Origin of the sequence: Streptomyces sp. NPDC003456 (assembly GCF_042878735.1) — a bacterium.
In the GTDB taxonomy this organism is placed as follows: Bacteria; Actinomycetota; Actinomycetes; order Streptomycetales; family Streptomycetaceae; genus Streptomyces.
Window position 1 is genome coordinate 56885 of record NZ_JBIAOK010000010.1, and the last position, 92730, is coordinate 149614.

The following is a 92730-nucleotide window of genomic DNA, read 5'->3' on the forward strand; positions in this document are numbered from 1 at the left end:
GCGCGTTCACACTTCAGGGGACGTGCGGAACGGGGTGTGGACGCGTGCATTCGTTCACGATCTCCGCCGGGCCGTGATCCGGCCGTGATCTCCACGCCCGGACGCACCCGTCGGGGTGGCCGTTCCGTGATCCCCGTCACACGACCGGAAGATCCAGGAAAGCAGGGCTTGGCCAATCGGCCCAACCGGTGGTAGGCGCGGGGCAATTCGGGCGTATTGATCAAACACCGTGATCACAGCCGGGTCACAGCCCGCCCGCAATGTCCGTTAGGGCGTCAATAAAGGGGCTCGTTCGGGGTTTTTGCCGTGCCGATTGAGCAACTGTGGCGCAGCACACGTTTCTTGAAGATATGAAGGAGCCCCTGGTACCGGTTGTTCCCATGTCCCACACCGCTCACATACGCAGCCACCGGAAGCCCCGCCGCAGCGCGACCTCTTCGATCGCCGTCCGCGCCGGAGTCGCCGGTGGCGTTCTCAGCATCGCAGCGGCGGGTGCGTCGGCCACGGCGAACGCCGCCGAGCCGGTGACGCAGACCATCGAACTGCCCACCCTGACGGCCGACCTGTCCGCTCAGGTCGCCCAGTCCGCCGCCGCCACCCAGCAGGCCGCCGCGAACTACGAACTGCGCGCCGAGCGTGACGCCGCCGCCGCCAAGGCCGCGACGGAGGCCAAGAAGGACCTCGCCGCGGCGAAGAAGGCCGAGGCCAAGAAGAAGGCCGCCGAGGCCGCCCGCAAGGCCGCCGCCGAGCGCGCCGAGCGCAGCGCCGAGCGCGCCACCCTCTCGGCGTCCGCCTCCACCTCCGCCTCCGCCTCGACCTCGACCTCGGTCTCGGCGCCCGCCAGCGGCAGCGTCGCCACCGTCATCGCCTTCCTCAAGGCCCAGGTCGGCGACGCCTACGTCATGGGTGCCACCGGCCCCAACGCCTGGGACTGCTCCTCGCTGGTGCAGGCCGCGTACAAGCAGGTTGGTGTGGACCTGCCGCGCGTCTCCCAGGACCAGTCGATGGCCGGTACGGACGTTCCGCTGTCCAGCGTGCAGGTCGGCGACATCCTGTACTGGGGCGGCAAGGGCTCCGCGTACCACGTGGGTGTCTACATCGGGAACGGCCAGTACCTGGACGCGGCCAACCCCTCCAAGGGCGTCGTCATCCAGGACCTGTCGGGTTACCCGGCGTCGGGTGCCGTGCGCGTCCTCTGATTTCGGCACATCCTCACGCATCACGGGCCGGAGGGCCGCCGCCGCACAGCCGGCGACGGCCCTCCGGCTGTGCGCGTCCCTCTCCCGCCGCCCTGAAGGCCCTCTCCCGGCCCGTCACGGCCTCCGGGGATTCCGGCATGCCCCGCGGACCCCGCGCCCCCCCCGCGCCCCTCTGAGGCGCTTCCGCGTGCCCGGCGGCGCGCGGCGACCCGGGTGCGCCGGTTCCCGCGCCGCGCTTCGCCCGATTTCTCCCCCTGTGGCACCGGGTTGACGGCCCGTCGGCGGCAGACGCACGCGGCCCGCCCGGGACCGCCGTGGGACGGCGGCCCCGGGCGGGCCGGAGGGGACTGCTCGGTCAGGCCTTCGGGGCCACCTTGCTCAGCCCGTTGATGATGCGGTCCATCGCGTCGCCGCCGGTCGGGTCGGTGAGGTTCGCCAGGAGCTTCAGCGTGAACTTCATCAGCAGCGGGTGCGTGAGCCCGCGCTGCGTCGCGATCTGCATGACCTTCGGGTTGCCGATCAGCTTCACGAAGGCCCGGCCGAGCGTGTAGTAGCCGCCGTAGGTGTCCTTCAGGACGCGCGGGTAGCGCTGGAGCGCCATCTCGCGGCCGGCCGGCGTCGGACGGGCGTGGGCCTGGACGATGACGTCGGCGGCGAGCTGCCCGGACTCCATCGCGTAGGCGATGCCCTCCCCGTTGAAGGGGTTCACCAAGCCGCCGGCGTCGCCGACGAGCAGCAGGCCCTTGGTGTAGTGCGGCTGGCGGTTGAAGGCCATGGGCAGCGCGGCGCCGCGGATGGGCCCGGTCATGTGCTCGGGGGTGTAGCCCCAGTCCTCCGGCATGGACGCGCACCAGGCCTTGAGGACCTCGCGCCAGTCCAGCTCCTTGAAGCTGTCGGAGGTGTTGAGCACGCCGAGGCCGACGTTCGAGGTGCCGTCGCCCATGCCGAAGATCCAGCCGTAGCCGGGCAGCAGGCGGTCCTCGGCGCCGCGGCGGTCCCACAGCTCCAGCCAGGACTCCAGGTAGTCGTCGTCGTGGCGCGGGCTGGTGAAGTACGTGCGCACCGCCACGCCCATCGGGCGGTCCTCGCGGCGGTGCAGGCCCATCGCGAGGGACAGCCGGGTGGAGTTGCCGTCGGCGGCGACGACCAGCGGCGCGTGGAAGGTGACCTCGCGCTTGTCCTCGCCGAGCTTGGCGTGCACGCCCGTGATGCGGCCCGTACGGTCGTCGACGACCGGGGCGCCCACGTTGCACCGCTCGAACAGCCGGGCGCCGGCCTTCTGGGCCTGCCGGGCGAGCTGCTCGTCGAAGTCGTCGCGCTTGCGGACCAGGCCGTAGTCGGGGAAGGAGGCGAGATCCGGCCAGTCGAGCTGGAGCCGCACCCCGCCGCCGATGATGCGCAGGCCCTTGTTGCGCAGCCAGCCGGCTTCCTCGGAGATGTCGATGCCCATGGCCACCAGCTGCTTCACGGCACGCGGCGTGAGCCCGTCACCGCAGACCTTCTCCCGCGGGAACTCGGTCTTCTCCAGCAGCAGGACGTCGAGGCCGGCCTTGGCGAGGTGGTACGCGGTGGTGGAGCCGGCTGGCCCCGCGCCGACGACGATGACATCGGCGGTGTTTTCGGAGAGGGGCTCGGTCACGGCGGGATCTCCCCAAGGTTCGAAATCTGCGTGCCGACCGGCACTGGACATGGGCAGTCTATTCAGCACGAACGATCACCCGGCTGAAGGGCTGCCCCGTGAACCGAGCTCTCCCCGCAGTACGGCTGCGCGTGCCCACCGACGAGGACGCCGTCGCCTGGCACCGGGTCTTCGCCCACCCGGACGTCATGGAGTTCCACGGCGGCCGGGCCGCCGGGCTGTCCGTCTACGAGGAGCTCACCGCCCGGCAGCGGCGGCACGACGCCGAGCGGGGCTTCTGCCTGTGGTCGGTGCTGGACGAGGAGGACCGGGTCCTCGGCTTCACCGGCGCCCAGCCCTGGGAGCGCGACTGGGGTCCCACCGGGGAGACGGAGATCGGCTGGCGGCTGGGCCGGGAGCACTGGGGCAAGGGCTATGTCACCGCCGCCGCCCGGCAGACCCTGGAGCGGGTGCGGGCGGCCGGCGTGACGGACGTGGTCGCCATGGTGGACGCGGGCAACAGCCGCTCCATCGCGGTGACGCGGCGGCTCGGGATGCGCCTGGCCGAGACGTTCACGACACCGGTCTCCCGGCGGGCCGGGCACTGCTACCGGCTGGCCCTGTGAACACCCACCCGGGACGTCACGGCGCGTAGTCGGCTGTCACAGAAAGACACGAGGCGCTTCCGGCCGGTGCGGCGGCGGAGTTACCCTTCCAGTACCGCTGGGGGTGACATCTGTGCACATTTCCCGCAACACACCCGAAGTGCGCGTACCGCGTCTGGTCGGCCTGATGGCCGTGGACGCGCGCGAGGCGGCCCGGGCGCGGGGCCTGTCGCTCAACGCGCCGGACCGGCCCGATCTCGGTCAGGCCGTCGTCGACTACGTGGTCCGCCAGTATCCGCAGCCCGGGGCCGAGGTGCCGCGCGACTCGATGGTCTACGTCTGGTTCGACTTCGGCCCGGGCGAGGGGGGTGGCGGCGTCCACGAGCCGCGCGTCCCACCGCCGCCCCGGGGCGGGCTCCAGCGCGAACTGGACGAGCCGGGCGACCCGTTCACGGTCCTCACCCCGCGCTGACGAGCGGCCTCGCGGTTCCGCTCGGTCGGCCCCCGGCCAGACGCTGACGAGCGGTCCCTGCGGCTCCGGTCTTCGGGCCCCCGGCCCCGCGCGCGGCGGGGTCAGTCGTTCTTGAAGCCCCGGTGCAGCGTCACGATCCCGCCGCTCAGGTTGCGCCAGGCCACCCGGGACCAGCCGGCCCCGGCCAGGCGCCGCGCCAGTGCGGGCTGGTCGGGCCAGGCGCGGATGGACTCGGCGAGGTAGACGTAGGCGTCGGGGTTGGACGACACGGCCCGGGCGACCGGCGGCAGGGCGCGCATCAGGTACTCGGTGTAGACCGTGCGGAACGGCGCCCACGTAGGGTGCGAGAACTCGCAGATCACGATGCGCCCGCCGGGCCGGGTCACCCGGTGCATCTCCCGCAGCGCGGCGTCCGTGTCCTGCACGTTGCGCAGCCCGAAGGAGATGGTGACGGCGTCGAAGGTGTCGTCCCTGAACGGCAGCCGCGTGGCGTCGCCCGCGGTGTACGGCAGCCAGGGCCGGCGCTGCTTGCCCACCTGGAGCATGCCCTGCGAGAAGTCGCACGGGACGACGTAGGCGCCGGTGCGGGCGAAGGGCAGCGAGGAGGTGCCGGTGCCCGCCGCCAGGTCGAGGATCTTCTGCGCGGGGCGGGCGTCGACCGCCTTCGCGACCTCCTTGCGCCACCGCCTGTCCTGGCCGAGGGACAGCACGTCGTTGGTCAGGTCGTACCGTTCCGCCACGTCGTCGAACATCGAGGCGACTTCGTGAGGCTGCTTGTCCAGGGATGCGCGGGTCACGGGCCCATTCTTGCAGCAGGCCCACCGGGCGGGAGCCGCGGCGTGCGCCCGGGCGTCCTCACCACCGGGGAAGCCCCGCGGCGGTCGCCGGGGTCGCTGCGGTCGCCGGGGTCGCTGCGGGAGAAGGAGCGTGCGGCATGAGGAACGTGCGGAAACCGGCGGCGGGGCTGGGGTGCCTGCTCGCCCTGGCCGCCGCGGCGTGTTCCGGCCACGGCGGCACGTCCGCGGCGGCCCCCACGACCGCCGTCCCCGGCACGTCGTACGCGCCGTACGTCAGCGCCGCCGCACCCGCGCCCACCGACTCGGCCGGGGCTCCCACGACCTACAACCTGGCCTTCGTCACAGCCGACGGCGGTGCCTGCACCCCGCGCTGGGACGGCTCGCGCGCGGTCGACGACGCGGCCGTCCGGGCCCGGATCGCCGCGCTCGAGGAGGACGGCGGGCGGGTCCGGGTCTCCTTCGGCGGCGCCTCCGGCACGGAACTCGGCGCCGCGTGCGGCAGCGTGCGGGACCTGGCGGCGGCGTACGGCGCGGCCCTGGACGCGGCCGGCACGTCCCTGGCCGACTTCGATATCGAGGGCGACGAGCTGACCGACTCGGCCTCCGTGGACCTGCGTTCACGGGCGATCGCCCGCTTGCAGAAGGAACGCCCCGGCCTGGAGGTGTCGTTCACGCTCCCGGTGATGCCCTCGGGCCTGGACGAGCACGCCCTGGCCCTGCTCGGCTCCGCCGACGAGCACGGGGTGCGGGTCCGCACCGTCAACCTCATGGCGATGAACTACGCCCCGGCCTACGACGGCGACATGGGCGGATACGCCCTCACGGCCGCCAGGGCCGCGCACGCGCAGCTGCGGAAGGTCTTCGGCACCTCGCAGGCGGCCGCCTGGCGCGGCATGGCCCTCACCTCGATGATCGGCGTCAACGACGTACCCGGCGAGACCTTCACGCTCGCCGACGCGGCCGAGGTCCGCGCCTTCGCGGAGGCCAGGGGCCTCGCCTGGGTGTCGATGTGGGCCGCGGCCCGCGACCGCGGCTGCGCCCCCGGCACCGCGACCGGCGGGCCGGCGGCCGACTGCAGCGGGGTGGACCAGGAACCGGGCGCGTTCGGCAGGGCGTTCGCGGGCTGAAGCACGCGAGGAAGCGAGGGAGCGGGGGAAGAAGGCAGGAAGGGGGGAGCGCCGGACCGGGTGCGGCGGTCACCGGCGGGGCCCGGCCACCGGGTGCTCAGCGTGCGCGGTAGACCAGCCGCCCGGCCAGCACCGTCGCGACGCAGGTCGCCGCGCCGCGCTCGCGCAGGGCCTGCTCGTCGGGCACGTCGAACACGGCCAGGTCGGCCCGGCCGCCGACGACCAGCGGCCCGTGGACGGTCGCGGCGAGGTCGTGGCCCCGGGCGAACGGATCGAGGTCGGGCCGCTCACCGGCCGGCGTGCCGGGCGCGTCCGTGGTCCCCACGACGGCCAGGCCCGACCGGGCGACCGCGGCGGCGACGAGCGGATCGCCGAAGCGGGCGCCGGGAGAGGCGACCGCCGTCGTGCCGTGGCGCAGCATCCGCTGCACCCCGCGCCGCACACTGCCCGACCAGCGGGTCTCGCCCAGCTCGCCGAGGGCGGCCAGCCGTTCGCCCCACAGCGGCTCCTCGCCCAGCTCGCCCGCCTCGCGCGGGTCGGGGTGGTAGCAGTGGCGCAGCAGCCACAGCGGGTGCCACTGGCGCAGCCCCGGGGTGAGCACGCCCGGCCAGCGCCGTACGCGTGCCCCCGGCGCACCGGCACTGGCCTCCTCGTACGGCGCGACGGCCGTGATCCGGTCGCCGTCCACCACGACGGCTCCGTCCACGACGGGGTCCGCGCCCGCCGGCAGGACCAGCGGGGCGGTGTGGAGGGTCAGCACGGTCCGGTCAGTTGGGCGCGAGCAGCTTCAGCTCGGGGTGAGCCGTGCCGCCCTCGATGGCGGTGGAGGAGATGTGCGAGACCACGCGGTCGTCGACGGGGTCGTCGGCCGGGTCGTCGTGGACGACCAGGTGCTCGTACGTGGTCGACCGCTGCGCGGGCACGCGCCCGGCCTTGCGGATGAGGTCGATGATCTCCATGCGGTTGGACCGGTGCTTGGCGCCGGCGGAGGAGACGACGTTCTCCTCCAGCATGATCGAGCCGAGGTCGTCGGCGCCGTAGTGCAGGGAGAGCTGTCCGACCTCCTTGCCCGTGGTGAGCCAGGAGCCCTGGATGTGGGCGACGTTGTCCATGAACAGCCGGGCGATGGCGATCATCCGCAGGTACTCGAAGAGCGTCGCCTGGGTGCGGCCCTTCAGGTGGTTGTTCTCCGGCTGGTAGGTGTACGGGATGAACGCGCGGAAGCCGCCCGTGCGGTCCTGGACGTCCCGGATCATCCGCAGGTGCTCGATGCGCTCGGCGTTGGTCTCGCCCGTGCCCATGAGCATCGTGGAGGTGGACTCGACGCCCAGGTTGTGGGCGATCTCCATGATCTCCAGCCAGCGCTCGCCGGACTCCTTCAGCGGGGCGATGGCCTTGCGGGGCCGCTCGGGCAGCAGCTCGGCTCCGGCGCCGGCGAAGGAGTCCAGGCCCGCGGCGTGGATGCGCCGGATGGCCTCCTCCACGCTCACCCCGGAGATGCGGGCCATGTGCTCGACCTCGGACGCGCCCAGGCTGTGGATGACCAGCTGCGGGAATTCCTTCTTGATCGCGGCGAAGTGCTTCTCGTAGTACTCGACGCCGTAGTCCGGGTGGTGCCCGCCCTGGAACATGATCTGCGTGCCGCCCAGTTCGACGGTCTCCGCGCACCGGCGCAGGATGTCGTCCAGGTCGCGCGTCCAGCCCTTGTCCTTGGCCTTCGGCGGGGCGTAGAACGCGCAGAACTTGCACGCCGTGACGCACACGTTCGTGTAGTTGATGTTCCGCTCGATGATGTACGTCGCGATGTGCTCGGTCCCCGCGTACCGGCGGCGGCGCACGGCGTCGGCGGCGGCGCCCAGGGCGTGCAGCGGGGCGTCCCGGTACAGCACGAGTGCCTCGTCCGGGGTGATCCGCCCACCGGCGGCTGCGCGGTCGAGGATGGGCTGAAGGTCGGCCTTCTCGGTCACCGGGCGTCCCTTTCGTAAGGGTTGTGGACGGACCAGCCCAGCGTACGCCAGGGGTTCAGGGCGCCGGACGCCAGGCCGTGGGGGCGGCTGGGTACGGCGGCGGGACGGGCGGGAGGGGCGGCGCGGGCGGGACGGGCGGCGGGGCGAGGCGCTGCGGCCGGTGGCGCCGGGCGAGCCGCAGGACGAGGGCGGCGTAGAGCAGGTCGGCGGCCACGGACACCAGGGTCAGCTGCCACGGCATGTCCGCCGCGGTCTCCTCGGACGACAGCCCGCCGACGATCGCGGCGGAGGCGCCGAAGGCGAACAGGTTGTTCATCACGTGCAGGGCGACGGCCGCTTCCAGCCCGCCGGTGCGGACGGTCAGCCATCCCGCCACCAGGCCGTTGACCAGCAGTCCGGTGAATCCCCACGGGGTGCCCCAGCCGTGGGCGGCGGCGAACAGCAGGGCCTGCGGCAGCAGCGCGATCCACGGCGACCGGACGAACGCGCCGACCGCCTGGGTGAGCCAGCCCCGGAAGACGTACTCCTCGGCGGCGGCCTGGAACGGCACGAGGAGGACGAGGACGGTCATGGACAGCAGGAAGGAGCGCCACCCCACCCACGTGTCGGACCCGCCGTCCCCCTCGGGCCCGGGCAGCAGGAAGGCGGTCGCCGTCAGCAGCAGGACGGGGAGCAGGGCCACGGGCAGGCACCGGGCCAGCCAGCCGGCGCGCAGCCGCCCGGTGACCGACGACACGGTGCCGACGGGCCGCCGGCCCGGCCACAGCACGACCAGCAGCACCAGCGGCAGGGCGACGGCCAGGGAGACGAGGTCCACCGCCGTCTGACCGAGGGGCCCGAGGTCGGGATCCCCGTCGGCCGTCTCGGGCAGCCCGGCCGCCAGGCCGAACACGTAGGAGCCGGCGACCAGCACGAGCACGGCCAGAACGTAGGTGACGAAGAAGAGCAGCGCACCGGTCGGCGGCCGCCACCAGCGGTGGCGGCCGGTGGCGTGGTCCAGGCGGTGGTAGGGCAGACCGGGCGTCGGGGTCGTCATGATCGGAATTCTGGCAACGGGAGCGCCGCCGGACGTCCGCCCGGAGCAGGAGGACGGATCATGCCCAGGGGTGATCTGCCGCCGCCCGCGCGGGTGTTGCGGCCGCCCGGCACCCGGAGCTCACGCCGTGTACGCGCCCACCAGGAGACCGAGGAAGGCACCGGCGATCAGGAACGGGCCGAAGGGGATGGCGGTCTTGCGGTCGGCGCGGCGCAGGAGCACGAGGGCGCCGCCGTACAGCGCGCCCAGCGCGAAGCCGGCGAAGGTGCCGAGCATGACCGTCGGCCAGCCGTACCAGCCGAGGACGGCACCGGCGCCCAGCGCGAGTTTGACGTCGCCGAAGCCCATGCCGGCGGGGTTGATCAGGAAGAGGGCGAAGTAGCCGCCGCCGAGGGCGAGTGCGCCGAGCAGCGCGCCGGTCCACTGCCCCGCGTGCTCCGGCACCAGGGCGGTGACGCCCAGCAGGGCCAGGGCGGCGGCGGCGAGCGGCAGGGTGAGGGGGTCGGGCAGGCGCCGCACCCGGAAGTCGACGACCGTGAGCAGGACGGCGACGGGGGCGAGCAGCAGCCAGACGCCCAGTTCGGGCCGGGTACCGGTGGCGGCGGCGAGCAGGGCGCAGACGAGGGCGGTGGCGATCACCAGGGGCGGTGTGCGCGGTCCGTCCCCGGCACCGGCGCAGTCCCGGCAGGCGGCCGGGCCCAGCCAGCCCCGCACGGCGTGCCCCCGCGCGCACCGCGTGCGCCACGGCTGGCCGGACGGCACGGAGAACCGGTGGGCGGCCCGTGGCAGGAGCAGGCCCGCCGCGGCACCCCACAGGAGGGCGGCGAGGGCGAGGAGGGGCGTGCTCATCCGGCCGCCGCCCCGGCGGCGGGCGGGGCGGGAGCGAAGGTGCGCGGTCGCGGCATGGCACGTCCCCCCGGCGTCGTGTGCGGCCCTGCGGTGACGCCTGCGGGATCCCCCGGCGTCGGACTCGTCCGCACCCTATGCGTTCGGCGTCCGCTTGCACACGCCCGACTTCCGGAACTCCGGCTCCACTTGGCGGGCCGGCGGCGCCGCGACGCGCGAGGGCCCCGGATCGGGGATCCGGGGCCCGTGTCCGCTGCGTCCGCCGTGTCAGGAGGCGACGGCGGCGGCGAGGTGCAGGTCGGCCGCGATGCCCTGGGACGAGACGGCGAGACCCAGGCCACCGCCCACACCGGCGGTGAGACCGGCGGCGGTGGTCTCGATGTGAAGACCGGCCGCGGCACCCGCGACCGCGCCGCCCGCCAGGCCGCCGGCGACGGCGTCGAGCTCGGCGTCGGACATGAGGGCGGTCTCGATCTGCGGGGTGAAGGCCATGAGCGGCGGGTCCCTTCGTTCCGGTGACACGGGTGCTGGAGCGCGACCGATCGAAACACGCGCAGGTGGGAGGCGGCCAGCCGCCCGCGACGGACACCGGCCGGGCGGCGGTGACCGCGTCCACGCATGTGGCCGTCCGGTCACCGGCCCCTTACTCCCCTCACACCTAGGGGACTTGACGACCGGGGAACGCGGCCGGGTGCGGTGGCCGGAGGCCCCACCGCGCGCCCCGACCGGGTGCTCCTGCGACCTCGCGGTGAACGGTGTGCAGGTCCGCCGGAGGTTCCGGGCCCGGGGCCGCGGTCGCACCGCCGACGGTGACGTGGATCTCCGGCCCGTCCGTCAGCGGCAGCCTGCCGCCCGCGCCCGGTCCTAGGTCGTGTCCGCAAAGTCCCTCCGTCCGCCCGGAGGGCGGGACTTTGCGGACACGACCTAGCGCAGCTTCGACAGCCGCGCCTCCGGGCGGCCCGCCCTCTCGCTCTCGGAGCGGTAGCGCAGGTCGTCGCCCACGGGTGTCAGGCGGACCGTCGTGGGGGCCGGATCGCAACCGGCGTGATTGGACTTCTCCCCGACCGACGCGGCCACCAGCTCCTTGTCCGTCACCTTCTTCAGGGTCAGGACGTCGACGCACACAGCGCCGAGCGCGTCCGTCTGCCGCACCTTCCCCAACTCCTGTCCCACGGCGGCCTGTTCGACGGTGACGCGGAACGTGCCGACGGGCAGGCCGCCGCCGAGGGCCGTGCCCCGGCCCTCCCAGGTGCCCAGGTAGGCGGCGGGCACCGCGCCGGACGGGGCCCGGGACGCGGTCGCCGCGGGCGGGGAGCCGGGGCCCGCGCCGGCGTCGTTCGTGTCGTCGGAGCCGCGGCCCGGCAGCAGGTCGAAGACGAACACCGAGCCGATCGTGACGGCCGCCATCGCGCCCGCGACCGCCAGGGCGACGGAGCAGCTCAGCTTCCGCACCCGCCCGCCGTCCTCCTGTCCGGAGGCCGCCGCGACCGAGACGGACACCCTCCCCTTCCCGGGCCGTCGGCCGCCGGAGGCGTCGCGGGTCTCCTGGGACCGCCCGAAGTTGCCCTCCCCGTCGCCGTCCCGGGGGCCGGGGACGCCGGGAGCGGCCGGCGCAGTCGCCCCCGGGGCGGGCGCCAGGGGAAACACACCTGAGGCGGGGGATGCCGGCATGACGGGCGGCGGACCGAACACGCCCGCGCCGGCAGCCGGCACCCCGCCACCGCCCGCCCCGGCAGCCAGATCGTGGATTCCGGCCGTCCCCGGCGCCGCCGTGCCAGGGCCGCTTCCGCCGCCCGTCCCCGGCGTCCCCACCGAAGGGCTGCTGAAGCCGACGGGGCCCGACGGGGTCTCCGTCGCGGCCGCCTCCAGGTTCAGCAGGCGCACGGCGCTGCGGCTCACCTGCTCCACCAGCGGGCCGGGCAGCCATCCGCCCGCCACCAGCCGGGCCGCGCCCTCGGGGGCCAGGCGGCGGGCCAGTTCCGCCGGGGAGGGGCGCTCGCCCGGGTCCTTCGCGAGGCAGGCCGCCGTCAGGGTCCGCAACTCACCGTCCAGCAGACCGAGTTCCGGCTCCTCGTGGACCACCTTGTAGAGGAGGGCGGCCGAGGAGTCGCCGGGGAAGGGCGGTTCACCGGTCGCCGCGAACGCGAGGACCGCGCCGAGCGAGAAGACGTCCGCGGCCGCGGTGACCCCCTTGCCCAGGATCTGCTCGGGCGACATGTAGCCGGGCGAGCCGATGGAGACGCCCGTGGACGTCAGGGACGCCGTGCCGTCCGTGGCGCGGGCGATGCCGAAGTCGATCAGCAGCGGGCCGTCCAGGGTGAGCAGGACGTTCGACGGCTTCACGTCCCGGTGCACCAGGCCCAGGGCGTGCACGGCGGACAGCGCCTCGGCCAGTCCGGCGCCCAGGGCGCGGACCGTGTGGGCCGGGAGCGGGCCGCCGTCGGCGACCGCGGCGGACAGTGCGGGGCCCGCCGCGTACCCCGTCGCCACCCACGGCACCCGGGCGTCCGGATCCGCGTCCAGGACGGGCGCCGTCCAGGCACCGCCCACCCGGCGCGCGGCGTCGACCTCCCGCCGGAAGCGCGCCCGGAACTCCTCGTCCAGCGCGAAGTGTGGGTGGACGATCTTCACGGCGACCGTGCGGCCCCCGGCGCTGCGGCCGAGGTAGACCCGGCCCATGCCGCCGGAGCCCAGCCGGCCGAGCAGCCGGTAGGGCCCGACGACGGTCGGTTCGTCGGCGTCGAGCGGCCGCATGGCGTCACCCCTCCCCCGTAGGCGGACTCCCCGCCGGCGGACGGGCACCCGCGGTCCCCCTGCGCCTGCGCTCCCCGCAGCGTAGTGCCGGCGGCCCGGCGGCTCACGGCTGCAGCAGGTCCACTTTCACGTCCGCGGGGAAGCCGGTCGTGGGACCGACCCGGCGGGCGAACTCGGCGACCGCCTCCAGCTGCGGGCCGCCGAAGCGGAAGTCGAGCGTGGTGAAGTACCGGGCCAGCGTCTCCTCGTCGAAGGCCTCCCAGCGGGCGGCCTGCTCGGCGACCTTGCCGACCTCCTCCAGGGAGAGGTTGCGGGAGGCGAGGAAGGCCTCGTGCACCTTGCGGGTGATGACCGGCTCGCGCTCCGCGTAGTCGCGGCGCGCCGCCCAGACCGCGAAGACGAACGGCAGGCCCGTCCACTCCTTCCACAGGGCGCCCAGGTCGTGCACGTCCAGGCCGAAGCGCGGGCCGTCGAGCATGTTGGCGCGCAGCGCCGCGTCGCCGATCAGGACGGCGGCCTCGGCCTCCTGCATCATCAGGCTCAGGTCGGGCGGGCAGGTGTAGTAGTCCGGCTGGACGCCGTAGCGCTCGGAGAGGAGCAGCTGGGCGAGCCGGACGGAGGTGCGCGAGGTCGACCCGAGGGCGACGCGGGCGCCGTCCAGCCGGTCGAGCGGGACCTGCGAGACGATCACGCACGACATCACCGGGCCGTCGCAGCCGACAGCGATGTCGGGGAAGGCGACCAGGTCGTCGGCGTGCTTGAGGAACTCGACGAGGGTGACCGGACCGATGTCGAGATCGCCCTGCACCAGCTTCTCGCTGAGCTTCTCCGGGGTGTCCTTGGTGAGCTCGAAGTCGAGGAGCGTGCCCGTTCTCGCGAGCCCCCAGTAGAGGGGCAGGCAGTTCAGGAACTGGATGTGGCCGACGCGCGGCCGGGTGCGAGGATTGTCCACATCGCGAGGCTAGCCCTCGGGGCGCGCGCCCCGGCGCGCGGGCCCCGGCGAAGGCGCGGGCCGGGCGCCGGCCGGTTCCGCCGTCGGGGTGGGGCGGGCGATCAGGTGTTCTCGGCCGGTCGGCCCGTGATGTTCAAACATTCGGGTGACGTGATCTTGACCCCTATTGCATTCCGGGCCCCGCGTGCTAGGCTCATCGCAAGTTGCAGTTTGGTTTCCCTTGCAGTACAGAGCCTGCGGAGCATGTGACCGCGGGCTCTCGTCATTCTCAGACATATGCACTTGTGCAGAATTCATCTTCACACTTGCTGGTTCTGGAGCAGGGCAACCCTTTTGAGCCCAAGGAGGGCTTATGGCTACCGGAACCGTGAAGTGGTTCAACGCCGAAAAGGGCTTTGGTTTCATCGCCCAGGAGGGCGGCGGCCCCGACGTCTTCGTCCACTACTCCGCGATCAACGCGCAGGGATTCCGGTCCCTGGAGGAGAACCAGCAGGTGTCTTTCGACGTCACCCAGGGCCCGAAGGGCCCGCAGGCGGAGAACGTCACCCCTGTCTGACACGTAGTACCCAAGGAGCCCCGCGCCGTCAGGCGACGGGGCTCCTGCCCTTTTCGGCCCCTGCCGTTCGGTGAATTCCGGGCGAATTCCCCCCGTGGGAGGATGAGCGAATGGGGAAACTTCCGGAGAACAAGGGCGAAGGTGGCGGATCCGCCGCCGGGGGGACCGGTCCGGTGGGGGTGCCGCTCGGTCTGTCGGCCGGTATTTCCGTCGGTACGGCCGTGGGACTCATCCTAGGCCTGACGGTCTTCGACAACCTCGGACTCGGACTCGCACTCGGCCTGGGCTTGGGCACGGCGATCGGAGCGGGTGCCGGAATCGGGGCGGACCCGAGCCCGCTGCGGCGGAGTGCGGAACCGGCACCGGGGGCGCACGGCGACCGGTCGTCGCCCGGGGCGCCGGGCGAGAAGCAGGACCGGCCGCCTCGGGAAGGGCGGCCCGGGTAGGGTCCCGGGGCATGACTGACGCGGACTTCGTGAGCGCGACCCGTACCTTCTACGACGCCGTCGCCGAGGACTACGCCGTGCGGTTCCCCGAGCCGCACACGGCCGTGGTGCTGGACCGGTTGCAGCTCGACGCGTTCGCCGAGCTGGTCGGTGAGGGCGGGCGGGTCGTCGACCTGGGGTGCGGGCCGGGCCGGGTCACCGCGTACCTGGCGTCGCGGGGGCTGTCGGTGTCCGGCCTGGACCTGTCGGAGTCGATGCTGGCGATCGCCCGGCGCGAGCACCCGGGGCTGCGGTTCGAGCAGGGCTCGATGCTGGAGCTCGACCTGCCCGACGCCTCGCTCGACGGGGTGGTGGCCTGGTACTCGATCATCCACACGCCCGACGCGCGGCTGCCCGCCCTGTTCGCCGGCTTCCGCCGCGTCCTGCGCCCGGGCGGGCACCTGCTGCTGGGCTTCCAGTCCGGTGACGAGCCCCGCCACTACGCGCAGGCCTTCGGCCACCCGGTCTCCCTGACCTTCCTGCGGCGCCGGCCGGAGGACGTCACCGCGCTGCTGTCCGAGGCCGGTCTCACGGTCCGCTCCACGACGGTGCGGGTACCGGACGAGAGCCAGGGCGAGCCGGTCCCCCAGGCGTCCGTCATCGCCCGCAGGCCGAAGGAGCGGTGAGCCGGCGCCGCTCCCCCGTCCCTGCCCCCGGCAGGGCCCCGGTGGCCCGCTCCTACTCCAGGCCGATGGCCCGGCAGTCCGCCTTGTACGGCGCCGTGCAGATGTCCTTCACCGTGTACACGCCGTCCGCGATCACCGTCTCCTCGACGGTGTCCCGGGTCAGGGCGACCACCGGGACGAGCATCGACGGGATGTCGCGCTGCGTCGGGCTGTCGACCGTGTCGCGGGTCAGCGCGGCGAACTCGATCGACCGGTCCTGCACCTTGGCGACGGCGATCTTCGCCGCGTTCGTCGCCTCCAGCAGGAAGGACTTGTACACCGTCATGTACTGCTCGCCGGAGACCACCCGCTGCACGGCGTCGAGGTTGGCGTCCTGCCCGGTCACGGGCGGGATCTCGGTGGCCCCGGCCTCCTTCAGCGCCTCGATGACGGCGCCCGCCATGCCGTCGTTGGCCGAGTAGACCGCCGCGATGTCGTTCAGCCCGACCTCCTTGATCGCCTTGCGCATGTTCGCCTTGGCGACGGCCGGCTTCCACTCCTTGGTGTCGTAGCGCCGCGCGATCTGCACCTGGCCCCGCAGCTCGCCGAGGGCGCCGTCCTTGAAGCGGGCGGTGTTGGGGTCGGCGGGGTCGCCGTTCATCATGACGACCTTGCTGCTCTCGGCCTTGTCGCCGAGTTCGCCGACGATCGCGCGGCCCTGCACCTGGCCGACGAGTTCGTTGTCGTGGGAGACGTAGGCGTCGATCGGGCCCTCGGCCAGGCGGTCGTAGGCGATGACGGGGATGCCGGCCGCCTTGGCCTTGCGCACGTCCGGGGCGATAGCCCTGGAGTCGACCGCGTCGACCAGGATGACGTCGACCTTGCCGGCGACCATCTGCCCGAACTGCTCGCTCTGCCGGGAGGCGCTGGACCCGGCGTTGGCGTAGCGGACGGTGCCGCGGCCGCCGGTGAGGGACTCGACCTCCTGCTTGATCAGGGGGTGGTCGAACTTCTCGAAGCGCGCCGTGTCCTTGTCGGGCAGCAGCAGGCCCACCGTGATGTCGTCGCCCTTCGCGGCGGCTCCGTCGTCGCTCGCGCCGCCGCCGCAGGCGGTGAGGGACACGGCCGACAGGGCGGCCGCCAGGGCGACGGTGAGGGGCCGCACGGCGGTCCGGCGGGTGGTACGGGGTGTCACTGGTGGTGCCTTCCGTGGGGGGAAACGTCGGGGCGCGGTGGCTGAAAGCCAACGGGGCGGCACGGTGCGTCGTCAACCGGCACGTGTGAAGACCTCGCAAAAGTGCCTACTGCGGGTACAGGCCCGCCACCTCGCCGGCGAAGTCGCGCAGGACGGCCTCGCGGCGGAGCTTCATGGAGGGGGTCACATGGCCGGCCTCCTCGGTGAAGTCCACGGGCAGGACGGCGAACCGGCGGATGGACTCCGGCCGGGAGACCATCGTGTTGGCGTCGTCGACGGCGCGCTGCAGCACCGCGCGCAGATCCTCGTCGTCGGCCAGCAGGGTGGGCGGCACGGGGTGTTTGCCGTTCATCTGGCGCCAGTGGGTGATCCCGTCCGGGTCGAGGGTGATGAGGGCGGTGACGTAGGGGCGGCCGTCGCCCAGGACGAGGCACTGGGAGATCAGCGGGTGGGAGCGCAGCCGGTTCTCCAGGGGGGCCGGGGCGACGGACTTGCCGCCCGCGGTGATCAGCAGTTCCTTCTTGCGGCCGGTGATCGTCAGGTAGCCCTCGTCGTCCAGGGAGCCCAGGTCACCCGTGGGAAGCCAGCCGTCGGGGGCGGCGGGGACGACACCCCCGGCCCGGGGGTCCCAGTACCCGCGCAGGACGTGGTCGCCGGCGACGAGGATCTCGCCGTCGGCGGCGATGCGCACCCGGGTGCCGGGCAGCGGCCAGCCGACCGTGCCCAGGCGGGGCTTGAGGGGCGGGGTCACGGTGGAGGCGCCCGTGGTCTCCGTCAGGCCGTAGCCCTCGAAGATCTCGATGCCGGCACCGGCGTAGAACGCGGCGAGGCGGCGGCCCAGGGGTGAGCCGCCGCAGATCGCGTAGCGGACCCGGCCGCCCATGGCGCCGCGGAGCCGGCGGTAGACCAGCGGGTCGTACAGGGCGCGGGCGGCCTTGAGGGCGCGGGTGGGGCCGGGGCCGGTGCCCGTCCGGCGGGCCTCGACGGCCTCGCCGTAGCGCTGGGCCACCGCCGCCGCGCGGTCGAAGGCCGCGGCCCGGCCGGACGCCTCGGCCTTGGCGCGGGCGGAGTTGAAGACCTTCTCCAGCATGTACGGGATGGCCAGCAGGCAGGTGGGCCGGAAGCTCTGGAGGTCCGGCAGCAGGTGCTCCGCCTTGATGCTGGGCGCGTGGCCGAGCCGGACCCGGGCCCGGACGCAGGCGATCGCCACCATGCGGCCGAAGACGTGCGACATGGGCAGGAACAGCAGGACCGAGGCCTCGTCGCCGGTCCTGGCCCGGAAGACCGGGAAGAGCAGTTCGATGGCGTTGTCGACCTCGGCGAAGAAGTTGCCGTGGGTGAGCGCGCAGCCCTTGGGGCGGCCGGTGGTGCCCGAGGTGTAGACGAGGGTGGCCAGGGTGTCGGGGCCGAGCATGCCGCGCCGCACCTCGGCCTCCTGGTCGGCCAGGCGTGCCCCGGCCTCCGCGAGCCGGTCCACGTGCCCCTTCTCGACGACCCACAGGTGCTTCAGGTCGGGCAGGTGCGCGCGTTCGGGCCCGAGGGCGGCGGCCTGGGCGGCGGTCTCGGTGACCAGGGCGACGGCGCCCGAGTCCTGCAGGATCCAGCGGGCCTGGAACACCGAGGAGGTGGGGTAGACGGGGACGGTGACCAGTCCGGCCGCCCAGGCGGCGAAGTCCAGGACGGTCCACTCGTAGATCGTGCGGGCCATCACGGCGACCCGGTCGCCCGGCGCGAGCCCCTCGGCGATCAGCCCCTTCGCCACGGCCAGGACCTGGGCGGCGAACTCGCCGGCGGTGACGTCGCTCCACCGTCCCTCGGCGTCCTTGCGGCTGAGGGCGACGGCCCCCGGGTCGGTGCGCGCGTTGTCGAACGGCAGGTCGGCGAGCGACCCGTGGGTCCACGGCGGGGCGAGCGGCGGCACGGACGCCTCGCGCACCGCCCCGTCCAGCCGCCGCACCTCGGGCTCGACCAGCACCGGCCCGCCGTACACGTCGCCGTGGGCGGAGGAGGGATACGCAGTGGACACGGGCGGCTCCTGGGGCGTGCAGCGGGGAACTGCTTGCTGCATGAGTACGTGCCTCGTACGCCGAGGCGCTCAACCGGCGCGGCCCCCGCGGGGGTTACTGACGGTAGGAACGGGATCGTACGGCGCTCACGTGGCGGGTCTGTGCGGGTTCGGGGCGGGTCCGGAGCCGGGCCTGTGCATGCTCGGGGGTCACCTGAGGGTCGTTCAGGTCCGCCGCCGGTCCCCCGGCTCAGGCGCGTTCGAGCACGGCCGTCACGCCCTGCCCGCCCGCCGCGCACACCGAGAGCGCCACAGGACGATGCGGGCACCGCCGACGGATCGCCACGCGCCGTACGGCGGGCGCCGGTTGCTGAGGGCTCATCTCGACCTGCTCCTCGTCCGTGACATAGCCTTACCTCCGGTAACTTTACTCCAGAGTAAGCACAGCTGTGCGTCCAGAGCCGTCACGGGATCCGGGAGTTCGTCCATGGCCGACCGCTGTCTGCGTTTCACCGGTACCGCACCCGGCCGTTTCCTCACCCGCCGGCTCGGGCTGCCACAGCCGGCGCCGCTGGTGCGCTGGTCCCCCGAACACCCGGCCCTGGAGGGCGGACTGCGCCTCCGCGCACTCGCCCCGCGGGCGCCGGCCGAGCACGGCGTGACGGTCAACGCGGTCGCGCCCGGCTTCATCGAGACGCGGATGACGGCCGCGGTCCCGCTGCTCGTCCGGGAGGCGGGCCGGCGCATGAACTCCCTCGCCCAGGGCGGCCTGCCCGCCGACGTCGCCGAGACCACGGCCTGGCTGGCGCATCCGGCGTCGGGCGCGGTCAACGGCCAGGTCGTCCGCGTCTGCGGCCAGAGCCTGCTGGGGGCGTCATGACGGGCACCAGCGACCTCGTCCTGCCGGCGTCCCCGGCCCTCGCCCCGCTCCTGGCGCGCGGCGCCCTGCTGTCCCCCTTCAAGCGGCCCTCGCCGGACGCCGCGTTCCCGCGCACCCGGCTGGTCCTGCCCGGTCTGCGGGTGGACCTCGCGCGGCTGGCGGCGTACGAGCGGGTCTGCGGGTTCCCGACCGGCGACGACGCGCTGCCGGTGACCTATCCGCACGTCCTCGGATTCCCGCTGGCCATGCGGCTGATGAGCGGGCGGGACTTCCCGCTGCCGCTGCTGGGCCTGGTGCACACGTCGATCGGCGTCACGCGGCACGGCCCGACGCCCGCCACCGGGCGCTACGAACTCGCCGTGCGCGTCGAGGCGTTGTCCCCGCACCGGCGCGGCACCGAGGCCGCCGTCGTCACCGAGATGCGCGACGGCGGCGGGGACCTGGTGTGGGAGTCCAGGAGCACCTACCTGGCCCGCCACCCGGGGGCGCGTGCGTCCGGGTCCGCGCGCGAGGAGGAGCGCGAGCCGCTGCCCGCCGTGGCCGACTGGCGCCTCGCCGGGGACGTGGGACGCCGCTACGCAGCCGCCTCCGGCGACCGCAACCCCATCCACCTCCACCCGCTCACCGCGCGGCTGTTCGGCTTCCCCCGGGCGATCGCGCACGGCATGTGGACGGTGGCCCGCTGCCTGGCCGCCCACGGCACGCCCGACCGCTGCTCGGTGCGGGCGGGGTTCCGGGCGCCGGTGCTGCTGCCGGGGACGGTGACGTACGCGGCGAAGGGCGGCCGGTTCGAACTGCGCGGTGCGCGCGAGCGGCTGCACCTCACGGGGGACGTCTACCCGGCGTGAGGTTCCTGCTGCTCCTGCGGCGGTGACCAGGGGCGGCCCGCCATGAGGTCGCCGAGCCCGGCCCAGGCGAAGTTCATCAGGGTGGCCGCGGCCTGGCGGGCCGTGACGCCCGGGGTGGCGTTGGCCCAGGCGGCGAGCGACTCGGCGGCCCCGACCAGGGCCTCGGCGAGCCCGGCGACCTCGCGCTCGGGCAGGTCGGGGTCGCGGTGCGCCTCGCGGGCCCCGGCGAGGATCAGCTGCGTCACGAACGCGACGATCTCGGCGCGCATCGCGCTGACCTCGGCCGCGAACGGCTCGCCGTGCGTACGGGCCTGGAGGTGCAGCACCGACCAGGCGTCCGGGTGCTCGGCGGTGTGCGCGAAGAACGCGCCGAGGCCCTCCCACAACTGCCGGTCGGCGGGCACGTCCGGGCGGACCCCGGCCCGCACCGCCGCCACCAGGGCCGCCGCCTCACGGCGGATGCAGGCGGTGAAGAGGTCTTCCTTGGAATTGAGGTACAGGTAGACCAAGGGCTTGGAGACCCCGGCGACTTCGGCTATCTCGTCCATGGACGCGGTCATGTAGCCGCGCCGGCCGAAGATCTGCACGGCGGCGTCCAGCATCTGCTGCTCGCGGACCGCACGCGGCATCCGCTTGGTCTTCACGGCACCCATAGCGCTCAAGCGTACGGGCCCCCCGTGCGGTCCCCGGCCGGTTCTCCGGCCGGGCCGCCCGAGGGGCCCTTCACGCGTCACGTCACCCGGGGTGTCAGGCGGCGGCGGGGACGCGCTCCGTGCTGTCGCGCGGCTCCTCGGCCGGCTCCTCCAGCGAGGAGCCGTCGGCCGTGGCGTAGGCGTCGCGGTCGAGCAGGTTCTCCCGGGCCGAGACCAGCACCGGGACCAGCGCCTGGCCGGCCACGTTGGTCGCGGTGCGGATCATGTCGAGGATCGGGTCGATCGCGAGCAGCAGGCCCACGCCCTCCATCGGCAGGCCGAGGGTGGACAGGGTCAGGGTCAGCATGACCGTCGCACCGGTGAGACCGGCCGTGGCGGCCGAGCCGACCACCGAGACGAACGCGATCAGCAGGTAGTCGCCGACGCCCAGCTGGATGTCGAAGATCTGCGCGACGAAGATCGCGGCGATGGCCGGGTAGATGGCGGCGCAGCCGTCCATCTTGGTCGTGGCGCCGAACGGCACCGCGAAGGAGGTGTACTCCTTCGGCACGCCGAGGCGCTCGGTGACCTTCTGCGTCAGCGGCATGGTGCCGACCGAGGAGCGGGAGACGAAGGCCAGCTGGATGGCGGGCCAGGCGCCCTTGAAGAACTGCACCGGGTTGACCTTGGCGACCGTGGCCAGCAGCAGCGGGTACACGCCGAACATCACCAGGAGGCAGCCGATGTAGATGTCGGCGGTGAAGGTGGCGTACTTGCCGATCAGGTCCCAGCCGTAGGTGGCGATGGCGAAGCCGATGAGGCCGATCGTGCCGATCGGGGCGAGCCGGATGACCCACCACAGCGCCTTCTGCAGCAGGCTGAGGACGGACTCGCTCAGGGTGAGGATCGGCTGGGCCTTCTCGCCGAGCTGGAGGGCGGCGATGCCGGCGACGGCGGCCATGAAGACGATCTGCAGCACGTTCAGCTCGGTGAACGGCGTGATCACGTCGGTGGGGACGATGCCGGTCAGGAAGTCGATCCAGGAGCCGGTGCTCTCGGGCTTCCCGCCGTCCTTCGGCGTGAGCCCGGTGCCCGCGCCCGGGTTGGTGACCAGGCCGATGACCAGGCCGATGCTGACCGCGATCAGCGAGGTGATCATGAACCAGAGGAGGGTGCGCGAGGCCAGGCGGGCCGCGTTGTTCACCTTCCGCAGGTTGGTGATCGACACCAGGATCGCGAAGAAGACGAGGGGGGCGACGGCCAGCTTCAGCAGGCCGATGAAGGTGTCGCCGACCTTCTCCAGGGTCGTGACCAGCCAGGACAGGTCCTGGCTGCGGGCGAGCCAGCCGAGCAGCACACCCAGGACGAGACCGGCGAGTATCTGGGCCCAGAAGGGCACCTTGAAGGACTTCGTGTGTGAGGACACGGACTGACTCCGTTGGGGGGACGCGTAGGGGGGAGCTGACGTGGGGACGACGGGGTGTTGCGTTACGTCAGGGACGACAGGAAGAGGACGCGCACCGACAGAGATCCACGTGCAGCCGCGCCACGAGCGGAACGCTCGGGGGTGATGAGGGCGCAACTGCTGACGTCATACATCGACCTTAACACCCTAGCTTTGAGGACCCCAAAGCCTGGCTTTGACAGGTGACGGGACACACACACCCGTACAAGGCAAAGCGCCCCGTGTCCGCACAGGTGCGGAAACGGGGCGCTGTACGCCGATGTGAGGGGACTTTACGAAGGCTGCCCCTGGGCCCGGGCGGTGTCGTCCGCGCCGTCCTCCTGGCTGCGGTTGGCGTCCAGGTTGGCCTTCATCCGGTCGACCCGCTGAGCGACCTGGACGGATGCCCGGTCACGCTCCTTGCGCAGCACGACGAAGCTGATCGGCGCGGAGATGAGCAGGGCGAGCAGGACGACCCACAGGCCGTTGCTGTCGCCGAGGCCGCGCGGGGCGAGGCCCGAGTAGACGGCGCCCCAGACGACCACCAGGCAGCCCACGAAGACACCGAGGCGCATCAGCGTGTAGCGGAGCATCTCAATCCACTCTTCCGGTTCGAACGGCCAGAACGCACCCAAACGGGCACCGTCCAGTGAAGCACGCCCGGCGGCCGGTCCCGGCACGGGGGTCAGCCCAGTGTCAGCAGCATCACGACGTCGTCCCGGTCGTCCCCGGGGGCCACCCGGATCGCCCCGGGGACGCGGCCGACCTCCTTGTAGCCGCAGGAGGCGTAGAAACGCTCCAGGCCGAGGCCGCCCCGGCAGGTCAGGCGGATCGCCTCGATCCCGTCGATCCCCCGGGCCGCGTCGGCGGCGGCGGCGAGCAGGTCGCGGCCGTGGCCGCCGCCCTGGTGGCGCGGGTGCACCATCACCGTGTAGAGCCACAGCCAGTGCGTCATCAGGTGGTGGGTGTTGAGGGTCAGGAACGCGGTGGCCGCGACCCGCCCGTCCGCGTCGTGCCCGACGAGCAGCCTGACCTGCCCCTGCGCCATCGACGCCAGGTGCCCGACCAGCGCCGGCCGGATCTCCTCCCGCGTCACCGGCGGCACGTACCCGACCGCTCCTCCGGCGTTCGAGACGTCGGCCCACAGATCGAGGATGCCGTCCCGCAGCTCGGGGGTGACGGCGGGGTCGAGCGTGAAGGTAAGGGGCATGCGGGATTCTAACTATTACGACAGGGCGCGGGCCGCCACTTCCAAGTCCGACACCAGCCCCCGGTAGGCCCCCTCACGGTCGTCCGACCGCAGCATGCTCTCCGGGTACCCCGCTCAGGGGCGCGGGGAACTGCGCGACCAGCCCCCCACGCACCGGCAGCCGCCCTCACACCCTCATCGGCTGCGGCGACTCGCGAAGCAGGGGGTCGGGCCCCGCGTACTCCCGGATGATCTCGTACCGCGTGTTCCGCTCCACCGGACGGAACCCGGCGTCGCGGATGAGGTCCAGCAGGTCCTCGCGCGTCAGCTTGTTCGGCGTCCCGTAGTTGTCCGCGTCGTGCGTGATCTTGTACTCGACGACCGACCCGTCCATGTCGTCCGCGCCGTGCTGCAGCGCCAGCTGCGCCGTCTGCACACCGTGCATGACCCAGAAGACCTTGACGTGCGGCACGTTGTCGAACAGCAGCCGCGACACCGCGAAGGTCTTCAGTGCCTCCGCCCCCGTCGCCATCTGCGTACGCGCCTGGAGCCGGTTGCGGACCTTGCCGTCCTGCATGTCGACGAAGTCGTGCTGGTAGCGCAGCGGGATGAAGACCTGGAAACCGCCGGTCTCGTCCTGCAGCTCGCGCAGCCGCAGCACGTGGTCCACCCGGTGCCGAGGCTCCTCGATGTGCCCGTACAGCATCGTGCAGGGGGTCTTCAGACCCTTCTCGTGCGCGAGCCGGTGGATGCGGGACCAGTCCTCCCAGTGGGTGCGGTGGTCCACGATGTGCTGCCGGACCTCCCAGTCGAAGATCTCCGCGCCGCCGCCGGTCAGCGACTCCAGACCGGCGTCGATCAGCTCGTCGAGGATCTCCGAGGCGCTCATCCCCGAGATGGTCTCGAAGTGGTGGATCTCCGTCGCCGTGAAGGCCTTCAGGGAGACGTCCGGCAGCGCCGCCTTCAGCTCGCGCAGCGAGCGCGGGTAGTACCGCCACGGCAGGTTCGGGTGCAGCCCGTTGACGATGTGCAGCTCGGTGAGGTTCTCCGACTCCATCGCCTTCGCGAGCTTGACGGCCTCCTCGATGCGCATCGTGTACGCGTCCTTCTCCCCCGGCTTGCGCTGGAAGGAGCAGTACGCGCAGGAGGCCGTGCACACGTTGGTCATGTTGAGGTGACGGTTGACGTTGAAGTGCACGACGTCACCGTTCTTGCGGGTGCGCACCTCGTGCGCGAGGCCGCCGAGCCAGGCCAGGTCGTCCGACTCGTACAGCGCGATGCCGTCCTCACGGGACAGGCGCTCACCGGCCCTGACCTTCTCCTCCAGCTCGCGCTTGAGCCCGAGATCCATGCCCACAACCTTTCTACGACGACGACCCAACCGTACGCCCCGCCCTTCGGCCGCAAGCGCCCCCGTCCGGCCCCGCGGGCCTACACCTCGTCCGGCAGTTCCCCGACCCGGTTCTCCCACTTGGTGGAGAGCACGATCGTCGTGCGGGTCCGGGAGACGCCCTCGATCCCGCTGAGCCGCCGGATCATCTTCTCCAGCCCGTCCACGTCCGCCGCCCGCACCTTGAGCATGTAGGAGTCGTCGCCCGCGATGAACCAGCAGTCCTCGATCTCCGACAGGTCCTTCAGCCGCTGCGCCACGTCCTCGTGGTCGGTGGCGTCGGAGAGCGAGATGCCGATGAGGGCGGTGACGCCGAGGCCGAGCGAGGCGGCGTCGACGGTGGCCCGGTAGCCGGTGATGACCCCGGCCGCCTCCAGCCGGTTGATGCGGTCGGTGACGCTGGGTCCCGACAGCCCGACGAGGCGCCCCAGCTCCGCGTAGGAGGCCCGGCCGTTCTCCCTCAGGGCCTGGATGAGCTGCCTGTCCACCGCGTCCATTGCGATCGAAGCCTTCCGCTGAAGTTGTGGTTGAGTCCGAGGGGTTCGGAGTTCGGTCGTGCTCAGTCGGCGCGCTGCGCCCCGCCGCCGAGCTCACCCTGCCAACGGCGATACAGCCCGTGCGGCACGCCCGCCGCGTCGAGCACGCGACCGGCGACGAAGTCCACCAGGTCCTGGATGTGCGTCGCCCCCGCGTAGAAGGCGGGTGAGGCCGGTACGACGATCGCGCCCGCGTCGTCCAGGGTGACCAGGTGCCGCAGGGTCTGGCCGTTCAGCGGGGTCTCCCGCACGGCCACGATCAGCGTGCGCCCCTCCTTCAGGGTGACGCTCGCCGCCCGCTGCAGCAGGTCCTTCGACAACCCGAGCGCGACCCCCGCCACGCTCGCCGTCGAGGCGGGCACGATGAGCATGCCCTTGGTGGGGTACGACCCCGAGGAGGGGCCGGCGGCCAGGTCGCCGGCGCTCCAGTGCCGTACGGCGTCGATGTCGACGGAGAAGGTGTCCGGCTTGCCGTCGGCGCCCCGGGACAGCCAGGCCTCCAGGTCGCTGCGCCAGTGGGCGTCCCGGAAGGAGATCCCGGTCTCGTCCAGCAGGGTGAGCCGGGAGGCCCGGGAGACCACGAGGTCGACGCTCTCGCCCGCCGCGATCAGGGCCCGGAGCACGGCGGCGGCGTACGGAGTGCCCGAGGCGCCGGACACCCCTACGATCCAAGGCGTACGCGGCATCTCGCCTGGCTTGACTGGGTTCACGACACCGAGCCTATCCGGCGTCGGCAGGTGGGAACCGGCCCAGGGGGGCGGGGCGTTGCACGGAGGGGACGAGCGAGCCACTGGGGGTCGTCATGTCGGATGCCGGAGCAGGGTGGTCCCACGGCGACCGCGCGCTGGCCGCGGGCAAGCTGATGCTGGCCTGGATCGCGCTGTTGTGGCTGCTGGAAGCGGTGGACGCGGTCACGGGCCACTTCTTCGACCGCTTCGGTGTCACGCCCCGCGAGCCGTCGGAGCTGGTCGACGTCGTCCCGTCGGCGTTCGTCCACTTCGGCTTCGCCCATCTGCTGGCGAACACGCTGCCGCTGCTGGTGCTGGGCTTCCTGGCCGCGCTCTCGGGGATCCGCCGCTTCCTGCTGGTCTGCGCGCTGGTCGTCGTCGCCGACGGCCTCGGCGTGTGGCTGATATCCCCGGACGGCACCAACACGGCGGGCGCCTCCGGCCTGATCTTCGGCCTGTTCGGCTTCCTCCTGGTCAGCGGCTTCGTGGAGCGCCGCCCGCTGGGCATCCTCGCCGGTGTCCTGATCGCCGCGGTCTGGGGCGGCTCGATCCTGGCGGGCCTGGCCCCGACGCAGACGGGCGTCAGCTGGCAGGGCCATCTGCTGGGGCTGCTGGCGGGCGTGGCGGCGGCGTTCGTGCTGCGCCGCCGCCCCGCGCCGCCCGCGCTCACACCGTGAGGCCGCGCACCAGCAGGTCGAGCAGCGCGCACACGAACAGGGCGATCCCGATGAAGCCGTTGACGCTGAAGAACGCCCGGTTCAGCCGGGTCAGGTCGTGCGGGCGCACGATCGAGTGCTCGTAGACGAACGCGCCGGCGACGATCAGCAGACCCAGCCAGAAGAAGGCACCGGCACCGGTGGCCAGGCCGTACCAGACGAACAGGGCCGTCGTCACCGCGTGGCAGACCCGGGCGCCCCAGACGGCCGCCGGGATGCCGAAGCGCGCCGGGACGGACCTGACGCCGATCTCCCGGTCGGTCTCCACGTCCTGGCAGGCGTAGATCAGGTCGAAGCCGCCGATCCAGATGCCGACGGCGAGACCGAGGATCACCGCGTCCCAGGACCAGGAACCCGTGATCGCCAGCCAGCCGCCGATCGGCCCCATGGCCTGGGCGAGACCGAGGATGGCCTGCGGGAAGTTCGTGAACCGCTTGCCGTAGGGGTAGACCACCATCGGGACCACCGCGATGGGGGCCAAGGCCAGGCAGAGCGGGTTCAGCAGGGCCGCCGCGCCCAGGAAGACGGCCAGGGCGATCAGCGCGCCCGTCCAGGCGTGCTTGACCGACATCGCGCCGGTCACCAGCTCGCGCTGCGCGGTGCGCGGGTTCCGCGCGTCGATCTCCCGGTCGATGATCCGGTTGACGGCCATCGCGAAGGTCCGCAGCCCCACCATGCAGACGGTGACCAGCAGCAGCCTGCCCCAGTGGATGTTCCGGTCCCACTCGTACATCGCCGTGAGCGCGGCGATGTAGGCGAAGGGCAGCGCGAAGACCGAGTGCTCGATCATCACCAGCCGCAGGAAGGCCTTGGTGCGCCCCGGCTGCGGGAGCGCGGCGGAAGCGGAGGTCACAGCCCGTACTCCTTCCACCGGCGGTCCACCTTCGCCGCCGTCTCCGGGTCCGACTCGACCATGTCGGGCCAGCCGCCGTCGCGCGTGTAGCCCTCCTCGGGCCACTTCTTCGTCGCGTCGATCCCGGCCTTGCCGCCCCAGAACTGCTGGTAGGAGGCGTGGTCCAGGTGGTCGACCGGGCCTTCGACGATGCTCAGGTCACGGGCGTAGTCCGTGTTGCCGAGCGCCCGCCAGGCCACCTCGTGCAGGTCGTGCACGTCGCAGTCGGAGTCGACGACCACGATCAGCTTGGTCAGCGACATCATGTGCGCGCCCCAGACGGCGTGCATCACCTTCTGCGCGTGCTTGGGGTACTTCTTGTCGATCGAGACGATCGCGCAGTTGTGGAAGCCGCCCGCCTCCGGCAGGTGGTAGTCCACGATGTCCGGCACGATGACCTTCAGCAGCGGCAGGAAGAAGCGCTCCGTCGCGCGGCCCAGCGGCCCGTCCTCCGTCGGCGGCCTGCCCACGACGATCGACTGGAGCAGCGGCCGCTTGCGCATCGTGACGCAGTCGATCGTCAGCGCCGGGAAGGGCTCCTGCGGGGTGTAGAAGCCGGTGTGGTCGCCGAAGGGCCCCTCGGGCAGCATCTCGCCCGGCTCCAGCCAGCCCTCGATCACGACCTCCGCCTGGGCGGGCACCTGGAGCGGGACGGTCTTGCAGTCGACCATCTCGATCCGCTTGCCCGCGAGGAACCCGGCGAACATGTACTCGTCGATGTCCCCGGGCAGCGGCGCGGTGGAGGCGTACGTCACGGCGGGCGGGCAGCCGAAGGCGATCGCGACCGGCAGCCGCTCGCCCCGGCGCGCGGCCACCTGGTAGTGGTTGCGGCTGTCCTTGTGGATCTGCCAGTGCATGCCGATGGTGCGCTTGTCGTGCCGCTGGAGCCGGTACAGCCCCAGGTTGCGCACGCCTGTCTCCGGGTCCTTGGTGTGGGTGAGACCCAGGTTGAAGAAGGACCCGCCGTCCTTGGGCCAGGTGAACAGGGCCGGGAGCCGCTCCAGGTCCACGTCGTCCCCGGTCAGGACGACCTCCTGCACGGGGCCGTCCTTCACCTTCTTCGGCGGCACGTGGGTCATCGCGCCGAGCTTGCCGAACGCCTCGCGCACGCCGACGAACCCGTGCGGCAGCTCGGGCTTCAGCAGCCCGCCGATCCGCTCGGAGATCTCCGCGTACGACTTCAGGCCCAGGGCCTTCAGCAGCCGGCGGTCCGTGCCGAACACGTTCATCGCGAGGGGCATGCTCGACCCGCGCACGTTCTCGAAGAGGAGCGCGGGGCCGCCGGACTTCTGCACCCGGTCGACGATCTCCCCGACCTCCAGGTACGGGTCCACCTCGGCCTTGATGCGCTTGAGGTCGCCCTCGCGCTCCAGCGCCCTGAGCAGGGAGCGAAGATCGTCGTAAGCCATGGGGTCCAGTATCCCCGAGCGGCTACGCTGGCCTGGAACCACCCACCGCTTTGCTGAGAGGCCGCGCATGCTCCGGGTACTGATGTTCCTCGTGCCGCTGGCGCTGAGTGTGTACGCGTTCATCGACTGCATCAGCACCAAGGACGACGACATCCGCCACCTGCCCAAGCCGCTGTGGGCGATCCTGGTGCTCCTGTTCCCGCTGGTCGGCTCGATCTCCTGGCTGATCGCCGGCAAGAAGCGCAGCCCCGCCGCCGACGGCTGGTCCGGCGCCCGCGGCGGCCGCTCCCGCCGGTGGGTCGCCCCCGACGACAACCCCGACTTCCTGAAGTCCCTCGACGAGGACCGGAAGAAGGACGACGACCCGAGGCGCCCGGACGAGTCCTGACCCGTCCGCCCCCTCGCCCGGGGCCGTGAAACCACTTGCCCTCGGGACACGCATCGTCGTCAATGGTGTTCAGGCAGTCACGGCTGCCACACCGGACACGCCGGCGCACAGGGGGATCACGTGGAGACACAGCAGCCACCGGGCCAGTACGACGTGCCGCCCCCGCCCTCCACCCCGCCCCGGTCCGCCACCGACGTCGAACTGCGGGTGGCCAAGGGGCTGTTATGGGTGGGCGGCGCGGCCTATCCGCTGCGCAACATCGCCCGGGTGTACACCTTCACGCTCCACCCCAAGCGCAAGGAGGCGGTCGTCCGCTTCCTCGCCCGCACGGGCATCACCCTGGCCGCGGCGGTCGGCCTGTCGATCGTCGCCGGCCTGACCGTCCTCGCCGACGAGTCCACGGCGAGCGGGCTGCTGACCTTCGTGTGGCTCGTGGCGGGCGCGGCGCTCGTCTATTTCTTCGTCGACATGCTGTCGGTGCTCACGGCCCAGTCCCACTACGTGCTGGCGGTGGAGACGGCCGGTCCGTCCACGGCGATGGTCACCAGCCACAACCCCCGGCACCTGGACCAGCTCGTGGGCTACGTGGCCGGCGCCCTGGAGAACCCGGACACCGAGTTCCGGGTGACCGTGGAGCGGCTGACGATCAGCTCGCCCACGAACTACTACTTCGGCGACAACGTCAACATGTACGGCGGCAGCGGGAACGTGGGGATCGCGGCATGAGCGGCAACAACTACTACTACGGCGACAACGTCTCGATGCACGGCGGCAGCGGCAACACGGGCATCGTGAAGAACGGGGCGGGCGCCGAGGCGGACCCCGCCCTGCGGCTGGCCCTGGCCGAACTCCTGGCGGGTGTACGCGAGTTGCGCGAGCAGCTGCCGCAGCCCAGCGTGCAGCTCATCGACGAGTCCCTGCCGGTGCTGGCCGCGGACGCGGCGCCACCGGCCGAGCGTCACCGCGCGCTGCTGGCCGTCGCCGCGATCGCCGCGGCCGTCGGGGCGGTGGGACAGCCGGTCGCGGAGGCCGCGAACCGGATCCTGCAGATGCTGGGCGGGCAGTAGGTCAGCGCACGGAACCGACGAACGCGGACCAGGCGGACCGGCCGACGACCAGGACCGGTCCGTCAGGGTCCTTGCTGTCGCGCACGGGCACGGTTTCGGGGAAACCGGGGGCTATTTCGATGCAGTCCCCGCCGTTGGCGCCGCTGTGGCTGCTCTTGATCCAGGTCGCCGCGCGCAGCTGATGGCTGGTCATGGGCCTCGTACCCTTCCCTCACGTCGCTGATCAGAGCAGCGGACTGAGGTGCTGACAGGGCGTCCGCTCTGAGCACATCATAAGAGCGCATGTGCTGCGCGAAGACGGCCGGATCATCGCTGAAGTGGCCCCGGTCGAGCGATTCCGAGTAGACCCAGCGTTCGCCGCCCGGAAGCTCGATCAACGACAGGGAGGTGTCGGGGCGGTCGATCTCCGGGCGGTCCCACGGGGCGATCTGCACACGGATGTTGGGCAGGCGCCCCACGGCCAGCAGGTACTCGCACTGGTCCCTCATGACTTCCGGTCCCCCGACCATGTGCCGCAGGCAGCTTTCGTCGAGCACGACGAGGTAGAACGGGCCGCCCTCGACGACGAAGCGTTGCTGGCGACTCAGTCGAGCCCGGACCCGTTCCGCTACGTCCTGGGAGTCCGGGAGGCGGCGGCCGAACAGCGCGGTCGCGTATCCGGGTGTCTGCAACAACCCCGGGATCACCTGCGTCTGGTAGGCGCGGACGGCCACCGCCTCCGCGTCCATGCGCGCCCTGCGCTCGAACCAGTCCGGATGCTCCACCTGCGGGTACCAGTCGATCCGGGTCCACAGCCGGAGCAACACCCCGCCCGTGCCGAGCAGTTCGTCGCAGGTCTTGGCGAACGTGTCCTGCGGGACGCGCGTGCCCGCCTCCACCCGCGCCACGTGCGAACGGTCGCACGGGATCTGGCGCGCCAGGCCCTCCTGCGTGAGCAGCGCCGCCTCACGAAAGTGCCGCAGCACCTCGCCGAACACGGCCGCCGTGCTCGCCCCCGACTCCGTCCCGCCGCTGCGTCGACCCACGGCTTCCCCCTCCGTGACAGTGCACCGGTGTCACACCGAAAGCATTGAACCGGACCGTTCCCCTGCGCAACGCTCAATACACCCAGAGTGACGGAGGTGCGCGGAATGGAACCGGGAACGCTCGTCTACGACCCGCAGACGAACAGGGTCGGCGAGTACCAGGACAGCACCGGCCCGTATGTGATGCTGCGCCCGGTCGGCGGCGGCCGGGAGTGGCAAGCGGATCCGGGGAGGATCAGGCCGGCGACGCCGGACGAGCGGCTGAGTGCGGGGGTGCGGGCGGTCAACGACCGGTCCAGGGAGGGGCTGCCGGCCGACCCGGCACGGCCTCCGCTGCCGGTGCGAGGGTGCGCGGTGTGCGAGGAGCTGGACCTGCGCCGGAGCCGGGCGCGGGCCGCGTTCGACGGCAGTGCGGTGACGGACGCCAACGTGCTGCTGCGCCAGCACCAGCGCGAGGAGCACGGCGGGGAGGCGGTGCCCGGCCGGCGGGTCTTCCGGTACGTGCCGTACACGATCGTGCAGGACCCGTCCACCCAGCCCGAGTACGAGGCGCGCTGCGTCTCGGGCGAGGAGGCGGACTGCGGGGCCGGTTCCGGGGTGCGCTCGGCGCCGGCCGAGGTCGAGGAGTGGCAGCGCAGGCACACCCAGGAGACCCGCCACCTGCGTTACCGCCGCTGCTTCGCCGACTACGCGGTGCTGGAGCGAAAGGGCTGACGCCCCGTACGCGCAGGACGCACCCCGGTCCCGGCGCCGCGCACCGGGCCTCTGATCGGAGGAATCGGCCGATACGTCAACGCCGCACCCCGCTCGGGGCCCGCATCGCCGTTCGAGGTGCCATCCGTTCCATTGAAAAGGGGCGACACCCGGTGTGAGCGATGGCTTCTCCGTCATTCCCTTGGTCGGGTCTGTCCCAACTGCGAACGGAGACGCCCCGTGCGAATGAGTGACATCCAGCGTTGCGACGTCCGGCCCGGACGGCTCGTCGAATGGACGCTCAGTCCGGCGACCGTCGCGACGGCCAAGGCCCTGCCGGAGGACTCACGGCCGCCCGCCTACATCCAGGAGTCCCACCTGCGCACCGCGCGGACCGTGCGCGAGGACGGCCTGTTCGTGCCGACCTGGATCGGCGCGGCCTTCGACCTGCCGGGCCGGGCCGACCTGGACGCGCTCGGCGAGGCGCTGCGCGACTGGACGCTGCGGCACGAGACACTGCGCAGCGGCTTCCGCTGGGCGGGCGGCCCCGGGGACTCGCTGCGCCGCTTCACCCTCGACGCCGACGCCGTCGCCCTGCACCGCGAGGACGCCGGGGAGTTCACCGACGCGGCGGAGCTGGCCCAGCACCTGCAGGACCGCTTCGACACCACGGCGGACGCGCTGCGCTGGCCCAACCTGATCTACACGGCCGTCGTCCGGGACGACTCCACCAGCGTCTACATGGCCTTCGACCACAGCAACGTCGACGCGTTCTCCATCTACCGCATCCCCGCCGAGGTGCACGAGCTGTACGCCGGCCACCTCGCCGGGAACGCCCCGCGGCAGCCGGCCGTGAGCAGCTACGTCGACTTCTGCGAGGCCGAGCGGGCGAACGCCGACAGCATCGACGCGGACCACGAGATCGTCGCCCGCTGGCGCGAGTTCATCCACCGCTGCGACGGGCGGCTGCCGAGCTTCCCGGTCGACCTCGGGCTGGAGCCGGGGGGCGGGCTGCCCGCCCAGAAGCTGATGCGCGAGATGCTCGTGGACGCGGAGACGGCCGCCGCGTTCGAGGCGTACTGCCGCCCCTACGGCGGCTCCCTCGTCGGCATCCTCGCGGCGACGGCCCTGATCGTCCACGAGATCGGCGGCGAGCCCGTCTACCGCACGGTGGTGCCCTTCCACACCCGGGCCAAGTCGGCGTACTCGGACTCCGTGGGCTGGTACGTCGGGGGCGCGCCCATCGAGGTGCCCGTCGCCGGGACGCCCGACTTCCCCGACGTGCTGAGGACCGTCCGGGCCGCGCTGCACGCCACCCGGCCGCTGGCCCGCATGCCGCTCGCCCGGGTCCTGCGGCTGCTCGGCGCGGACTTCCGGCCCACGTCCCCGGACATGTACTCCATCGTGTCCTTCGCCGACGCCCGCGACACCCCCGACTCCACGCTCTGGACCGAGCGCAACGCCTACGGCCTGATCCGGGTCTCCTACGGCGACCAGGTCTGCGCCTGGCTCACCCGCCTCCACGAGGGCCTGTGGTTCGCCGCCCGCTACCCCGACACGGACGTGGCCCACAAGAACCTGCGGCTGTACACCGACCGGCTGCGGGACGTCGTCGTCTCCGTCGCGGACCACGCCCCGCGCCCCGGGCGGTGAGGGTCCGCCCGGCACCGCACGTACGGCGAAGGCCGGTTCCCGACCCGAGGGGGTCGGGAACCGGCCTTCGCCGGTGCGGGGCTCAGACGCCCGCGTAGGAGTGCTTGCCGGAGACGAAGATGTTGACGCCGTAGTAGTTGAAGAGCCAGCAGCCGAAGGCGATCAGGGCCAGGTAGGCGGCCTTGCGGCCCTTCCAGCCGGCCGTGGCGCGGGCGTGCAGGTAGCCGGCGTAGGCGACCCAGGTGATGAAGGACCAGGTCTCCTTGGGGTCCCAGCCCCAGTAGCGGCCCCAGGCGTCGCCGGCCCAGATGGCGCCCGCGATGATCGTGAACGTCCACAGCGGGAAGACGGCCGCGTTGACGCGGTAGGAGAACTTGTCGAGGGTGGCCGAGGAGGGCAGCCGCTCCAGGACCGAGGTGGCGAAGGTGCCCGGCCTGCCGCCGCTCGCCAGCTTGGTCTCGTAGGAGTCCTTGAACAGGTACAGGATCGTGCCGACCGCGCCCACGTAGAAGACCGCGCCGCAGAAGATCGCCGTGGAGACGTGGATGTACAGCCAGTACGAGTGCAGCGCCGGGACGAGCTGGTCGCTCGCGGTGTAGAGGACCGTGACGGCCAGGCCCAGGTCCAGCAGGACCGACGTGGTCAGGAACAGGCCGAGCCAGCGCACGTTCTTCTTCAGCGCCAGCAGTCCGAGGTAGACCCCGACCGCGACCGTGGAGAACGTGATGTTGAACTCGTACATGTTGCCCCACGGGGCCCGCTCCACCGAGGCCGCGCGGGTGATGACGCCGCCCAGCTCGATCAGGAACGCCAGCACCGTCAGGGAGATGGCGATGCGGCCGTACAGGTCGCCCTGCTCGTCACCGCCGTGCGCGCCGGGCCCGTCCGGCACGTCCCGCTGTCCGGCGGCGGCCCGCACGGTGACCTTCGGCCGCTCCAGCACGGCGGTGCCGCCGGCCTTCTTGACCGTGACGGCCGGCGCCTTCTTCGCCGCCGGGTCCGCGGTGAGCGCGGCGGCCGTACGCGCGACCTTGCTGCGGCTGCCGAAGAGCCACTCCGCGATGTACGCGAAGAAGGCCAGGGTGTAGACGGCCATCGCGGAGTAGATCAGCACGTTGCTGATCTCCGCGAGGTTTTCGTTGGTGGCGGCGGCGAGAGTCACTGCTTCTCAGCCCCTTCGGCGGGTACGGGGGTGTCGGAGCCCGGCTCCTGGTCGGGGTCGGGGGAATCTGCGGGGTCGGGCGCGCCCGGGGCCCGCTCGTAGAGCTCACCGGCGAGGTCGCCCAGCTCCTGGGGGACCTTGGCGGACTCGCTGCGGCCGAGGCCGGCCATCTCGACGACCGTGACGCCGTCGGCGCCGCGGACCGCGCGCACCCAGACGCGGCGGCGCTGGATGAACAGGGACGCCGCCAGGCCGCCGATCGCGGCGAGAGCGCCGGCGAGGGCCCAGCCGCTGCCGGGCTGCTGCACGACCTGGAAGCCGGCCCACTCCTTGACGTCCTTGCCGACGGTGACCGAACCGGCGCCGTTCGGGAGCTTCATGGTCTCGCCGGGCCGCAGCAGCTTCTTGAACAGCTTGCCCTTGGAGTCCTTGAACTCCTTCATGTTCTTCTTGTCCATCTGGTACACGCTCTGCGGGATGCCCGAGTCGGCCCCCAGGTCGCCGTGGTAGGCGGACAGCGCGAGCACCGGGTAGTCCAGCGCGGGGAACTGCGACAGCATCGTGCCGCTGGCGGACCCGCCGAACGTCGGCACGAAGAACGCGTTGAAGCCGAGCTGTTCCTTCTTGCCCTGCGGGTTGCGGTAGCCGTCGAGGACCTTGACGACACCGGAGGAGGTGACGTTGGCGTCCAGCGGCAGCAGCGGCACGGCGTCGTCGAAGACCACCTTGCCCCGGCCGTCGCGGACCGTGATGACGGGGGCGTAGCCGTGGCTGACGAGGTAGACCTTGGAGTCGCCGATCTCCAGCGGGTGGTTCACCTCGACCGTGGTGTCCCGGTCCTCGCCGTAGGCGCCCGAGCTGTAGGTCAGGTCGGCCTGGTAGACGCGCGGGGTGCCCTTGTTCGGGCCGGTGCGCTCGTAGCTGCCGGTGAACTTCTTCAGGTTGAAGCTGAACGGCACCAGGTCGTCGGAGGTGAAGAGGCTGCCCGACTTGAAGTCGTCGTACTGGGTCAGGGTGTTGGAGAAGCCCTGGCCCTCGACGATCAGCTTGTTGCCCTCCGACTTGTACAGCTGGCCCCAGGCGAAGGCGACCAGCATCACGATCAGGGCGATGTGGAAGACGAGGTTGCCGACCTCGCGCAGGTAGCCCTTCTCGGCGGCGACGGCGTCACCGGCGAGGTGGGCGCGGAAGCGGCGCTTGCGCAGCAGGGCCAGGGCCGCCTCGCGGACCTGCTCGGGTTCGGCCGTGGTGCGCCAGGTGGTGTGCGCGGGCAGCCGGGTCAGGCGCTTCGGCGCGCCCGGTGGACGGCCGCGCAGCTGGCCCACGAACTGCCAGGTGCGGGGCACGATGCAGCCGATGAGGGAGACGAACAGCAGGATGTAGATCGCGGAGAACCACACCGAGCTGTACACGTGGAACATGCCGAGCTTGTCGTACACGTCCGAGAGGGTGGGGTGCGCCTCGCGGAAGTCGGCGACCTTCGTCTCGTCCTGGCCGGTCTGCGGGATCAGCGAGCCGGGGATCGCGCCGAGCGAGAGCAGCAGGAGCAGCAGCAGCGCGACCCGCATCGAGGTGAGCTGCCGCCAGAACCAGCGGGCCCAGCCGATGACGCCCAGGGCGGGCAGGTGCGGCGCCTCCTCCTTGGGGGCGGTGGACAGCTGGGAGCCGGCGGCGCCCAGGTCCTGGTCCTCGGCGGCGGACGGGGCCGGGTCGGAGGCGGTGGTCTTGCTCATCGATCAGATCCCCACAGTGAAGCCGTCGGACCAGACCTGCATCTCCTGCACGATGCGGTCCCACGCGCCGGTCAGCAGCAGCAGACCGGTCACGATCATCATGATGCCGCCGACCCGCATCACCCAGACGTAGTGGCGCTTGATCCACCCGAAGGCACCGAGGGCCTTGCGGAAGGCGACCGCGGCGAGCACGAAGGGCACGCCCAGGCCCAGACAGTACGCGACGGTCAGCACGGCACCGCGACCGGCGCTGCCCTGATCGGAGGAGAGCGCGAGCACCGAGGCGAGGGTGGGCCCGATGCAGGGCGTCCAGCCGATGCCGAAGAGGGCGCCGAGCAGGGGCGCGCCGGCCAGCCCGGCCACCGGCCTGCGGTGGAAGCGGAACTCGCGCTGGGTGAACCAGGGCATCAGGCCCATGAAGAAGACGCCCAGGACGATCATGAGGACGCCGAGGACCTTGGACAGGACGTTCCGGTACTCCTGGAGCTCGGCGCCGAAGTAGCCGAACAGCGCCCCGGACGAGACGAAGACGACCGTGAAGCCGAGCACGAACAGCGAGGCACCCGCGGCCATCCGGCCGCGCCGGGCGTCGGCGAGGTCGGTTCCGGCGACGCCGGTGACGTAGGAGAGGTATCCCGGCACCAGCGGCAGGACGCACGGGGAGAAGAAGGAGACGAGCCCACCGAGCAGCGCGATCGGGAGAGCCACCAGCAGGGCGCCCTGCAGGACGGTGCTGTTGGGGTCGGTGACCGCGGCGAGCGTGGTGACGGCGCTCACGTCACTTCTCCGCGACGACCGGCTCGAGCATCTTCAGCAGCCGTTCCTCGCTGAGCGCCGACAGCGAGCGGGCGGCGACCTTGCCGTCCCGGTCCAGGACGAGCGTGGAGGGGATGGCCTGCGGGTTGAGCGTGCCCTTCTTGAAGCGCAGCAGCAGCTTGCCCGTGGGGTCGTAGAGGCTGGGGTAGGTGATGCCCCAGTCCTTCTCGAAGGCGAGGGCCGCGCCGGTGGAGGTGTCCCGCGTGTTGATGCCGACGAACTGCACGCCCTTGCCGGAGTAGGCCTTGGAGACCTTCGCGAAGTACTTGGCCTCGGCCCGGCAGGGGTTGCACCAGGAGCCCCAGACGTTGAGGACGACGACCTTGCCCTGGTAGTCGGCGACGTCGAGCGTCTTGCCGGCGATGGTCTTGCCGGACAGTTCGGGCGCCTGGGTGCGCTCGCCCCGGGCGACCGTGGCGATGCCGTCGGTGCCGGTGACGAAGTTGGTGTTGCCGCCCCCGCCGGAGGTGCCGCCGGACCCGCATGCGGTCACGAGCAGCGCGGTCGCGGCGAGACCGGCGGTCAGCGCGGCGGCACGGCGGACACGGCGGGTGCGGTTCGAGCGCAGGGGGGCGCGGCTGGCGGCACTCATGTGAAAAGTTTCGCATGTCCGTTCAGTGGCTCTCGCCCACCCCCCTTGCGGGTGGAAAACCGCATTTCAGGCGGCGTTGCGCGAGGCTTTTCCGCTCGGCGCGGACGTCGGCGAGGTGAACTCCCGCCAGCCACCGGCCGGCTGCTGCCCGACGCCGAGCGTGCGGAGCTTGCCGAGCACCTCGGGATGCTGCGCGTCGAGCCAGTCGGTGAGCTGCCGGAAGGAGACGAGACGCACATCCCCGCCCTTCTCCTTCTCCCGGGCCATGTACGCGAACGCTTCCTCGACGGCGTCCATGTAGATCCCGCCGTTCCACTCCTCGAAGTGGTTGCCGATGAACAGCGGCGCCCGATTCGTCTCGTATGCCCGCTTGAATCCTTGGATGTACGCCTGGGCCGACTGCTTCCGCCAGCCCGGGTAGTTGTGCGCCGGGGCCTTGGTGGAGTTGAGGGACTGGTTGGCCAGCATGTTGTAGTCCATCGACAGGACCTCGAACCCGCGGCCGGGGAACGGTATCTGCTGCAGGGGCAGGTCCCATATGCCCTCGCGCTTGCGCGGCCAGACCTGGAGGCCGCCGGGCGAGGAGGCGTCGTAGCGCCAGCCCAGCTCGCGGGCGGTGGGCAGCAGGTTGTCCTGGCCGAGCAGGCAGGGCGTGCGGCCGCCCACCAGCTCCTTGTCGTAGTCGAAGGGCAGCGGCGGCAGGTCGGTCCAGCCGGTGTGGGTGCGCCACCGCGTGACGAAGGACTTCGCCTGGTCGATCTCGCTGCGCCACTGCCGGGGCGTCCAGTGCTTCACCGAGCCGTGGGACTCGCCGCAGAAGTGCCCGTTGAAGTGCGTGCCGATCTCGTGGCCCTCCAGCCAGGCGCGCCGGACGTTCTTCAGGGTGTCCTTGATGTGCGCGTCGGTGAGGTAGCCGATGTCGGAGGCGCCGCGCGGGTTGTTCGGCGGGTCGTACAGGCGCTTCTTCGACTCGGGCAGCAGGTACAGCCCGGACAGGAAGAAGGTCATGCTCGCGCCGTGCTTCTCGGCGAGGTCCAGGAAGCGCGGGAAGAGGCCGTTGCCGACCTCGCCGGCGCCGTCCCAGGAGAACACCACGAACTGCGGCGGGGTCTGACCCGGCTCCAGCGGCCGCGGCTTGCCCGGCTGGTGGGGCTGGGGGCCGGTGAAGGCGGTGGAGCCGTCGCCGATGGGCTTGGCGGCGGGCTTGGGCTTCGCCCGGCCCTGGGCGCGGTCACCGCCCCCGGAACCGCCGGTGCGGCCGTCGTCGTCCGACCCCGTGAGGCCGCCGCAGCCGGCGAGCGAGGCGGCGGCCGCGGCACCCGCGCCGAGTCCGAGCATTCCCCTGCGGGTGAGTGGGCGCATGGCATCCCCGATCGTCACGTTCTCTGGTGGTCACCCACTCAGAGGCCGCGACGATCAGGGAGGTTCCGCCGAGATGCGCAGATTCCGTAACGAAACAGTCTTAAACGATCAGAAAGTGATCGAAAAAGGTCGGACCGTGGTCCGGTGTCTACGCTCCGAAGCCCTTGCTCTGCCCCTTCACCGGCCTGGCGCCGGCGCGCAGGTGCGGCGGGACCAGGTCGCGGGCGGGTTCCGAGTAGCCGACCGAGACGATGCGGTCGCCGCGGTAGGTGAACGTGGTCAGGGAGGCGAGGGTGCACTGGCGCCGGCGCGGGTCGTGCCAGAGCCGCCGCCGCTCGACGTAGGAGCGGACGATCCAGATGGGCAGCTGGTGGCTGACCACGACCGCCTCGTGCCCGCGGGCCTGGTCCTTGGCGGCGCCCAGCGCGCTCATCATGCGCACCACCTGGTCGACGTACGGCTCGCCCCAGGACGGCCGGAACGGGTTGACCAGGTGCTTCCAGTTGTTCGGCTTGCGCAGCGCCCCGTCGCCCACGCCGAACGTCTTGCCCTGGAAGATGTTCTCGGCCTCGATCAGCCGCTCGTCGGTCGCCAGGTCCAGCCCGTGCGCCTTGGCGATCGGCTCGGCCGTCTCCTGCGCCCGCTCCAGCGGCGAGGCGACGACATAGGTCACGTCGCGGCCCGCCAGGTGCTCGGCGACCCGGTCGGCCATGCGCCGGCCCAGGTCGGAGAGGTGGTAGCCGGGCAGCCGTCCGTAGAGGATGCCGTCCGGGTTGGCGACCTCGCCGTGCCGCATGAGGTGCACGACGGTGAGGTCGTCGTTCGTCTCGGTGGTCATTCCGTTGTCCGTCCCCTCGGTCATGCCGTCGCCTCCGCCGCCGCGCGGGCCGCCGCCGGCAGGGCGTCGGCGATGCGCTGCACGGCCCGCTCGTCGTGCGCGGTGGACACGAACCAGGACTCGAAGGAGGACGGCGGGAGGTAGACGCCGCCGGCGAGCAGCGAGTGGAAGAACGCGGTGTAGCGGAAGGACTCCTGGGCCCGGGCGTCGTCGTAGTCGCGCACGGGCCGGTCGGTGAAGAACACCGAGAACATGTTGGAGGCGGTCTGCAGCCGGTGCGCGACACCCTCCTTGGTGAGCGCCTCGGTGACCAGGCCCTGGATCTCCTTCGACACGGCGTCGACCTTCGCGTACGCCGCGTCGTCGAGGAGCCGCAGCTGGGCGAGGCCGGCCGCGGTGGCGACGGGGTTTCCGGAGAGGGTGCCGGCCTGGTAGACGGGCCCGGCCGGGGCGAGGTGGGCCATCACGTCCGCGCGGCCGCCGAAGGCCGCGGCGGGGAAGCCGCCGCCCATGACCTTGCCGAAGGTCATCAGGTCCGGGACGACGCCGTCGACGCCGAACCACCCGGCGCGGCTGGTCCGGAAGCCGGTCATGACCTCGTCGGAGATGTACAGGGCGCCGTTCTCGGCGCAGACGTCCTTCAGGCCCTGGTTGAAGCCGTCGGCGGGCGGGACGACGCCCATGTTGCCGGGGGACGCCTCGGTGATCACGCAGGCGATCTCGCCGGGGTGGGCCCGGAAGGCCTCGCGCACGGCGTCGAGGTCGTTGTACGGCAGCACGATCGTGTCGCCCGCCTGCGCGCCCGTGACGCCCGGCGTGTCGGGCAGCGCGAAGGTGGCGACGCCGCTGCCGGCCGCGGCGAGCAGCGAGTCCACGTGCCCGTGGTAGCACCCGGCGAACTTGATCACCTTGGTGCGCCGGGTGAACCCGCGCGCGAGCCGGATCGCCGACATGGTCGCCTCGGTGCCGCTGGACACCAGCCGCACCTGCTCCAGCGGCGCGATGCGCGCGACCATCTCCTCGGCCAGGGCGACCTCGCCCTCACCGGGCGTGCCGAAGGACGTGCCGCGGGCGACGGCCTCCTGCACGGCGGCGATCACCTCGGGGTGGGAGTGCCCGAGGATCATCGGCCCCCAGGAGCAGACGAGGTCGACGTACTCCCGCCCGTCCGCGTCGGTCAGGTAGGGGCCCGTGCCGGAGACCATGAACCGCGGCGTGCCGCCGACGGCTCGGAAGGCCCGCACCGGGGAGTTCACGCCGCCGGGCGTGACGGCCGCCGCGCGGTCGAACAGAGCCTGCGAGGCCGGTGCTTCATACGGATATGCGAGTTCGCTCATGACCTGCGACTTCTCCGACCTTCTCCGACGTAGTCGGGCTCCGGGTGCCAGTGACCTGTTCAGGGTAGGCCAGGGGGGCCGCGGACCGGGGCGTGGGACAACCCGGTCCCGGGGGCCCCGGCGTCTGCGAGACTGGTCCCTGATACACACAGCTCGAACGCCCCGGCGTGGTCGGAGGCTGCGAAGATCCCGCGGACGGATGTTTTCGGCGCACGTTTCGGCGTGCGGCCGTGGGGGAGGTCACTGACACGATGATCGGGTTGCGCGGCGGGGGCGACGCGTCCTAGAAAAGCAGTCGGGTGGAGATATGCATCGCGGTGGCGGACTGGGCGAGGGGACTGATGACCGGGGTCCTCGACGTGCCCGGCGGGGAAGGCACCGGCGCGAGGCGGAGGACACGCAGGAGACTCGTCGGACGCAGGGCCGTCCCGATGAACCGGAGCGCCTCGACGGACGTACTGAACGCCAGGCGGACGATCTTCGGGCGGGGAGCAGGAATGGTGGTCGGGTGGGGGTGACGTACAAGTACTTCGGCGCGCCCGACGGTGCGACCGCGGCCCGTGTCCCGATCTCGATGCGTCCCGAGGAGCTCGGCGGCGACGAGCTCGGCATGAACGGCATGTTCACCAAGATCAAGCCGGAGACCATGGCCGCGATGGTGCTGACGGGCATCGAGGGTGTCCCCCTGCACAAGGTCCCGCCGCTGGAGCTGGTCGTGCTGCACCCCGACTACGCGGTGGTCAAGCTCCCCATGACGGTGGTCGACCCGCTGCGCGGCATCGGCGAGGAGGCGGTGGGGGCGGCGGCCTTCATCTGGTCCACGGTCCCGGACCGCGGCGGCCCCCGCGACGCGTTCAACGTCTACCAGCTGCTCCACGAGTGGCAGGACTTCTCGCACCGGCTGCACGAGGCGGGGCACCAGCCGTACTGCCTGGTGTGGCCCTGAGCTGGGGTTTCGTGAGGGTCGGGCGGGGTCTTCAGGCCTCGTTTTGGTACCGGACAGAGACCGTCAGGCGGCCAGGGCATATTGGTCTCGCTGGGGGCGCTGATGTGCCCTGGTTACCGGGCCGGTCGTCCCCGTCTTCTGCCTCGGCTTCCGTGAGAGCGTCGCCGATCGCCTTGCGGGTGGGGGTCTCGCTAGATGGCAGCAGGTGCATGTACGTCCGCAGCGTGAAAACCGGGTCCGAGTGGCTGGCGTACTCGGATTCCCGCCGGTCAGCCGCTCGGCCCAGTCAGCCCCCGTGGCCCACTGCTATTCGAGCCAGGCGCACGTGCTGAGTTTCGCGAACCCGTCAAGAACCTTGAGCTTTTGACGGTGATCCTCATCCAGAGAACCGCGAGGTCGGCGATGGCGTCGGGGTGCAGGCAGCCCTCTTGCGCGCGCCCGGGTCGCGTCGGCGTCGCTCACGTCGACAGGGCGACCGTGCTACTAACTGAGCTCGCTGAGCAGCGTCGGCCCGCGACCATCACGAGGTGGACAGCTGGGTCCTGCTCAGCCATTCCGGCTTCGACGAGGACCGGAAACTCGCGGCGGCCTGTCAGTTCCTGGACGTGGTCTTCGCCGGGCACTGCCACAGCGATCAGTACGGACCAGTCCGAGTCGACCGCACTCTGGTCGCCAAGGGTCGGGAGCTCGCCGACGGCTATGCGATCGCGGCACCCGTAGGCACGGGATGGGGTGCCGGCACTACATCCCAAATCGGGCCCCGAGCCGCATTCCCATGGAGCTTGCGGATCTGCGCTCCCTCATCGAAAACGTTAAGCAGCAGGTGGCCGCCCGGCTCGGCCCGATCAGTCCGGCGTACCGCCACCAGCCCCTCGACCGGCGCAGCCTGCTCATGGAGCTCACCGCCCGCCTGCGTACGGCCTCGGGGCAGACACGGTCATCCTCAACGAGACGGCCTCACGTGCCGTCCCGCTCGGCGGCACACTCACTAGGGCGACCTGCTCTCCATCGAGCCGTTCGCCAACCATCTGGTGCACGCCCTCGTACCTGAGCCGGCACGCAGCGACCTCCGTGGCCTGCCGTCAGATCTGACCGCCCAGTCCGGTTCGCTCGTCACGGCCCCATATCCCCTGCCGGACGCCATCACCACCGTGCTGACCACCGACTATCTTGCCGACACCTACCTCGGCGGATGCACACACGAGGCCGGCCTGCGCCTGGACCAGGCCGTCCAGCACGTCCTCACCGCTCCCGACACCGCGGAAGGAGACAGCGAATGATCCTCACAGGCCCGGAGATCACCGCTGCCGCTCACGACGGCCGCCTCCGCATCACCCCCGTTCGCCACCGACCAGGTCAGCCCCAACAGCTACAACGTGCGTCTGGGCCCCACCCTGATCACCTACACGAGCACGGTCCTGGACCCACACCGCCCGACCCCGCAAACGCAACCAGCATCGGCTCGAACGGGCACATCCTCCAGCCAGGCGATCTATACCTCAGCCACACCCTCGCAGAAGTCGGCTCCGACATCTTCGTGCCACTGCTGTTGGGTCGTTCCTCCGTCGGACGCCTCGGCCTGTTCGTCGAGATCACCGCCCCCATCGGCGACATCGGCTTCACGGCCAGTGGACTCTCATGCTCACCCCGATCCGACCACTGCGCGTTCACGAGGACATGAAGATCGGGCAGATCATGTTCTTCGTCTCGACCGGCGCCATCGACGTCTACGGCGCCAAGTAGCAGGCCGCCGCAGGACCGCAGCCCTCCACCTACTGCGAGACCTCGCCCGACTCCGGGCCGTGAACTTGTATTGACCCGATGTGTCAAAGCGGATTGCAGGCCACATCCCCGACGTCCACCCCCGGATCAGCTGCATCAACATCGCACACGCGATATCAGGGAGTATTTTCTCCGCGTTTCTCCCACGTTGGATCGAGCACCCGCGGTTCAAGTGCCTGCCGTTGTTCCCCCACCTGGACGGCGACGAGCGACAGAGGCCGGCGTTGGGCGTTGTACGGAGGCATTGGGATTGCGACCACGACCTCGTTCTATGGGCGCACGCGGAGTGGGCGGTACAGGAGGCGCTACCACCGTCGCCGCGAGATCGTTCAACGTGGCATTCACCACCGGCCAGCACATGTCGAGCGTGTCGCGGTTCGGGCTGTGTCCGGTCCGTTTCTCCGCCAGGGGATGGACGAGATTCCTGTAGTGCCGGACAAGCTCCGAGGCGAGTTTGGCATCGTGCTCGATCCATTTGTTCTCGTACGCGAAGTCGACGAAGTCATTCAGCCCCATGTTCCGCAACGGCTTCGGCATGCGTACGCCTGCGGCGCGGACCTGCGCGGCATGCGCGAGCACCCCCTCCAGGAGACTGCCGAGCATGATGACCGCCGACGTATAGGCGCCGTGCTCGTAGCAGGTGCGTGCCTCGTCCAGCCGAAGTTGGACGGTAGCGGCGAGTTCCGGGTCGCTCACCACCTCCGTCACGGAGACCTTCAACTCCACACGCGGCAACTGCCGCCGTACTTCGTCCTCGAAACCGGCTTCGCAGCGGACAAGGACCGGCTGGCCTTCTTCCTCGCCGATCCGGCGTCCGTCGAGCACTAGTATCTCGTTGAGCCGCTTCAGCGTGGCGTGGTACTCCTGCTGCTGGTTGTAGTACTCAAGGCGATTCACCAGGCGGAGGACGGCTCGCTGGGCATCGTCCGTACCGTCCTCCTGTCGCTCCCTGAGGAGATCCAAGGTCCACTTGTGCCTCGGTGTGCCGTCGTAGTCCGGGACGTCGTCCCAGCCCGCACGCTGGAAGAACGCGGCTATCTCGTACCCCTTCCGGTAAAGCAACGGCGTCTCGTCCCCGCAGATCAGGTGGGCAATCTCCGTCAGCGTGCTGTCGTCGAAGATCTCGTTCACATCAGACCCCCTCGAGAGAGACGGACGCATCCTCATCGAGCATGGCGTCGAGTTCATCGGTGGTGAGGTCGGCATCGTCCATCTCGATCGGGGCCCAAATGCTCCCCGAGTCGCCCCGGGCCTCCTCGGTAACTCCGGGCCGGATCCCCAGAGCGTCAAGGCGCTTCCACAACGGGGTCAGCGAATCCTCGGGAGACAGGGCGAACTCGCTGCTGCGTATACGCCAGAACTGCCAGCCTGCCCTGCGCAGTTCCCGCTCCCGCTCGTAGTCGTCACGGATCTGGTCAGGGGTGGAGTGATACGGGCTGCCGTCACACTCCACGGCGAGGCGGCCCGTCTCTCCAACGACGACGAGATCGATGCGTTTGCCGCTGACTTTCCACTGAGGGACGACGTGGTAGCCACGTTCCTTGATCCTGCGGAAGACCCGTTGCTCGAAGAGCGAGTCGAACGGCTCGCACTGCTCATCGGGTGAAACGGCGGAAAGGCCGGGAGAGGTGCCCTGAAGTTCCGGCGGCGCCTGCATATAGGTGAGCAGGGAGTGGCGCAGGTCCCTACTGCGCAGCTGGTCCGGTGTGACGGAGGTGAACAGCCACATCTGGTCGCGGGCCCGGCTGGCAGCCACGTTGAACCGTCTTCCGTCACCCTGGCCGGTCAGGGCCCGGGTGTTGTCGGCGTCGACGACCAGCGAGAGCAGGATGACGTCCCTTTCGTCCCCCTGGAACTGTTCGGCCGTGCCGACACGTATGTTGTGCCGCTCCTGGATCGTGGAGTCGATCTGCGTGTCGATAAGACTCTCCAAGAGCCTTGTCTGGTGTCCGGAACGGAGCACGATGACCCCGAAACTCCGTTTCGCATATGCTTCGTCCTCCGCGAGTTCCTGCAACTTGGCGACGATGCGTTCGGCCTCGGGCTTGTTGACCAGGGTCTCTCGCCGTCCCTCACAGTGACCTTCATGCACATGAACGACTTCGAGGGGCCGCAGTCGGTCCGCTCCGTACTGCCGCAGCGGCACGAGTTCGTTGTCGGGATAGAACTGGGCGGAGGACCACTTGATGATCTCCGGCATGCACCGGAAGTGCTCGGTGAGCCTGATCGTCTCGCTGAAGCGCGCAGACAGCAGGTCGTAGAGGTTGGACTTGGGGCTGAGCCCGTCCCGCTGCCAGTCGGTGAGATGGGGCAGGAGTGAGTCGAGAAGTTCGTTGAGCCGCTCATGCTTGCCGCCTGTGTAAAACGGGACACACTGCTTGTCGTCACCCACGACGATGATCCTCGGAGCGAGCCACAGCAGCATCAGACCGTCCAGACCGACCTGGCTCGCCTCATCCACAATGACGACGTCGAAGGCGTCCGGCTCGGGATCGATCATTTCGGCCACCTGTTTGATCGGCATGACCCATGCCGGGACCGCGGCACGCGCGTCACGCATCGCGGAACGGGCGGCCTTCAGGTGCCGCTTGCCGAGTGCCGTCATTCCCTTGCCTGCGTTCGCCGTGGCCGACGCGTAGGCACTCAGCGCCTGTTTCTGTCCGGCCGTCATCCGGTCCAGGCAGTGATACAGCGCTCGGTCGGCCGCTAGTTGAGTCACCGTTCTCCTCAACTGCGTTTCGATTGACTCCAATTCGCCTTCTAGCTTGGCTTCCCTGCCAGGTGTCAGCATCGTGTCCTGAAAGGTACGCGCTCGCCGCCATGCCCAGGCCCCATCCAGGTCTACAAGGCGGGTCTCCCATGCCGCTTCGATCGGGGACTCGGCGAAGCGCCGTGCCAGTTCGGGGTGGTCCTCGGACAGGCGATCCAGGAGTTTGCGGGCCTCCCGGCGATCAGCCTCACGGTGGAATGCCTCGGTCAGCGAATCGATGGCGGACGTGTACGCCTGCGGATCACGGTCGGTGACAGCCCGATGTACCTCTGCCAGTTCGGCCACTCCGCGGGCATCGGGTCGCGGCAGCTGCTCGGAGATGGACCGCAGCCTCTCCTCCGCCTCACGGGCACGGAGCAGCCGTTCCGCACCGTTCGCCGACGTACGCACGTCGTCCCACTGTTGTGCCGTCCGCACCGTGGCCTTGATCCGGGCCTTAAGTAGGACTTCGTGCAGCGTACGCACGGATTGGGTGAACCCGTCCACCGCGCGGAGCGTCGGCACCCGGTCCAGCAGCTCCGACAGAGCCACCTGCGTGGAGCCTTCGGCCTCGGGCGCGTCGACGCTCTTCCAGCGCTCGTTCAGCTGCCGAACGCACTGTCGTGCCGCCAGATGAGCCACCAACGCGGAGATCTCGTCCGGTGTGCTGGGCAGCCTCCCATCCACCCGGCAGTCCCGCAGAAGGGCTTGGGCCTCCTTCTGGACCGGCCTCGGGGCGAACTTGCGCAGCTTGCCACCTGCACGCAAGTACTGTTCGAGATCCTTCCCGGCGGCGATGAGACGTGATTCCTCGGCAAGCGCTACGTCGGGTACGTCGAGCACGGCGAAGAGCATGTGCTGAAGCACGCTTTGCACGTCCTCGGCACGAGCGGACGCCTGCCGCACTCCCTCCCACAGCTGCTGCCGCCGGCCTGCCATTCCGTCCTGCAAGGCGCGCGTGGTCCACTCCTCGGGCGGCCAGGCGGCAGGGTCACCCGGCAGTCCCTCGCTCTGCAGCGCGTGTTCCGCTGCGTCCAGCAGACCGATCAGTGTCGCGATCAGCTCATCTCCGCGGTCTGCGAGTTCGAGGGCAAGTGTGTCGGACGCCGCCGCAGCACAGACACGTACAGCAGCGTTCAGGCCGTTGACCGCTTCTTCGAACAGCACGGGTGCGATGAAATCTGCGGGGTCCGGGCAGCGGGCGGCATGCTCGCCCAGTACTCCGGCCCCGTGCCGGGACACCAGACCCAGCAGGCGCTGGGCCTCGTCCTGGCTCAGCGAAGGTTCTCGCGGTGCCGAGGCGGGCAGGGCGGGCATCCAGTCGTACTTCGGTGCACCGGCAGCTACGGTCTCCACGATCTCCGCGAGCCGCCCCTTGTATCCGGGCGCCACCTCGAGGTGTTTGTACCACTCCGCCTCACGGATGGCGCGCAGTTCGTTACGGAGGCGTGCGCAGGTGTCCGACAGTTCCGAGCGCAGCGCCTCATGGCTCTTGATCCTTACGTCGAGACGCTCCGTCGACTGGGTGGCACTGAGCTGGGAAAGAGCGCGCACGGACTGTTCCAGGTCGTCGCTGCCGTCCTGGCGCCTGTCGCCCTGGAGGACGCACAGGTTGCGCAGCTCGGGCGGCAGTTGCTGCCGCAGGACCTTCAGCGCTTGGCCCTTCTCACTCGTCACGAGCACCCGCTTGCCGTCTGCCAGCAAGGCGCACACGAGGTTGGCGATGGTGTGCGTCTTTCCCGTGCCGGGCGGCCCCTGAACGACAACGCCAGTATCGGTCTGTAGGCGCCTCATCACCTCCCGCTGGGCTTCGTTCGACAGCAGCGGAAACAGCGGGTCAGGGCCAAGGGCGGGCGGCACGTAACGGCTCCCCGCCGCCGTACCCCACACCCTGCGGTCCTCCGCTTCCAGCTGGTACAGCAGCTGAGCCAAGCCCAGCGGAGCGATGGCACCGGGCTGAGCGAGGCGGTTCGCGATGCCGTCGTAGAAGTTCACGAGGGCACCCTGGCCCCTCTGGCGGAGAATGATCGCCGGCGCGAACCCAAGTGTGGGCACCGGCAGCGCGAGGTCTGCGGATGGGCGGCCCCAGCCACGGTGGAACGCCACCGCGCGATCGGTGCCGAACGCCCTCTCCGACCAGTCGCCGAGCACGTCCTGGGAGTCACGGGACAGCGGATGGAATCCTTCCGTATCGACACGGTCCCGCAGCGGGCTCAGCAGACGGGTGCTGTAGCCCGCGTCCGCGTCGAGAAACTCGCTGTCCTCCATCCGCGCCGGGTCGCCGGGGGCGAGGGCGACGGTGATGGACATGTTCGTGGGATTCACGGTGAGTATCAGCGGCGCCGTCAAAATGTGCCGGGCGATGCGCGCCGACGGACGTGCGGCTCCGACGGTCAGCAATCCGGCGCCCAGTACCGCCTCGTATTCCTCGCCGTCCTGCTGAATCCTGGTCGCCATTCGGTACAGCTGCTGATGGAGTTCCCTATAAGGACGGTCGATGCGCTCTTTCTCCGACCACTTGCGCCACGCGTCGAGCCACCGTGTGTAGGCGCGTAGCACATCGTGCGCTTCCTCCCGACGAATCTCGGAAACTTCGAACAGGTCTCCGTTGTCGTCTTCTTGCCAACCCTGCCCCGGTCCCGATTCGGCCAGCGGTGGCACTTCGGGCGATGCGGTGGCGGCGGCTTCGGGATCGACCCATCCCACCAGCACCTCGGGCAGGATAGGAGCCGGTCGGGACGGGCGGTGCGCCACCTTAAGCAGCGTCCGGTCGCCATCCGGGTTCCGCCGGAGCCTGTCGTCCGGAAGGTCGGAAAGCCAGAGGACCTCCGGGTATTTCTGCCAATCCCGCACCGGCTTGTACGACCCGCGAACGAATTCGCGCATGTATTCGATAAGTTGGCGCGTGCGGTGGACCGCCTCCGGATGGTTCGCACGGAGTGCAGAGTGAAGAGACACCTATCCCCCCAGATCATGGCTCAACGGAAAGCCTTCCAGGATGTGGGAGAGAAGCGCGGCCTTCAACAGGGACCGGCGAGTAATGACGTAAACCAGCCACATTCCGCAATAATTGGCTGTAACCCAGCCAACCGTTCAGGGGCGAACCCACGTGCGGCGATCACGTGCCGCCATGTACACCAACTCGACCTTGTCCGGTCCCCAGCCAGCCTTGAGGCGCTTGAACGTCGCGATGTCGCGCTCCTGAAGGACACGCACGTCGCGAAGCGACGGCACGACCTGCAGCTCTGCCACCGCAACGAAGGCAAGCACCGGCTGAACCTCGACGGAAAAGCCACACGCACGCGTCAGCGCGCTCGATGCCCGACGCGCCTCGGCTCGACTCTTCCGCACGTAGGGGTACGACTGGCCGCCTATCCGAACCGAGTCGTCGCCCACCCACACACGCGCACCGCGGTGGCACTTCGTGTTGACACAAAAGGCTCCGCCCGGACCGATCAGGACGTGGTCGATGTCGGCATCGCCTGCCAGGGGTATGGAATGCAGTACTCGCCAGCCTCGCCACGCCAGCCTCTCCAACTCCACCCCCACCCGGCGCTCACCGGCCAGTCCGGTGCGCCAGCTGTCCACCTCCAGACGCCTACCGGACATCCTGGCCAACACCCACCGCCAGAAGCCGGGTGCCAGTTCGTCCACCTTCGTCTGCAGCGCGTCTCCTGGGCGGTTGCCCGCAAGGTCGTTTCCAGAGCGCAGTGCCTTGTGCACTACCGGCAAAGAAGAAGTAGCAAGGTAGGGAGCAAGGGCGTCGAGTACCGCGTCCCGCTGCTCCTCGACCAGAAGCTCCAGAGACCCCGTGCGGCGGTCGAGCCAGGCGACCTTCGTGCCGTCCGGCTGATTCACGTAGAGACGGTCATGTCCATAACGCTTCCACACAGAGACCCGTAATCCGCTCACGCGTCCCCCGTTTCGCATCCCACCAAGACCAATGACCATGTGACCAGGGTCAGAAGCAGTGAGCAAGACGCCCTCATGTATGCGCCGGGCAGGCGTGCGCTTCCCAGCCCACTCGGCAGCCAGGACAGGGCACATCCCGGGCACATGAGCCCGGGAAGTGGCGTTGATCCGTGAGAACTACCGAGAGGAGTTCCCGCAGGCAACGCACATATGACCAAGAAGCCCCAGGTCAGCACCGCCCCCCTCCCACTCGCTCCACGAGTGGCAGGACTTCTCGCACCGGCTGCACGAGGCGGGGCACCAGCCGTACTGCCTGGTGTGGCCCTGAGCCGACGCTTCCGCGGGAGCGCCGGGCGCTGTCGGTCCCCCCGGGGCCACGCGCCTGCGGCCGTCCGGTCGCCGGGCGGGCCGGTCAGGCGCCGCCGCCCACGGTGAAGCCGATCACCGTCCCGCCCCCTTCCCGGCCGTACGCGAACGGCGCGCCGCCGTGGGCGAGCGCCACCTCGCGCACGATGGACAGGCCCAGCCCCGAGCCCGGCAGGGAACGGGCGTCGGCGGCCCGGTAGAAGCGGTCGAAGACCCGGTCGAGGTCCCGGTCGGCGATGCCGGGGCCGCGGTCCAGGACCTCGACGCGGATCGTGCCGGGCCGGGCCGGCCCGGAGACGACGATCTCGACCGGGTGCCTGCCGCCCTGGTCGAACTTCAGGGCGTTCTCCACCAGGTTGGACAGCGCCCGGGTCAGCATGCCGGGGCGCCCGTCGGTGCTCGTGTCGCCGCTCACCCGCAACGCGATCTCCCGGCCGCTGCGGCGCCGGGCGTGCCCGGCCACCTCCTCCGCGATGCCGGCGACGTCCACGCGCCGGGGCGGCTCGGTGTCGGACTGCCCGGCGGCCAGGTCGACCAGCTCGTTGACCAGGTCGGTCAGCTCGCGGGCCTCCTGGCCCAGATCGGCCACGAGTTCCTCGCGGGCCTGCGGCGGCAGTTCGTCGATCCGGCGCAGCAGGGAGATGTTCGTGCGCAGCGACGTCAGCGGCGTGCGCAGTTCGTGGCCCGCGTCCTGCACCAGGCGGCGCTGGTCCTCCTCCGACTGGGCGAGCCGGCCCAGCATGCGGTCGAAGGCCCGGCCCAGCCGGCCCACCTCGTCGTTCCCGGCCACGGGCACCTGGACGCCCAGGCGGCGGGTGCGGGCGACGTCCTCGGCGGCGTCGGTCAGCACGACCAGCCGGCGGGTGATGCGCCGGGCCAGCCACCAGCCGAACAGCCCGGCGCCGACCACGACGGCGGCCACCAGCAGCAGGGTCCGCTGCTGGAGCACCCGCAGCAGGTCCTCGACGTCGCTGAACTCCTGCGCGATCTGCACCGCGCCCCGCCCGCCGCCGAGCGAGACGGTCGCGACGCGGTAGACGTCGTCGCCGACGTCGACGTCCCGGTGCTGGGCGACCTGCCCGGAGTCCCGCGCCCCCGCGATCCGCACATCGGTGCCGGTGACCGGCAGGCCCGGGCTGCCCCGGTCCACGACGCGCCCGTCCGGGCCGAGCACCTGCACGTCCGTGCGGGCGGGCCGCACCAGGTCGTGCCCGGGCGCGGCGGAGGAGAAGTCGGCGGGGGCCATGCGGTTCTGGCGCACCTCGTCGCGCAGGTCCTGCACGACCTCGTCGAACACCGTCTGCTGGTCCACCCGCACCAGCCGGGCCGCCGCGCTGTAGGACAGGATGCCGACCAGGATCGTGACGGCCGCCGTCACCACCGCGAACGACACGGCCAGGGTGGTGCGCAGCGAGACCAGTTTCGGCCGGCGTGCGGCGACCAGCCTGCCGAGGCGGCCCACTCAGTCCTCCCGCAGCACGTAACCCACACCCCGCACCGTGTGGATCAGTTGCGGCGCGTCCGGCTCGTCGAGCTTGCGGCGCAGGTAGCCGACGTAGACGGCGAGGTTCTTGGAGCCGGGGCCGAAGTCGTAGCCCCAGATGCGGTCGTAGATCGTGGAGTGGTCGAGGACGATGTCCGCGTTGCGCACCAGCAGTTCCAGCAGCTCGAACTCGGTGCGGGTGAGCTCCAGTTCGCGGGTGCCGCGCCAGGCCCGGCGCGCCTGCGGGTCCATGCGGAGGCCGGCCGCCTCGAGGAACCGGTCGGGCTCCGGCCGGGGCGCCTCGGCGGGCGGGGCCGCGCCGCCCCCGGCCGCCTCCACCGGGCTGGTGCGGCGCAGCAGGGCGCGCAGCCGGGCGAAGACCTCCTCGACGTCGAAGGGCTTGACCACGTAGTCGTCGGCGCCCGCGTCGAGACCGGCGATGCGGTCCGCGGTCTCCACGAGGGCGGTCAGCATCAGCACCGGCGTGCGGTCGCCCTCGGCGCGCAGCACCCGGCACACCTGCAGCCCGTCGATGCCGGGCATCATCACGTCCAGGACGAGGACGTCGGGGCGGTTGCGGTGGGCCTGCGCCAGCGCCTCGACGCCGTCGGCGACCGCCACGACCCGGTACCCCTCCAGGGTCAGGGCGCGCTCCAGGGCGTTGCGGATGGCGCGGTCGTCTTCGGCGAGCAGCACGGTGTGGGACACGCGGTCCAGTGTGCCAAGCCGCACGGTCCCCGGGACGGCGGGCAGCGGGCCGGAGGGTCCTTCTTACTGCCCTCTCACCGGGGACCGCCGCCCGTTCAGCCGCGGGAGCCGGCGGCCAGCCGGGAGGCGTGCGTCGGGGCGTCCGGGACGTCCGCCGGGCGGTCCACGGCGAACTCCTTGCGCAGCACCGGCACGACCTCCTCGCCGAGGATGTCGATCTGCTCCAGCACCGTCTTCAGCGGCAGTCCGGCGTGGTCGACGAGGAACAGCTGGCGCTGGTAGTCCCCGGCGTAGTCGCGGAAGGCCAGGGTCTTCTCGATCACCTGCTGCGGGGAGCCCACCGTCAGCGGCGTCTGGTCCTGGAAGTCCTCCAGCGAGGGCCCGTGCCCGTACACCGGCGCGACGTCGAAGTAGGGGCGGAACTCGCGCACCGCGTCCTGCGAGTTCTTCCGCATGAACACGTGCCCGCCGAGGCCGACGATCGCCTGCTCGGGGGTGCCGTGCCCGTAGTGCGCCCAGCGCTCCCGGTACAGCTCGACCATGCGCCGGGTGTGGTCGGCCGGCCAGAAGATGTTGTTGTGGAAGAAGCCGTCGCCGTAGTACGCGGCCTGCTCGGCGATCTCGGGCGAGCGGATCGAGCCGTGCCAGACGAAGGGGGCCACGCCGTCCAGCGGGCGCGGCGTCGCGGTGAAGCCCTGCAGGGGCGTGCGGAACCTGCCCTCCCAGTCGACGTCCTCCTCCCGCCACAGCCGGTGCAGCAGGGCGTAGTTCTCCAGCGCGAGCGGGATGCCCTGGCGTATGTCCTGGCCGAACCAGGGGTAGACCGGGGCGGTGTTGCCGCGGCCCAGCATGAGGTCGACCCGGCCGTCGGCCAGGTGCTGGAGCATCGCGAAGTCCTCGGCGATCTTCACCGGGTCGTTGGTGGTGATGAGGGTGGTGGCCGTGGACAGGACCAGCCGCTCGGTGCGGGCGGCGATGTAGCCGAGCATGGTGGTGGGCGAGGACGGCACGAACGGCGGGTTGTGGTGCTCGCCGGTCGCGAAGACGTCGAGCCCGGCCTCCTCGGCCTTCAGCGCGATCGCGACCATGGCCTTGATCCGCTCGCGCTCGGTCGGCGTCCGGCCGGTCGTCGGGTCGGGCGTGACGTCGCCGACGCTGAAGATCCCGAACTGCATGGTCGCTCACCCTCCAGGTTGTTTACGGTTCAACTATAACCTGGTGAACGGCCACCCACCGGGGCCTATTCCCCGCGCACCGGTTCCCCGGCCGGGGCCCTGCCCGTCTGCGCGAGCAGCCGCTCGAAGGCCGACGCGCCCTCCGGCACCGGCACCGGCTCCCCGAACACCCCCATCCTCCGGCCCGTCGGCGCCAGTTCCGCCACCGCGCCGGACAGCTCCGCCACGACCGCGCCGTCGGCCCCCGGGTATTCCTGGCCCGTCGCCCGCGCCAGGTCCCAGGCGTGCACGGTCAGGTCCAGCAGGGCCATCGAGCCCACCAGCCGCGCCGGCATGCCCATCGCCCCGGTCGTCCCCTCCTCGGCCCCGGGCGCGGACCAGGCCGCCACCAGCCGGTCCGCCTCCCGCACCAGCCGCTCCCGCCAGTCGGGCCCCTCGGCCACCACGTCGGCCGCCGTACCGAAGTCCGCCTCCTGCTTCGCGGCCAGCCGCTGGAACTGCACGACCACCTGGAACAGGTGGTTCACCAGCCCCCGCACGTCGTACTCGGCGCACGGCGTCGCAGCCCCCAGCGCCGAGTCCTCGATGCCCCGCACCACCGGCACCGCCCGCTCCCGGGCCAGCCCCAGCAGCTCACCGATCCCCTGCGTCCGACTCGCGTTCGTCTCCATGCCCCGACCGTAGCCAGGCCCGGGTCCGCCCCTCTTGAACAAACGCGACGTACGATCCGGCCATGGAGGCACCCCGCGACGACACCCGGGGGATCGTCGATCCGCCCGGCCTGCTGGACCGCGTGCGATTCCGCCGCCACGAGCCCGCTCCCCCGCTGCGGCGGTACGTCGAGTGGTACTGGCTCATCGACTGGGACCTGCCCGCCCCCTACGCCTCCCACATCGTCCCGCACCCCTCCGTCAACCTCACCTTCCAGTGGGACGAGGAGGACGGCCCCCCGTACGCCGAGGTCACCGGCGTCGCCCTCGGCCTGTACACCAGGAAGCTGAGCGGGCCGGGCCGCGTCTGCGGGGTCAAGTTCCGTCCCGGCGGGTTCCGGCCGCACGCCCCCGGCCACCCCGTCTCCCGCTGGACCGGCCGCGCGCTGCCCGCCCACGAGGTGCTCCCCGAGGCCACCGGCGACACCGCCCGGCGGATCGCCACCGCCGGCGGGGACCGCGCCCGGGTGGCCGCCCTGGACGACTTCCTGCTGTCCCGGCCGTGCGCCCCGGACGCGCAGGCCGACCTGGCGGTCGACCTGGTCCGGCGGATCCGCGCCGACCGCACCCTGCGCCGGGTCGGCGACCTCGCCCGCGACCGGGGCCTGTCGGTACGGGCCCTGCAACGGCTCTTCTCGGCGTACGTGGGGGTCAGCCCCAAGTGGGTCGTCCTCCGCTACCGCTTCCACGAGGCCCTGGAACAGGCCGGCACCCGCACCGACATCGACTGGGCGGCCCTCGCCGCCGACCTCGGCTACGCCGACCAGGCCCACCTCGTACGGGACTTCACGGCGACGGTGGGCGTACCGCCGACGGTGTACGCGGCCGAGGTGCGGGGCGCGCGCTGAGGCCGCGGCGGCCCGGCGAGCCCGCACCGGCACACCGGTTCACCAGGGCCGGGCGCGCGCACGCCAGGGGTCAGGGCACGAGCACCAGGCGGCCCCGTACGCCGCCCCCGTCCAGCCGGGCGTGCGCCTTGGCGGCGTCCTCCAGGGCGTAGGTCTCCGCCACGCGCGTGGTCAGCACACCCTCGTCCACCAGCCGCACCAGCTCCGCCAGCCGCGCCCCGTCGGCGCTCACCTCCACCGCCCCGGTCCGCACTCCCCGCACCGGGGCGGGCTCGGCCTGCGGGATGACACCGACGTAACGCCCCCCGTCGCGCACCCGGGCCAGGGCCGGCTCACCCAGCACGGCGGCGTCCAGCACCGCGTCGAACCCGCCGTCCTCCGCGTCGCCGTCGAGGAAGCGCACGGCCCCGAGGGACCGCACGAACGCCTCGTCGCTCCGCCGCGCCAGCCCGGTGACCGGCACTCCGCGGTGCGCGGCCAGCCGGACCGCGTACCCGCCGACCGCGCCCGCCGCTCCCGTCACCAGCAGCGACCGGTCCGGGGCCGGCTCCAGCAGATCCAGGGCCTGCGCGGCGGTCAGCGCGTTCAGCGGCAGGGTCGCCGCGTGGACCGCGTCCACCGAGGAGGGCGCCAGGGCCACCGCGTCCGCGTCGACCACGACGTACTCGGCGTGGGTGCCCAGCGGCTTGACCGTGCCGTAGTGGAGGGCCACCACCTCGTCCCCGACACTCCACGCACCGTCCGTGCCCACCGCGTCCACCGTCCCGGCGACGTCCCAGCCGAGCCCGATCCGCTCGCCGGCGCCCCCGAACACCCCGGCCCGCACCCCCGCGTCCACGGGGTTCAGCGCGGCCGCCGCGACCTTGATCCGCACCTGCCGCGCACCGGGCTCGGGCACCGCGGTCTCCACGACCTCCACGGCCTCCGGCCCACCGGACGAGTTCACCACAACTGCACGCACAGCGACTCCCCTTGGCTTGTCGGTATCCGGGATCCCTCCCGATCACTGACCGCAACCCTAGGAAGAGTTACTATCCCTCGGTAAGTAGTTACCTGGGAGTGCGTACCTACCTCGGAGGTGAGCCATGGCGACCATGTCGGCGGCCCAGCGGCGCGAGCAGGCCCGCGTCGAGTACGACGCCTTCCTCCGGAGCTGCCCGACCAACCAGCTCCTGGACCGCATCAGCGACAAGTGGGTCAGCCTCGTCGTCTCCGCCCTCGCCCCGGGCCCCCTGCGCTACAGCGACCTCGGCCGCAGGATCGCCGGCGTCAGCCCCAAGATGCTCACGCAGACACTGCGCTCGCTGGAGCGCGACGGCATCCTCACCCGTACCGTCACCCCGTCCGTCCCGGTCCGCGTCGACTACGAACTCACGCCGCTCGGCCAGAACCTGGCCCTGCTGCTGACCGCGGTGAAGGACTGGGCGGAGAACCACTTCGACGAGGTCAGGACGGCCCGCGAGCGCTACGACGCCGAGAACCCCGGCGACTGACCGCCGAACCCGCGACGTCCGCCGGCCGGCGAGGCCGGCCGTGCGAAGCTGACCGCCATGTCCGTGCTCCGCTCCGCCGCCCTGTTCGTCCTCGCGGCCCTCCTGGAGATCGGCGGCGCCTGGCTCGTCTGGCAGGGCGTACGCGAACACAGGGGCTGGCTCTGGGCGGCCGGCGGCGTCCTCGCCCTCGGCGCCTACGGTTTCGTCGCGACGTTCCAGCCCGACGCCCCCTTCGGCCGCGTCCTCGCCGCGTACGGCGGCATCTTCGTCGCCGGCTCGATCCTGTGGGGCGTCGTCGCGGACGGCTACCGCCCGGACCGCTGGGACATCACGGGCGCGCTGGTCTGCCTGGCCGGCATGGCCCTCATCATGTACGCCCCCCGGGGCGGCTGACCCGCAGGCAACCGACCCGGAGGCGAACGCCCCGGAGCCCGCAGACGCCCGGGCTCCCGGCCGGGCCCGCCCACCCCTCGATCACCCGCGCTCCCCGCCGGGGGCCCCGCCTATCCTGGCCCCAGGTCCGCCCGTCCGCCGGACCTCGTCACCCGCCGCACCCCGCCCGAGGAGCACCCATGGCCACCGCCGCCCCGTCCGCCGCCTCCCGCATCGCCGTCGTCACGGGTGCGAGCAGCGGCATCGGCGCCGCCACGGCCCGGCAGCTCGCCGCCGCGGGCTACCGCGTCGTCCTGACCGCGCGCCGCAAGGACCGCATCGAGGCCCTGGCCGAGGAGATCGGCAAGGCGGGACACCAGGCCACGGCCTACCCCCTCGACGTCACCGACCGCGCCGCCGTGGACGAGTTCGCCACCGCCTTCAGGACGATCGGCGTCCTGGTCAACAACGCGGGCGGAGCGCTCGGCGCCGACCCGGTCGCCACCGGCGACCCGGCCGACTGGCGCCGGATGTACGAGACCAACGTCATCGGCACCCTCAACCTCACCCAGGCACTGCTGCCCAAGCTGGTCGAGAGCGGCGACGGCACGGTCGTGGTCGTCTCCTCCACCGCCGGCCACGGCACCTACGAGGGCGGCGGGGGCTACGTCGCCGCCAAGCACGGCGCGCACGTCCTGGCCGAGACCCTGCGTCTGGAGATCGTCGGCCAGCCGGTCCGCGTCATCGAGATCGCCCCCGGCATGGTCAGGACGGAGGAGTTCGCCCTGACCCGCTTCGGCGGCGACAAGGAGAAGGCGGACAAGGTCTACCAGGGCGTGGCCGAGCCCCTCACCGCCGACGACGTGGCCGAGACGATCACCTGGGCGGTCACCCGCCCCGCCCACGTCAACGTCGACCTCCTGGTCCTCCGCCCCCGCGCCCAGGCCTCCAACACCAAGGTGCACCGGGAGGCGTAGGGCCGGTCAGCCCTTCACGCAGACGACCTGCTTGAGCTTGGCCACGACCTCGACCAGGTCCCGCTGCTGGTCGATGACCCGCTCGATCGGCTTGTAGGCGCCGGGGATCTCGTCGACGACTCCGGAGTCCTTGCGGCACTCCACGCCCCGGGTCTGCTGCTCCAGGTCCTTCGTCGTGAACCGGCGCTTGGCCGCCGTCCGGCTCATGCGCCGACCCGCGCCGTGCGAAGCGGAGTTGAAGGACTTCGCGTTGCCGAGGCCCTTCACGATGTACGAACCCGTGCCCATGGAGCCCGGGATGATCCCGTACTCGCCGGAGCCGGCCCGGATCGCGCCCTTGCGGGTCACGAGCAGGTCCATCCCGTCGTAGCGCTCCTCGGCCACGTAGTTGTGGTGCGCGCTGATCTCCGGCTCGAAGACGGGCTTCGCCTTCCTGAACTCCGTGCGGACCACGTCCTTCAGGAGCGCCATCATGATCGAGCGGTTGTACTTCGCGTACTCCTGCGCCCAGAACAGGTCGTTGCGGTACGCCGCCATCTGCGGGGTGTCCGCGACGAAGACGGCGAGGTCGCGGTCGACCAGGCCCTGGTTGTGCGGGAGGCCCCGGGCCACGCCGATGTGGTGCTCGGCCAGTTCCTTGCCGATGTTCCGGGAACCGGAGTGCAGCATCAGCCAGACGGAACCGGTCGTATCCGTGCATACCTCAACAAAGTGGTTTCCGCTTCCGAGCGTTCCCATCTGCTTTCCGGCGCGCTCATGACGGAACTTGACCGCTTCCGCCACCCCCTCGAACCGGCCCCAGAAGTCGTCCCAGCCGCCGGTGGCCATGCCGTGGAAGCGGCCCGGGTCGACCGGGTCGTCGTGCATTCCCCGGCCCACCGGGATGGCCTGCTCGATCTTCGAGCGCAGCCGCGACAGGTCGTCCGGGAGGTCATCGGCCGTCAGGGACGTCCGCACCGCCGACATGCCGCAGCCGATGTCCACACCGACCGCCGCCGGGCACACCGCGCCCTGCATGGCGATGACCGAACCGACCGTCGCGCCCTTGCCGTAGTGCACGTCCGGCATGACGGCCAGGCCCTTGATCCACGGCAGCGTCGCGACGTTGCGGAGCTGCTGGAGCGCCGAGTCCTCGACCGTGGCCGGGTCGGTCCACATCCGGATCGGCACCTTCGCCCCCGGCATCTCCACGTACGACATATCGTCCCCAATCCCCCGTAAACCAACAGAAGTCCTACAGCGCAAATACCGGAGCCAAGGTCGACGAAAGGGAAATCGGACCGGCGTCCACGGCAGCGCGTGCGATACACATTGTGTTCATCGCCCGCCCCACGGCGGCAAGGCAATATCCGTCTCGAGAGGAGCCACCACGTGCAACGGAAGGCCTGGGCGCCCGCTGTCGCCGCGCTCCTCGCGGCGCTGCTGGCCGGCTGCACCGGTGGTTCCGGCGACGGAGGCACCACGGACGACTCCAACCCGGGCTCCGCCGGCACCGCGTCGGCCGCCGCCGAGCCCGGCCGGTACCGCAGCCTCCCCGAGCCCTGCGACGCTCCCGGCCGGAGCACGCTGGACGAACTCCTGCCCGGGATCCGGCAGATCGGCGACGAGGAGCAGCGCGAGCGGGCCTACGACGGCGCCGCGACGAGCACGTTCGACACGGACCGCCGGGTCGGCTGCCGCTGGAAGGTGGACGCCCCGGACGCCACGAACCACCTGCTGATCGACTTCGAGCGGGTCGTGTCCTACGACACCGCCGTCAGCGACGACAGCCAGGCGGAGCAGTTGTTCGGGGAGAAGGAGGCGGCGGCGCACCTGCCCGAGCCGGTCACGACCGAGTCGGCGTCCGCGAGCGGCTCCCCGTCCGGCGACGCGTCCGGCAGCCCGAGCGGCTCCGCGTCGCCGTCCGGCTCCGCGTCGCCGTCGGCGACCGGGTCGGCGGGGCCGGCCGAGCTGCGTCCGCGCGTGCTGGAGGATCTGGGTGACGAGGCGTTCCTCGACGACGAGCTGAGCAGCTCCGGTTCGACGGCCGAGCAGCGGACGGTGACTGTGGCGTTCCGCACGTCCAACGTCATCGTGACCGTCGAGTACGCGGAGCAGCCGGCGGCGGTCGGTGTCGTGCCGGACAGTGAGGAAATGCAGGACAGGGCGCAGAAACTGGCCCTGCAACTGGCCGATTCGCTGGGCGACTGAGGCCGTTCAACGGTGTCTTCACGCGGGGTCCGCGCGTGCGCGAAGGAAGAACACACGCTCGCCTCACCGCGTACCGTGACCACCCGGACCCGTTCCGACCGCAGGGAATCACGAGCGTCATGAGTGAAGGAACCATGCAGCGACGAGTAGAGCGAATCCAGCGAGCGAAGCGTCTGAACCGCGTCCTTGTCGGCGCGGCCGCCGTCCCCGTGATGCTGGTCGCCGCCGGCTGCTCCTCGGACTCCGGCTCCGGCGACAGCACGGACAAGACGGCCGGGGCGGGGGCCTCGGCGTCGGCGTCGGCGAGCCCGTCGCCGACCGTGCAGGCGGCGGCGTACGGCAGGCTTCCGGAGGCGTGCAAGGTCCTGCCCGAGAAGACGCTGGAGGACCTAGTCCCGAAGGCGAAGTCGGGCAAGGAGGGCAACTCGGACGATATTTCGACGCGTGCCTCCTGCTCCTGGGACAGCCTCGACAACAACGGCGTCAAGGGCTCGCAGTTCCGCTGGCTGAACGTGTCGATGCTGCGCTTCGAGTCGGACGCCGCCCGCGGCTCGGCCGACAAGCTGGCGCAGGAGTACTACGCGAAGCAGGTGCAGGACGCGCAGGCGGTGGAGGGCGCGAAGGCCGCCAAGTCGGAGCCGGTGACCGGGACGGGCGACCAGGCGACGGCGGTGCACTACGACCTGAAGAAGAAGGAAGGCACCTTCAAGCAGCAGACGGTCGTGGCGCGCGTGGAGAACGTCGTCGTCACCGTGGACTACAACGGGGCCGGTCTCGCGGGTGACAAGACCCCGAGCGGCAACGACCTGCTGAAGGACGCGAAGAAGGCCGCCGCGGAGGCGGTGGCGGCGGTGTCGAAGGCGAACGGCTCCGGCGGCGGCAAGGCGAGCGGCTCCCCGTCCAAGGCTCCGTCGAAGTCGGCTTCCCCGTCGGGCGGCACGTCCCCGTCGAAGGAAGCGGCCAAGCCGGCGTCCAAGAAGCCCGTGGCGAAGAGCTGACCGCAGTCCCCACCGGATCCGGCCACCCGTTCCCCGTACATGTGTGCCACCCTGTTGCGCGCAACAACACGCAAGGGGAGGGGTACGGGTGGCCGCGCCACTGCAGCTGACTCGGATGCACCGCGTTCTCATCGGCGTGGTCGTGACCGGCGCCGTGATCATCGCCGGCATCGGCTTCGCCGGTTCGTACGCGGCCGTCCGCGAATTGGCCCTGAAGAAGGGCTTCGGGAACTTCTCCTACGTCTTCCCGATCGGCATCGACGCGGGGATCTGCGTCCTGCTGGCCCTGGACCTGCTCCTGACGTGGATCAGGATCCCGTTCCCCCTGCTGCGCCAGACGGCCTGGCTGCTGACGGCGGCCACGATTGCCTTCAACGGCGCCGCGGCCTGGCCGGATCCGCTCGGTGTGGGCATGCACGGGGTGATCCCGATCCTGTTCGTCGTCTCGGTCGAGGCGGCCCGGCACGCGATCGGCCGGATCGCCGACATCACGGCCGACAAGCACATGGAGGGCGTGCGGCTGACGCGCTGGCTGCTGTCGCCCGTCCCCACGTTCCTGCTGTGGCGCCGTATGAAGCTGTGGGAGCTGCGCTCCTACGAGCAGGTCATCAAGCTGGAGCAGGAACGGCTGGTCTACCAGGCGCGGTTGCGCTCGCGGTTCGGCCGCTCGTGGCGGCGCAAGGCCCCCGTGGAGTCGCTGATGCCGCTGCGGCTGGCGAAGTACGGGGTGCCGCTGGCCGAGACGGCTCCGGCGGGTCTCGCGGCGGCCGGGATCGAGCCCGCGCTGATACCCCCGCCCCCGCCGCAGCAGGCCCTGGACGCCCCGGACCCGGTGGCGGCCCGCCGCGCGGTCGGCCCGGCTCCGGTGCCGCAGGGCGCCGCCTCCCTCCCGCAGGCGCCGGCCGCCGCGGGGCGGGGTGCGGCGGCGCCGGGCGGGCAGCGCCCCGGGCCGGTGGACGGCCCGCCGCAGGAGTACCCGGACGCCGGGCCCGAGCCCGACCAGAGCCCCTGGTTCCAGGCCCCGCGCGAGATCGAGTACCAGGGCGGCTACGACCCGGCCTACGACCCGGCCGAGCAGTACGCCCAGTGGTACGCGGAGCAGCGGGAGGCCGAGCAGTACCAGGAGCAGTACGAGCGGGAGCCGTACGAGCAGGACGGGTACGAGCGGGAGCCGGGCCCGGAGGAGACGGGTTCCTTCCCCATCCCGGTCGGCCCGAACCGCACCCGTGAGCTGGGCGAGGGCGGCGGCACCGCGCCCCGGCCCGCCGCCGAGCCCGACGAGGACGCGTACTACAAGGTGTTCCGCCAGTCCATCGACGGCAGCTTCCCCACCCCGGCGGTGCTCGGCGAGAACATCCAGACGACCTACGGCGTCACGCTGACCACCAGCACGCTCAAGGCCCTGTCGGACCGTTTCCAGCACCGTTACAACACGGAACTGGAGGAGGACCACATCGCCTAGCGGCGTTCCGCAGGCACGGAAGAGGGGCCCCCGGCGCATGCGCCGGGGGCCCCTCTTCCGTCCGTGCCGGTTATGCGCCGAGCAGGTGGCGCACCCGGTCCTGCCCCACCGCCAGCAGCAGCGTGGGCAGCCGCGGGCCGGTGTCGCGGCCGACCAGCAGGTGGTACAGCAGCGCGAAGAAGGACCGCTGGGCCGTCTTGATCTCCGGCGGCAGCTCCTTCGCCGTGGCGTCCGCGGAGAACCCGGCCCGGACCTTGGGCACGCCGTACACGAGGTGCGTCAGCCCGTCGAGCGACCAGTGGTCGGCCAGTCCGTCGAGCAGCAGCCGCAGCGACTGCCGGGACGCCTCGTCGAGGGACTTCAGCAGCTCCGCGTCGGGCTCGTCGCGCACGATGGTGCGCTGGTCGGCCGGGACGTGCGTGTTGATCCACGCCTCGGCCTTGTCGTAGCGCGGGCGGGCCTCGTCCAGCGAGGTCAGCGGCTGCTCGGGGTCCAGCTCGCTGAGGATGCGCAGCGCCTGGTCCTCGTGCCCGGCGGTGATGTCCGCGACGGACGCCAGCGTCCGGTACGGCAGCGGCCGGGGCGTGCGCGGCAGCTCACCGGCCGCGGTGCGCACCGCGCGGGAATGCGCGGCCACGTCGGCCGGCAGGGCGCTGCCGTCGGCGACCTTGGCGTCCAGCCGGTCCCACTCGTCGTACAGCCGCTGGATCTCCTGGTCGAAGGCGACCTTGAAAGACTGGTTGGGCCGGCGGCGGGCGTAGAGCCAGCGCAGCAGCTGCGGCTCCATGATCTGCAGGGCGTCGGCCGGGGTGGGCACACCGCCCTTGGAGGACGACATCTTGGCCATGCCGGAGATGCCGACGAAGGCGTACATCGGGCCGATCGGCTGCTTGCCGCCGAAGATCCCGACGATCTGCCCGCCCACCTGGAACGACGAGCCGGGCGAGGAGTGGTCGACGCCGGAGGGCTCGAAGACGACGCCCTCGTAGGCCCACCGCATGGGCCAGTCGACCTTCCAGACCAGCTTGCCGCGGTTGAACTCGCTGAGCCGGACCGTCTCCGAGAAGCCGCACGCGGTGCAGGCGTAGGTCAGCTCGGTGGAGTCGTCCTCGTAGGACGTGACGGTGGTGAGGTCCTTCTCGCAGTTGCCGCAGTACGGCTTGTACGGGAAGTAGCCGGCGGAGCCGGCGCTGCCGTCGTCCTCGGCGGCGGCGCCGGAGCCCTCGGCGGCCTCCAGCTCGGCCTCGTCGACCGGCTTCTGCCCCTGCTGCTTCTTGGCCGGGGCCTTCTTCGTCCGGTACTGGTCGAGGATGGCGTCGATGTCGCCCCGGTGCTTCATGGCGTGCAGGATCTGCTCGCGGTAGACACCGGAGGTGTACTGCTCGGTCTGGCTGATGCCGTCGAACTCCACGCCCAGCTCGGCCAGCGACTCGATCATCGCGGCCTTGAAGTGCTCGGCCCAGTTCGGGTGCGCGGAGCCCTTGGGCGCGGGCACCGACGTCAGCGGCTTGCCGATGTGCTCGGCCCAGGCCACCTCGTCGACCCCGGCGATGCCCTTGGGCACCTTGCGGTAGCGGTCGTAGTCGTCCCAGGAGATCAGGTGGCGCACCTGGTGGCCCCGGCGGCGGATCTCGTCGGCCACCAGGTGCGGGGTCATGACCTCGCGCAGGTTGCCGAGGTGGATGGGGCCCGACGGGGAGAGGCCGGACGCGACGACGACGGGTTTGCCCGGGGCCCGGCGCTCCGACTCCTCGATGACCTCATCCGCGAAACGGGAGACCCAGTCGGTGGTCTCGGTGCTCTGAGCCACGATCGGCACGTCCTTCTTTCTGCATCGGGCAGCCGGTACGGTCGCACGGCTGACCGCCCCATTGTCCCAGACCGTCTCGCGCCCGGAAAAACGGCTTTACCCCCATGGGATACTGGCCGTGTCCATCGATTTCCCCTAGGAGAACGGCACCCTCGCCCATGGCCTCGGTCACGTCCCTCAGCGACTCCGTCCACCAGCGCCTCGCGGCGGCCCTGTCGGCGGCCCTGCCGCAGGCCGGTTCCGCGGACCCGCTGCTGCGACGAAGCGACCGGGCCGACTTCCAGGCCAACGGGATCCTGGCCCTGGCCAAGAAGGAGAAGGCCAACCCGCGCGAGCTGGCCACGCAGGTCGTCTCCCGGGTCGAGTCCGGCGAGCTGCTGGCGGAGGTCGAGGTCTCCGGACCGGGCTTCTTGAACATCACGCTCACCGACCGGGCGATCACGCAGAACCTCGCCGCCCGCTACGCCGACGACACCGGCCGCCTCGGCGTGCCGCTCGCCGAGCACCCCGGCACCACGGTCATCGACTACGCCCAGCCGAACGTGGCGAAGGAGATGCACGTCGGTCACCTGCGTTCCGCGGTGATCGGCGACTCCGTGGTGCAGCTGCTGGAGTTCACCGGTGAGCAGGTGGTCCGCCGCCACCACATCGGCGACTGGGGCACCCAGTTCGGCATGCTCATCCAGTACCTGGACGAGCACCCGCACGAGCTGGACCACCGGGACGCCGAGGTGTCCGGCGAGGAGGCGATGTCGAACCTCGACCGCCTCTACAAGGCCGCCCGCAAGCTGTTCGACGCGGACGAGGAGTTCAAGACCCGCGCCCGGCGCCGGGTGGTCGACCTCCAGGCGGGAGACCCGCAGACGCTGGCCATGTGGCAGAAGTTCGTCGACGAGTCGAAGATCTACTTCTTCTCCGTCTTCGAGAAGCTCGACATGGAGATCCGCGACGCGGACATCGTCGGCGAGTCCGGGTACAACGACATGCTCGCCGAGACCTGCCGCCTGCTGGAGGAGTCGGGGGTCGCCGTGCGCTCCGAGGGCGCGCTGTGCGTCTTCTTCGACGACATCAAGGGCCCGGACGGCAAGCCCGTCCCGCTGATCGTGCAGAAGTCGGACGGCGGCTACGGCTACGCGGCGACCGACCTGTCCGCGATCCGCGACCGCGTCTTCGGCCTCAAGGCGGACACGCTCCTGTACGTGGTGGACGCCCGGCAGTCGCTGCACTTCAAGATGGTCTTCGAGACGGCCCGCCGCGCCGGCTGGCTGAACGAGGACGTCAAGGCGGTGCAGCTGGCCTTCGGCACGGTCCTCGGCAAGGACGGCAAGCCCTTCAAGACCCGTGAGGGCGAGACGGTCCGCCTGGTCGACCTGCTCGACGAGGCGATCGACCGCGCCTCGGCGGTCGTCCGGGAGAAGGCCCAGGACCTGTCGGAGGAGGAGATCGCCGAGCGCGGCGCCCAGGTGGGCATCGGCGCGGTGAAGTACGCGGACCTGTCGACCTCCGCCAACCGGGACTACAAGTTCGACCTGGACCAGATGGTCTCGCTCAACGGCGACACCTCCGTCTACCTCCAGTACGCCTACGCCCGGATCCAGTCCATCCTGCGCAAGGCCGGCGCCTCCCGCCCGGCCGCGCACCCGGAGCTGGAGCTGCACGAGGCGGAGCGGGCGCTGGGCCTGCACCTGGACTCCTTCGCGGAGACGGTGGCCGAGGCGGCCCGCGAGTACGCCCCGCACAAGCTGGCGGCGTACCTGTACCAGCTGGCGTCGCTCTACACGACGTTCTACGACAAGTGCCCGGTCCTCAAGGCCGAGACGGGCGAGCAGATCGAGAACCGCCTGTTCCTGTGCGACGTCACGGCCCGCACGCTGCACCGCGGCATGGCCCTGCTGGGCATCCGCACGCCCGAGCGGCTCTGATCCCACCCGCACCTGTCGGGCCGAGGGCGGCACTCCCCCGCGAGTGCCGCCCTCGGCGTTCTCCCGACGCCGCCCGGGCGGGCAGGACTTGCTGTCGGTGCCGGCGCCTACGCTCACTCCATGGCGACTCTTCCCAACCCCCTGCCGAAGCTGGCGGCCGATCCGGGCGGCCGTGCGCTCGGGCTTCACCTCCCGTCCGGTTCCCTGGTCGACGCGACCGACGAGGGCCCCTGGCACGAGCCGCTGCTGTGGTGCGCGCACGAGCGGGCCCGGCCCGGTGACCGACAGGCGCTGGAGCCGGCGCGGCGGGTGGGGCTGCTCCCGGTCGTCCTGGAGGTGGGCGGCGGCCACGGGGGCCCGCAGGACTGGCAGTTGAGGCCGGGCGCGGTGTCCTACCCGGGGGACCACGACGCCGAGGAGGTGCTGGCGGAGTACTGGCAGGAGCGCGCCGCCGAGGGCGGGCCCTGGCCCGGCCCGGCCCGGCCACTGGTGCGGCAGGAGGACCCCGACGCGGTGGCGGCCCGGGCCGCCGACGCCCTGCTCCGGGACGGCGTCCTGCTCAAGGAGCCCCGCCTGGCCCTGGTCCCGGCCCGTCGCAGCGCCGACATCCCGGCGGTGATCGGCTGGACGGGCCCGGCGAACCACGAGGGTGACACGGCCCGGCTCAGCGCGGTGCTGCGCTCCTGGGAGGACCGCTTCGGCGTCCGCGTCACCGCCCTCGGCTTCGACCACCTGCTGGTGTCCGTCGCCGCCCCGCCCGCGACCCCGGCCGACGCGGAGGCCCTGGCCGCCGAGCACGTCGCGTTCTGCCCGGACCATCTGGAGCAGGGCCCCGACCGGACGCTGCGCTCCTACGCCGCGAACCAGGTCCTCAACCGGCCGGTGTGGCAGTTCTGGTGGGACTGAACCCCTCCGCGAGCCTGCGCAGCCCCTCCTCGATCTCCTCCGGCGTCTGCGTCACGAAGCACAGCCGCAGCGTCGTCCGCTCGGGCGGGCCGGCGTAGAAGGGGGCGCCGGGGACGTACGCGACGTCGTGCCGGAGCACCTGCGGGAGCAGGGCCGTGGTGTCGTGGGGCTCCGGCAGGCGCGCCCACAGGAACATGCCGCCCTCGGGCCGGTTCCACACCGAGCCCTCTGGCAGCGCGGCGGGCAGCCCGGCGAGCATGGCGTCCCGGCGCTCGCGGTACACCCCGGCGACGCGGGCGACGTGGGCGTCCAGGTCCCGGTCGGCGAGGTAGCGGGCCGCGGCGAGCTGGTTGACGGTCGGGGTGTGCAGGTCGGCGGCCTGCTTAGCGACGGCGCACGCCCGCCGCAGCCGCCCGGGCGCGCGCAGCCAGCCGAGCCGCAGTCCGGGCGCCATGACCTTGGAGAAGCTGCCGAGCAGCACGGTCCGGTCCTCGGCTCCGGGGTGGGTGGCGATCCACGGCACGCGGGCGCCCTCGTAGCGCAGTTCGCCGTAGGGGTCGTCCTCGACGATCCACAGTCCGCGCCGGGCGGCGACGGCGGCGACGGCGGCCCGCCGCTCGGCGGGCAGGGTGCGGCCGGTGGGGTTCTGGAAGGTGGGCACGGTGTAGAGCAGCTTCGGCCGTTCCCGTGCGACGAGTTCGTCCAGGGCCTCGGGGTCGAGGCCGTGGTCGTCGCCGGGCACGGCCAGGACGCGCGCTCCGGCGAAGCCGAAGGCCTGCAGCGCCGCGAGGTAGCAGGGGTTCTCGACCAGGACCGTGTCGCCGGGTTCGAGCAGTGCGGTGGCCAGGAGGGACAGGGCCTGCTGGGAGCCGGTGGTGACGAGCAGGTCGTCCGGTCCGGTCGGCAGGCCCCGGGCGGCCGTACGGACGGCGAGCGCCTCGCGCAGCGCCGGTTCGCCCTCGGTGGTGGAGTACTGCAGGGCCCGGGCGGGCGTGCGGGCCAGTACCGCGCGGAAGGCGGCGGCGATCCCGTCGGCGTCGAACAGCTCCGGCGCGGGCAGCCCCCCGGCGAAGTTGATCACCTCGGGGCGGGCGGTGACGGCGAGGATCTCCCGCACCGGTGATCCGCCGACGGCGCGGGCGCGCGCGGCGAGCGGCGGCACGGCGGATCGGGTGGTCGGCCCCGGCTCGGCGATGGTCATGGCACGGCTCCTTCGGCTGCGGCGACGCCTGCTGCCCCGCAGCCTAGGGAACTGCGTGGCGCCTACAAGAAGTTTTCCGCGATACGGACGGCCGGGCGGGGAGGGCTCGTGCCCGCCGGTGGCCCGGCGCGGCCGGTCCGCCGCCGGTTCAGCCCTTCGCGCCGAACCCCGCGTACACGTTGATGTCCGCGTCCGTGGCGTCGGCGATGTCGCGGTAGCGGACCTTCTCGATCTCGTCGAGCCCGGCGAGGAAGGACTCCCCGGGCTGCTCCGGGACGGGGGCGGCGCCGTCGGGCCGCCAGCGGTGCGCGGGGACGACGCCCGGCTCGGCGATCGCCAGCCCGCTGTCCGTGAAGAACCGCTCGACCTCCGCCCGGGTGCGCAGCACGAACGTGAAGCCCCGCTCGGTGTACGTCCGTTGCACCGCCCGGATGTTCTCCGGGTTGAGGTCCTCGGTCAGATGGCTGAGCACCAGCCGGCTGCCCGGGGGCAGCGCGTCCAGCAGCTCACGCACCAGCGGGTACGCCTCGTCGTCGGCCACGAAGTGCAGGACCGCGACCAGGCACAGGGCGACGGGCCGGCCGAAGTCCATTGTGCGGGCGGCCTGTTCGAGGATCCGGCCCGGGTCGCGCAGGTCGGCGTCGACGTAGTCCGTGCGGCCCTCGGGCCCACTGGTGAGCAACGCCCGCGCGTGTGCCAGGACCACCGGGTCGTTGTCGACGTACACGACCCGCGACTCGGGCGCGATGCGCTGCGCGATCTGGTGCACGTTCTGCGCGGTCGGCAGCCCGGTCCCGATGTCGAGGAACTGCCGGATGCCGTCCTGCCCCACGAGCGCGGTCACCGCGCGGCGCAGGAAGTCGCGGTTGTGCCGCACGTCGAGGTAGCCGCGCGGATTCGCCGCGAGCGCGGCGGCGGCCGCTTCCCGGTCGGCCGGGTAGTGGTCCTTTCCGCCGAGGAACACGTCGTAGACCCGCGCCGGATGCGCCTTGCTGCTGTCGATCCTCCTGCGCAGTGCGGCAGGATCCTGGCTGAGCACCTCACCGGACATGGATCACTCCCTGACGACTGGGCGGTCCGACGGCGACCGTCGCGGTGGTCAGCAACCTAACGGATCGTCCGGGCCGCTCGTGCCCCGCACGGCGTCACGACGGTTCGGTCGTGCCGGCCTTCACCCATTTCTCGCCACCCAGCGGGAACTCGTAGGCGGGGCGCCCGTTGTGGCCGCTCGTGCGGAACGGGCGGCCCTGGTCGTCCACCCTGAGCGTGCCGCTGCGGCTGCCGCTGGACCAGGTCAGCTCCAGGTACCAGCGGACGTCGTAGGCGGAGGCGTCGGCCTTGACGTAGTACGCCTCCGGGTCCGACTGGCTCACCGTGAACGGGAAGTCGGCGTGCCCCGCCTCGGGCACGAGCGACGGCCGGGCCGCGTCCAGGGCGACCGTGAAGAACCGCTTCGGCACACCACCGCCGCAGCCCACCCCCGGATAGCCCATCGCGTAGTCGTTCCAGGCGAGCGGCGTCCGCTTCCCGGCCGTGCGGACCGTCAGGGCCTCGACGACCACGGTCTCCTTCCCGGTCCCCTGCACGGTGACCTTCAGGAGCTGCTCCCCCGACGGCACGGCGCCCATCGCGGCCACCCAGCCGGGCGCGTCCTGTTCCAGCGGCGGCGGTACGACCCGCTCGGGCGGCAGGTTCACCAAGTACCGCTGGGAGCACGGGTCCAGCCAGGCGTGCGGCTGGGTGCTGACGGTGAGCGGGGCCGGACCGGAGCCGGGTGCGGCCCGGCCGGGCTTGTCCGCACGGGGGGCCGGGGAGGACGCGGCGGGCCCGGCGGAGGCGGACTCCTTGGCCCGGTCGGTCTTCTCGCGCTTCCTGCCGTCCGGTGAGGGCCCGGCGGACGGTGACGCCGACGCGGCGCCGCCGACGTCCGTGCGGGCGCCGGGGTCCCGGGAGGCTGCCGCGGGGCTGCGGTGGCCGTCCGGGTCGGCCCCGCCGCCGGGCATGGCCACGGCCAGCCCGACGCCGCTCAGGGCGACGGCGGCGGCGGCCCCGACCAGCACGGCCCGGCGAGGCCGCCGCCGCACGGGCTTTCCGGACCCGTTCTCCGGCACCGGCGCGACGGACCCGGTGACGCCGGCGGACTGTTCGCCGACGTCACGCACCGGCTCGGCACCGGCCTGGACGCCTGCGCCTTCGGCCGGCACCCCGTCACCGCCGCCTGCCGCCGGGGTCCCGAGGCCCTCGTCCGGAGCCGTGGGCGCGGCGGGACGGGCGGTTCCGGCGGGCGCGGCGGAGCCGGCCGGCCCGGGAAGCGCGGCGGGCCCGGCAGGCCCGGCGGAGTCGGCGGACCCGGGCGATCCGGGAGGTGCGGCGGGCCCGGCAGGCTCAGCGGCCGCGGCCGGCCCCGGTGTCCCGGTCCGTGCGGACCCGGCCGCCGGCTTCCGCCCCCGGCCGGCGTCCGCGAGCACCCACCGCCGGTGCAGTGCGACGAGTTCCTCCGGTGACGCCTTGCACAACCGCGCGAGCCGCTCCACGGGCGCGTAGTCCGCGGGCACGGCGTCGCCGTTGCAGTAGCGGTGCAGCGTCGACGTACTCATGTGCAGACGCTTCGCGAGCACCCCGTAGCTCAGCCCCGAGCGGTCCTTCAACTCCCCCAGCAGCGCCGCGAAGGCGGCCGCTCCCGTGTCCTGCGACACCGTTCCTCCCACCCCGTGTTCCGTGCCCCCGTTCCAGGGGACGGTCGTTTCCCCTGGTCAGGTTCCCTGCGCGCGTTCCAGCGTCCCGGATCGTCCGCCGGGTGTGGCGGGCGGGACGGAGCACGGCACAAGCTCCGGTCATCCAAGCACGCCGCTCCCGGCCCGCCGGTCGAGCGGACCGCTCGGGCCCTCTTCCGCACCGCCTTTGTCCGAAAGGAACCCCAGACATGCGCACGTACCACGCTCTGCCCGCCGCCCTCCTGGCCGCCCTCGCCCTCACGGCGTGCGACAACGGCACGGGCACACAGGACGAGGGCGCGGCCCGCCCCGGCCCGGCGGCCACGGCGTCGACCACCCCGGCCGCGGACACCCCCGCCACCGAGTCCACCGGCAGGGGCACGACCGGGGCCTCGGGCACGGCGGACTCCGGCGGAACCTCCGGCGGGAGCAACGGCGGCGGGAGCGGCCCGGCCACCGGGAAGACCACCGGGACGTCCGACGATAAGGCCACCGGGAAGACCGGCAGCGAGACCAACGGCGAGGGCGCACCCGCCCGCGTCTTCTGCCACGGCGGCAACACCACCGTCACCGCCCGGCCGGTCCCGCGCCCCCTGAACCACCTGCTGATCACGGTCGAGAACACCGGCTCCAAGCCCTGCGACCTCACCTACCACCCGGTGCTGCGCTTCGACGCGATGCAGTGGGCCCCGCGCCCGGTCGCGGACTCCAAGCCGCAGGCCGTCACGACCCTGGCCCCCGGCGAGAAGGGCTACGCCGGCGTCTCCCTGTCGGCGGCCGACGGCAGCGGCGAGGCCGGCACGACCGGCCGCAGGCTGACGGTCGGCTTCCAGGGCCGCACGCCGAACAGCGACGGCGGCCCCACGGCGATCCCGGCCCTGCCGGCCCGGGGCGTGTACTACGACAGCACCCTGGCCGTCACCTACTGGCTGCGCGACATGGACGACGCCCTGTCCTACTGATCCTTCAGCTTCTGGGCCACCTCGGTGGCCCAGTAGGTGAGGATCGTGCGCGCCCCGGCCCGCCGGATCCCGGTGAGGGTCTCCAGGATCGCCCGGTCGCGGTCGATCCAGCCCTTCTCGGCGGCGGCCTCGATCATCGAGTACTCGCCGGAGATCTGGTACGCGGCGACCGGCACGTCCACGGCGTCGGCCACCCGGGCGAGGACGTCCAGGTAGGGGCCGGCCGGCTTGACCATCACCATGTCGGCGCCCTCCTCCAGGTCGAGGGCGAGTTCGCGCAGCGACTCCCGCAGATTGGCCGGGTCCTGCTGGTAGGTCTTGCGGTCACCGCGCAGCGACGAGCCGACGGCCTCGCGGAAGGGCCCGTAGAACGCGGAGGCGTACTTCGCGGTGTAGGCGAGGATCGCGACGTCCTCGCGCCCGATCTGGTCGAGGGCGTCGCGGACGACGCCGATCTGGCCGTCCATCATCCCGCTGGGCCCGACGACATGGGCGCCCGCGTCGGCCTGCACCTGCGCCATCTCGGCGTACCGCTCCAGGGTCGCGTCGTTGTCGACCCGCCCCTGCTCGTCGAGGACGCCGCAGTGCCCGTGGTCGGTGGTCTCGTCGAGGCAGAGGTCGGACATGACGAGCAGGTCGTCGCCGACCTCGGCGCGCACGTCCCGCAGGGCGACCTGGAGGATCCCGTCCGGGTCGGTGCCGGCCGTGCCGAGCGCGTCCTTCTTCGACTCCTCCGGCACGCCGAACAGCATGATCCCGGAGATCCCCGCCGCGGCGGCCTCCGCGGCGGCCTTCTTCAGGCTGTCCCGGGTGTGCTGCACGACGCCCGGCATGGCCTGGATCGGCACGGGCTCCGTGACGCCCTCGCGCACGAAGGCCGGGAGGATGAGATCGGCGGGGTGCAGCCGGGTCTCGGCGACCATCCGACGCATCACGGGGTTGATCCGCAAACGCCGCGGCCGCGTACCGGGGAATGATCCGTACGTCGTCATGCCCTCTACGCTACGCCCGCCCGAAACGCCCCGATGCCGACGCGATGTCGGCGCCATCCCGGCGCGGTGCCGGCGCGGTCTCGGCCGCGATCCGGCCCGGCGCAGGCACCGTTCGAGTGCGGTCCGCCCGCCCGGCCGCACGCCCCCACGGCCCCGCGATGCGGGGCCCCGGCCGTGGGTCCATGCTGGAAGGACGGGCACGCCCGCGGTCCGGCCTGCCCGAGTCTGAGGACCCCGACGGCCCGCTCCCCCCTCGCCGCCGCCGTCCCTCCGTACCCGCCCCCACGGAGGACGCGATGACCGCCACCCACCCCACCCCCGACCTCTTCGCGCTCTCGGACGTCGACGGCCCGGTGCTGCGCCCCGGGGACCCGGCCTACGCCGAGGAGGTCACCGGCTTCAACCTGTCCGCGCTGCACACCCCGGAGGTCGTCGTCGGCGCCACCGGAGCGCACGACGTCGTCGCGGCCATGCGCTGGGCGTCCGCCACCGGCACCCCGGTGGCCGTCCAGGCCACCGGGCACGGCGCCAACTTCCCCATCGAGCGGGGCCTGTTGATCACCACGTCCCGGATGACGGACGTACGGGTGGACCCCGCCACCCGCACCGCCCGGATCGACGCCGGGGCGAAGTGGAGCCACGTGATGGCGGCCGGCGCCCCGTACGGCCTGGCCGGCCTGTGCGGCACGTCCACGGACGCGGGCGTGGTCGGCTACACCCTCGGCGGCGGCCTGCCTGTCCTCGGCCGCGCCTACGGCTACGCCGCCGACCTGGTCCGCTCCTTCGAGGTCGTCACCCCGGACGGCCGGCTGCGCGAGGCGGACGCCCGGCACGAGCCGGAGCTGTTCTGGGCCCTGCGCGGCGGCAAGGGGAACGTCGGCGTCGTCACCTCACTGGTGACCGCGCTGCTGCCGCTGTCCCGCGTGTACGGCGGCGGCCTGTACTGGCACGCCGAACACACCGCCGCCCTGCTGCCCGCCTGGGCGGACTGGACCCGCAGCGTCCCGGACGAGATGTGCAGCATGTTCTCGGTGATGCGCCTGCCGCCCATCCCCCAGCTCCCGCCGGAGCTGCGCGGCGGCTTCTGGGCCCGGGTGGCGATCGCCTGGCCGGGCGACGCGACCGAGGGCGAGGCGCTCGTCGGACCGCTGCGGCAGATCGCTCCCGTTGCGGTGGACATGGTCGGGGAGACGGCGTGCACGGACCTGGACCGCATCCACATGGAGCCGCAGGACCCGCTGCCGGCCCGCGAGTCGTGCATGCTGCTGCGCGACCTCACCCCCGAGGCCGTCGACACGTTCCTGGAGCAGGCCGGTCCCGCGGCCGGCGCCGCGTACCCGCTGCTGGTGGCCTCGCTGCGGCACATGGGCGGCGCGCTGTCCCGCCCGGCCGTCGTCGAGGACGCGGTGTGCGCCCGGGACGCGCGGTACTTCCTGGAGGCGGTCGGCATCATGCCCGCCCCGCCCGTGGCCGAGGCCGTCGAACAGGCCACGCGCCGCCTGCACACCGCCATGGCCCCGTACGGCACCGGCCGCACGATGGTCAACATCACGGCACGCCCGGCGGCGCGGACGACATCGCCCGCGCCTGGACCCCGGAGGTCTACGCCCGCCTGCGCCACGACAAGGCCACCTACGACCCGTCGAACCTGCTCCGCTACGGCCACGCGGTGACACCCGCGTGAGCCCGGCCGCACCGGCTGGTCCCGCCTCCGAGCCACCGCTGCAGCCCCCGAGTCGCCCGCTACGGCACCCGAGCACCGGGCGGGCCCCAAGCGCCCGCCCCGCCCCCCGCATGCCCACCCGGCGCCCGGACCGTCGTTTGTCGGCCCGCCGGTTCGCCGGTCCAGTGCCGGTCCCCGCCGCTCAGGCGTCGGACCGGCCTGCCCGGCCCCCGGCGTCCGGTCCCCCGCTCCGGCGCCGGATCCCGACGGTCCGCCTCAGGTGGTGGACCGCCTCCGCCGCGCCCCCGGCCGCCGCTCGCTCGGCCGGGTGACCGGATCCCCGGCCTCCAGAGCCGCCGCGCGGCGCTTCGCGCCGAAGTCGGCCAGCGCCTCGGCCAGCTTGTGCACGGACGGCTCGGGAGCCATCACGTCCACCCGCAGCCCGTGCTCCTCGGCGGTCTTCGCCGTGGCCGGGCCGATACAGGCGATCACGGTGACGTTGTGCGGCTTGCCGGCGATGCCGACCAGGTTCCGCACGGTCGACGACGACGTGAACAGCACGGCGTCGAAACCACCGCCCTTGATCGCCTCGCGCGTCTCCGCCGGCGGCGGCGAGGCCCGCACGGTCCGGTAGGCCGTGACGTCGTCGACCTCCCAGCCCAGCTCGATCAGCCCGGCGACCAGCGTCTCCGTGGCGATGTCGGCCCGCGGCAGGAACACCCGGTCGATCGGGTCGAAGACCGGGTCGTAGGGCGGCCAGTCCTCCAGCAGCCCGGCGGCCGACTGCTCCCCGCTCGGCACCAGGTCCGGCTTCACGCCGAAGGCGATCAGCGCCTTGGCGGTCTGCTCACCCACCGCCGCGACCTTGATGCCCGCGAAGGCACGCGCGTCGAGCCCGTACTCCTCGAACTTCTCCCGCACGGCCTTGACCGCGTTCACCGAGGTGAAGGCGATCCACTCGTAGCGGCCGGTCACCAGGCCCTTGACCGCGCGCTCCATCTGCTGGGGCGTGCGCGGCGGCTCGACGGCGATCGTCGGCACCTCGTGCGGCACGGCCCCGTACGACCGCAGCTGGTCGGAGAGCGACGCCGCCTGCTCCTTGGTGCGCGGCACGAGCACCTTCCAGCCGAACAGCGGCTTGGACTCGAACCACGCGAGCTGGTCGCGCTGGGCGGCGGAGGAACGCTCCCCGACCACGGCTATCACCGGCCGGCCACCCTCGGGCGAGGGCAGCACCTTGAGCTGCTTCAGCGTCTGGGCGATCGTGCCGAGCGTGGCCGTCCAGGTGCGCTGCCGCGTGGTCGTGCCCGCGACGGTGACCGTCATCGGCGTGTCCGGCTTGCGCCCGGCGGAGACCAGCTCCCCGGCCGCCGCGGCGACGGAGTCCAGCGTCGTGGAGACGACGACCGTGCCGTCCGACGCCCCGACCTCCGTCCAGCACCGGTCCGAGGCCGTGCGCGCGTCGACGAACCGCACGTCGGCGCCCTGCGCGTCCCGCAGCGGCACACCGGCGTAGGCGGGCACACCGACGGCGCTCGCGATGCCGGGCACCACCTCGAACGGCACACCGGCGGCGGCGCACGCCAGCATCTCCTCGGCGGCGTACGTGTCCAGGCCGGGGTCGCCGGACACCGCACGCACGACCCGCCTGCCGCCTCGCGCAGCCTCCATGACAAGATGTGCGGCATCCCGCACCGCGGGGGCGGCGACCGCGGTTGACGTGCCGTCAACTACGGTCAGCTGGGGCGCTCCTGTGCCCGGCGACGGATCCGTCGAAGGATCGGCGTCCGTGTGCACCTCGGAGACCCCGTGCCTGGCGTGCTGACGTACGACGTCGAGCACCTCGTGCTCGGCGACGAGGACGTCCGCGTGCGCCAGCGCCTCCACGGCGCGCAGAGTCAGCAGTCCCGGATCTCCGGGTCCGGCACCCAGGAAGGTGACGTGCCCGTGTTCAGGACCGGCGGAAAGGGTGGTGGGGCTCAATGTGCTCGCTCCCCCATCAGACCGGCCGCGCCCTGGGCGAGCATCTCGGACGCGAGGTCGCGTCCGAGCGCCATGGCCCCCTCGTGCGTGTCGGGCACGGGACCGGTGGTGGACATCTGCACCATGCGCGAGCCGTCGGTGGTGCCGACGACGCCGCGCAGGCGCATTTCCTTGAAAATCTGCAGGTCGGCCTGGGAGTCCCCGCGCTCCAGCGGAGCGGAGAGCGGGGGCAGGTCGGCCAACGCGCCCACGGGGGCGCTGCAACCGGCCTCCAGGGCGGCGAGCAGTGACCGCTCGGCCGTCACGGCGACCCGGGTGAACGGGTCGTCGAGCTCGGCGAGCGCGGCGACGAGGTCCGCGTCGGCCGCGGCGCACTCGATCGCCAGGGCCCCCTGGCCGGGGGCGGGCAGAACCGTGTCGACCGACAGGAAGTCGGTCACCTCGTCACCGCGGCCGATCCGGTTCAGTCCGGCGGCGGCCAGCACGACGGCGTCGAGCTCCCCGCTGCGGACGTACCCGATGCGGGTGTCGACGTTGCCGCGGATCGGGACCGTGGCTATGTCGAGCCCGTGGCTGCGCGCGTACGCGTTGAGCTGCGCCATGCGGCGCGGCGAACCGGTGCCGATGCGGGCCCCGGCGGGCAGGTCGGTGAACTTCAGCGCGTCCCGGGCGACGATCACGTCCCGCGGGTCCTCGCGCTCGGGCACGGCGGCCACGACAAGGTCGTCGGGCTGCGTGGTGGGCAGGTCCTTCAGCGAGTGCACCGCGAAGTCGACCTCCCCCGCGAGCAGCGCGTCGCGCAGCGCGTTGACGAACACGCCGGTGCCGCCGATCTGCGCGAGCGCCTCGCGGGAGACGTCGCCGTACGTGGTGATCTCGACGAGCTCGACGGGCCGCCCGGTCACCCGGCTCACAGCCTCGGCCACCTGCCCGGACTGGGCCATGGCGAGCCTGCTCCGCCGAGTGCCGAGCCTCAGCGTCTGGTGATTCATGCCGGGCCTCGGTCTTCCTGGGTGGTGCTGTCCCCGACCTCGGAGACGGCGGCCACCGTCTCCGGGTCGAGGTCGAACAGGGTGCGCAGCGCGTCCGCGTACCCGGCGCCGCCGGGTTCGGCCGCGAGCTGCTTGACCCGGACGGTCGGCGCGTGCAGCAGCTTGTCCACCACGCGCCGCACGGTCTGGGTGATCTCCGCCCGGTGCTTGTCGTCGAGGCCGGGCAGCCGCCCGTCCAGCCGGGCGATCTCGCTGGCCACGACATCCGCGGCCATGGTGCGCAGGGCGACCACGGTCGGCGTGATGTGCGCGGCCCGCAGCGCCGCCCCGAAGGCCGCGACCTCGTCGGAGACGATACGCCTGACCCGGTCCACGTCGGCAGCCATCGGAGCGTCCGCGGAGGCCTCCGCGAGCGACTCGATGTCCACCAGGCGCACCCCGGCCAGCCGGTGCACGGCGGCGTCGATGTCGCGCGGCATGGCGAGGTCCAGCAGGAACACCACCGGCTCGGGCCGCGGCAGCTGCTCGACCGGCTCGGGCCGGCGCCGCTCGGGGATCCGGCCGACGGTCGCGGCGGTCGCGGCGAGCGCGCCGATCAGCTCGGCGTCGGCCTGCGGGCTGCGGCGGGCCGCGTCCCGGCGGTCGGCGGTGCCGCCGGCGACCCAGGCGGCGTGCTGCTCCAGCGTGGCGGCGTCCATGCCGGCCACCGCGGCCTCGCCCATGACGGAGAAGCCGGGCTGCACGGCGGCCAGGTCGAGCGGGCAGTTGTCGTCGCTGCCGGCCGGGACGGCCGCGGGCGTCTGCCGGGACCGCGTGCCGCCCGCGATCTCGGCGGCGGGGCGGCCCGTACGGTCCTCCACCGCGGCGGCGATCGACTCGGCGGTCAGGACCAGGCCGGTGGCACCGGTGCAGGAGACGGCGACGTCGGCACGTGTCAGCTCGGCCGGCACCGACTCCATCGGTACCGCGCGGGCCAGCACGTCCGTGTCGTCGCCCTCGGCCAGGATCTGCGCGAGGCGCTCGGCGCGGTCGAAGGTGCGGTTGGCGACCACGATCTCGGCGACCCCGGCCCGCGCGAGGGTGGCGGCGGCGAGCGACGACATCGACCCGGCCCCGATGACCAGGGCCTTCTTGCCCCGGGCCCAGGTCTGCACGTCGCCGCCGGCGGCCAGCTGCTCCAGGCCGAAGGTGACCAGGGACTGGCCGGCGCGGTCGATGCCGGTCTCGGAGTGGGCGCGCTTGCCGACCCGCAGGGCCTGCTGGAACAGGTCGTTCAGCAGGCGGCCGGCGGAGTGCACGTCCTGTGCCCGGGCCAGGGAGTCCTTGATCTGGCCGAGGATCTGCCCCTCGCCGACGACCATCGAGTCCAGGCCGCAGGCCACCGAGAACAGGTGGTGCACGGCCCGGTCCTCGTAGTGCACATAGAGATAAGGAGTGAGCTCCTCCAGGCCGACGCCGCTGTGCTGGGCGAGCAGCGTGGACAGCTCGGCGACACCGGCGTGGAACTTGTCCACGTCGGCGTAGAGCTCGATGCGGTTGCAGGTGGCGAGCACCGCGGCCTCGGTGGCCGGTTCGGCGGCGACCGTGTCCTGCAACAGCTTGACCTGCGCGTCCGCGGTGAGCGAGGCCCGCTCCAGGACGCTGACCGGGGCGCTGCGGTGGCTGAGTCCGACGACGAGGAGGCTCATGCCGGCATCACGGCGGGCATGTCCCCGTCGGGTCCCTGGTCGGCGGAGTCGCTGCGGGCGGCGGCCGGCGGCAGGGCGCCGTCGGTGCTCGCGGCCTCCTCGCCGGCCTTGCGCTGCTCGTGGAAGGCGAGGATCTGCAGCTCGATGGAGAGGTCGACCTTGCGCACGTCGACGCCGTCGGGCACGGACAGCACGGTCGGCGCGAAGTTCAGGATGGAGGTGACGCCGGCGGCGACGAGCCGGTCGCAGACGGCCTGGGCGGCACCGGCGGGGGTGGCGATGACGCCGATGGACACGCCGTTGTCCTGGATGATCTTCTCCAGGTCGTCGGAGTGCTGCACGGGGATGCCGGCGACGGGCTTGCCCGCCATGGCCGGGTCGGCGTCGATCAGCGCGGCGACGCGGAACCCGCGGGAGGCGAAGCCGCCGTAGTTGGCGAGGGCGGCGCCGAGGTTGCCGATACCGACGATCACGACCGGCCAGTCCTGGGTGAGCCCCAGTTCGCGGGAGATCTGGTAGACGAGATACTCGACGTCGTAGCCGACGCCCCGGGTCCCGTAGGAACCGAGGTAGGAGAAGTCCTTGCGCAGCTTCGCGGAGTTGACCCCCGCGGCGGCCGCGAGCTCCTCGGAGGAGACCGTGGGCACCGAGCGCTCCGACAGCGCGGTCAGAGCGCGGAGGTACAGCGGAAGCCGGGCGACGGTGGCCTCGGGAATCCCTCGGCTGCGGGTCGCCGGTCGGTGAGTTCGGCCAGTTGCCACGGTGCTCCTGCGGGTAGAGCGGGGCTGTAGGCGGTCATACGTCCCTACATGACCGCCCCGTCGAAGAAAGGCTATGTCTTTGTGAACGCGTGCACAAAGATGGTGTCCGATTTGCCCGCCCAACGTGACCGGGCTCACGCGTCCCCGGCGCACACCCGGGGAACCGGCGTACAGCCACCACCGTTCCTTCGCTTCTGGGGGCAAAACCGCACACTCTCCTCTGTGAATCCCGCCCCCGAGACCAAGCCACCATCGATCCTAAGCGACTCACCGACCTCTTTGTACTGATCAGTCAGTCCCTCGCGGGCGCCTCAGAAGGTCAGCGCCTTGCGCAGGCGGTCCTCGTTCACGCGCCAGAACGTGTGCTGCCGGCCGTCCACCAGCACCACCGGGATCTGCTCCCAGTACCGGTCGTGCAGGTCACAGTCCTCGGTGATGTCCTTCTGCTCCCAGGGGACGCCCAGATCACCGCACACCTTCTCCACCACGGCCTGTGCGTCATCACACAGATGACAGCCGGGCTTGCGGATGAGCGTGACGAGCCGGTCCCCGGGGGATGTGCGACGCAACAGTGGGCTCATGCCGGCCATTGTCGCGCGCCCGCGCCCGAGGGGAAGCCGGCCGGAACGCCAGGGGACACGCCGGGCGGTCCGACGTCTCCTGGACCGATTAACGCCGCGCTCGCCCAGAGTTCACAGGCTCCCAACCTCTCGACTCCGGAACCTGCGGACGGAATGGCTATGCTCACGCCATGGCCGCTCTCGGATGGCTCACCCCCCGTAGGCGCTCCGCCACGGCGCGGAGCGTTTTGGCAGGCGAGGCCTCGGCGGAGGCAGCGCGCAAGTCCACCCAGGAAGCCGCCGCCACCACCGCGGAACCGCAGTTCCCCGTGCACGGCGACGACCGGGCCGCCGCCTTCTTCGACCTGGACAACACCGTCATGCAGGGCGCCGCCCTCTTCCACTTCGGGCGGGGCCTGTACAAGCGGAAGTTCTTCGAGACCCGCGAACTCGCCCGATTCGCCTGGCAGCAGGCGTGGTTCCGGCTGGCCGGGGTCGAGGACCCCGAGCACATGCAGGAGGCGCGCGAGTCGGCGCTGTCCATCGTCAAGGGCCACCGCGTCGCCGAACTCCAGTCGATCGGCGAGGAGATCTACGACGAGTACATGGCCGAGCGCATCTGGCCCGGCACCCGCGCCCTCGCCCAGGCCCACCTGGACGCGGGCCAGAAGGTGTGGCTGGTGACGGCCGCCCCCGTCGAGATCGCCCAGGTGATCGCCCGCCGGCTCGGGCTGACCGGCGCCCTCGGCACGGTCGCCGAGTCCGTCGACGGCGTCTACACCGGCAAACTCGTCGGCGAGCCGCTGCACGGCCCCGCCAAGGCCGAGGCGGTCCGCGCCCTGGCCGCCGCGGAGGGCCTGGACCTCGGCCGCTGCGCCGCCTACAGCGACTCGCACAACGACATCCCGATGCTCTCGCTGGTCGGCCACCCCTACGCCATCAACCCGGACTCCAAGCTGCGCAAGCACGCCCGCGAGCTGGACTGGCGCCTGCGCGACTACCGCACCGGCCGCAAGGCCGCCAAGGTCGGCATCCCGGCCGCCGCGGGCGTCGGCGCGGTGGCGGGCGGCACCGCGGCCGCGATCGCCCTGCACCGCCGCCGCCGCTGACTCCAGGTGATCGAACCGGGACACGGATGTGTCCGGCGTGACAATCCGCGTAAATCCAACTGGCGTACCCCCACAACCGCGTGTCCAGTCCTCTTGGCTGCACACGGCCACAACACGCCCTGGATGAAGCCCCGATCCGAAGCTTTTCGATCAACAGTCGTTCACGCTCTGGCACTTGATGGGGCGCCAATCGGTTACGGAAGCGACGTAATCGATGATTTGAGCAACTCGGTGTAGCAGGGCCTGCACGAAGCGTTATTCTCCTCAGACGCAAACCGGTACCCCTCCGTCGCTACGACGGGTGAAAGGTCCCGCACTGCACGTGATGGAAGCTCTGCCTCTGGGAGTCCCGTGTACCCACACGTCGGGGTTGACGCCTCGGGCCTGGCTACGCTGCGCGCAACGGTCCTCGACCTGTTGCGCGGCTTCGTCCCCACCGCGTACGCCGTCCCCGCATTCGCCACCGCCGCGCCCGTCGGCCCGTGCTACGCACTGGCCGAGGGCAGCGCTGCGGTCGGCAGACGAGGCCGCCCGTCCGGGGCGGCCACCGCCCGCCGCCCGGCGGCGGACAGCGACAGCGCCCGGATGATGGACCTCGTGGAGCGCGCCCAGGCCGGCGAGGCCGACGCCTTCGGCCGCCTCTACGACCAGTACAGCGACACCGTCTACCGGTACATCTACTACCGGGTCGGCGGGAAGGCCACCGCCGAGGACCTCACCAGCGAGACGTTCCTGCGCGCCCTGCGCCGCATCGGCACCTTCACCTGGCAGGGCCGCGACTTCGGCGCCTGGCTGGTGACGATCGCCCGCAACCTGGTCGCGGACCACTTCAAGTCCAGCCGCTTCCGCCTCGAGGTCACCACCGGCGAGATGCTCGACGCCAACGAGGTCGAGCGCTCCCCCGAGGACTCCGTCCTGGAGTCCCTGTCCAACGCCGCCCTGCTCGACGCCGTACGGCGGCTCAACCCGCAGCAGCAGGAGTGCGTGACGCTCCGCTTCCTCCAGGGCCTGTCCGTCGCCGAGACGGCCCGTGTCATGGGAAAGAACGAGGGCGCCATCAAGACCCTCCAGTACCGCGCCGTGCGCACGCTCGCCCGGCTGCTCCCGGAAGACGCCCGCTGACCGGCCGCCACGCTCGGCGACGACCAACTCACTTTTCGTGACAGCGCGTTGACTTCGGCATTCGGTCATCCGGGATCCGTAACCCAAGTGCCGCGCCGCTCGTTGTGCGGGATGCAGGCTCCCTGTGGTCACCCCCTGGCCGACGCCGATCACCCGTTCGTGTGGTCGTGGCCGGGGTGTGCAACCCTCAGGACCCCCTGGGGAGTCGACCGTCATGACGAGAGGAGGTGCCGCCAGTGATCGCGAACGTATCGGCGCACCGGCGGGCGAACGCCTTCGCCCAGGCCCTGGAGGAGCAGTCCGAGCCGGGCACGGCGGCCGAGCAGTCCGAAGGCCCGGCGCCGGCTGCCGGGGAACCGGCCGAGGGGTCACGCCTGCTGGCGCTGGCCTCCGGCCTCGGCGCGCTGCCCAAACCGGAGCTCGACCCGGAGGTCAAGGTCGTTCAGCGGGCCCAGCTGGTGGCCGCGTTCGAGGCCATGCTCCAGGAGGGCACCGCGGGAGGCGGGGCGACGGACCGCGCGGTCCCCGAGCAGCGCTCCACCCGGGCCCGCGGCGCCCACCGCGCGAGTTCGCTCAAGAAGCTCCGGCCGCGTTCCCGTCTCGCCAAGGGCCTCACGGCCGGCGGACTGAGCGTCGGCGTCGCCGCGAGCGCCCTCGGCGGGGTCTCCGCCGCCAGCTCCGACGCCCTGCCCGGCGACTCGCTCTACGGCCTGAAGCGCGGCATCGAGGACGTCAAACTCGGCCTCGCCGACGGGGCGGACGAGCGCGGCCGGGTCTACCTGGACCACGCCTCCACACGCCTGAGCGAAGCCCGCCGCCTGATGGAGCGGGGCCGCAGCGGCCCCCTGGACCACGAGTCCCTGGGCGAGATCCGCCGCGCCCTGTCCGGCATGCGGCACGACGCGTCCGAGGGCCACCGGCTGCTGAGCGAGGCGTACCAGCGCGATCCGGACTCGCTCGGCCCCATCCAGGCCCTGTCCGCGTTCTCCCGCTCCCACCGCGAGGCGTGGGGCGAGCTGCGCGAGAGGCTCCCCGTCCAGCTCGGGGACGTCGGCGAGCAGGTGACGTCGGTGTTCGACGCCATAGAGCAGGACGTGGCCCCGCTGCGCTCCCTGCTCCCCGAGCCCCCGGCCAGGGGCGGCGGCGGTGCGAGCGAGCGGCAGGGCGCCTCCGAGTCGGCACCCGCGGGCCCCTCCGGCTCCGACGACCGCTCGGCGCGCCCCGGCGACAGCGGCGGCCGGCAGAGCGACAAGGGCAGCACCGGCAGCGGCAGCCCCAGCCGCCCGGCCGGTTCCGGCAAGGACGACGACGGCCTGCTCGGCGGCAACACCGGCGGCCTCCTCGACCCGCCGAAGGACAGCGAGGCCAGCACCTCCCCGTCCGCGGACGGCGCCACTCCCGCCCCCGAGCCGGATGTGACGCTCCCGCCGCTCCTGCCGGGCCTGCTGCCCGGTCTGGGCATCGACAGCGAGGACGCCGACTAGCCGGCGGTACGACAGTGGGGGCGCCCCTTCGTCAGGGGGTGCCCCCACTGTCGTACTGCGCAAGGACCTCGCGAGGACCTCGCAAGGTCAGAAGAACACCGACCGCCGCTGCACCAGCAGCTTGTACAGGGTGTGCTGGATCTGCTCCCTGACCTGGTCGGTCAGGTTGAACATCAGCATCGGGTCCTCGGCCGCCTCGGGCGGATAGCCGTCCGTCGGGATCGGCTCGCCGAACTGGATCGTCCACTTGGTCGGCAGCGGAACCGCACCGAGCGGCCCGAGCCAGGGGAACGTGGGCGTGACCGGGAAGTACGGCAGGCCCAGCAGCCGGGCCAGGGTCCTGGCGTTGCCGATCATCGGGTAGATCTCCTCCGCCCCGACGATCGAGCACGGGATGATCGGCGTCCCCGCCCGCAGGGCCGTGGAGACGAAACCGCCGCGGCCGAACCGCTGCAGCTTGTAGCGGTCCGCGAAGGGCTTGCCGAGCCCCTTGAAGCCCTCCGGCATCACCCCGACCAGCTCGCCCTGCTCCAGCAGCCGGGCCGCGTCCTCCGCGCACGCCAGGGTGTGACCGAGCTTGCGGGCCAGCTCGTTGACGACCGGCAGCATGAACACCAGGTCGGCGGCCAGGAGGCGCAGGTGCCGGCCCGCCGGGTGGTTGTCGTGCACGGCCACCTGCATCATCAGGCCGTCCATGGGCAGCGTCCCGGAGTGGTTGGCGACGATCAGGGCGCCGCCCTCCGACGGAATGTTCTCGACGCCCTTCACCTCCACCCGGAAGTACTTCGCGTACAGCGGGCGCAGCATCGACATCAGGACCTGGTCGGTCAGTTCCTCGTCGTAGCCGAAGTCGTCGACCTCGTAGTCCCCGGTGAGGCGGCGGCGCAGGAACGCCAGGCCGCCCGCGATCCGCCGCTCCAGGGCGCTCCCGCCCTCCGCCTGCCGGCCCGGCTGTTCCCCGGCGCTCACGGGGGCGTCCTCCTGCGCGGCGGAACCGGTGGGCAGGGGCTGCACCTCACGCACCGGCGCCGGCTCCGCGCCCGGGCGGCGGGCGCCCGCGCTGCGGCGGCGCTGGGGGCGCTGCGCCGCACCGCCCCGGGACCGGTCGTCGTCGAACGGAATGACCTTGGCGTCCGCCATCGTTGCTGCGCTCCTCAGTTGGCGCTCTGCGTCGGGAGGTGGTCGCCGCCCGCGAGGGGCAGCGCGGCGATCCGGTCGACGGTCCCCGCGAGGGCCTCCGGCGGAAGCAGTCCGGGACTCTGGCTGCGGGCGAAGTCCGCGAACGTCTCCGCGGTCGTGTACTTGGGCTGGAATCCGAGCGTCTCGCGCATCTGGCCCGTGGACACGACCCTGCCGTGGGTCAGCAGCCGGATCTGCTCGGGCGAGAAGTCCGACATCCCCAGCGTACGCACCAGCGAGCCCGCCCAGGTGACCGCGGGGAGCAGCAGGGGCACGGTGGGGCGGCCCAGGCGCCGGGAGCACTGGGAGAGCAGCAGCACGCCGTCTCCGGCGATGTTGAAGGTGCCGCTGTTGAGGGTGCCGCGCCGCGGCTCGTGGGAGGCGAGGCGCAGCACCTCGACCACGTCGTCCTCGTGCACGAACTGCAGCCGCGGGTCGTAGCCGAACACGGTGGGCAGCACGGGCAGGGCGAAGTACGAGGCGAGCGGGGTGTCCGCGGTCGGGCCGAGGATGTTGGCGAAGCGCAGCACGCACACCGCCACGTCGGGCCGCCGGCGCGCGAAGCCCCGGACGTAGCCCTCGACCTCGCAGGTGTCCTTGGCGAAGCCGCCGCTGGGCAGCGACTTGGGCGGGGTCGTCTCGGTGAAGACGGCCGGGTCGCGGGGCGCGGAGCCGTAGACGTTGGTGCTGGACTTCACGACCAGCCGCTGCACCGCCGGGGACTTCTGGCAGGCACCGAGCAGCTGCATGGTGCCGATGACGTTGGTCTCCTTCAGGGAGGCCCGGTTGCCGCTGCCCAGCGGGGTGCCCGTCACGTCGAGGTGGACGACCGTGTCGGCGCCCGTCTCGGCGAGCACCCGCGCGATGCCGGGCTGGCGGATGTCGGCCTGCACGAAGTCGGCGCCGCCCAGGTGGTGCTCGGGCGGTACCGCGTCCACGGCGACGACCCGGTCGACGTCGGGGTCACGCTGGATCCGCCGGACGAACCGGCCCCCCAGCTGGCGGGCCACTCCGGTGACGAGCACGACCTTGCCCAAGATCAGCGCCTTCCTTAGAAACGTCCTGTCCCGCCGCGTTCCCCCGTGGGGCCAACTTAGCGGGTCGGCGTGGCACTGTGATGACCGCCGGCTGCGCGAAGTGACAGATGCCAGCCGGACGCAGGAGCCGGACATGCGTGTGGCCCCCCACCGACGGTGGGGGGCCACAGCAACGCTCTCGCGTCGTCCGCGTCGCGACCTTACTTCTTGTTGCGACGCTGAACGCGCGTGCGCTTGAGCAGCTTGCGGTGCTTCTTCTTAGCCATCCGCTTGCGCCGCTTCTTGATAACAGAGCCCACGACTACCCTCGCTCACTTCTCATCACTCGGTGTTTGGGCGCCATGGGCCCATACGACCTACGAGGGGCCAGCCTACCCGCCCGAGCGCTGAGGTCGTAATCGAGGGGCCGGGGAGATCCCCAAGTGCCTTGCGGGGCCTCCCCGCCCCAGCCGTCAGGCGGTGTCCACCCCCACGTAACTCTCGCGGAGGTACTCGTGAACCGCTTGCTCGGGGACGCGGAAGGACCGCCCCACCCGGATCGCGGGCAGATGACCGCTGTGCACCAGCCGGTACACGGTCATCTTCGACACTCGCATCACCGAGGCGACTTCCGCCACGGTAAGGAACTGAACCTCGTTCAGAGGCCTCTCGCCAGCTGCAGCCATGACACACCTGAACCTTCCGCACTCGACGGCCACCGGCTTCCCCTTCCGGTGACTCTTCGTCGCTGCGTGCTCACTCCCCAATGTAGGGGCGGGTGATGCGAGTGGGGAAGAGGTGCACCCATCGGCGGCCTACTGTGACAGACACGCCCGATTGAGTACGTAGCGGGTCAGCGGCAGGTAGTAATCGGACCGCACGCCGTCATCGAGGGGAACGGCGACGGACACGGACCCCTCGGCCTCCCCCACGAACAGCGCCGGGTCGTCCGAATCGGCCGGCCCGATGGCCTCGAACCCCAGCTGACCTGCCCCGCAGACCCAGCCGTGGTCGCCGATCACCAGCTCCGGGAGCGGCCCGCCACCCTCCGCGGCGGCGGCCAGCGCGGTGCGTACCGGGAGAGGTGAGTGCGTATGTGCGCCGGGCTCACAACCGGGGCGTTCGGGGGCGGGGGTCCGCACGAGCGCGACTCCCCGTACGTAGTCGAGGGTGAACGTGCGTAGGCCGAACCGGGTCGTTATGTCGACACAGCGACCCTGCGCCGGTGTGAGGACGGCACATCCCGCCGCCGACAAAGCGTCTGCCAGAGCGGCGTAGAAGCCGAGCAGCCGGTGCGGGTGCCCGGTGCCGAGCAGCACCGGGGCGCCCCGCCGCGCGGCGTCGCCCAGCCGGTCCGCGAAGGCGTCCAGGGCCGCCACGGTCCGGGCCGGGTCGATCACGTCCTGGCCGGAAGTACACCGCTGATCGGCCGAAACCCCACACCGGTCCGCCATCAGCTCCAGCAGTTCCCGCTGCTGCCAGGCACCCTCCGGATCGATGCCGAGCAGCACGCGGGGGTCCCGGGCCGCGAAGAGCCGGTAGCGCCGCAGGCTACCCTCCCGGGACGTCGCCACGGTCCCGGCCAGCCGCGCGCCCAGGAGGTGCGCGCGAAGAGCTTGCGGGGTCAGCACGAGGAGATGGTGCGCGACGGCCCCCGCGCCTGTCCCGGGAACGCCCGAACACCCCACGGTCGGCCTACACCGGCCCGTACGGCGCCCTGCCACCACCCCGCGCCGCGGTGCCCTCAGGGCCCGCCCGCCGCCGCTCAGGCCAGCAGACCCCGCAGCGGGAACACCGCGCGGCGGGCCGCCAGGACCGCCTGGTCGAGCCGGTCGGCGGGGTCGTAGCCCGCCTCCCAGGCGGACCAGCCGACGGGCCAGCGCCCGTCCGTCATGCGCGCGGGCGCCAACTGCCGCGTCCTGGCGAACACTTCCTGCCGCCACCCCTCCGGGATCATCGCCTCGGGCTCCACGGCCCGGCCCGCGGCGATCGCGACCAGGTGCGTCCAGGAGCGCGGCACGACGTCCACCACCGCGTAACCGCCCCCGCCCAGGGCCACCCACCGCCCGTCGGCGTACTCGTGCGCCAGGTCGTGACAGGCCACCTGCACGGCCCGCTGCGCGTCCAGGGACACCGCCAGGTGCGCCAGGGGGTCCTCGAAGTGCGTGTCGGCCCCGTGCTGCGTCACCAGCACCTGCGGGCGGAAGTCGGCGATCAGCTCCGGCACGATCGCGTGGAACGCCCGCAGCCAGCCCGCGTCCCCGGTGCCGGCCGGCAGCGCCACGTTCACCGCCGAGCCCTGCGCGCGATCCGCCCCGGTCTCCTCCGGCCACCCGGTCTGCGGGAACAGCGTCCGGGGATGCTCGTGCAGGGAGATCGTCAGCACCCGCGGGTCCTCCCAGAACGCCGCCTGCACCCCGTCGCCGTGGTGCACGTCGACGTCCACGTACGCGACCCGCTCGGCGCCCAGCTCCAGCAACCGGGCAATGGCGAGGGAGGCGTCGTTGTAGATGCAGAAGCCGGAGGCACCGCCGGGCATCGCGTGGTGCAGACCGCCCGCGAAGTTCACCGCGTGCAGCGCCTCACCCCGCCACACGGCCTCCGCCGCCCCCACCGACTGCCCGGCGATCAGCGACGACACCTCGTGCATCCCGGCGAACGCCGGATCGTCCATGGTCCCCAGCCCGTACGCCTGGTCGGCGGCCGCCGGGTCCGCCGAGGCCGCCTTCACGGCCTCGATGTAGTCCTCCCGGTGGACGAGCCGCAGTGTCGACTCCCCGGCCGCCTTCGCGGCGACCACGTCCACCTCCCGGTCCAGCCCGAAGGCGTCGACGAGCCTCCGGGTCAGGGCCAGCCGGACCGGGTCCATCGGATGCCCCGAGCCGAAGTCATAGCCCGTTACTGCCTCGTCCCACATCAGCTGTGCGCGGCCGCTCATGCCCGCCACCGTATCGGTCCGGTTGAGGCGCGAACGAGCGGGCGTACACCAGCGTCACCAGCACCAACACCATCGGCACCAGCATGGCCCCGCGGTAGCTCCACGCGTCCCCGAGCACCCCCACCAGCGGCGAACCGATCAGGAACCCCAGGTAGTTGAAGACGTTCAGCCGCGCCACGGCCGCGTCCGACGCCCCCGGGAACAGCCTTCCGGCCGCCGCGAACGTCTGCGGCACCAGCACGCACAGGCCCAGCCCCAGCAGAGTGAAGCCCAGCATTCCGATCCACGCGCCGGGCGCCGCCGCCACCACCGCGAACCCGCCGGCCGCCACCAGCGCCCCGCCCCGCACGACCGCGACGGCCCCGAGCCGCCGCACCCCGAAGTCCCCGATCGCCCGCCCCAGCAGCGTGGTGACCATGTACACGTTGTACGGCACGGTCGCCGTCTGCTCGGAACTCCCCAGCACGTCCTGAAGGTACTTGGCACTCCAGTTGGAGACGGTCGAGTCGCCGATGTAGGCGACCGTCATCACCAGGCACAACGGCAGCAGCAGCTTGAAGACCAGCCGCTGCCCCTCGCCGGCCGGCTCGTCCGCGACCGCCACCGCACCCCGGCCGTCGTCGACGTACCACCGGCTCCCCACCAGCACGGCCGGCAGCAGCACCGCCACGACCGGCAGGTACGACACCCACAGCGCCAGATCCCAGTGCGCCCCGGCCCACGCCAGCGAGGCCCCGACGATCCCGCCCAGGCTGTAGGCGGCGTGGAAACTCAGCATGATGCTGCGCCCGTACGACCGCTGCAAACTCACCCCGAGCATGTTCATCGACGCGTCCAGCACGCCGACGGCCAGCCCGAACGCGGCGAGTGAGACGCCCAGTTCGAGCATCCGCTCCCCGGCGCCCACGCCGAGCAGCGCCAGCAGCACGACCGGCTGGGACCACCGCAGCAACCGGCTGGGCGGTATCCGCCGCACCAGCTTCTCGGTCGTCACACTGCCGATCCCGGCCAGGATCGGCACCGCCGCCAGGAAGGCGGGCAGCAGCGCGTCGGACACCCCGTACCGGTCCTGGACGGCGGGGATCCGCGTCACCAGCAGAGCGAAGGCGACTCCCTGCACGAGGAAGCTGAACGCCAACGAGGCCCGGCCGCGCCGCAGCACATCAGTCATGGCGGCGAGCGTAGGGCCCCGGACTACCCGTGGGTAGATCCGGCCAAAGATGAATTCCCCTCACGTTCCCCGGCGGCGGGCGGGGCTCATGCCAGGAGGCCGAGCAGCTCCCCCATGTCCGAGAAGAGCCCGCGGCAGCCGGCCAGCCTGTCCGCCGGCGTCATGGCGGTGAACCCGTACACGTCCATCCCCGCCGCGACGGCGGCCTGCACCCCCAGCGGACTGTCCTCGACGACGACGCACCGCTCCGGCGCCACACCCATCCGCTCCGCCGCGTACAGGAAGAGATCGGGAGCCGGCTTGCCCCGCCCCACGTCCTGGGAGCTGAAGACCCGCCCCTCGTCGAACCACCGGGCCAACCCGGTCGTCCGGTGCCCCACCCGGATCCGCTCATGGCTCCCGGACGACGCCACGCAGTACGGCACCGAGTCGGCGGTCAGCTTCTGCAGCACCTCGTCGACGCCCGCGACCGGCTGGAGATCGCGCTCGAAGGCCGCGAAGACGCGAGCATGGAAGACGTCGTCGAAGTCCTCGGGCAGCCGCCGCCCGGTCCGCTCCTCCACCAGGTCGTGGATACGGTGCATCGCCGATCCCATGTAGTCGCGCAGGGACTCCTCATACGTCGTCGGGTGCCCGAGCTCGGTGAGGTAGGCGGCCAGGTGCCGGTTGGAAATCGGCTCGCTGTCGACCAGAACACCGTCATTGTCGAAGATCACGAGTTCATAGCGCATCACTACACCCTAAACGCAGAAAACCCCCGCATCTTTCGATGCGGGGGTTTTCCCAACAATTGTTCGGCGGCGTCCTACTCTCCCACAGGGTCCCCCCTGCAGTACC

General features: G+C 72.0%; 87 protein-coding genes and 2 pseudogenes. 31 read left to right on the forward strand and 58 right to left on the reverse strand.

Annotated features, from left to right (window positions below; all coding sequences use genetic code 11):
- Positions 1 to 350: 350 nt before the first annotated feature.
- Positions 351 to 1199, forward strand: a complete 849-nt coding sequence (locus tag ACFYWG_RS32535) for a C40 family peptidase (protein ID WP_376330976.1) — start codon at positions 351 to 353, stop codon at positions 1197 to 1199.
- A gap of 355 nt (positions 1200 to 1554) precedes the next feature.
- Here the strand turns inward: ACFYWG_RS32535 and ACFYWG_RS32540 are convergent, their stop codons facing one another.
- The gene (locus tag ACFYWG_RS32540) at positions 1555 to 2838 is read right to left on the reverse strand and encodes a geranylgeranyl reductase family protein (RefSeq protein WP_376330977.1); all 1284 of its coding nucleotides are present in this window, start codon (positions 2836 to 2838) and stop codon (positions 1555 to 1557) included.
- A 98-nt stretch (positions 2839 to 2936) separates the two neighbouring features.
- Between ACFYWG_RS32540 and ACFYWG_RS32545 the strand changes: the two genes are divergently transcribed.
- Positions 2937 to 3443, forward strand: coding sequence for a GNAT family N-acetyltransferase (locus ACFYWG_RS32545; protein ID WP_385419543.1), 507 nt, complete (start codon positions 2937 to 2939; stop codon positions 3441 to 3443).
- Between the two features lie 139 nt (positions 3444 to 3582).
- Complete coding sequence (locus tag ACFYWG_RS32550; protein ID WP_376330980.1) at positions 3583 to 3894, forward strand: PASTA domain-containing protein; 312 nt, start codon at positions 3583 to 3585, stop codon at positions 3892 to 3894.
- Positions 3895 to 3995: 101 nt separating this feature from the next.
- Here ACFYWG_RS32550 and ACFYWG_RS32555 read toward each other — a convergent pair whose 3' ends face one another.
- Complete coding sequence (locus tag ACFYWG_RS32555) at positions 3996 to 4691, reverse strand: demethylmenaquinone methyltransferase (protein ID WP_376330982.1); 696 nt, start codon at positions 4689 to 4691, stop codon at positions 3996 to 3998.
- 137 nt (positions 4692 to 4828) lie between these two features.
- Between ACFYWG_RS32555 and ACFYWG_RS32560 the strand changes: the two genes are divergently transcribed.
- Positions 4829 to 5818, forward strand: coding sequence for a chitinase (locus ACFYWG_RS32560; protein WP_389204415.1), 990 nt, complete (start codon positions 4829 to 4831; stop codon positions 5816 to 5818).
- Positions 5819 to 5915: 97 nt separating this feature from the next.
- Here the strand turns inward: ACFYWG_RS32560 and ACFYWG_RS32565 are convergent, their stop codons facing one another.
- The 7 genes from ACFYWG_RS32565 to ACFYWG_RS32595 all read right to left on the reverse strand — a co-directional run bounded on the left by ACFYWG_RS32565 (position 5916) and on the right by ACFYWG_RS32595 (position 13373).
- Positions 5916 to 6578: a hypothetical protein gene (locus ACFYWG_RS32565; protein WP_383511370.1), complete on the reverse strand. Its 663-nt coding sequence runs from the start codon at positions 6576 to 6578 to the stop codon at positions 5916 to 5918.
- Between the two features lie 7 nt (positions 6579 to 6585).
- Entirely contained in the window at positions 6586 to 7785 is a 1200-nt protein-coding gene (gene mqnC / locus ACFYWG_RS32570; protein ID WP_376330987.1) for a cyclic dehypoxanthinyl futalosine synthase, read from the reverse strand.
- Between the two features lie 55 nt (positions 7786 to 7840).
- A complete protein-coding gene (locus tag ACFYWG_RS32575; protein WP_389204416.1) occupies positions 7841 to 8821 on the reverse strand; it encodes a CPBP family intramembrane glutamic endopeptidase in 981 nt (326 codons plus the stop codon).
- A gap of 120 nt (positions 8822 to 8941) precedes the next feature.
- Entirely contained in the window at positions 8942 to 9670 is a 729-nt protein-coding gene (locus ACFYWG_RS32580; protein WP_385419557.1) for a prepilin peptidase, read from the reverse strand.
- A gap of 264 nt (positions 9671 to 9934) precedes the next feature.
- The gene (locus ACFYWG_RS32585; protein WP_389204417.1) at positions 9935 to 10159 is read right to left on the reverse strand and encodes a hypothetical protein; all 225 of its coding nucleotides are present in this window, start codon (positions 10157 to 10159) and stop codon (positions 9935 to 9937) included.
- Between the two features lie 432 nt (positions 10160 to 10591).
- On the reverse strand, positions 10592 to 12421 hold the full coding sequence (locus tag ACFYWG_RS32590; RefSeq protein WP_389204418.1) for a serine/threonine-protein kinase: 1830 nt from the start codon (positions 12419 to 12421) through the stop codon (positions 10592 to 10594).
- A 103-nt stretch (positions 12422 to 12524) separates the two neighbouring features.
- Positions 12525 to 13373 (reverse strand): menaquinone biosynthetic enzyme MqnA/MqnD family protein, encoded by an 849-nt coding sequence (locus ACFYWG_RS32595; RefSeq protein WP_383509119.1) that lies wholly within the window; start codon positions 13371 to 13373, stop codon positions 12525 to 12527.
- A gap of 352 nt (positions 13374 to 13725) precedes the next feature.
- On the opposite strand from ACFYWG_RS32595, the gene ACFYWG_RS32600 reads away from it, so the two are divergent.
- Positions 13726 to 13929: a cold-shock protein gene (locus ACFYWG_RS32600; protein ID WP_003974443.1), complete on the forward strand. Its 204-nt coding sequence runs from the start codon at positions 13726 to 13728 to the stop codon at positions 13927 to 13929.
- A gap of 457 nt (positions 13930 to 14386) precedes the next feature.
- Complete coding sequence (locus ACFYWG_RS32605) at positions 14387 to 15040, forward strand: class I SAM-dependent DNA methyltransferase (protein ID WP_383509113.1); 654 nt, start codon at positions 14387 to 14389, stop codon at positions 15038 to 15040.
- A gap of 52 nt (positions 15041 to 15092) precedes the next feature.
- Here ACFYWG_RS32605 and ACFYWG_RS32610 read toward each other — a convergent pair whose 3' ends face one another.
- Both ACFYWG_RS32610 and ACFYWG_RS32615 read right to left on the reverse strand, forming a co-directional pair.
- The gene (locus ACFYWG_RS32610; protein ID WP_389204419.1) at positions 15093 to 16214 is read right to left on the reverse strand and encodes a sugar ABC transporter substrate-binding protein; all 1122 of its coding nucleotides are present in this window, start codon (positions 16212 to 16214) and stop codon (positions 15093 to 15095) included.
- 106 nt (positions 16215 to 16320) lie between these two features.
- On the reverse strand, positions 16321 to 18240 hold the full coding sequence (locus tag ACFYWG_RS32615) for an AMP-dependent synthetase/ligase (protein ID WP_385419575.1): 1920 nt from the start codon (positions 18238 to 18240) through the stop codon (positions 16321 to 16323).
- A 598-nt stretch (positions 18241 to 18838) separates the two neighbouring features.
- Between ACFYWG_RS32615 and ACFYWG_RS32620 the strand changes: the two are divergent.
- Positions 18839 to 19099, forward strand: a pseudogene (locus ACFYWG_RS32620) (SDR family oxidoreductase); the annotation flags it as partial.
- Entirely contained in the window at positions 19096 to 19947 is an 852-nt protein-coding gene (locus ACFYWG_RS32625; protein WP_389204420.1) for a MaoC/PaaZ C-terminal domain-containing protein, read from the forward strand. The pseudogene ACFYWG_RS32620 and the gene ACFYWG_RS32625, both read left to right, overlap by 4 nt.
- Here ACFYWG_RS32625 and ACFYWG_RS32630 read toward each other — a convergent pair.
- From ACFYWG_RS32630 to ACFYWG_RS32665, 8 genes are all read right to left on the reverse strand, one after another.
- On the reverse strand, positions 19935 to 20600 hold the full coding sequence (locus tag ACFYWG_RS32630; protein WP_376331473.1) for a TetR/AcrR family transcriptional regulator: 666 nt from the start codon (positions 20598 to 20600) through the stop codon (positions 19935 to 19937). The two genes, ACFYWG_RS32625 and ACFYWG_RS32630, sit on opposite strands and share 13 nt — an antisense overlap.
- A gap of 94 nt (positions 20601 to 20694) precedes the next feature.
- Positions 20695 to 22005, reverse strand: a complete 1311-nt coding sequence (locus ACFYWG_RS32635) for a dicarboxylate/amino acid:cation symporter (RefSeq protein WP_376331471.1) — start codon at positions 22003 to 22005, stop codon at positions 20695 to 20697.
- 67 nt (positions 22006 to 22072) lie between these two features.
- The gene (locus ACFYWG_RS32640) at positions 22073 to 22174 is read right to left on the reverse strand and encodes a putative leader peptide (protein ID WP_376331469.1); all 102 of its coding nucleotides are present in this window, start codon (positions 22172 to 22174) and stop codon (positions 22073 to 22075) included.
- Positions 22175 to 22316: 142 nt separating this feature from the next.
- Entirely contained in the window at positions 22317 to 22616 is a 300-nt protein-coding gene (locus ACFYWG_RS32645; RefSeq protein WP_376331467.1) for a DUF4229 domain-containing protein, read from the reverse strand.
- Between the two features lie 92 nt (positions 22617 to 22708).
- Entirely contained in the window at positions 22709 to 23233 is a 525-nt protein-coding gene (locus ACFYWG_RS32650; protein ID WP_376331465.1) for a GNAT family N-acetyltransferase, read from the reverse strand.
- Between the two features lie 166 nt (positions 23234 to 23399).
- Positions 23400 to 24563, reverse strand: a complete 1164-nt coding sequence (mqnE, locus tag ACFYWG_RS32655) for an aminofutalosine synthase MqnE (RefSeq protein WP_376331463.1) — start codon at positions 24561 to 24563, stop codon at positions 23400 to 23402.
- 80 nt (positions 24564 to 24643) lie between these two features.
- Positions 24644 to 25099, reverse strand: a complete 456-nt coding sequence (locus ACFYWG_RS32660; protein ID WP_376331461.1) for an Lrp/AsnC family transcriptional regulator — start codon at positions 25097 to 25099, stop codon at positions 24644 to 24646.
- A gap of 62 nt (positions 25100 to 25161) precedes the next feature.
- Positions 25162 to 25824 (reverse strand): UbiX family flavin prenyltransferase, encoded by a 663-nt coding sequence (locus ACFYWG_RS32665; protein ID WP_376331494.1) that lies wholly within the window; start codon positions 25822 to 25824, stop codon positions 25162 to 25164.
- Between the two features lie 116 nt (positions 25825 to 25940).
- Between ACFYWG_RS32665 and ACFYWG_RS32670 the strand changes: the two genes are divergently transcribed.
- Positions 25941 to 26543 carry a rhomboid family intramembrane serine protease gene (locus ACFYWG_RS32670; RefSeq protein WP_383509099.1) on the forward strand — a complete coding sequence of 201 codons (603 nt, stop codon included), beginning with the start codon at positions 25941 to 25943 and terminating at the stop codon, positions 26541 to 26543.
- Here ACFYWG_RS32670 and mqnP read toward each other — a convergent pair.
- Positions 26533 to 27435: a menaquinone biosynthesis prenyltransferase MqnP gene (gene mqnP, locus ACFYWG_RS32675; RefSeq protein WP_376331457.1), complete on the reverse strand. Its 903-nt coding sequence runs from the start codon at positions 27433 to 27435 to the stop codon at positions 26533 to 26535. The genes ACFYWG_RS32670 and mqnP overlap by 11 nt on opposite strands.
- The gene (locus tag ACFYWG_RS32680; RefSeq protein WP_376331456.1) at positions 27432 to 28883 is read right to left on the reverse strand and encodes a menaquinone biosynthesis decarboxylase; all 1452 of its coding nucleotides are present in this window, start codon (positions 28881 to 28883) and stop codon (positions 27432 to 27434) included. The genes mqnP and ACFYWG_RS32680 overlap by 4 nt, the downstream gene beginning before the upstream one ends.
- A 67-nt stretch (positions 28884 to 28950) precedes the next feature.
- Here ACFYWG_RS32680 and ACFYWG_RS32685 point away from each other — a divergent pair, with 67 nt between their 5' ends.
- The 3 genes from ACFYWG_RS32685 (at position 28951) to ACFYWG_RS32695 (ending at position 30338) form a co-directional block, all read left to right on the forward strand.
- On the forward strand, positions 28951 to 29271 hold the full coding sequence (locus tag ACFYWG_RS32685) for a PLD nuclease N-terminal domain-containing protein (protein WP_376331454.1): 321 nt from the start codon (positions 28951 to 28953) through the stop codon (positions 29269 to 29271).
- A 120-nt stretch (positions 29272 to 29391) separates the two neighbouring features.
- The gene (locus ACFYWG_RS32690; RefSeq protein ID WP_389204421.1) at positions 29392 to 29997 is read left to right on the forward strand and encodes a DUF6232 family protein; all 606 of its coding nucleotides are present in this window, start codon (positions 29392 to 29394) and stop codon (positions 29995 to 29997) included.
- Positions 29994 to 30338, forward strand: a complete 345-nt coding sequence (locus tag ACFYWG_RS32695; RefSeq protein ID WP_383509091.1) for a hypothetical protein — start codon at positions 29994 to 29996, stop codon at positions 30336 to 30338. Before ACFYWG_RS32690 ends, ACFYWG_RS32695 begins: the two co-directional genes overlap by 4 nt.
- A gap of 1 nt (position 30339) precedes the next feature.
- On the opposite strand, the gene ACFYWG_RS32700 is transcribed toward ACFYWG_RS32695, so the two are convergent.
- Together ACFYWG_RS32700 and ACFYWG_RS32705 are read right to left on the reverse strand one after the other, a co-directional pair.
- Entirely contained in the window at positions 30340 to 30453 is a 114-nt protein-coding gene (locus tag ACFYWG_RS32700; protein WP_383509125.1) for a DUF397 domain-containing protein, read from the reverse strand.
- Positions 30401 to 31315, reverse strand: coding sequence for a Scr1 family TA system antitoxin-like transcriptional regulator (locus ACFYWG_RS32705; protein WP_389204422.1), 915 nt, complete (start codon positions 31313 to 31315; stop codon positions 30401 to 30403). The genes ACFYWG_RS32700 and ACFYWG_RS32705 overlap by 53 nt, the downstream gene beginning before the upstream one ends.
- Positions 31316 to 31468: 153 nt before the next feature.
- Here ACFYWG_RS32705 and ACFYWG_RS32710 point away from each other — a divergent pair, with 153 nt between their 5' ends.
- On the forward strand, positions 31469 to 32077 hold the full coding sequence (locus tag ACFYWG_RS32710) for a hypothetical protein (RefSeq protein ID WP_389204423.1): 609 nt from the start codon (positions 31469 to 31471) through the stop codon (positions 32075 to 32077).
- 219 nt (positions 32078 to 32296) lie between these two features.
- Entirely contained in the window at positions 32297 to 33709 is a 1413-nt protein-coding gene (locus ACFYWG_RS32715; protein WP_383509083.1) for a condensation domain-containing protein, read from the forward strand.
- Positions 33710 to 33791: 82 nt separating this feature from the next.
- Here ACFYWG_RS32715 and ccsB read toward each other — a convergent pair whose 3' ends face one another.
- The 7 genes from ccsB to hemL form a co-directional block, all read right to left on the reverse strand.
- Entirely contained in the window at positions 33792 to 34871 is a 1080-nt protein-coding gene (gene ccsB, locus ACFYWG_RS32720) for a c-type cytochrome biogenesis protein CcsB (protein ID WP_383509516.1), read from the reverse strand.
- Positions 34868 to 36604: a cytochrome c biogenesis protein ResB gene (locus ACFYWG_RS32725; protein WP_376331434.1), complete on the reverse strand. Its 1737-nt coding sequence runs from the start codon at positions 36602 to 36604 to the stop codon at positions 34868 to 34870. Before ACFYWG_RS32725 ends, ccsB begins: the two co-directional genes overlap by 4 nt.
- 3 nt (positions 36605 to 36607) lie before the next feature.
- Positions 36608 to 37381 (reverse strand): cytochrome c biogenesis CcdA family protein, encoded by a 774-nt coding sequence (locus tag ACFYWG_RS32730; RefSeq protein WP_383509519.1) that lies wholly within the window; start codon positions 37379 to 37381, stop codon positions 36608 to 36610.
- A gap of 1 nt (position 37382) precedes the next feature.
- The gene (locus ACFYWG_RS32735) at positions 37383 to 38012 is read right to left on the reverse strand and encodes a TlpA family protein disulfide reductase (protein ID WP_376331431.1); all 630 of its coding nucleotides are present in this window, start codon (positions 38010 to 38012) and stop codon (positions 37383 to 37385) included.
- A 66-nt stretch (positions 38013 to 38078) separates the two neighbouring features.
- On the reverse strand, positions 38079 to 39374 hold the full coding sequence (locus ACFYWG_RS32740; protein WP_383509522.1) for a hypothetical protein: 1296 nt from the start codon (positions 39372 to 39374) through the stop codon (positions 38079 to 38081).
- 148 nt (positions 39375 to 39522) lie between these two features.
- Entirely contained in the window at positions 39523 to 40212 is a 690-nt protein-coding gene (locus ACFYWG_RS32745) for a histidine phosphatase family protein (RefSeq protein ID WP_389204450.1), read from the reverse strand.
- A gap of 20 nt (positions 40213 to 40232) precedes the next feature.
- The gene (gene hemL / locus ACFYWG_RS32750; RefSeq protein WP_376331428.1) at positions 40233 to 41549 is read right to left on the reverse strand and encodes a glutamate-1-semialdehyde 2,1-aminomutase; all 1317 of its coding nucleotides are present in this window, start codon (positions 41547 to 41549) and stop codon (positions 40233 to 40235) included.
- A gap of 508 nt (positions 41550 to 42057) precedes the next feature.
- Between hemL and ACFYWG_RS32755 the strand changes: the two genes are divergently transcribed.
- A complete protein-coding gene (locus tag ACFYWG_RS32755; protein WP_003974483.1) occupies positions 42058 to 42495 on the forward strand; it encodes a hypothetical protein in 438 nt (145 codons plus the stop codon).
- A gap of 31 nt (positions 42496 to 42526) precedes the next feature.
- On the opposite strand, the pseudogene ACFYWG_RS32760 reads toward ACFYWG_RS32755, so the two are convergent.
- Positions 42527 to 42754: pseudogene (locus ACFYWG_RS32760) on the reverse strand (hypothetical protein); the annotation flags it as partial.
- Positions 42755 to 43646: 892 nt separating this feature from the next.
- Between ACFYWG_RS32760 and ACFYWG_RS32765 the strand changes: the two are divergent.
- Together ACFYWG_RS32765 and ACFYWG_RS32770 are read left to right on the forward strand one after the other, a co-directional pair.
- Entirely contained in the window at positions 43647 to 43775 is a 129-nt protein-coding gene (locus ACFYWG_RS32765; RefSeq protein WP_389204424.1) for a hypothetical protein, read from the forward strand.
- Positions 43772 to 44176, forward strand: coding sequence for a hypothetical protein (locus ACFYWG_RS32770; RefSeq protein ID WP_389204425.1), 405 nt, complete (start codon positions 43772 to 43774; stop codon positions 44174 to 44176). The genes ACFYWG_RS32765 and ACFYWG_RS32770 overlap by 4 nt, the downstream gene beginning before the upstream one ends.
- 269 nt (positions 44177 to 44445) lie before the next feature.
- Here the strand turns inward: ACFYWG_RS32770 and ACFYWG_RS32775 are convergent, their stop codons facing one another.
- The 7 genes from ACFYWG_RS32775 to ACFYWG_RS32805 form a co-directional block, all read right to left on the reverse strand.
- A complete protein-coding gene (locus ACFYWG_RS32775) occupies positions 44446 to 45408 on the reverse strand; it encodes a hypothetical protein (protein WP_389204426.1) in 963 nt (320 codons plus the stop codon).
- A 1-nt stretch (position 45409) separates the two neighbouring features.
- On the reverse strand, positions 45410 to 49912 hold the full coding sequence (locus ACFYWG_RS32780; RefSeq protein ID WP_389204427.1) for an AAA domain-containing protein: 4503 nt from the start codon (positions 49910 to 49912) through the stop codon (positions 45410 to 45412).
- Between the two features lie 207 nt (positions 49913 to 50119).
- The gene (locus tag ACFYWG_RS32785; protein WP_389204428.1) at positions 50120 to 50884 is read right to left on the reverse strand and encodes a nuclease-related domain-containing protein; all 765 of its coding nucleotides are present in this window, start codon (positions 50882 to 50884) and stop codon (positions 50120 to 50122) included.
- 466 nt (positions 50885 to 51350) lie between these two features.
- Entirely contained in the window at positions 51351 to 52766 is a 1416-nt protein-coding gene (locus ACFYWG_RS32790; protein ID WP_383509528.1) for an ATP-binding protein, read from the reverse strand.
- Positions 52767 to 53495, reverse strand: a complete 729-nt coding sequence (locus ACFYWG_RS32795; protein ID WP_389204429.1) for a response regulator transcription factor — start codon at positions 53493 to 53495, stop codon at positions 52767 to 52769.
- A gap of 95 nt (positions 53496 to 53590) precedes the next feature.
- On the reverse strand, positions 53591 to 54670 hold the full coding sequence (locus ACFYWG_RS32800; protein WP_389204430.1) for an LLM class flavin-dependent oxidoreductase: 1080 nt from the start codon (positions 54668 to 54670) through the stop codon (positions 53591 to 53593).
- Between the two features lie 65 nt (positions 54671 to 54735).
- Positions 54736 to 55341, reverse strand: coding sequence for a TIGR03086 family metal-binding protein (locus ACFYWG_RS32805; RefSeq protein ID WP_383509537.1), 606 nt, complete (start codon positions 55339 to 55341; stop codon positions 54736 to 54738).
- Positions 55342 to 55403: 62 nt separating this feature from the next.
- Here ACFYWG_RS32805 and ACFYWG_RS32810 point away from each other — a divergent pair, with 62 nt between their 5' ends.
- Entirely contained in the window at positions 55404 to 56228 is an 825-nt protein-coding gene (locus ACFYWG_RS32810; protein ID WP_389204431.1) for a DUF6597 domain-containing transcriptional factor, read from the forward strand.
- Between the two features lie 70 nt (positions 56229 to 56298).
- Here ACFYWG_RS32810 and ACFYWG_RS32815 read toward each other — a convergent pair whose 3' ends face one another.
- On the reverse strand, positions 56299 to 57189 hold the full coding sequence (locus ACFYWG_RS32815) for an NADP-dependent oxidoreductase (RefSeq protein ID WP_389204432.1): 891 nt from the start codon (positions 57187 to 57189) through the stop codon (positions 56299 to 56301).
- Between the two features lie 124 nt (positions 57190 to 57313).
- Here ACFYWG_RS32815 and ACFYWG_RS32820 point away from each other — a divergent pair, with 124 nt between their 5' ends.
- The 3 genes from ACFYWG_RS32820 (at position 57314) to ACFYWG_RS32830 (ending at position 59070) form a co-directional block, all read left to right on the forward strand.
- A complete protein-coding gene (locus tag ACFYWG_RS32820) occupies positions 57314 to 57721 on the forward strand; it encodes a winged helix-turn-helix transcriptional regulator (protein WP_385419632.1) in 408 nt (135 codons plus the stop codon).
- Between the two features lie 57 nt (positions 57722 to 57778).
- Positions 57779 to 58114, forward strand: a complete 336-nt coding sequence (locus ACFYWG_RS32825) for a YnfA family protein (protein WP_385419635.1) — start codon at positions 57779 to 57781, stop codon at positions 58112 to 58114.
- Positions 58115 to 58293: 179 nt separating this feature from the next.
- Positions 58294 to 59070: an SDR family NAD(P)-dependent oxidoreductase gene (locus ACFYWG_RS32830; RefSeq protein WP_383509553.1), complete on the forward strand. Its 777-nt coding sequence runs from the start codon at positions 58294 to 58296 to the stop codon at positions 59068 to 59070.
- A 6-nt stretch (positions 59071 to 59076) separates the two neighbouring features.
- On the opposite strand, the gene ACFYWG_RS32835 is transcribed toward ACFYWG_RS32830, so the two are convergent.
- Entirely contained in the window at positions 59077 to 60270 is a 1194-nt protein-coding gene (locus ACFYWG_RS32835) for an RtcB family protein (protein ID WP_383509557.1), read from the reverse strand.
- Between the two features lie 171 nt (positions 60271 to 60441).
- Between ACFYWG_RS32835 and ACFYWG_RS32840 the strand changes: the two genes are divergently transcribed.
- From ACFYWG_RS32840 to ACFYWG_RS32850, 3 genes are all read left to right on the forward strand, one after another.
- Entirely contained in the window at positions 60442 to 61260 is an 819-nt protein-coding gene (locus ACFYWG_RS32840; RefSeq protein WP_383509560.1) for a DUF3558 domain-containing protein, read from the forward strand.
- 134 nt (positions 61261 to 61394) lie between these two features.
- Positions 61395 to 62258 carry a DUF3558 family protein gene (locus ACFYWG_RS32845; protein WP_383509563.1) on the forward strand — a complete coding sequence of 288 codons (864 nt, stop codon included), beginning with the start codon at positions 61395 to 61397 and terminating at the stop codon, positions 62256 to 62258.
- Between the two features lie 115 nt (positions 62259 to 62373).
- On the forward strand, positions 62374 to 63720 hold the full coding sequence (locus ACFYWG_RS32850) for a DUF2637 domain-containing protein (protein WP_383509566.1): 1347 nt from the start codon (positions 62374 to 62376) through the stop codon (positions 63718 to 63720).
- A gap of 70 nt (positions 63721 to 63790) precedes the next feature.
- Here the strand turns inward: ACFYWG_RS32850 and lysS are convergent, their stop codons facing one another.
- The gene (lysS, locus tag ACFYWG_RS32855) at positions 63791 to 65539 is read right to left on the reverse strand and encodes a lysine--tRNA ligase (protein ID WP_376331387.1); all 1749 of its coding nucleotides are present in this window, start codon (positions 65537 to 65539) and stop codon (positions 63791 to 63793) included.
- A 149-nt stretch (positions 65540 to 65688) separates the two neighbouring features.
- Between lysS and argS the strand changes: the two genes are divergently transcribed.
- A complete protein-coding gene (gene argS / locus ACFYWG_RS32860) occupies positions 65689 to 67452 on the forward strand; it encodes an arginine--tRNA ligase (protein ID WP_383509253.1) in 1764 nt (587 codons plus the stop codon).
- A gap of 120 nt (positions 67453 to 67572) precedes the next feature.
- The gene (locus ACFYWG_RS32865; protein WP_383509256.1) at positions 67573 to 68358 is read left to right on the forward strand and encodes a DUF4253 domain-containing protein; all 786 of its coding nucleotides are present in this window, start codon (positions 67573 to 67575) and stop codon (positions 68356 to 68358) included.
- On the opposite strand, the gene ACFYWG_RS32870 is transcribed toward ACFYWG_RS32865, so the two are convergent.
- The 3 genes from ACFYWG_RS32870 to ACFYWG_RS32880 all read right to left on the reverse strand — a co-directional run bounded on the left by ACFYWG_RS32870 (position 68324) and on the right by ACFYWG_RS32880 (position 72255).
- A complete protein-coding gene (locus tag ACFYWG_RS32870; RefSeq protein ID WP_389204434.1) occupies positions 68324 to 69559 on the reverse strand; it encodes a PLP-dependent aminotransferase family protein in 1236 nt (411 codons plus the stop codon). The two genes, ACFYWG_RS32865 and ACFYWG_RS32870, sit on opposite strands and share 35 nt — an antisense overlap.
- Positions 69560 to 69707: 148 nt before the next feature.
- Positions 69708 to 70610, reverse strand: a complete 903-nt coding sequence (locus ACFYWG_RS32875) for an SAM-dependent methyltransferase (protein WP_389204435.1) — start codon at positions 70608 to 70610, stop codon at positions 69708 to 69710.
- A gap of 94 nt (positions 70611 to 70704) precedes the next feature.
- Entirely contained in the window at positions 70705 to 72255 is a 1551-nt protein-coding gene (locus ACFYWG_RS32880; protein WP_389204436.1) for a helix-turn-helix domain-containing protein, read from the reverse strand.
- Positions 72256 to 72482: 227 nt separating this feature from the next.
- Here ACFYWG_RS32880 and ACFYWG_RS32885 point away from each other — a divergent pair, with 227 nt between their 5' ends.
- The gene (locus ACFYWG_RS32885) at positions 72483 to 73235 is read left to right on the forward strand and encodes a DUF4232 domain-containing protein (protein WP_389204437.1); all 753 of its coding nucleotides are present in this window, start codon (positions 72483 to 72485) and stop codon (positions 73233 to 73235) included.
- On the opposite strand, the gene hemB is transcribed toward ACFYWG_RS32885, so the two are convergent.
- Entirely contained in the window at positions 73229 to 74227 is a 999-nt protein-coding gene (gene hemB, locus ACFYWG_RS32890) for a porphobilinogen synthase (protein WP_389204438.1), read from the reverse strand. The genes ACFYWG_RS32885 and hemB overlap by 7 nt on opposite strands.
- Positions 74228 to 74523: 296 nt before the next feature.
- Between hemB and ACFYWG_RS32895 the strand changes: the two genes are divergently transcribed.
- Positions 74524 to 75900, forward strand: a complete 1377-nt coding sequence (locus tag ACFYWG_RS32895) for an FAD-binding oxidoreductase (protein WP_389204439.1) — start codon at positions 74524 to 74526, stop codon at positions 75898 to 75900.
- Between the two features lie 266 nt (positions 75901 to 76166).
- On the opposite strand, the gene ACFYWG_RS32900 is transcribed toward ACFYWG_RS32895, so the two are convergent.
- The 5 genes from ACFYWG_RS32900 to ACFYWG_RS32920 all read right to left on the reverse strand — a co-directional run bounded on the left by ACFYWG_RS32900 (position 76167) and on the right by ACFYWG_RS32920 (position 81904).
- Positions 76167 to 77873 carry a uroporphyrinogen-III synthase gene (locus ACFYWG_RS32900; protein WP_376331373.1) on the reverse strand — a complete coding sequence of 569 codons (1707 nt, stop codon included), beginning with the start codon at positions 77871 to 77873 and terminating at the stop codon, positions 76167 to 76169.
- Complete coding sequence (hemC, locus tag ACFYWG_RS32905) at positions 77870 to 78865, reverse strand: hydroxymethylbilane synthase (protein WP_385419670.1); 996 nt, start codon at positions 78863 to 78865, stop codon at positions 77870 to 77872. The genes ACFYWG_RS32900 and hemC overlap by 4 nt, the downstream gene beginning before the upstream one ends.
- Positions 78862 to 80553 carry a glutamyl-tRNA reductase gene (locus ACFYWG_RS32910; RefSeq protein ID WP_376331370.1) on the reverse strand — a complete coding sequence of 564 codons (1692 nt, stop codon included), beginning with the start codon at positions 80551 to 80553 and terminating at the stop codon, positions 78862 to 78864. Before ACFYWG_RS32910 ends, hemC begins: the two co-directional genes overlap by 4 nt.
- Positions 80550 to 81314 carry a redox-sensing transcriptional repressor Rex gene (locus tag ACFYWG_RS32915; RefSeq protein WP_376331369.1) on the reverse strand — a complete coding sequence of 255 codons (765 nt, stop codon included), beginning with the start codon at positions 81312 to 81314 and terminating at the stop codon, positions 80550 to 80552. Before ACFYWG_RS32915 ends, ACFYWG_RS32910 begins: the two co-directional genes overlap by 4 nt.
- 311 nt (positions 81315 to 81625) lie before the next feature.
- Positions 81626 to 81904, reverse strand: a complete 279-nt coding sequence (locus tag ACFYWG_RS32920) for a glutaredoxin family protein (RefSeq protein ID WP_389204440.1) — start codon at positions 81902 to 81904, stop codon at positions 81626 to 81628.
- 161 nt (positions 81905 to 82065) lie between these two features.
- On the opposite strand from ACFYWG_RS32920, the gene ACFYWG_RS32925 reads away from it, so the two are divergent.
- The 3 genes from ACFYWG_RS32925 to ACFYWG_RS32935 all read left to right on the forward strand — a co-directional run bounded on the left by ACFYWG_RS32925 (position 82066) and on the right by ACFYWG_RS32935 (position 85589).
- Positions 82066 to 82983: an HAD family hydrolase gene (locus tag ACFYWG_RS32925; protein WP_376331366.1), complete on the forward strand. Its 918-nt coding sequence runs from the start codon at positions 82066 to 82068 to the stop codon at positions 82981 to 82983.
- Between the two features lie 351 nt (positions 82984 to 83334).
- Positions 83335 to 84105: an ECF subfamily RNA polymerase sigma factor, BldN family gene (locus tag ACFYWG_RS32930; RefSeq protein WP_376331365.1), complete on the forward strand. Its 771-nt coding sequence runs from the start codon at positions 83335 to 83337 to the stop codon at positions 84103 to 84105.
- Between the two features lie 236 nt (positions 84106 to 84341).
- Positions 84342 to 85589 (forward strand): DUF5667 domain-containing protein, encoded by a 1248-nt coding sequence (locus tag ACFYWG_RS32935; RefSeq protein ID WP_383509281.1) that lies wholly within the window; start codon positions 84342 to 84344, stop codon positions 85587 to 85589.
- Positions 85590 to 85676: 87 nt separating this feature from the next.
- Here ACFYWG_RS32935 and ACFYWG_RS32940 read toward each other — a convergent pair whose 3' ends face one another.
- From ACFYWG_RS32940 to ACFYWG_RS32975, 8 genes are all read right to left on the reverse strand, one after another.
- Positions 85677 to 86729: a lysophospholipid acyltransferase family protein gene (locus tag ACFYWG_RS32940; protein WP_389204441.1), complete on the reverse strand. Its 1053-nt coding sequence runs from the start codon at positions 86727 to 86729 to the stop codon at positions 85677 to 85679.
- A 14-nt stretch (positions 86730 to 86743) separates the two neighbouring features.
- Positions 86744 to 87805 (reverse strand): NAD-dependent epimerase/dehydratase family protein, encoded by a 1062-nt coding sequence (locus ACFYWG_RS32945; RefSeq protein ID WP_389204442.1) that lies wholly within the window; start codon positions 87803 to 87805, stop codon positions 86744 to 86746.
- Positions 87806 to 88005: 200 nt separating this feature from the next.
- The gene (locus tag ACFYWG_RS32950) at positions 88006 to 88104 is read right to left on the reverse strand and encodes a 30S ribosomal protein bS22 (protein ID WP_003948845.1); all 99 of its coding nucleotides are present in this window, start codon (positions 88102 to 88104) and stop codon (positions 88006 to 88008) included.
- 153 nt (positions 88105 to 88257) lie between these two features.
- On the reverse strand, positions 88258 to 88470 hold the full coding sequence (locus ACFYWG_RS32955; protein WP_157842153.1) for a helix-turn-helix domain-containing protein: 213 nt from the start codon (positions 88468 to 88470) through the stop codon (positions 88258 to 88260).
- A 129-nt stretch (positions 88471 to 88599) separates the two neighbouring features.
- Positions 88600 to 89415 (reverse strand): phosphatase, encoded by an 816-nt coding sequence (locus ACFYWG_RS32960; protein ID WP_389204443.1) that lies wholly within the window; start codon positions 89413 to 89415, stop codon positions 88600 to 88602.
- 134 nt (positions 89416 to 89549) lie between these two features.
- On the reverse strand, positions 89550 to 90722 hold the full coding sequence (locus ACFYWG_RS32965) for an acetoin utilization protein AcuC (RefSeq protein WP_376331356.1): 1173 nt from the start codon (positions 90720 to 90722) through the stop codon (positions 89550 to 89552).
- Positions 90673 to 91893, reverse strand: a complete 1221-nt coding sequence (locus tag ACFYWG_RS32970) for an MFS transporter (protein WP_389204444.1) — start codon at positions 91891 to 91893, stop codon at positions 90673 to 90675. The genes ACFYWG_RS32965 and ACFYWG_RS32970 overlap by 50 nt, the downstream gene beginning before the upstream one ends.
- Before the next feature lie 86 nt (positions 91894 to 91979).
- On the reverse strand, positions 91980 to 92624 hold the full coding sequence (locus ACFYWG_RS32975; protein WP_376331353.1) for an HAD family hydrolase: 645 nt from the start codon (positions 92622 to 92624) through the stop codon (positions 91980 to 91982).
- Positions 92625 to 92730: the final 106 nt, after the last annotated feature.

Bases quoted from the DNA above. Each gene is read 5' to 3' on its own strand.
- ACFYWG_RS32735 (WP_376331431.1), bottom strand. From the start codon at position 38,012: ATGAGTGCCGCCAGCCGCGCCCCCCTGCGCTCGAACCGCACCCGCCGT.
- ACFYWG_RS32870 (WP_389204434.1), bottom strand. From the start codon at position 69,559: ATGACCATCGCCGAGCCGGGGCCGACCACCCGATCCGCCGTGCCGCCG.
- ACFYWG_RS32770 (WP_389204425.1), top strand. From the start codon at position 43,772: ATGATCCTCACAGGCCCGGAGATCACCGCTGCCGCTCACGACGGCCGC.
- ACFYWG_RS32835 (WP_383509557.1), bottom strand. From the start codon at position 60,270: ATGTCGTACGTGGAGATGCCGGGGGCGAAGGTGCCGATCCGGATGTGG.
- ACFYWG_RS32965 (WP_376331356.1), bottom strand. From the start codon at position 90,722: ATGAGCGGCCGCGCACAGCTGATGTGGGACGAGGCAGTAACGGGCTAT.
- ACFYWG_RS32780 (WP_389204427.1), bottom strand. From the start codon at position 49,912: ATGCGCGAATTCGTTCGCGGGTCGTACAAGCCGGTGCGGGATTGGCAG.
- ACFYWG_RS32630 (WP_376331473.1), bottom strand. From the start codon at position 20,600: ATGGGTGCCGTGAAGACCAAGCGGATGCCGCGTGCGGTCCGCGAGCAG.
- ACFYWG_RS32925 (WP_376331366.1), top strand. From the start codon at position 82,066: ATGGCCGCTCTCGGATGGCTCACCCCCCGTAGGCGCTCCGCCACGGCG.
- ACFYWG_RS32800 (WP_389204430.1), bottom strand. From the start codon at position 54,670: ATGCAGTTCGGGATCTTCAGCGTCGGCGACGTCACGCCCGACCCGACG.
- ACFYWG_RS32650 (WP_376331465.1), bottom strand. From the start codon at position 23,233: ATGCCCCTTACCTTCACGCTCGACCCCGCCGTCACCCCCGAGCTGCGG.
- ACFYWG_RS32580 (WP_385419557.1), bottom strand. From the start codon at position 9,670: ATGAGCACGCCCCTCCTCGCCCTCGCCGCCCTCCTGTGGGGTGCCGCG.
- ACFYWG_RS32845 (WP_383509563.1), top strand. From the start codon at position 61,395: ATGCAGCGACGAGTAGAGCGAATCCAGCGAGCGAAGCGTCTGAACCGC.
- ACFYWG_RS32725 (WP_376331434.1), bottom strand. From the start codon at position 36,604: ATGAGCAAGACCACCGCCTCCGACCCGGCCCCGTCCGCCGCCGAGGAC.
- ACFYWG_RS32955 (WP_157842153.1), bottom strand. From the start codon at position 88,470: ATGGCTGCAGCTGGCGAGAGGCCTCTGAACGAGGTTCAGTTCCTTACC.
- ACFYWG_RS32665 (WP_376331494.1), bottom strand. From the start codon at position 25,824: ATGCCGCGTACGCCTTGGATCGTAGGGGTGTCCGGCGCCTCGGGCACT.
- ACFYWG_RS32920 (WP_389204440.1), bottom strand. From the start codon at position 81,904: ATGGCCGGCATGAGCCCACTGTTGCGTCGCACATCCCCCGGGGACCGG.
- ACFYWG_RS32560 (WP_389204415.1), top strand. From the start codon at position 4,829: ATGAGGAACGTGCGGAAACCGGCGGCGGGGCTGGGGTGCCTGCTCGCC.
- ACFYWG_RS32810 (WP_389204431.1), top strand. From the start codon at position 55,404: ATGGAGGCACCCCGCGACGACACCCGGGGGATCGTCGATCCGCCCGGC.
- ACFYWG_RS32660 (WP_376331461.1), bottom strand. From the start codon at position 25,099: ATGGACGCGGTGGACAGGCAGCTCATCCAGGCCCTGAGGGAGAACGGC.
- ACFYWG_RS32875 (WP_389204435.1), bottom strand. From the start codon at position 70,610: ATGTCCGGTGAGGTGCTCAGCCAGGATCCTGCCGCACTGCGCAGGAGG.
- ACFYWG_RS32575 (WP_389204416.1), bottom strand. From the start codon at position 8,821: ATGACGACCCCGACGCCCGGTCTGCCCTACCACCGCCTGGACCACGCC.
- ACFYWG_RS32645 (WP_376331467.1), bottom strand. From the start codon at position 22,616: ATGCTCCGCTACACGCTGATGCGCCTCGGTGTCTTCGTGGGCTGCCTG.
- hemL (WP_376331428.1), bottom strand. From the start codon at position 41,549: ATGAGCGAACTCGCATATCCGTATGAAGCACCGGCCTCGCAGGCTCTG.
- ACFYWG_RS32850 (WP_383509566.1), top strand. From the start codon at position 62,374: ATGCACCGCGTTCTCATCGGCGTGGTCGTGACCGGCGCCGTGATCATC.
- ACFYWG_RS32830 (WP_383509553.1), top strand. From the start codon at position 58,294: ATGGCCACCGCCGCCCCGTCCGCCGCCTCCCGCATCGCCGTCGTCACG.
- ACFYWG_RS32975 (WP_376331353.1), bottom strand. From the start codon at position 92,624: ATGCGCTATGAACTCGTGATCTTCGACAATGACGGTGTTCTGGTCGAC.
- ACFYWG_RS32825 (WP_385419635.1), top strand. From the start codon at position 57,779: ATGTCCGTGCTCCGCTCCGCCGCCCTGTTCGTCCTCGCGGCCCTCCTG.
- ACFYWG_RS32970 (WP_389204444.1), bottom strand. From the start codon at position 91,893: ATGACTGATGTGCTGCGGCGCGGCCGGGCCTCGTTGGCGTTCAGCTTC.
- ACFYWG_RS32600 (WP_003974443.1), top strand. From the start codon at position 13,726: ATGGCTACCGGAACCGTGAAGTGGTTCAACGCCGAAAAGGGCTTTGGT.
- ACFYWG_RS32605 (WP_383509113.1), top strand. From the start codon at position 14,387: ATGACTGACGCGGACTTCGTGAGCGCGACCCGTACCTTCTACGACGCC.
- ACFYWG_RS32910 (WP_376331370.1), bottom strand. From the start codon at position 80,553: ATGAGCCTCCTCGTCGTCGGACTCAGCCACCGCAGCGCCCCGGTCAGC.
- ACFYWG_RS32745 (WP_389204450.1), bottom strand. From the start codon at position 40,212: ATGACCACCGAGACGAACGACGACCTCACCGTCGTGCACCTCATGCGG.
- ACFYWG_RS32685 (WP_376331454.1), top strand. From the start codon at position 28,951: ATGCTCCGGGTACTGATGTTCCTCGTGCCGCTGGCGCTGAGTGTGTAC.
- ACFYWG_RS32680 (WP_376331456.1), bottom strand. From the start codon at position 28,883: ATGGCTTACGACGATCTTCGCTCCCTGCTCAGGGCGCTGGAGCGCGAG.
- ACFYWG_RS32585 (WP_389204417.1), bottom strand. From the start codon at position 10,159: ATGGCCTTCACCCCGCAGATCGAGACCGCCCTCATGTCCGACGCCGAG.
- hemB (WP_389204438.1), bottom strand. From the start codon at position 74,227: ATGACGACGTACGGATCATTCCCCGGTACGCGGCCGCGGCGTTTGCGG.
- ACFYWG_RS32865 (WP_383509256.1), top strand. From the start codon at position 67,573: ATGGCGACTCTTCCCAACCCCCTGCCGAAGCTGGCGGCCGATCCGGGC.
- ACFYWG_RS32895 (WP_389204439.1), top strand. From the start codon at position 74,524: ATGACCGCCACCCACCCCACCCCCGACCTCTTCGCGCTCTCGGACGTC.
- ACFYWG_RS32710 (WP_389204423.1), top strand. From the start codon at position 31,469: ATGGAACCGGGAACGCTCGTCTACGACCCGCAGACGAACAGGGTCGGC.
- hemC (WP_385419670.1), bottom strand. From the start codon at position 78,865: ATGAATCACCAGACGCTGAGGCTCGGCACTCGGCGGAGCAGGCTCGCC.
- ACFYWG_RS32695 (WP_383509091.1), top strand. From the start codon at position 29,994: ATGAGCGGCAACAACTACTACTACGGCGACAACGTCTCGATGCACGGC.
- ACFYWG_RS32640 (WP_376331469.1), bottom strand. From the start codon at position 22,174: ATGACGTCAGCAGTTGCGCCCTCATCACCCCCGAGCGTTCCGCTCGTG.
- ACFYWG_RS32885 (WP_389204437.1), top strand. From the start codon at position 72,483: ATGCGCACGTACCACGCTCTGCCCGCCGCCCTCCTGGCCGCCCTCGCC.
- ACFYWG_RS32670 (WP_383509099.1), top strand. From the start codon at position 25,941: ATGTCGGATGCCGGAGCAGGGTGGTCCCACGGCGACCGCGCGCTGGCC.
- ACFYWG_RS32625 (WP_389204420.1), top strand. From the start codon at position 19,096: ATGACGGGCACCAGCGACCTCGTCCTGCCGGCGTCCCCGGCCCTCGCC.
- ACFYWG_RS32940 (WP_389204441.1), bottom strand. From the start codon at position 86,729: ATGGCGGACGCCAAGGTCATTCCGTTCGACGACGACCGGTCCCGGGGC.
- ACFYWG_RS32820 (WP_385419632.1), top strand. From the start codon at position 57,314: ATGGCGACCATGTCGGCGGCCCAGCGGCGCGAGCAGGCCCGCGTCGAG.
- ACFYWG_RS32740 (WP_383509522.1), bottom strand. From the start codon at position 39,374: ATGCGCCCACTCACCCGCAGGGGAATGCTCGGACTCGGCGCGGGTGCC.
- ACFYWG_RS32535 (WP_376330976.1), top strand. From the start codon at position 351: ATGAAGGAGCCCCTGGTACCGGTTGTTCCCATGTCCCACACCGCTCAC.
- argS (WP_383509253.1), top strand. From the start codon at position 65,689: ATGGCCTCGGTCACGTCCCTCAGCGACTCCGTCCACCAGCGCCTCGCG.
- mqnE (WP_376331463.1), bottom strand. From the start codon at position 24,563: ATGGATCTCGGGCTCAAGCGCGAGCTGGAGGAGAAGGTCAGGGCCGGT.
- ACFYWG_RS32805 (WP_383509537.1), bottom strand. From the start codon at position 55,341: ATGGAGACGAACGCGAGTCGGACGCAGGGGATCGGTGAGCTGCTGGGG.
- ACFYWG_RS32590 (WP_389204418.1), bottom strand. From the start codon at position 12,421: ATGCGGCCGCTCGACGCCGACGAACCGACCGTCGTCGGGCCCTACCGG.